Genomic DNA, 113,261 nt, shown 5'->3' with positions numbered 1-113,261 from the left:
ACTTGGTGGCACAGAAATTAGTGGCACGGAAACGCGGCACTGTGGCGGGTGTCGTGAGCAGCGTTGTGTACCGCCTCGACATGGGAGAAACCGGCGAAATACACCAGCAACGCGCCCAACAGGCCGGCGCCGATGGCGACCACGAGACGCTGAGAAAGCGAGGCGCTGGCCTCGGCAGAATGAGTAAGGGTGCTACTGGACATGACCGTTCCCTCTGAACTGGAAATGAAAACGTAGCAGAAGGGAACGCACGAGGAGCCGAATGCGAGCGCATTCAGACTTCCGGCTTGCGCCCGCCCACCGCGGGTTTTGCCTACTGGTATGAATTCAGGCCGGTCTCCGGGCTCGCATGGCTGAAGGGTTTCAACACACGCCTACCGTTGCGGGGGCAGCGTCGGACTAACTGCTCCAGAACCGACCAGAGCGCGCACCGACTTCCCGTTTCACCTTGCGCACGACGACGCAAGACACCTGAAACAGCGCGCTAGAACACCATTTTCATCGGCAAAGGTCAACGCTGACGTGCCTCGCCCGTGCAGGCTTCCATGTCCAGAAGCTGGATGATCGGACCTCATCGAATTTGACCCATCCCCCACCACTGCGTAGCCTTGCTCGCTTCGAGGTCTCGGCGTATTTGCGCCAGAGCTAAGAGGGAACGCGGTGCGCTGAACAGCCAGGCCGCGGCTGCCCCCGCAACTGTAAACGACCGGCTTTCTTCCAGTGCCACTGCCACGCGCGGGAAGGCGAGGAAAGCGGCCCGCATCAAGGGCCATGTCGTGAGCCAGGAGACCTGCCTCGAACCTATTCACGACAACCGGGCGGGGTGATCCGGTGGCGAATTCTGCGGTGAGCGCTCTGCTCGCTGTAGCCGTCGCAGCCGCCCGCCGATCCGATTTCGCGCGTATCCAACAGGGCTGCATTCGATGAAAAGCTTGGCCAAACTCCCCGTCACCATCGTCACCGGCTTCCTCGGCGCCGGCAAAACCACGCTGCTGCGCCATATGCTCGACAACGCCGAAGGCCGCCGCATTGCGGTGATCGTCAATGAATTTGGCGAGCTGGGTATCGACGGTGAAATCCTCAAGCAATGCACCATCGGCTGCACCGAAGAAGAAGCCAACGGCCGCGTTTACGAGCTGGCCAACGGTTGCCTGTGCTGCACGGTGCAGGAGGAATTCTTCCCGGTGATGCGCGAGCTGGTGGCGCGTCGCGGCGACCTTGACCAAATTCTTATCGAAACCTCGGGCCTGGCCCTGCCCAAGCCATTGGTGCAGGCCTTCAACTGGCCGGAAATTCGCAATGCCTGCACCGTCGATGCGGTGATCACTGTGGTCGACAGTCCTGCCGTGGCCGCCGGCACGTTTGCCGCGTTTCCGGACCAGGTCGACGCACAGCGCCGCGAAGACCCGAACCTGGACCACGAATCGCCGCTGCACGAGCTGTTCGCCGACCAACTGGCCAGCGCCGACCTGGTGATTCTCAACAAAGCCGACCTGCTCAGCCCTGAAGCGCTGGCGGCCGTGCGTGCAGAAGTGGCCGAGGAACTGCCGCCAGCGGTGAAGGTGATCGAAGCGCGCAGCGGTGTGTTGCCGTTGTCGGTGCTGCTGGGCCTGAATTCGGAAACCGAGCTGCACATCGACAGCCGCAAAACCCACCACGATCTTGAAGACCACGAAGAGCATGACCACGACGAGTTCGACTCCTTCTCCGTGGAACTGCCGGAAGTCGAAGAAGCGCAGTTGCTGGCTGCGCTCAACGGCCTGGTGGAGCGTCACGGCGTGCTGCGCATCAAAGGCTTCGCCGCCATTCCCGGCAAACCGATGCGCCTGCTGATTCAGGGCGTGGGCAAGCGTTTCGACAAACACTTCGACCGCGCGTGGCGCAGCGATGAAACGCGCAGCAGTCATTTGGTGATCATTGGCCAGGAGTTGGATGAGGCGGTGATTAGTAACGAATTGCGCCAGGCATTGGTGTGAGCACGCGGCAATTGCCTTTGCTCCCTCTCCCGCTCGCGGGAGAGGGTTGGGGTGAGGGCAGCGGTTTTGCGTTAGCCCCGGCCCTCACCCTCGGTCCCTCTCCCGCAAGCGGGAGAGGGAAGCACAGCATCTGAGTTTGTTATGCACTTACTGCGCACCCAACCCGGTGGTTTCGTCCCCGCTGATGGCATCGCCCATCTGGCGCAAACCCCTGCGGATGTGGTGATTCTGTGCACCGGTGACTCGCACCTTTCGCTGCTCGCCGCCGCTGCCCAAACCCTGCCGGACGATTACCCAAGCCTGCGCCTGGCCAGCCCCGCGCAGTTGCAAAATCACGCCTCGGTGGACCTCTACGTCGAGGAAGTGCTGCAACACGCCAAGGTGATTCTGGTATCGGTGCACGGCGGGCTGAGTTATTGGCGCTACGGCATTGAGCGGCTGGTGGAACTGGCGCAACGCGGCGCACAGTTGATTCTGGTGCCAGGCGATGACAGCCCGGACCCGGAGCTAACCGCCCTCGGCACCGTCGCGCCGGAGCAGGCCGAACGCCTGTGGCAGTACCTGCGCCAGGGCGGCGTCGACAACGCCCGTCAGCTGTTTCATTACCTGGCCGCCACTTGGCTCAACGGCGATTACCCCTGGGCCGAGCCGCAGCCGTTGCCGCGTGTGGGCGTGTACCACCCCAGCGAGGCCAATGCCGGACTGACAGATTGGCAAGCGACCTGGACAGCCGGTCAGCCGGTGGTCGGCCTGCTGTTTTATCGCACTCACGTGCAGTCGGCGAACACCGCCTTTATCCACAGCTTCTGCGAGCGCTTGAGCGCGCAAGGGCTGAACCCGCTGCCCATCGCCGTCGCCAGTTTGAAAGAAGCCGCGTGCCTGGCCGTGGTCGAAGACCTGCTCGACGAAAGCAATGCCAGCCTGATCATCAACACCACCGGCTTTGCCCAATCCAACCCCGAGCAGCCCAACTTGCGCCCGTTCCGCCGCAATGTGCCCGTGCTGCAAGCCATCTGCGCCCTGGACAACCAGCCGCTATGGCAAGCCAACCCGCAGGGCCTGGGCTCGCGCGACCTGGCCATGCACATCGCCTTGCCGGAACTCGACGGCAGGGTGATTACCCGCCCCATCAGTTTCAAGGGCCTGGCCTGGCGCAGCGAGCGCAGCCAGAGCGATGTGGTGTGTTACGAAGCCGATCTGGAGCGCATGGACTTTGTCGCCGAGCTGGCGCGCCGCTGGGTGGCCCTGGCGCGCGTTTCGAACGCCGACAAACGCATCGCCCTGGTGCTCGCCAATTACCCCACCCGCGATGGCCGCATCGGCAACGGCGTGGGCCTCGACACGCCCGCTGCGGCGCTGAATATTCTTCGCGCCCTGAAGGACGAGGGCTATCCGGTGGACGGTTTGCCGGAAACTGGCACCGCGTTGATTCATCAATTGCTCGGAGGCGTGACTAACGATCTTGACGGCTTGGACCTGCGACCTTGCGCGCAAAGTCTGGCGCTGGCCGACTACCACCGCCTGTTTGCGCGCCTGCCACTGGCTAACCAACAAGCCGTGCGCGAGCGCTGGGGCGAGCCGGAGCAAGACCCCATGTTCCGAGGCGGCCGCATGATGATCGCCGGTCTGCGCTACGGCCTGACCTTTGTTGGCATCCAACCGGCGCGCGGCTACCAGCTCGACGCCAGCGCCGTGTACCACGACCCCGATCTGGTGCCGCCCCACGGTTACCTGGCGTTTTACTTCTGGCTGCGCGACACCTTCGCCATGAATGCCGTGGTGCATGTGGGCAAGCACGGCAATCTGGAATGGCTGCCGGGCAAAAGCGTGGGCTTGTCGCAGCAGTGCTGGCCGGACGCAATTCTTGGCCCAACGCCGAACGTGTACCCGTTTATCGTCAACGACCCCGGCGAAGGCGCGCAGGCCAAGCGCCGCACCCAGGCCGTGATCATCGACCACCTGATGCCGCCACTCACCCGCGCCGAAAGCTATGGTCCGCTGCGCGACATTGAGCGCCTGGCCGACGAGTACTACGACGCTTCGCTGCTCGACGAGCGGCGCGCGACCGAGCTGCGCGGCGAAATTCTCGCCCTGGTGCGCGCGACCCAGCTCGACCGCGAGTTGCAACTACAGATCAACGACGACCCCAATTCCTGGCTGCCCCAGTTGGACGCGTACCTGTGCGATTTAAAGGAATCGCAGATTCGCGACGGCCTGCATGTGTTCGGCGAATCGCCGGCTGGGCGCTTGCGTCTGGACACGTTGCTGGCCCTGCTGCGCATTCCCCGAGGCGACGGCAAAGGCCGCAACGCCAGCCTGTTGCAGGCGCTGGCAAAAGATTTCGAGCTGGGTTTCAACCCGCTGAATTGCGAGATGGCCGCGCCGTGGAGCGGGCCGCGTCCGGCTGCGCTGCACGCGGTTAGCACCGATACCTGGCGCACGGAAGGCGACACCCGTGAACGGCTCGAGCTGTTCGCCGTGCAATTGATTGCCGCCAGCTTGAATGGCGACCAGCCGGAATGCGGCGAACACACCCGCGCCGTGTTGGCGGCGTTGCGCGAGCACGTGGCACCGACGCTGGACGCCTGCGGGCCGGCGGAAATGCACGGCTTGCTCGCGGCGCTGCGCGGCGCCTTCGTGCCCGCCGGCCCGAGCGGTGCGCCTAGTCGCGGGCGCCTCGACGTGTTGCCCACCGGGCGCAATTTCTATTCGGTAGACGTACGCAACCTGCCAACCCCGACCGCCTGGCGCATCGGCTTCCAGTCCGCAAACTTGTTGCTCGAACGCCACCTGCAAGACCACGGTGACCACCTGCGCCAACTGGGCCTGTCGGTATGGGGCACGGCCACCATGCGCACCGGCGGTGACGACATGGCGCAGGCCATGGCGCTGATGGGTGTGCGACCGGTGTGGCAGTCGGGCAGCCAGCGTGTGGAAGACTTTGAAATCCTGCCGTTGTCGTTACTCGACAGGCCGCGCGTGGACGTGACCTTGCGGGTGTCCGGCTTCTTTCGCGACGCGTTCAGCAACCTGATCCGCCTGTTCGACGCCGCAGTGCAAGCGGTCGCCGAGCTGGAAGAACCGGACGACATGAACCCCCTCGCCGCCCGCGTTCGTGAAGAGCGTCAGCATCTGCAAGAGCGAGGTGTGCCGCCCGAGCAGGCGCGGCGCGAAGCGGGCTGGCGGGTGTTTGGCAGCAAGCCGGGGGCGTACGGCGCCGGCATTCAGAACGCTATCGAAGAGCGTCTATGGCAAACCCGCGCCGACCTGGCCGAGGTCTACCTGAACTGGGGCAGCTATGCCTATGGCGCGGGGGATGCGGGCACGCCGGCGCGGGAACAATTTATCCAGCGCCTGGAGCGCGTGCAGGCGGTACTGCACAACCAGGACAACCGCGAGCACGACATCCTCGACTCCAACGACTACTACCAATTCCAGGGCGGCATGTTGGCGGCGGTGGAAACCTTGCGCGGCAGTTCGGTCGCGAGCTACCACGGCGATCACAGCCAGGCCGACAACCCGCGAATTCGCACGCTTAAAGAAGAACTCAACCGCGTGGTGCGCGCCCGGGCGGCCAATCCGAAATGGATCGCCGGCATGAAACGCCACGGCTACAAAGGCGCCTTCGAACTGGCCGCCACGGTGGACTACTTGTGCGCCTTCGACGCCACCAGCGAGTTGATCGACGACCACCAATACCAATTGCTCACCGACGCCTATCTGCTCGACCCTGATACCCGAGACTTTATTCAGCAGCACAACCCCGGAGCGCTGCGCGACATCACCGAACGCTTGCTCGAAGCCCAGCAACGTGGGCTTTGGCAGGAGCCCGGCGAGTACCGGGCAGCGTTGGAAAATTTATTAATCGACAGTGAAGAAGCGTAACTAATGGCGGCGGGTTAGTTCGCTGGTGTTTCGTATCCGAAACGCTTGCTCAATGTATAGATCTCATACGCTTAAACTTTAAACTTCCTACATACATGCCAACGGTGTGCCGCTGATATAACGCGCTCACTTAACCGCAGACCTGTTTGCCTTATACGAAGTATCTTCAATTAAACGGCGTAAGCCCTTTTCCTGCCGGGAACAATCCTACGTATTACGGACGACAATCTTAATAAACAACAGCACTTTGCATCGTCAAGGTAGAAAAGCGCCCGCAGCAATATTGTGGAAATATCCAAACAATATCCGAGCAAACTTAACCGACCGCTTGGAACTTTTAATCATGTCAAATTTTCGCTTATGCAAGATTACGATTGCCATCACCCTGGCGTTATCCGGCAACACTTATGCTGCGCCTGCCGTCGATGCTGTCGGCGTCCTGGCCGATTCGATCATGGCGTCATTCATTACTATTGGTGATCCCGCCAGCATTACGGTTGTCGGCGGCACGTTCGAAGTAATTAGTGGAACGACCACTCACGGCATTAGCAACACCGGCGACATCCAAACCGGCACTGTTACCTCTACTGGCAACGCCAACGTTGGCGGCGCGCTCGGGGTGACCGGCGCAACGACCACTACCGGCATTACCAACACCGGCGCCATTCAAACCACTACCGTCACCTCCACTGGTGACGCCACGGTTGGCGGCGCACTCGGCGTCACCGGCGCAACGACCACTACCGGCATTACCAACACCGGCGCCATTCAAACCACTACCGTCACCTCCACTGGCGACACCACAGTTGGCGGTGCGCTCGGCGTCACCGGCGCAACGACCACTACCGGCATTACCAACACCGGCGCCATTCAAACCACCACCGTCACGTCCACCGGCGACGCCACGGTTGGCGGCGCACTTGGCGTGACAGGCGCAACGACCACCAACGGCATCACCAACACCGGCGCCATTCAGACCACCACCGTCACCTCCACTGGCGACACCACGGTTGGCGGCGCACTCGGGGTTACAGGCGCAACGACCACAAACGGCATCACCAATACCGGCGCCATTCAAACCACCACCGTCACCTCCACTGGCGACACCACGGTTGGCGGCGCACTTGGCGTTACAGGCGCAACGACCACAAACGGCATCACCAACACCGGCGCCATTCAAACCACCACCGTCACCTCCACTGGCGACACCACGGTTGGCGGCGCACTTGGCGTTACAGGCGCAACGACCACAAACGGCATCACCAACACCGGCGCCATTCAAACCACCACCGTCACCTCCACTGGCGACACCACGGTTGGCGGCGCACTTGGCGTTACAGGCGCAACGACCACAAACGGCATCACCAACACCGGCGCCATTCAAACCACCACTGTCACCTCCACTGGCGACACCACGGTTGGCGGCGCACTTGGGGTGACAGGCGCAACGACCACCAACGGCGTTACCAACACCGGCAACATCCAGACCGATACCATCAATGCAACGGGCAACGGCGTTATTACCGGCTCACTGAATGTGGCCGGCGGTATTACCACTACCACCATTACCAACAATGGTGACGTGACGACTCACGGAAATACCACCATTGATAACAACTTGACCGTCGGTGGAACAACAACTGCAGCCGGCGTGGTTAATAACGGCGCACTTAATCAAACGGGCAACACCAGCATTAATACGACCGGCACTGCACAAACTTCGATAGGCAATGCTTCGAAGTCGGCCGGAAACGTTGTATTGCAATCGGGTGATAACAGTCTTTCAGTGACCCAACAAGCAGTGTCAGTAGGCGGGGCAAACGGCTCTAATGTCGTTCTCGGTTCGACGTCGGGTAATTCGATGATTCGTTTAAACGGCAATAGACTGCAGGATGTTGGCGAGGCCGTCGAGGGAACTGACGCGGTTAACTTGAACCAACTTAACCGCGCAACGCATAAACTCAGTGGCGAGATTGATGACGCCTACGCCGGTATAGCCGCCATCGCGGCAATGACCAGTGTGCCGGAACTTCAGGCCGGTGCTAATTTTGGCGTGGGTGTAGGCGTTGGCAACTTCAAAGGCGCGCAGTCGGTTGCGGTGGGCGCGCAGGCGCGGATAAATAGCAATGTTGCGGTTAAAGCATCGGTCGGCATTTCTCAAGGGCAAGTCACCACAGGCATCGGCGCCGGTTTCAGTTGGTAAGCTTTCCCGGGCGCTGTGACTAAGCAATTAATCACGGCAGCACCGCACCTGAAAAGCGCCACGCATGTGGCGTTTTTTCCGCCTTGCGTACCGGTTGCACCGAGACTGCGCAGCGACCCAAAGCTGCGCGTCGCCGCTATCAGGGGCCCACGCTTTAGCGCTTCCGGCAAATACGCTTCGAGTGCCCGCGAGCCGTTACACTTGGCGCTATCTCCACCAGCCGAGCCCCACCATGACCCCGCAATTTCCCCTTGCCGCTGTCGTCGCCGCTGACTCGCTAAAACTGGCGCTGTGTCTGGCGGCCATCGACCCCGCGATTGGGGGCGTATTAATCGAAGGCCCGCGCGGCATGGCCAAGTCCACCTTGGCGCGCGGCGTGGCGCAGCTGTTGCCGGGTGGGCATTTCGTGACACTGCCGTTGGGCGCGAGCGAGGAGCGCATTGTCGGCACGCTTGACCTGGATGCAGCGCTCGCCGAAAGCCGCGCGCAATTCTCCCCCGGCTTGTTGGCCAAGGCCGACGGCGGCGTGCTGTACGTGGATGAAGTGAACCTACTGCCGGATCACCTCGTGGACCTGCTGTTGGACGTGGCCGCCAGCGGCGTCAACCATGTGGAGCGCGACGGCATCTCGCACCAGCACGCGGCGCGTTTTGTGCTGATCGGCACCATGAACCCGGAAGAAGGCCAACTGCGCCCGCAGCTGCTGGATCGCTTTGGCCTCAAAGTCGTTCTCGATGCCCAGCCGCAGCCGCAAGCGCGCGCCGAAATCGTGCGTCGGCGCCTGGCGTTTGATGCCGACCCGGCCGCCTTTCTGCAGCAGTGGCAGGCGCCGCAGCAGGCGTTGCGCGAGCGTTGTCTGGCAGCGCGCGGCGCCCTTACGAACATCGAGCTGGACGATGTCAGCGTCAACGAAATCGCCGAGCGCTGCTATGCCGCTGGAGTCGATGGCTTACGCGCCGACCTGGTCTGGTTGCGCGCCGCCCGTGCCCACGCCGCCTGGCGCGGCGCCGACTCGATCAGCGCTGAAGACATCGACGCCGTCGAACCCTTCGCCCTCGCCCACCGCCGTCGTCACACCCCGCCACCGGCAGCGCAACCGCCGCACGCGCCGCCGACGCCGCAGACAAGTTCAGCGCAGGCTTCGGCTGGCGAAGGCCAGTGGGGCGAAATGCCGGCCCAGGCGGTGCCCACGGGGGCGGCGCGCGAGTTGCCGCGCTGGCCAAAAAAGCCCTAAGCATCCGCCCGCGACAGGTCACTGGCGCGGATGCCAGACCCAGACCCGGCGCCCTGCAAGGCGGCCGTCACGGCGCCAAGCAAACCGGTGAGACCGGCGCCATCGACTGGCTAAGCACCTTGCTGCGTGGTCGTCCCACACGGGCCCGCGAATTAGTGCGAAAGCCGCGCAGCCAGCGGCCGAGCGAGTTGTGGGTATTGGTGGTGGACGCCTCCGCCTCTACCCGCCGCCATGGCGCGCTGACACAGGCCAAAGGCTTGCTCGGCACGGTGCTCGAACAGGCGTATCAACAGCGCGTGCGCATCGCCGTATTGCACGCAACTGGACTGCAAGCGCAGTGGCCGTTTCAAGGGCAGAAACGCTCGGCGGCGATGCTGGCCTGGGTGTCCGACTTGGGCGCCGGCGGCGGCACGCCGTTGATTGAAGGGCTGGTACAAACCGGCGACTGGCTGACCCAGCGCCAGCGCAGCAAGCCTGCCGAACAGCAAAAGGTGCTGGTGATTACCGACGGGCGCTTACGCGAGTGGCCGGCATTGCCGCCGATGGCGTGCCCGGCGTTAGTGGTGGACATCGAAAGCGCGCCGATCAGGTTAGGGCGCGCGCAGGTATTGGCGGAGCAACTGGGCGCGCAGTATCGGCATATTGAGAGTCTGTCCCCCGCCATGCGCATGTGAGCGCGGCCGAGGGGCATTGCGAGATCGCTTACTCGTACACCGTCACGCGGTTGCGCCCGTCTTCCTTCGACGCATACAGCGCTTCGTCCGCCCAGCGAATCCATTCTTCATGGTGGTCGCAGGTGACGGACAAATCGGCCACACCCAGGCTGATGGTCAGGCGCAGAATTTCCCCAGCATGTTCAATTTTCAGCGCGGCGACGTTGTGGCGCAGGCGTTCGGCAAATACGCGGCCGCCTTCCTTGCTGGTGTCCGGCAGCAGAATCACAAACTCCTCGCCGCCGTAGCGGCCTGCCACGTCCATGTCGCGGCTCATGTCGCGAATAACGTCGGCGACGCGCTGAATGGCTTTGTCGCCGGCCTGATGACCGTAGGTGTCATTGATGCGTTTGAAGTGGTCGATGTCGAGCATGATCAGCGTCGCTGTGCTGTCGTAACGGCGATGGCGGGCGTGCTCTTTTTGCAGGCTTTCTTCCCAGTGACCGCGGTTGTACAACCCAGTGAGGCGGTCGGTGCTGGAGAGCTTTTGCAGTTCGGCGTTAGCCGATAACAGCTGGCGGCGGTTGTTTGCCACGTCGGTAACGTCGTAGATCACCAGGCAAATATGGCCGATTTTGCTGTTCGCCGAACGCAGCGGGAACAGCGTGGTGTTCTGGTACATGAAGTCTTCACGGCCGGTGATCGGCTGGTAATTCTGGAAGCGCAGCAAGTACGGCCGCTGCTCCCACACCGTAAACGCCGGGGTGCCGAGGGCGGCGACGCCTTCGACTTTTTTGCGAAACCATTTGCTGTCCACTTCCGGGAACAATTCGAAGAACGAGCTGCCGTTGGCCACGCCTGGCTGAATGCCCGAGCGGTTTTCCATAAACGTGTTCCACACCAGCACGCGGTAATCCGCATCGAACACCACCACGCCCACGTCGATGCTCTGCACGATGGCGAGCAGCCAGTGAAATTCGTTGAGGTCGATCGGCTCGTTCATGGGGCGGCCTAATTCATCAAATACGCGAGTTTTTTGTGCAACAGCTGCACGGAATCTTCGCTGAACAGCATCAGCAAGTCGAAGTGGATGTCGTGTCCTTCAAGGCTGTAGCTGATTTCCACGGCCAGGGTTTTCTTGTTGCGCCGGCTGTTCACGTGAATCAACTCATCGATGGCCAGGTGCTCGCCCAGAATTTGCGGATGGCTCTGGGAAAACACCACGTCGATCTGCTCGGCAATCCCCGCCAGGCATGCGCCGATTAACAGGGTGGAGAGGTCCAGGAGCATTTCCAGATCGCCGCCGTCGTTGCCGTCGCGGTGCAGCAGAGTCGCCATGTCGGCGATTTCGGAGTCGTGGAAAATCAGCAGCGCTTCACCGGCGATACCGCTGCCGATGTAGCCCTGGCAGATGGCGGTCAGGCGCTCGTCGCCGCGCTGCACATCGGCCAGTGCCATGTGCAGCTCGCCCACTTCCAGCAGGTTGACGTTGGGCACCGGCAGTTGCACGAACACATCCAGCACCCGCGCCAGCAACGCACCAGCACGGCCAATGGCGACGTTGACGGTTTCTTGCAGGGCGTCGCGAAAACTGGTCGGGGCATCGCTGGTCGGCGCGCTGGCGGCGATGTCGTGCGGCGGCACGGCGAGCAGGCCATGGGCATTGAGGGTGGCGCGAAATTCGGTGGGGTCGAAGGGTTTGCGCAAAAAGGCCAGTGCGCCCAGCTCCAGCACGCGGCGGCGGGCTTCTTCTTGCACGTCAGCAGAAATAACGATGATCTGCGCGTCCAGACCCTCTTCACGCACGGCGTTGAGTACCTGATAGCCGTCCATGACCGGCATGGTCAGGTCCAGCAGCACCACGCGGCCCAAGCCGTTGCGAATCGCCTCCAGCCCCGCCAGGCCGTTGTCCACCTCCGTGACGGACACCGCCCATTCAGGCGGCAGCGCGCGCAGCAGCTGCTTTCGCACCATGCTTGAGTCGTCGCAGACCAACAGAGGAATTGAGGGCATTGCGGGTTTCTCTACGCGCTCGTACTACGCCGAAATCAGCTAACCGAGAAAGGTGGCGATAATGGCTCAATGATGGCAATTTCGTCCATGAAGAAATTGACATTCAAGACGGCAAATAGTGCGCCAAATGGCGTAGAAAGCTGGGTTTTCCAGAAAAAACAGCAGGTTATGTCGTCAACGTGAGGATGGCCTTTGCCGCCACAATACTGCCCGGATTGGCCTGCATAGTGGCACTGATGCCCTGCAAGCGAGCAGCCAGCGCCTCGTCTGCCAGTAATTGGCGCAGCGCGTTTGGCAGCGCCGCCAGCGGTTCGGCAAAGCGCGGAAGGTAAGCGCCTACACCCACTTCTTCGGCACGACGGGCGTTGTCGTGGCCGTCCCAGCAGTACGGAATCACCACCGACGGCAGGCCGAAATACAGCGCCTCGCAGAAGCTGTTGTTGCCGCCGTGATGCACGAACAGCCTGCATTCGCGCAGCACGGCTGGCTGCGGGAACCAGCTGTCGAGATAGACGTTGTCAGGCACGCTGTCGTACATCTCGCGGTACGCGCCGACGTTGATCAGAAAGCGGTACGGCAGGTCGGCGACGGTCGCGATCAGCCGCTTCATCATCTGCACATCGGCGGCGCCCAGGCTGCCGAAACTCACGTAGATCAGCGGCGCCTCGTTATGCGCCGGAAACTCGGGCACCACGTATGGCGCCTCGGAGCGCACGCAGCCGTCCAGGTACACATAGCGCTCCGGGGTCAACGGCTGTTCACGTTTGTAACGAACCGGTGTGGGCGACAGCAGCAGGTTCAAATACGGCGAATCTTCGAGAAATTGGCCCGGAAGGTTTGGCGGGTGCTGGCAGCTGTCGAGAAAGCGCGCAAAACGCGCATGGGCCGGCGCCACCGCCTTGTGGTAACGGCTGACAAAGGCCTCGCGCCCCGCCTTGTCATCCGCCGCGCAGCCCGACAAATACGGCGGCACGGCGGCGTCGGGCAACTCGGTTTCGGCACACGACACCATGCGCACCCAGGGGCAGCCGGCGTTGCTGATGGCCGGAAAGGTGACCACGTTGTCGAGCACGATCACGTCGGGGCGCAAGCGGGCGAGCAGTTGCTGCAGCGGTTTTTCGGCGTCGATGGCGGTGTCGATGATCGCTTCCCAAGCCGGTGCGACGTAGCTGTCGATCTGCTCGAGCGGGGTCTGGTCGAAGTAGGGAATGTTCTTCTCGATGAAGGTTTCCCAGTAGTGCTGGTGTTCCGCCGCCGACAACTTGGTTTGCGCAGGAATCGGGAATTCCGGAAATCCGTACTCGGCGAAAATGCCCTGGAAATGGCCGTGGCAAATAAACACCGGCTTGGCGCCAAGCCCCTTGAGCACCTGCGCGATGCCAATGCAATTGAGCGCGGCACCAAAGCTGGCTTCAGGGAAAAAGGCGATCACGGGGTGTTTGGGCATTCACACGAATCCGGCAGGGATATAAACATTTGCTTGAATCCACCGATGCAAGATCGCCGGGTTAGCGGTGATCCATCCAGAATTCTGGATTCCGAAGCGTCGGACCGCCGCCTACGCGGGAATGAGGGTGGATTTCAAAGCGCCTGGGTAAGGCTCGGTATTTTTTAGCACAAAAAAACCGGTCATGTAGGAATTTGCTTACCGGCGTAAGGGACCGATTTGCGGCACGCCACGGTTGGCCGTTTGCGGGCGCTGGGCCGAAGACAGGCGCAAATGCAGGCGCATCAGGTCAGCGGCAATCTCCAGCTGACCCCGTTCGATGTGCTCGATGATGCGCAAATGTTCGCGCAAGGCTTCTTGCAGCCGGTGCACGCTGACCATCGGCAACAGGTTCGGCAAACGGCGCAGCGCCTGGTGATGCAGCAGCGCATCGCGCAGAAACTGATTGCCACAGCTCTGCGCAATGCACTCGTGAAAGCTGATATCGAGTTCGCGAAATTGCTGGGTGTCGAAACTGCTGATGCCCTGGTTCAGCAACGCTTCCATGCCTTCGCGCAGCAGCGCCAGGCGCGCCAAGTCCGCCTCGAAGCCCGGACTGAGCAAGGCTTGCGGCTCCATCAACAGGCGGTAATGGAGGCTGTCTTCCAGCGCGGCGAGGTTGTTCAACAGCGGCCGGAATAACCATGATTGGCCCGGTCCGCGCTCGACCACCTGAGTTTCACTGAGCTGGGTGATGACCTTTTGCGCGGCCGGACGGCCAATGCTGTAGCGGCGCATCAAGTCGCTGACGCTGATGCTGCTGCCCAGACGCCCTGCCATGCGATCGCGCAGCACGGACGTCGCCAGGGCTTCCTCTTCCGCTTGCGGCAGCGCGGCGCTCATGGCCGGGTCGGGCAGCGCCAGCAAGCTGTAGCCCTTGCCGGCCTCGTGGCTGAGCAATTGCTCTTCCTGCAGCAGCTTCAGCGCGGCGCGAACCAGCGTGCGCGACACCTGAAACGTGCGCGCCAAGGCTTGCTCAGAAAGCGCCTGACCGACCACCAGACCGCTTTCCTGCACGTGTTCAAGAATGCGTCGGGCCAATTCCAGGTGGTTGCCCCGTGGTTTTTTTTCGCTGCTGGTGGTCACGCCTGTTTATCCCTGTCGATCAGTGCTGGGCACCTTATTCCATAGGAGCGGTGGGCAACAACAACAGCGCACCGGGAAGAAAAAACCGTTGACACAGGAAATTTCCGGTCTTAATTTCGGAAAAAAAACATATTAGCTAGATTTTGCAGCACTGCCTTCGAACACCAACAACAACAGTCGTTAGGAGCGCGCAACATGAGTAAGCTGAAAAACCTGTTGTCTCTGGGTTTCGCTGTATCGCTGGCCGTATCGGCTCAAGCCGTCAGCGCCAAAGACCTGGTCATCTCCATCTGGGACGGCTACATGGCCCCCGATGCGCTAGAGAAATTCAAGGCCGCCAGCGGCGTCGACACTGACAAAGCGCTGCACGCCACCAACGAAGAAATCATGGGCAAGCTGATGGCCAACGGTGGCGAAGGCTACGACGTGGTCTTTGTTTCTTCTCCGTTCGCCGAGGTGCTGCATAAACAAGGTTTGCTGGCCGACATCGACCCGGCCAAAGTGCCCAACCTGAAAAATCTCTACCCCGAAGCCAACAAGCTCGAGTACGACATCGGCAACAAATTTTCTGTGCCGTACACCTGGGGTACCACCGGTATTTGCTACCGCTCCGACAAAATCGCCACCGCGCCCAGCAGTTGGAAAGAGCTGCTCAACCCCAGCGACGCGCTCAAAGGCAAAGTCACCCTGCTCGCCACCGACCGCTGGATGCTCGGCGCCGGTTTCCTCGCCAACGGCTGGTCGGTGAACGACGCCGATGCCAAGCACCTGGCAACCGTGCGTGACGAACTGATCGCCGCGAAGAAGCGCATCCTGTCCTTCGACGACACCACCTTCTACTCCAAGCTCGCCTCCGGCGAAGCGCTGATGGCCCATGCCTGGGACGGCTGGTGCAACTACGGCACCACCGACAACGCGGCGATCAAATTCGTGGTGCCCAAAGAGGGTTCGGATTTGTGGGTAGACACCATGGTCGTGCTCAAAAGCTCCAAGCACCCGGAAGAAGCCTTCAAGTTCGTGAACTTCATGCTGGCCAAGGAAAACCACGCCTGGGTCGCGGAAAACATCCTCTACAAAGTGCCCAACCAGGCCGCCATGGAAGGGCTCTCGCCTGAGCTGCTGCAGAAATACCCCAACCTGACCACGGCTCCAGCTGAGCTGCTGAAGATGGAGCAATTGAGGGATGTCGGTGGCAGCACGCAAAAAGCGTATACCCGCGCCGTCACCGAAATCATGGCCTCTGAGTCCAACTGACGGACTCCTGGGCCTCGGCCATACGGCGTTGAACGCGTGCCGAAAATGCTCACGTACTTAAGTACGCTGCGCTTTTCGCCCCACGTTCGCCTTGTCTGGCTCTAGCCCAGTAGCCCTCGATTTCAGGCAGCTATCGCTGCCTCAACCAAGCGTTACGAGAATCCTGAATGAGTTCATTGCACGCTGATAGGAAACTATCGGCCTGGCTTCTGACGCCCGGGCTTGGCTGGCTGCTGCTGTTTTTAGTGCTGCCTTGCCTGCTGGTGTTGGTGTACAGCTTCGTCGAGCGCGGTGCCTATGGCGGCATTGAGTGGACGTTTACCTGGGACAATTACCAGCGCGCCTTCGACCCGCTGTACCTGGGCATCTTGCTCAAGTCGGCAAAAATCGCCGCGCTGGCCACGTTGTTCGCGGTGCTGATCGGCTACCCGGCGGCGTATGCCATTGCCCGCGCGCCGCGCCACCGTCAGCCGGTGTATCTGTTTCTGGTGATGCTGCCGTTCTGGAGCAATTACCTGATCCGCACGTACGCCTGGATCGTGCTGCTCAACCGCGAAGGCTTGCTGAATAAACTGTTCAGCCTGCTGGGTTACAGCGGCGACCCCATCAGCCTGCTGTACACCGAAAGCTCGGTGGTGCTGGGCCTGGTTTACAACTACATCCCCTTCGTAATTTTGGCGATTTACTCGTCGCTGTCGCGCATCAATGGCGAGCTGTGGGAAGCCTCGCGCGACCTCGGCGCCTCCGGCTGGATGACCTTTCGCCGCGTGATTCTGCCCTTGAGCGTGCCGGGCATCGCCGCAGGTTCCGTGTTCGTGTTTGTGCTCAGCATCGGCAACTTCATCACTGCTGATCTGCTCGGCGGCAAGCAGGTGCAGATGGTCGGCAACCTCATCTACTCGCAGTTCCTCACGGCGCGTGACTGGCCGTTCGGCTCGGCGCTGAGCTTTATCCTCATCGCCATCATGTTGCTGCTGTTGTTCGTGCAGGCGCTGCTGGCCCGTCGCGCAGCGGAGGGCAAAGCATGAGCCGTCAAACCATGGCCAGCTCGACCGCACTCGGCGTGCATTTGTGGCTGGTGTACGCCTTTTTGTATGTGCCGATCCTGGTGCTGATTCTGCTGTCGTTCAACAAGTCCGGCCTGCCGACTTCCTGGAGCGGGTTTTCCCTGAAGTGGTACAGCGCGCTGGCCAATAACAGTGCGGTGCTGTCAGCGGCACTCAATACGCTGATCGTGGCCTTGAGCTCCACGGTTATCGCCTGTGTGCTCGGCACGCTGCTGGCGTTGGGCGTGGAGTTGCGCCGCAAAGGCGACAACAAAGGCTACGTCGCCGACACCCTGTTGATGGCACCGATGATTATCCCGGACATCGTTCTGGCCATCGCCCTGTTGAGCTTTTTCAACTTGGTGAAGATGGGCCTGGGCCTGCATTCCATCGTCATCAGCCACGCAGTATTCAACATCGCCTTTGTCTGCGCCGTGGTGCGCACACGCCTCAAGCACTTCGACTATTCGATTTTGGAAGCCTCGATTGATCTGGGCGCCAGCTGGTTCACCACGCTGCGCCGCGTGCTGCTGCCGGCGATTTTTCCCGGCGTGATGGCGGGCGGATTACTGGCGTTCACCCTGTCGGTGGACGAATTCATCATCGCCTTTTTCAACTCCGGCTCCGGCCAGGCTTCCACCACGTTGCCGATGCAGATCTACGCCATGATCCGCTTCGGTGTGACCCCCGAAATCAATGCCCTGGCAACGCTGGTGATGCTCGTCAGCATCACCGCACTGCTGGCGTCGCAGCGCTTGAACAAGGCCCCGTCTCACCATGAATAAAATCGTCACGAATGAAGCGGCCTTGCGTGAAAGCGCGGCCAATAAAGTGAAAAACGTGCTGGTTCTGGACAAGGTCAGCAAATCGTACGGCGAGCAGTTGGTGGCCGTCGACCAGGTGTCGCTGAGCATCCGCGAGAACGAATTCTTCGCCCTGCTCGGGCCAAGCGGCTGCGGCAAAACCACCTTGTTGCGCATGCTCGCCGGTTTCGAAACACCGAGCGGCGGCTGCATTTATCTGGACGGCACCGACATCTCGCCGCTGCCGGCCAACAAGCGTCCGCTGAACCTGATGTTCCAAAGCTACGCGCTGTTCCCGAACATGACCGTGCGCAAGAACATCGCCTACGGCCTGGAGATGGAAAAGTTGCCCGCCGCTGAAATTCGCCAGCGTGTGGACGCCGTGCTCGCCACCGCGCAACTGGGCGAGTTGGCCGAGCGCAAGCCCGATCAACTTTCTGGCGGCCAACGTCAGCGCGTGGCCCTGGCCCGTGCGCTGGTGAAACGCCCGCGCGTGCTGCTGCTCGATGAACCGCTTGGCGCGCTGGATAAAAAGCTGCGGGAAAAGATGCAGCTCGAACTCAAGCGCCTGCAACACGAGAGCGGCATCACCTTCATCATCGTCACCCACGACCAGGAAGAAGCGTTGGTGATGTCCGACCGCATGGCCGTGCTCAATGGCGGCAAGGTCTGCCAATGCGGCTCGCCGGCCGAGCTGTATGAAAACCCCAACAGCCGCTTCGTCGCCAACTTCATTGGCGTGAGCAACATCCTCGAAGGCGTGCGCCAGACCGACAGCAGCGTGGTGGTTCGTAACCGCAGCCTCAAGGTGGAGTCGGCGGTGGGCGAGCTGAGCGGCGAAGCGGTGGCGCTGGTGATCCGCCCGGAGCGCTTGCAGGTGCTCAGTTCGACCACGCCGCTGGCCGACGAACAAGCCTGCGTCAATCAGGTAGACGGGCAGATCGTGGAAGTGGCTTACCACGGCCTCGACACCAACCTGCACGTGCAAACCGCACTCAGCGACAAACCGCTGATCGTGCGCGTGCCCTCCTCGCAAGTGGACAACGCCCGGTTTGAACAGGGCGCCAGCATTCGTCTCGGCTGGCAGACGCGGCACGCCCGCGTGCTGACCCGCTAGCCCCACCCCCACCCTTTTACGTTCGGCAGGAGTAGGCGTCATGAAGCAAAAGGTCATCGCTTTTTTTCCCGAGGCGGCATACGGCCCGGCATTGAATTCCGTGGGCATCGCCCAGGCGTGCGAAGCGCTGGGGCACAAGGCGGTGTTTCTCACCGACCCTGGCATGAGCGGTGTGTATTCGGGCTACGGGTTTGAAGAGCACATGGTGAATATGTCGGCGCCGATGCCGGCCGAAGAAATGGCCAAGTACTGGGTCGACTTCATCAACGGCCACATTCCCAACTTCCGCAAATCGCCGCTCGAGCAAATTCCCAACTACGTGAAGGAATGCTGGGCCGCCATCGTCGAAACCGCCAAGTGGGCCGAGAAAGATCTGCCTGGCGTACTGGCCAAGGTGCAGCCGGACCTGATCTGCGTCGACAACGTGATTCTGTTCCCCGCCATCAAGCAATACGGCAAGCCGTGGGTGCGGATTATTTCCTGCTCGGAAAACGAGATCGAAGACCCGGATATTCCGCCGCATCTGTCGGGCATGAGCGTGCACGACAAAGCCGGGCACGCCGAATTCCGTCGCCGCTTCGAAGAAGAGGTCGGGCCCATTCATGCCGACTTCAACGAATTTCTCGTCGCCCACGGCGAACAACCCTACCCGCTCGGCACCTTCTTCGAAGCCTCGCCGTTCATGAACCTGTTGCTCTACCCGGACCCGGTGAAGTTCGAACGTCGTCACGCGCTGCCGCCTGAGCAGTTTCACTACCTGCAAGGCTGCGTGCGCGCCGACAAGCCGTACGACATTCCCGAATTCAAAGCCAACAACGACAAGCCGCTGCTGTACGTGAGCTTTGGCAGCCTGGGTTCGGGCGATGTCGACTTGCTCAAACGCTTGATCGTCGCCATCGGCAAGCTGCCGTACCGCGCGCTGTTCAACGTCGGCGAGCATCTGGACGAATACGCCGACCTGCCCGACAACGTGCTGATTTCCAACTGGTACCCGCAGCCGTCAGTGATCGAAAAGGTCGACGCGGTTATCCACCACGGCGGCAACAACAGCTTCACCGAATGCCTGTTCTTCGGTAAGCCGGCCATCGTCATGTCGTACGTGTGGGACGGCCACGACAACGCCATGCGCGCCGAAGAAAGCGGCCACGGTTTCAAGCTTGATCGCTACGAATGGAGCGAGGCCGACCTGGCCGCCAAGCTCGACGCCTGCCTCACCGACAGCGCCATGCGAGCGCGCCTGAAGCAAACCAGCGCGTACATGCAATCACGCAAAGGCCCGCAAGACGCGGCAAAAATTCTCGATGGACTGCTTAACCATGACTGAAGCTAACACCAGCACAGCGCCTGCGCTGTACGACGTCAGCACGCGCACCGACCTGGTGGACTGGGGCGTGCAAAGCGATGCCGTGGAAGGCGTGTCCCACTCCAGCGGCCGCCTACTGTTCAAAGGCCCGAACAACAGCCCGGAAACCGGCTTGTGGGTGTGCACGCCTGGGCGCTGGCGCCTGTCGATTCCGCGCGACGAGCTGTGCCATTTCGTCAGCGGCCGCGCCACCTACCGCGAAGACAACGGCGAAGTGATCGAAGTGAAACCCAACACCCTCGTGCTGTTTCCCGCCGGCTGGACCGGCGAATGCCACGTGCAGGAAACCATTCGTAATTTGTACATGCTGGCGTGAGCCAACGAAGAACCGTGTAGGAGCGGCTTTAGCCGCGATGGGCTGGAACCCAGATCAAGATCATCGCGGCTGAAGCCGCTCCTACAAAAAGCACCTTATAAGGACTTGAAACCATGACCACCCCGCACCTCTACAACCCGCTCGAAATCACCGACCTCAAAGACTGGGGCACCATCCCGACCATGCTCGAGGGCGAGTCGAAAGTCTCCGGCGTGGTGTTGCACAAAGGCCCGGAAGGCCAGTCGGAATGCGGCATCTGGGTCTGCACGCCGGGCAAATGGTTCTGCCACGTCACCAGCGACGAGTTCTGCCATTTCCTCGAAGGCAGCAGCACCTATGTGCATGAAAACGGCGAAGTGATCGAGATCAAACCGGACACTGCCGCCTTCTTCCCCAAAGACTGGAAAGGCACCTGCACGGTCCACGAAACCATCAAAAAGGTTTACATGATCCGGTGATCACCATGGCCGAAACCTACGCTCGCCCTGAACAACGCCGCGCCTTTCTGGCCGGCGCCGGGTACGCCAGCAGTCGCCTTGAGGCGTTGCCGATGGACGCGTCGCGGCGCTGCTATTTCCGTCTGCCCCAGGCCAACTTGTTGCTGATGGATTCGCCGCCCGGCCTGGAACCCATCGTGCCGTTTCTGACCGTGGCCATGCACCTGCGCGAGCTGGGTTTGTCGGCGCCCCATGTGCTGGCCAGCGACGCGGCAGCCGGCCTGGCGCTCATTGAAGATTTCGGCCAAGCCACCTACACACGCCTGCTGGCCATGGGTTACGCCGAACAGCCGCTGTATGAACTGGCGGTGGATGCCTTGGTGCACCTGCACCAGGCGCCGCGAGCGCTGGCGGTGAATGTGCCCGCGTATGACCTGGATGCGCTGTTGGCCGAGGCGGTGCTGTTTATCGACTGGTACGCGCCGCTGCTTGTGGATAAAACCCCAGCGTTGGCCTTGCGCGAGCCGTTCCTGGCGGTCTGTGCACAACTCGCCAGCGCCGTGGCCACACGCCGCGAGGCCTTGGTGCTGCGTGATTTCCATGTGGATAACCTGATGCGCCTGGACGGCCAGGCCGGCGTTAAGGCCTGTGGATTACTGGATTTCCAGGACGCCCTGATTGGCTCCTGCGCTTACGACCTGATGTCGCTGCTCGAAGACGCGCGCCGTGACGTGCCGGAAACCCTGCGCGACCACCTGCTCACTCGCTACCTGGCCCAGCGCCCGGAAGTAGACGCCGAGCAGTTTGGCGCGGATTACCCGGTATTAGCGGCGCTGCGCCACGCTAAGGTGGCCGGCATTTTTGTGCGCCTGGCACAGCGCGACGGCAAGCAGCATTACCTGGCCCATGTACCGCGCGTAATCGGTTTGCTGGACCGCGCCCTGCGCACGCCAGCGCTCTTGCCTCTGCGTGAATTTCTCGACCGTGAGTTACCCGGCTGGGCACAACCGCTGCCCGCCCACTGACTTTTCCTCGGGCTGTGGATAACCCGTCTACCGCCCCGCCTGGAGCCGCTATGAATCACTTCATCAATCCCGACTTCACGACGCCGCACAGCCAACGCCTGCGCGACATCATCAACCCCGCCACGTTGGAGAAGGTGGGCCAGATCGCCCTGGGCGACGAGGCCGATGTAAACACCGCCATCGCAGCCGCCAATGCCGCGCAAAAGCAGTGGCGCAAGGTCGATGCAAAAAGCCGCGCCGCGCTGTTGCACCAGCTGGCCAACGCCATTGAAAGCGAGGTGGCGGTCAACCGCGAAGCCGGCCGCTTGATGACCCTGGAAATGGGCAAACCCTTCCCCGAAGCCATGGGCGAGTTGGCCAACTGCGCACCGATTTTCCGCTACTACGCCGAGATGGCCCGCGACGATGCGGGCAAAGTCGCCGGCACCACGCAACTGGGCTCGTTCCAGCATGTGCGCTACGACGCCATGGGCGTGAGCGTACACATCATGCCGTTCAACTTTCCGGTGCTGCTAATGTGCTGGACCGTCGCCGCGTCGCTTGCCGCCGGTAACGCCTGCATCATCAAACCCGCCGAAGCCACCACGCTGTGCACGTTGAAATTCATGGAGCATTTCCGCGTATTGCCGGCCGGTTTGGTCAGCTGCGTGGCAGGCGATGCGACTACCGCGCAGTTGCTGATTCAATCTGAAGGCACACACGCCGTGGCGTTTACCGGCAGCGTGGCGGCCGGTAAAGCGGTGGCCATGGCCTGCGCCGAGCGCATGAAACCCTGCGTGATCGAAGCGGGCGGCAGCGATGCGCTGATCGTCTCCAAACACGCGCCGCTGGAGGTGGCCGTGGCCGGTTCGGTGACGGCCGCGTTTCACCTGACCGGGCAAATCTGTACCTCGGCCGAGCGCTTCTTCGTGGTCGACGACATTCACGATGCGTTCGTCGAACGCTTCGCCGCCATGACGGAGAAGCTGCGCATCGGGCACGGGCTGGAACACAGCGAAATCGGGCCATTGGTGAGCGAGGCGGCGCGCGACAAAGTGATGCGGCTGGTCGCCGACGCAGTGGCCAAGGGCGCCACCGTGGTCTGTGGCGGAAAAATTCCGCCGAGCCAGCCAGTGGGCTGGTACTACGAGCCGACCATTCTCACCGGCGTCACCCAGGCCATGGATATCCTCCACGAAGAATGCTTCGGCCCGGTGGCGGCGATCTGCAAAGTGGCCGACTTCGACGAAGCCGTGCGCCTGGCCAACGACTCCAGCTTCGGCCTTGGCGCCTCGTTGTTTTCCACTGACCTTGGCGAAGCCATGGAAGCCGCCGACCGCCTGGAAGCCGGCATGGTGTGGGTGAACAACCCGCTGATCGACAACGACGCCCTGCCCTTCGGCGGCTGGAAAATGTCGGGCATGGGCCGCGAACTCGGCCGCCAGGGCCTCGACGCCTTCCGCCGTTCGAAGATGGTGATCATCGACCACCAACCGCAGATTCACGAATGGTGGTACCCGTATAAAGACGAGGTTTTTTACCGCGAAGGCTGAAAAAATCGCGGCTAAACCCGCTCCTACAGACTGCGCGTTCCTGTAGGAGCGGCTTCAGCCGCGATGCTCTTCAGCGCCTCCAGCAACGCCCACCCCTCGCTAAATTCCCGCTCCACCGCCGGCAACACCGGCCGCCGCAGCACCAGCACCGGTACACCCAACTCGCGCGCCACCTGCAATTTCGGCTCGGTGCTCTGGCTGCCGCTGTTTTTGCTGATCAACACGTCGCAGCTCAACTGGGCAAACAGCTCGCGCTCGCTTTCCAGGGAAAACGGTCCGCGCGCGCCGATGATGTCGGCGCGTTCGGTCGGCGGCTGGCTGTGCAGGCAGCGCACAGTCCAGTGCTGGTGAGCGGGAATTTCGTCGAGGTGTTCCAGCGGTTCGCGGCCCAGCGTGAACAGAGGGCGCTTGAACGGCGCGAGGCTGTGGATAAGGTCGTTCCAGTCGGCCACTTCGCGCCAATCATCGCCGGCCTGCGCCTGCCAACCGGGACGGCGCAGCGCCCAGCATGGGACACCAGCAAGCTGGGCGGCGCGCGCTGCGTTGGCGCTGATTTGCGCGGCGTACGGGTGAGTGGCGTCGATCAGCAAACCGATGCCGTTGCCGGTGATGAACTGCGCCAGCCCTTCGGCGCCGCCATAGCCGCCGACACGCACGTTGCAGGGCAAATCATCCGGCACACGGCCAAGACCTGCGAGGCTGTAAATGTCATTGGCGTTCAACTGCCGAGCCAGCGCCAGCGCCTCGGCCACGCCGCCGAGCAGCAGCACCTTCGGCCTCATTGCCCGGCGCCCGCGTAACCGACGACACCGCCCTGGCGGTCGATGGCGAACACTTCCACCTGCACCGTGGCCGGCACAATGCTTTGCGCGAATTTCAGCGCATGGGCGCACACCGCATTGCCCAGTTCGATGCCTTCGGCACTGGCGAGCGCCAGGGCTTGCTGGCTGGTGTTGCTGGAGAGGATTGCGTGCTGCAGCTCGGCGCTGGCGCCAATGGCAGCAGCCCACTTCGCCAGCTGCGGCAGGTCGATGCTGGAGTGGCGGCTGTGCAGGTCCATATGCCCGGCGGCCAATTTGCTGATTTTGCCGAAGCCACCGCACAGGCTCAGTTTGTCGACGGGCGCGATGCGCAAATGCTTGAGCACGGCGCCGACGAAGTCGCCCATTTCCACCAGTGCGGTGTCGTCCAGTTGGTAGTGCTGGCGCATGCGGTCTTCGCTGGCGTTGCCGGTGCAGGCGGCCAGGTGGGTGAAGCCGTTGGCGCGGGCGACATCGATGCCTTGGTGAATGGAGGCGATGTACGCCGCGCAGGAAAACGGCCGCACGATGCCACTGGTGCCGAGGATGGACAGGCCGCCCAAAATGCCCAAGCGCGGGTTCATGGTTTTCAGCGCCAGTGCTTCACCGTTTTCCACGCAGGCCGTCACTTCGAAGCCGCCGCCGTAGCTGTGTTCGATGGCCAGGCTGAACAGATGGCTGGTAATCATCTGCCGTGGCACCGGGTTGATTGCCGGCTCGCCCACGGCCAGGGTCAGGCCCGGTTTGGTCACGGTGCCTACGCCAGGGCCGGCGAAAAACGCCACGCCAGGTTCGGCGCGCAGACGCACGCGGGCGAACACCAGGGCGCCGTGGGTAACGTCGGGGTCGTCGCCAGCATCTTTGAGCGTGCCGGCTTCGGCGCCGTCTTCGAAGGGCCGGCAGAACTCCAAACGCATCAGCACTTCACGGCCTTTGGGCAGCACGATTTCCACGGCATCGCTGACCGTGCCCGCGAGCAACAACCGCGCCGCCGCCAGACTGGTTGCGGTGATGCAACTGCCGGTGGTGTAGCCGCTTCGCAGCGGCGCGGGTTGTTCGGGAGTTTCGTCGCGCATGGCTCAGGGCTTCACGGCATGCAGCAGGGTGATGGGCAGCGCGGCGCGCCAGGTGTCGAAGTCACCCAAGGGTAGCGCCTGGGCCACGGTGATGCGGGTCAACTCGCCGCCATGCTGTTCGCGCCAGGCCACCAGCGCCGCTTCGCTTTGCAAGGTGACGGCGTTGGCGACCAGGCGGCCGCCGGGGCGCACATGGGCCCAACAGTGGTCTAGCACGCCGGGAATGGTGACGCCGCCGCCAATGAAAATGGCATCCGCTTGCGGCAAGCCCTGCAAGGCTTCGGGTGCACTGCCGGCGATCAGTTGCAGGCTCGGCACGCCGAGGGCATCGCGGTTTTGCGCGATCAAGCCCTGGCGTTCGGCGTTGGCTTCCACGGCAATAGCGCGGCAGCTGGGGTGAGCGCGCATCCATTCGATGCCGATGGAGCCACAGCCGGCGCCCACGTCCCAGAGCAACTCACCGGGCATGGGCGCCAGGCGGGCCAGGGTGATGGCGCGTACGTCACGCTTGGTCAGTTGTCCGTCGTGGGCGAAGGCGCTGTCGGGCAACCCTGGCGTCAACGGCAGCAGGCGGGCATCGGTATCGGCAATGCAGTCGATGGCCAGCACATTTAGCGCCGCGACTTCTGGCAAGGCCCAGGCGCTGGCAATGCCATCGACAGCGCGCTGCAACGGGCCGCCCAAATGCTCCAGCACGCGCAACCGGCTGCCGCCAAAACCGCGCTGTACCAACAATTGAGCGATGGTCGCCGGGCTGGAACCGTCGTTACTCAGCACCAGCAGACGCTGTCCGGGATAGATATGAGCGTTCAAGGCGGCAACGGGGCGGGCAACCACAGACAAGCAGGTGACCTCTTGCAACGCCCAGCCCAACTGCGCGGCCGCCAGGGAGAACGACGACGGCGCCGGGTACACCTGCATCTCAGCAGCCGGCACCTGGCGCGCCAGGCTGGCGCCGACGCCGAACAGCATCGGGTCGCCGCTGGCCAGCACGCACACCGGCGTGCCCTGCGCCGCAAGCACCGGGCCAAGGCTGAACGGACTCGGCCAACCCTGACGTTCAGCGCTCAGGCAGTGCGGCAGCAGCTCCAGCTGACGCGGGCTGCCGATGATCAGGCGCGCCTGGAGCAAGGCCCGGCGCGCAGGCTTGCCCAGACCGCTGTAGCCGTCTTCGCCGATTCCCACCACTGTCAGCCACGCCGCCATGGGCACTCCTTTTAAACCGCCGACAAGCAGGCTTTTCCTGGGGTCGGGCAAAGCGGGCATAATAGCGCGTTCGTCGGCACCCACAGCCAGCCACAGCGAACCAGTGAGCCTTTTTGAATAACGTCCAGCCCATGCCCAACGCGCCCCTGCCACGCCATACCGCGTGCCCGGGTTTGCTGCGCATTGTGCAGGCGCTCGACGGTGGCATTTGCCGGGTGAAATTGCCGGGCGGGCGGCTGAGCGTGGCTCAGGCGTTGGCGATTAGCGCCGCCGCCGAACGTCATGCCAGCGGCGTGCTGGAGATCACCAACCGCGCCAACCTGCAGATTCGCGGCGTGCGTGCCGGTGAAGAGCAGGCGCTGATCGCCGTATTGCTGGCGGCTGAGCTGGGCCCGCGCAGCGCTGGCGCTGATGACGTGCGCAACGTGATGCTCAGCCCGGCCGCGGGCGTCGATGCTCAGCAACTGCTCGATGTTCGTCCCCTCGCCGACCGGCTACTCACGCTGCTGGAAACCGAGGAATCGCTGCACCAGCTTTCAGCGAAAATCGCCGTGCAACTGGACGGCGGCGAGGGCATGGCGATGCTTGAGCATCACCACGACCTGTGGCTGAGCGCGCTGGCTGACGGCCGTTTTGTTTTCGGCCTGGCTGGCAAACCCGAAGGCGCCCTGGCGGCGGTAAATGCCGAACAGGTGCCGACGCTGGTGCAAGCGTGTCTCGAACTGTTCCTGCAACGCGCCAGTGCCGAGCACACACGTATGCGCCATCTCTTGGCGACGTGGCCAACGGGGGCCTTTCTTGCCGAGTTGCAACGGCGCTTGCCGTTCGACTTGCAGCAAGACGCCGCCGTTAGCAGCTGGCGTCGCGCGCCTGCCGAAGCCTGGGCGCATCTCGGCGTTCGCCCGCAGCGGCAGCCGGGCCTGGTGATGGTCGGCGCCGCGCCCGCGTTGGGGCGGATCTCGGCGCAACAGCTCGCCGCCGTCGCTGGGCTGGCCCGTGATTCGGTGCACCTCACGCCCTGGCAAAGCCTGCTGCTGCGCGAGGTGCCGCACAACGAGGCGCCACACCTCGCCCAGCAACTGAACGCGCTCGGGTTGCTGACCGACATTGCAATGCCGCTGGCCCGGCTGGTGGCCTGCAGCGGCTCTACCGATTGCAGCAAAGGCCTGGCCGACAGCAAAGGCGACGCCCTGCTGCTGGCCGATGCCCTCGCCCACCGCCACATCGCCATCGAGCAGGTGCACCTCAGCGCGTGCAGCCGCTCGTGCGCCGCCGCTCACACCGCGCCGCACACTTTGCTGGCCGTCGCACCCGGCCGTTACGACCTGTACCAGCGGGACCCTCACCTCAGCGGTTTGGGCCGCGTGCTGGCCCGCCACCTGACTATTCTTGAAGCCGCCGACACACTGGCCGCGCTGCCCGACCCCATGGAAACCCTTTGATGCTTGAGTACATCCGCGATGGCCAGGAAATTTACCGCCACTCGTTTTCCATCATCCGTGCCGAAGCCGACCTGAGCGGCATTCCAGCCGACCTGGAAAAACTCGCCGTGCGCGTGATTCACGCCTGCGGCATGGTCGATGTGGTGCAAGACCTGCGCTTCTCGCCAGGCGCCGGCACGGCCGGGCGCAACGCCCTGGCCGCCGGCGCGCCGATTCTGTGCGATGCCCGCATGGTTTCTGAAGGCGTGACGCGCACTCGTCTGCCGGCCAACAATCCGGTGATCTGCACACTCAATAACGAAGGCGTGCATGACCTCGCCCGCGAGCTGGGCAACACCCGCTCGGCCGTGGCACTCGAACATTGGCGCGCGCATATGGAAGGCGCCGTGGTGGTGATCGGCAACGCGCCGACCGCGCTGTTCTATCTGCTGGAAATGCTCGATGCCGGCGCGCCGAAGCCGGCGCTGATTCTCGGCTTTCCGGTCGGGTTCGTCGGTGCCGCAGAATCGAAAGACCTGCTCGCCGCCGACAGCCGTGGCGTGCCGTACGTGATCGTGCGGGGCCGCCGCGGTGGCAGCGCCATGGCCGCCGCCGCCGTCAACGCCCTGGCCACGGAGGTGGAGTGATGCACGCAAAAGGTCGCCTGCTGGGCATTGGCGTTGGGCCGGGGGATCCGGAACTGATCACCCTCAAAGCCTTGCGCTTGTTACAAGCCGCGCCGGTGATTGGCTACTTCGTGGCGAAAGCCAAAGTTGCCGCCGGCCAGCATGGCAACGCCTTCGGCATCATCGCCGGGCACCTGACCGAGGCGCAGCAGCGCCTGCCGATGGTGTATCCGGTAACCACCGAAAAGCTCGCCCCGCCGCTGAGCTACGAGAACATCATCAGCGACTTCTACGACACCTGCGCCGAGCAGATTGCCGAGCACCTGGAAGCCGGCCGCGACGTGGCGGTGATTTGTGAAGGGGACCCGTTCTTCTACGGTTCCTACATGTACCTGCACGACCGCCTCGCCAGCCGCTACCCCGCTGAAGTGGTGCCGGGCGTGTGCTCCATGCTGGGCGGCGCCTCGGTGCTGGGCATTCCGCTGGTATATCGCAACCAGAGTTTGGCGGTACTGAGCGGCGTGTTGCCGGCCGACGAGCTGAAACAACGCCTAGCCGCCACCGATGCCGCCGTGGTGATGAAGCTGGGGCGCAACTTCGACAAAGTGCGTGGCGTGCTCGAGGAACTGGGCTTGGCTGGCCGGGCGAAATATGTGGAGCGCGCGACCATGGAGAATCAACGGATTGTGCCGCTCGATGAAGTGGAGCCGATGGCCTCGCCGTATTTTTCGTTGATCATCGTGCCGGGGGAGAAGTGGCAGGCGTGAGGTAAGCGTTTCGCCGCCGCCCTCTCCCCCAGCCCCTCTCCCGCCAGCGGGCGAGTGGAGCTAATCGGTGATTGGTTTGGAACCGTATTCGCAGACCCACCACAATTCAGTCCCCTCGCCCCTCGGGAAGAGAGTTAGGGAGAGGGGGCCGGACAACCCCCACCTCTCCCGCCGACCACCGGAGCCCCAATGTCCCCCGCCATCATCATCCTCGGCACCGGCGCCCTGACCACCGCACGGCGCATTCAAGCGTTATACCCAGAGGCGCAGGTGTACGGCCTTAACGAGCGCGTAAGCGCCGATATCGGCTACAGCGATTTCGGCAACACCCTCCGTGAGCTGTACCAAAGCAACCGCCCGATCATCGCCCTGTGCGCCGCCGGCATCGTCATCCGCTGCCTGGCGCCACTGCTGCAAACCAAAGGCGCCGAACCGCCTGTGCTCGCCGTCGCCGAAGACGGCAGCGCCGTGGTGCCGCTGCTGGGCGGCCTCGCTGGCGTGAACACGCTGGCTCGCGAGATTGCCGCTGAGCTGGCCGTGGCGCCGGCCATCACCACCAGCGGCGAGCTGCGCTTCGACACCTGCGTGCTCAACCCGCCAAGTGGCTATGTGCTGGGCGATATCGAGCAGGGCAAGCGCTTTGTTTCCTCCCTGCTCGGCGGGGAAAACGTGCGTATCGAGGGCGACGCGCCCTGGCTGGAACACGCGCGCCTGCCACTGGCCGGCGATGCTCAGCTGCGCATTCGTATCAGCACGGACGCCAATGGCGGCGCCGACGAATTGCTGATTCACCCGCGCAGCGTGGTGGCGCTCAACCCGCCGGCTAATGCGCAAGCAATCGAACACAGCCTGAGCGCAGCCGGCATCAGCGCCCTCGCCCTCGCCTGCCTGCTGTGCACCCGCGATCGAATGATCGACAGCGCCTTGCTGGCCACCGCCGAACAGCTCGGTGTGCCCCTGCGCTTCAGTGACGACCTGGCCCTGAGCGACGCGCACCGTCTGGTGGAAAGCGAAGGCCTGCGGCTGGCGGTTGCCAACCAACCCGTGGTTATCCACAGTCTCGGCCAGCCCCGTGGCCGGCTTACCGTGGTAGGCCTTGGACCCGGCGCCGCCGCCTTCACCGCGCCGGCGGTGAAGCGTGCCCTGGAAGAAGCCGAAGACGTGCTCGGCTACGAAACCTACGTGACCATGGCCGGCCCGTTCCGCCCGGACCAGGTGCTGCACAACAGCGACAACCGCGAAGAACTCGCGCGCTCACGCCACGCCTTCGAATTGGCCGCGAGCGGGCGGCGGGTGGTGGTGGTGTCGTCTGGCGACCCGGGCGTATTTGCCATGGCCGCCGCCGTGCTGGAAGCGCTGGAAGCCAGCAGTGACGCGCACTGGCATGCCGTTGAATTGCAGGTGTTGCCCGGCGTGTCCGCCTCGCTGGCCACCGCCGCGAAAGCCGGCGCGCCATTGGGTCATGACTTCTGCATGATCTCGCTCTCGGACAACCTCAAGCCGTGGGAGGTGATCGAGCTACGGCTGAAACACGCCACCCTCGCCGACCTGGCGCTGGCCTTCTACAACCCGATTTCCCGCGCCCGCCCGTGGCAGTTGGGCCGTGCGCTGGATGTGGTGCGCGAACAACGCAGCCCCGAAACGGTGGTGGTGCTCGGCCGCGACATCGGTCGCCCCGCCGAAGCGCTGAGCGTGACCACACTCGGCGAGCTGACTCCGGAAATGGTCGACATGCGCACGATGGTCATCATCGGTTCCAGCACCACCCGCCGCTTCGCCAAGGCCGGCAGCACGGTGGATTGGGTGTATACGCCGCGGTCGTATCCGGCTAATCGCTCTTCTTGAACCGATAAAACAGGTTCGGCTCGCTGACCAGAAACAGATCGCCATTGCTGCCCATGGCCATGCCTTCGGCCTGCGGAATGTCGGCTTTCAGGCCCTGATTGCCGGCGCGCAGGTTGAGGCTGCTGAGCGGCTCGCCCTTCTGATCCAGCTCGATGACCATTTTTGATTCGTCCGAGAGCGCCCACAGGTGCTGGCTGCCCACGTCGTAATAGAGGCTGGACAGGTCGGTGAGAAACAGGCGCTTGTCGCGCTCGGGGTCGGTACGCACCTGCAGGCGCAGAGGGCCGGGGGCGTGCTGCATAAAGCCGCTGATCTCAAAGATTCGCATGGGGTCGCGTTCTTTGGCGATGAACAGGCGCTGGTTGGCCGAGTCGTATGCCAGGCCCTCGAAGCCTTTGTTTTCTTCGCCGACGCTGCTGAGGTCGAGCTGGTGGGCGTTAATGGGATCGTTGATGTTGATAACCGTGGTGTCGGCGTTCACATGCACTTCGGTGAGCCGGCGTCGGCGTTCCTCGACGATCACGTACACGCCGGGGCGGATGTACTCGATGGCTTCCGGGTCTTTGAAACCTTCGAGGGGAATGCGCCGCAGCACGTCGCCTTCCAGCGACAGTTCAAGGAAGTGCGGCCGTTGGTTGGTGACGCTGACCAGGGTGTTGCGCTCGGGGTCGTACGACAGCGCCGACACATTGGTTTCGCTGCCAATGGTGCGACCTTCGATGTCGACGTAATAACCCGGCAGCCGTTGCGCGCTGGCGGGGTTTTCCGCTTGTTCAAGCTGAAACCAGACACGCTCGAAGTAACGGTTGTGCTGGGCCATTGCCGCAGTGCTGACCAGCGCCAAGGCCAAACAGCCCTGCACCGCTCGGGAAGCAAACAGGCCTTTCATTTCACGCTCCGCTCTAGCTGAAGTGCCGCCGAGTATGGCGGGCGGCTATTACAGGATGAGTTGTAATAGTTAACCGCAGGTTTCAGAGGCGAAGCAGGCCGAATAGTTCGTTGTGCGGGACGAAGCGGCTGTGGATAAGTGTTATCCACAGCCGCTTTCGGTTATTCCACCGTCACGCTTTTTGCCAGGTTGCGCGGCTGGTCGACGTCAGTGCCGCGCAGCACCGCCACGTAGTACGAGAGCAATTGCAGCGGCACGGTGTAGAGGATCGGCGCCAGCGCATCGCAGATGTGCGGCATGTTCACCACATGCGTGCCTTCGCCATTGCTCATGCCGGCCTGGCCGTCGGCGAATACGATCAGCTCGCCGCCACGGGCGCGCACTTCCTGCAGGTTCGATTTGAGCTTTTCCAGCAACTCGTTGTTCGGCGCCACGGTCACCACTGGCATGTCGCTGTCGACCAGCGCCAACGGGCCGTGCTTGAGCTCACCAGCCGGATAAGCCTCGGCGTGGATATATGAAATTTCCTTGAGCTTCAGGGCACCTTCCATGGCCACCGGGTATTGCGCACCACGGCCGAGGAACAGGGCGTGGTGTTTTTCGGCGAACAGTTCGGAGATTTTCTCCACCGTGGCATCCATGGCCAAGGCTTCACCGAGGCGGGTTGGCAAGCGGCGCAGGTCGTCCACCAGGCCGGCTTCGACACCGGGCGCCAGGGTGCCGCGAACTTGGCCAAGGGAGAGCGTCAACAGCATCAGCGCAACCAACTGGGTGGTGAACGCCTTGGTGGAGGCGACGCCGATTTCCGGGCCGGCTTGGGTTAGCAGCGTCAGGTCGGACTCGCGCACCAGGGAGCTGATGCCCACGTTGCAGATGGCCAGGCTCGCCAGGTACCCACCCGCATCTGACGGTTTGGCTTTGCCGTTGCGCAGGGCGGCCAGGGTGTCTGCGGTTTCACCGGATTGCGAAATGCTGACGAACAACGTTCCCGGCTGCACCACCACTTTGCGGTAGCGGAATTCGCTGGCGACTTCGACCTGGCAGGGAATGCCGGCCAATTCTTCCAGCCAGTAACGGGCGACCATACCGGCGTGGAAGCTGGTGCCGCAGGCGACGATTTGCACGTTCTGCACTTTGGCAAACAGCTCGGCAGCTTGAGGGCCGAATGCCTGAACCAGCACGTGGTCAGCGCCCAAGCGGCCTTCCAGAGTGCGTTGCACCACCACCGGTTGTTCGTGAATTTCCTTGAGCATGAAATGGCGGTAAGCGCCTTTGTCGGCCGCTTCGGCGCCTTCGTGGTACTGCACGCTTTCGCGCACCACGGGCTCGCCGGCGACGTTCCAGATGTGCACGCTGTCGCGGTGGATTTCAGCGATGTCGCCTTCTTCCAGGTACATGAAACGGTCGGTGACCTGGCGCAGTGCCAATTGGTCGGAAGCCAGGAAGTTTTCCCCCAGGCCCAAGCCGATCACCAGCGGGCTGCCGCTGCGGGCGGCAAGCAGACGGTCGGGTTGCTTGGCGCTGATCACGGCCAGGCCATAAGCGCCGTGCAGGTCTTTAACGGTGGCTTTGAGCGCCACGGTGAGGTCGCCCAGCGCTTTCAATTTGTGGTCGAGCAGATGGACGATCACTTCGGTGTCGGTGTCCGAGGTGAACACGTAACCCAGTTCCTGCAGCTGTTTGCGCAGCACTTCGTGGTTTTCAATGATGCCGTTGTGCACCACGGCCAGGTCATTGCCGGAGAAGTGCGGGTGGGCGTTGCGCTCGCTCGGCGCACCGTGTGTGGCCCAGCGGGTGTGGGCGATGCCCAGGCGGCCGGCGAGCGGTTCGGCGGTCAGCGCTTGTTCCAGCTCGCCAACCTTGCCGACGCGGCGACGGCGTTCGAGCACGTTGTCGTTGCTGAAAACGGCCAGCCCTGCGCTGTCGTAGCCGCGGTATTCCAGACGTTTCAGGCCTTCCAGCAGGATGGCGGTGATGTTGCGTTCAGCCACTGCGCCGACGATGCCACACATACATTTCTCCTTAAGCTTGCAACGCCGCGCAGATCACATTGACCCCACGCGCGGTGATGGATGCGCGCGTCTCAAGGTCGAGACGGTCATCGGTGATGAGGGTTTGGACGCTGCTCCAGGGCAGTTCCAGGTTGGGAATCTTGCGGCCGATTTTGTCGGACTCGACCATAACGATGACCTCACGGGCCACCTCAGCCATGACGCGGCTCAGGCCCAGCAATTCGTTGAACGTGGTGGTGCCGCGCGCGAGGTCGATACCGTCGGCGCCGATAAACAATTGGTCGAAGTCGTAGGAACGCAGCACCTGTTCGGCGACCTGGCCCTGGAACGATTCGGAGTGCGGGTCCCAGGTGCCGCCGGTCATCAGCAACACGGGTTCATGCTCAAGCTCGCTAAGGGCGCGGGCGACGTTCAGAGAATTGGTCATGACCACCAGACCGGGCTTGTGACCGAGCTGGGGAATCATGGCGGCAGTGGTGGTGCCGCTGTCGATGATGATGCGCGCGTGTTCTTTGATACAGGCGACGCCAGCGCGGGCGATGGCGTGTTTGTACTGGGAAACGGGCTGCGCACTGTCGGCGATTAACTCCTGCGGCATGGGGATCGCGCCACCGTAGCGGCGCAGCAGCAAACCGTTGCTTTCAAGAGCGGCGAGGTCTTTGCGAATGGTGACTTCGGACGTGCTGAACGCTTTGGACAGCTCATCGACACTCACCTCGCCGTGCTCGGAAAGCAGGGCGAGGATGGTGTGGCGACGTTGCGGCGTGTTGCGCTTTGACATGCGTTAAGTTTCGATTCGAAAGATAAGTGCGCGAATCAAAACAAAACGAAGGTTTTGCGTCAAGCGTGAAGTTTCGGGTTCTGTAGGAGCGAGCTTGCTCGCGAACCGATTTCTGCCACGAACGGCTAAATCAGAAGCTTCGCGAGCAAGCTCGCTCCTACGCGCCTACCTCAAGCTTCTACTTCTTGACGGGACGCTTCCATCCTTCGATGTTGCGCTGTTTGGCACGGCCAACGCCGAGGGTTTCGGCAGGAATGTCGGCGGTGATCACGGAGCCGGCGCCTGTGGTGGCGCCGTCGCCGAGGGTGACCGGCGCTACCAGTGCGCTGTTGGAGCCGATAAAGACGTCGGCGCCCAACACGGTGCGGTGCTTGTTGGCGCCGTCGTAGTTGCAGGTGATGGTGCCGGCGCCGATGTTGGTGCGGGCGCCGATTTCAGCATCGCCCAAGTAACTCAGGTGGCCGGCTTTGGCGCCTTTGCCCAACACCGCGTTCTTAAGCTCGACGAAGTTACCCACATGGGCCTTGGCGCCTAGAACCGAGCCGGGACGCAAGCGGGCAAACGGGCCGCAGTCGGCGCCTTCGCCCATCTCGGCACCTTCCAGGTGGCTGTTGGCTTTGACGATGGCGCCGTTGCGCAGCGTGCTGTTTTTGATCACGCAGTTGGGGCCGATCTGAACGTTGTCTTCAATGACGACGCGGCCTTCGAGGATGACGTTGATGTCGATGAGCACGTCGCGGCCGACGGTAACTTCGCCGCGAACGTCGAAACGAGCCGGGTCGATCAGCGTGACGCCTTGGGCCATCAGGCGGCGGGCGGCACGGTATTGATAGTGACGCTCAAGTTGCGCCAGTTGGATGCGGTCGTTAGCGCCGAGTACTTCCATCTCGTCGGTGGCTTGCTCTGTGGCGACCACCAGCCCATCGGCGACGGCCATGGCAATGACGTCGGTGAGGTAGTACTCGCCCTGGGCGTTGCTGTTGGACAGTCGACCCAGCCACTCGGCCAGGCGCTTGCCGGGTACGGCGAGAATGCCAGTGTTGCCTTCACGGATGGCGCGTTGGGCGTCGTTGGCGTCTTTGTGCTCGACGATGGCCTGCACGCTGCCCTGCGCGTTGCGCACGATACGGCCGTAGCCCGTGGAGTCGGCGAGCTCAACGGTGAGCAGGCCCAGTTGTTGATCGGTGACCAGTGCCAGCAGGCGCTGCAAGGTTTGCTCTTCAATCAACGGCACGTCGCCGTAGAGAATCAGCACTTTCTCAGCGCTCAGTTTGGGCAGCGCCTGGGCCACGGCGTGGCCGGTGCCTAGTTGTTCGGCTTGCAGCACGAAGGAGAGGTCGGCAGCGGCCAGCTGCTCGCGAACCTTGTCGGCGCCATGGCCAATCACCACTTGCAGGCTGCTGGGCTGCAGCTGGCGGGCGGTGTCGATAACGTGTCCGAGCATGGACTTACCGGCGATGGGGTGCAGCACTTTCGGCAATGCCGAACGCATGCGGGTGCCTTGGCCGGCGGCGAGGATGACGATATCGAGTGACATGGGGCGGGGTCCTGAGCAGGTTGAAAATGGGGTTCGGCGAACGGGGTGTTCAGCGAGAAGTGCGCAAGAACTATCAGTAGCGATGAGCGTGCCCGGTGGGGCGAAACGCCAATTTCTGAAAAAGAAAAAGGGTAGCCAAGGCTACCCTTTTACTCGATCGCGATGAAGCGCTGCGGGGTTAGCCGCCGAACTTCTTGCGAATTTGCTGAACGGTGCGCAGCTGAGCTGCAGCCTCGGCCAGACGGGCAGCGGCGGAACCGTAGTCGAACTCCGCGCCTTTCTCATGCAATGCTTTCTCAGCGGCCTTAACGGCCTCTTGAGCGGAAGCTTCATCCAGGTCGTCTGCACGTTGCACGGTGTCGGCCAAAACCTTAACCATGTTCGGCTGCACTTCCAGGAAACCACCGGAGATGTAGAACACCTCGGTGTCGCCGCCTTGCTTGATCAGGCGAATCGGGCCCGGCTTCAAAGCAGTGATCAGCGGGGCGTGACCCATGGCGATACCAAGATCACCCAAGAGACCGCTCGCTACCACCATCTCGACCAGACCGGAGAAGATTTCGCCTTCTGCGCTGACGATATCGCAATGGACTGTCATAGCCATTTGCTTGCCTCAACCTGATTAGCGCCCGTTTCCGGGCGCTGGGATTACAGTTTCTTGGCTTTCTCGATAGCTTCTTCGATGCTGCCGACCATGTAGAACGCTTGTTCTGGCAGGTGGTCGTAGTCACCGTTGAGGATGCCTTTGAAGCCAGCAATGGTGTCTTTCAGGGAAACGTATTTGCCCGAAGCACCGGTGAAGACTTCAGCCACGAAGAACGGCTGCGACAAGAAGCGCTGAATCTTACGAGCGCGGGATACCAACTGCTTGTCGGTTTCCGACAGCTCGTCCATACCCAGGATCGCGATGATGTCTTTCAGCTCTTTGTAGCGCTGCAGAACGTACTGAACGCCGCGAGCGGTGTCGTAGTGGTCCTGGCCAATTACGTTCGGATCCAGCTGGCGCGAAGTCGAGTCGAGTGGGTCGACCGCTGGGTAGATACCCAGGGAGGCGATGTCACGGGACAGAACGACGGTGGCGTCCAAGTGGGCGAAGGTGGTCGCTGGCGACGGGTCGGTCAAGTCGTCCGCTGGTACGTATACCGCTTGGATCGAGGTGATCGAACCTTGCTTGGTCGAAGTAATACGTTCTTGCAGAACGCCCATCTCTTCGGCCAGGGTCGGTTGGTAACCTACTGCAGAAGGCATACGGCCCAGCAGTGCGGATACTTCGGTACCGGCGAGGGTGTAACGGTAGATGTTGTCGACGAACAGCAGAACGTCGTTACCTTCGTCACGGAATTTCTCGGCCATGGTCAGACCGGTCAACGCTACGCGCAGACGGTTGCCTGGTGGCTCGTTCATCTGACCGTAGACCAAGGCTACTTTGTCGAGAACGTTGGAGTCCTTCATCTCGTGGTAGAAGTCGTTACCCTCACGAGTACGCTCACCCACACCAGCAAACACGGAATAACCGCTGTGCTCGATGGCGATGTTACGGATCAGCTCCATCATGTTTACGGTTTTACCAACACCGGCACCACCGAACAGACCAACCTTACCGCCTTTGGCAAACGGGCAAACCAGGTCGATAACCTTGATGCCAGTTTCCAGCAGGTCGTTGCCGCCAGCTTGTTCCGCGAAGGAAGGAGCCGGGCGGTGAATGCCCCAGCGCTCTTCTTCGCCGATCGGACCGGCTTCGTCGATTGGGTTGCCCAGTACGTCCATGATGCGGCCCAGGGTCGCTTTACCGACCGGTACCGAAATGGCTGCGCCAGTGTTGTTGACGTCTAGACCGCGCTTCAAGCCTTCGGTCGAGCCCATCGCAATGGTACGAACCACGCCGTCGCCCAGCTGCTGCTGAACTTCGAGGGTGGTTTCGGCGCCTTGAACTTTCAAGGCGTCGTAGATGCTCGGAACCTGATCACGTGGGAATTCCACGTCAATCACGGCGCCGATGATTTGTACGATACGTCCGCTACTCATAGCTGGATCCTCTGAATATTTGAACCGGTATCAAACCGCGGCAGCGCCGCCAACGATTTCCGAGATCTCTTGGGTGATCGCCGCCTGACGTGCCTTGTTGTAGATCAGCTGCAAATCGCTGATCAGATCACCGGCGTTGTCAGTCGCATTCTTCATCGCGATCATCCGGGCTGCTTGTTCAGCAGCGTTGTTCTCGACCACCGCCTGGTAAACCTGCGACTCCACGTAGCGCACCATCAGGCCGTCAAGCAGCTCTTTGGCGTCGGGTTCGTAGAGGTAATCCCAGTGATGCTTGAGATCTTGATCCGGATCGGCTTCCAGCGGAATCAACTGCTCCACTGTCGGCTTCTGCGTCATCGTGTTGACGAACTTGTTGGAAACCACGGACAGGCGATCAATACGGCCATCCAGGTAGGCATCCAGCATCACCTTGACGCTGCCGATCAGATCATTGATCGACGGCTCTTCGCCCAGGTGGCTGATTGCAGCGACGACGTTACCGCCGAAGTTGCGGAAGAACGCCGCACCCTTGCTGCCTACTACGCAGATATCGATCTCTACGCCGTTCTCGCGGTTTACCGCCATGTCCTTGACCAAGGCCTTGAACAGGTTGGTATTCAAGCCACCGCACAGACCACGGTCACTGCTCACTACCACATAACCGACGCGCTTAACTTCGCGGTTGATCATGAACGGGTGGCGGTATTCCGGGTTAGCGTTGGCCAGATGACCAATCACCTGGCGGATACGCTCCGCGTAAGGACGGCTGGCAGCCATGCGCATTTGTGCTTTGCGCATCTTGCTGACAGCGACCTTTTCCATGGCGCTGGTGATCTTTTGCGTGCTTTTGATGCTCGCAATCTTGCTGCGAATCTCTTTTGCGCCTGCCATGCAACACCTATATAGGTACACCTATCGGCTAGCAGGATGGGGGCCGCAGCCCCCATCGCACTTACCAGGTTTGGGTGGCTTTGAACTTCTCGATGCCGGCTTTCATGCCTGCGTCGATTTCGTCGTTGAAGTCACCCTTCACGTTGATCTTGGCCATCAGATCGGCCAAGTCGCGGTTGAAGTAAGCAATCAGAGCCTGTTCAAAGCTGCCGATTTTCGCGATCTCGACGTCGACCAAGTAGCCACGCTCGGCGGCATACAGGGACAACGCCATGTCGGCGGTGGACATCGGCGCGTATTGCTTCTGCTTCATCAGCTCGGTAACACGCTGACCATGCTCAAGCTGCTTACGGGTGGCTTCGTCCAGGTCAGAAGCGAACTGGGCGAAAGCCGCCAATTCACGGTACTGAGCCAGAGCGGTACGGATACCACCGGAGAGCTTCTTGATGATCTTGGTCTGAGCAGCACCACCAACACGCGATACCGATACACCGGCGTTCACTGCCGGACGGATGCCGGAGTTGAACATCGCCGATTCCAGGAAGATCTGACCGTCGGTGATGGAAATCACGTTGGTCGGAACGAACGCGGAAACGTCGCCAGCTTGGGTTTCGATGATCGGCAGAGCAGTCAGGGAACCGGTTTTGCCCGTTACGGCGCCGTTGGTGAACTTCTCTACGTACTCTTCGGATACGCGGGATGCGCGCTCCAGCAGACGGCTGTGGAGATAGAACACGTCGCCTGGGTAGGCTTCGCGGCCTGGCGGACGGCGCAGCAGCAGGGAGATTTGGCGATACGCCACAGCCTGCTTGGACAGATCGTCATAAACGATCAGCGCGTCTTCACCGCGGTCACGGAAGTATTCGCCCATGGTGCAGCCGGCGTACGGCGCAATGAATTGCAGCGCAGCGGATTCGGAAGCACTGGCCGCGACGATGATGGTGTTAGCCAACGCGCCGTTTTCTTCCAGTTTGCGAACCACGTTGGCGATGGTCGATTGCTTCTGACCGATCGCTACGTATACGCAACGGATGCCGCTGTTCTTCTGGTTGATGATGGCGTCGATGGCCAGAGCGGTTTTACCGATCTGACGGTCACCGATGATCAGCTCACGCTGACCGCGACCAACCGGGATCATGGCGTCGACGGCCTTGTAGCCAGTTTGCACTGGCTGGTCGACCGATTTACGCCAGATCACGCCCGGTGCAACCTTTTCAACCGCGTCGGTAGCGACGTTGTTCAGCGGGCCTTTACCGTCGACAGGGTTACCCAGAGCATCGACTACGCGACCCAGCAGTTCCGGACCAACCGGAACTTCGAGGATGCGGCCGGTGCACTTGGCGCTCATGCCTTCAGCCAGCGACTGGTATTGCCCCAGAACCACGGCGCCGACGGAGTCGCGCTCAAGGTTCATGGCCATGCCATAGACGCCGCCCGGGAACTCGATCATTTCACCGTACATAGCGTCGGCGAGACCGTGAATACGCACGATACCGTCGGAAACGCTGACGATGGTGCCTTCGTTGCGGGCTTGGGAGGCCACATCGAGCTTGTCGATGCGACCCTTGATGATTTCACTAATTTCGGAAGGATTGAGTTGCTGCATTGCTCTGCTGCCCCTTCAAACTCAAAGTTTCAATGCTTCGGCTAGTTTCGCGATTTTGCCGCGAACTGAGCCATCGATAACCAGGTCGCCGGCGCGGATTACGACGCCACCAATAAGGCTGGCATCCTCCGCAGCGTGCAGGCGCACTTCCCGGCCGAGCCGTGCACTGAGAACCTTGGCGAGTTTGTCTTGCTGTTCGTCGTTCAATGCAAAAGCACTGACTACATCCACATCGACCGATTTTTCCTGCTCGGCTTTCAACAGCTCGAACAATTCGGCGATTTGCGGCAGCAGCGCGAGACGATTGTTCTCGGCTAATACCTGGATGAAGTTCTGTACCTTGGCATCGAACTTGTCACCACACACCTCAATGAAGGCGGTGGCCTTGTCTGTACTCGTCAAACGCGGGGCCGTGAGCACGCGCTGTACGGTGGCGTCTTGCGACACCTCCGCAGCCAGGCCGAGCATGGCTGACCAATTGGCCAGTTGCTGGTGGGCCTGAGCGTACTCAAAAGCTGCCTTGGCGTAAGGTCGGGCCAACGTGGTCAGTTCTGCCATGATCGCGCCCTCGCTTAAATTTCGGCTGCCAGTTTGGAAACCAGCTCCGCATGCGCGTTTTGGTCGATAGTGGCGCCCAGGATCTTCTCAGCACCGCTGATCGCCAAGCCACCCAGTTGGGCACGCAGGGCGTCTTTGACGCTGTTCAGTTCCTGTTCGATCTCGGCCTGAGCCTGAGCCTTCAGGCGCTCACCTTCGACACGGGCCTGATCGCGAGCTTCGTCGACGATCTGGGTAGCGCGCTTTTTGGCTTGCTCAATGATTTCAGCTGCCTGAGTTTTGGCTTCGCGCAGTTGCTGACCCACTTTCTCGTGGGCGAGCTCCAAATCGCGAGCCGCACGGCTTGCAGCGTCCAATCCATCAGCAATCTTCTTTTGACGCTCTTGCAAAGCCGCGATGACCGGAGGCCACACGTACTTCATGCAAAAGAGCACAAAGATGAAGAAGGCAACGGACTGGCCAATCAGGGTTGCATTAATGTTCACGCCAACACCTCGCTCGTTCGTTGTCCGTCAAACCAATCACTCAAAAAAGAGTGATTAGCCTGCAAGTTGACCAACGAAGGGGTTCGCGAAGGTGAAGAACAGTGCGATACCAACACCGATCATGGTCACGGCGTCCAGCAGACCAGCGACGATGAACATTTTAACTTGCAGCATCGGAACCATTTCCGGTTGACGCGCAGCGCCTTCCAGGAATTTGCCGCCCAGCAGGCCGAAACCAATGGCGGTACCCAGGGCACCCAGGCCAATCAGCAGAGCTACGGCGATCGCGGTCAGACCAACTACAGTTTCCATCTTTCCTCCCGACTTTTTATGTCGTATTGGTTAGTTTTTAAGGTAAAGCGGTAAAGCAAACTTGCTCGCCCTTGCGGGCTGCGGCCCCAGGCAGAGGCCGCTCACTGCCAGCGCTTGCGCGCTATCAGTGGTTGTCTTCGTGCGCCATCGACAGATAAACGATGGTGAGCATCATGAAGATGAACGCTTGCAGGGTGATGATCAGAATGTGGAACACCGCCCATGCCCACTGCAGCGCCACACCCAGGCCGCTCAGCCACAACAGACCACTGCCGAACATCACAGCGATCAGAATGAACACCAGCTCACCGGCGTACATATTGCCGAACAACCGCAGTGCCAACGAAATAGGCTTGGCAATCAGGGTGACGAACTCCAGCAGGAAGTTAACCGGGATCAGAAGGATCTGAACGGCGATGTTCTTACTGCCGAATGGGTGCAGGGTCAGTTCACCGATGAAGCCACCGATGCCTTTGACTTTGATGCTGTAGTAAATAATCAGCGCGAACACAGAGAACGCCATGCCGAGGGTGGCATTCGGGTCAGTGGTGGATACAGCGCGGAAAGGAATGTGGTGATCGCCGGAGATCAGGATGGCCAGTTGTGGAATCCAGTCCACAGGCACCAGGTCGACGGCGTTCATCAGGAACACCCAGACGAAAATGGTCAGAGCCAGGGGCGCGATAACCTTGTTGCGGCCGTGGAAGCTGTCCTTAACGCTGGTGTCGACGAATTCGATCATCACTTCAACGAAGTTCTGCAAACCGCCAGGCTGGCCGGAAGTGGCTTTCTTTGCAGCCATGCGGAACAACAGGATGAAGATCAGACCCAAGGCTACGGACCAGCCCAGGGTGTCTACGTGAAAAGCCCAGAAGCCCATTTCTTTGGCTTCTTGTGCAGTGTGGGCAAAGCCCCAATCGCCGCTTGGCAGTTTCCCAAAGGTCAGGTTCTGCAAGTGGTGCTGGATGTAGCCCGAAGCGGTCTGTTCTGCCATGTGTGCCTCAAACGCCCTAAGGTCTCAAAAATCTTGTTGTAAGCAGGGGAGCGAACCAATTGACCAACTGGGTCAGAAGGAAAACGCCAAATACCGCCAGCGCATCCAGAGGCTTCACCCCTGCAAAGGTCAGTGCAAACAGCACTGCCGTCAGAATCAATTTGCCCGCTTCGCCGGCATAAAAAGACCGGACTATCGCTTGGGCTGCCCGGGCTCCGGTGAATCGGAAGGCCTTATGGGCAAAGTAAATATTCGGTAACCAGGCAATCAAACCGCCGAGCGCGCCAGAGTAACCACTTACCGCGCCGCGCCATTGCCACAAAACGACGGCTGCGATTAGCAATACGACGAGTTGAACCAACAACACGGGGAACACCGGCAAACGATGGAAGGGCAGGCGGTTGGGCGTGCGGGCATCCATCAACTATCTCCGGCTTTCGGCCTCTGGTGTCTGCCGCTGTAAATCAACGACTTGGCATAGTTTGTGCCGACAAAATGCGCGCAGAGTATAGGGGGCGTTCCCCCCCTATTCAACTGCCCGGTAGTGATTTCCGACTACACGCTACATGACTAATTATGTCGGGAAAGGCTTCACTTGATGTGGGCCAAGACGCCTTGTAACTCGTCTAACGAGTTGTAGCGGATGACCAACTGACCCTTACCCTTCTGTCCATGCTTGATCTGTACCGGCGAGCCCAGCCGCTCTGCGAGGCGCTGTTCAAGCCGACTGATGTCAGGATCGGCTTTAGGAGCTGTAGTCGGTTTCTCTTTTGTGCTCATCCACTGACGAACCAGTGCCTCAGTTTGGCGCACGGTTAGCGCTCGTGCGACAACGTGTCGCGCCCCTTCGACCTGCTGTTCTGCCGGTAAACCGAGCAGCGCGCGGGCGTGGCCCATTTCCAGATCACCGTGGGAAAGCAGCGTTTTGATTTCCTCGGGAAGGGAGATCAGACGCAGCAAATTGGTGATGGTGACGCGCGATTTGCCGACCGCTTCAGCGACTTGCTGTTGGGTCAGTTGGAATTCTTGCTGCAACCGCTGCAAGGCTACGGCTTCTTCAATCGGGTTGAGGTCTTCGCGCTGGATGTTTTCGATCAGTGCCATGGCAATGGCCGCTTCATCCGGCACTTCGCGAACCATGGCCGGAATCTTGTCCAGTCCGGCTTGCTGGCTGGCACGCCAACGGCGTTCACCGGCGATGATTTCAAACCGGCCATTACCGATTGGGCGCACCACAATCGGTTGCATCACGCCCTGGGCGCGGATGGACTGCGCCAGCTCTTCGAGGGCAGTAGCGTCCATGTCACGGCGCGGTTGGTATTTGCCGCGCTGAATCAGATCCAGTGGCAGGTATTGCAGCTCACGGGTGTCGACGTGCGCGGCTTCTTCTTGCAAAGCATTAACGCTGGTTCCGCCCAGCAGGGCGTCCAGTCCGCGTCCGAGACCTCGTTTTTTGCTGGCCATGGATAATCCTTATGCTTTTGCGGTTCGGGTGGCGCTGCGCTGACGCCGGGACAATTCACCGGCCAGTGCTAAGTAGGCGAGGGCGCCACGGGATTGCTTGTCGTACGCCAAGGCAGGCATGCCAAAACTCGGCGCCTCGGCCAGGCGCACGTTGCGGGGAATAACGGTGTCGTAGAGCTGGTCGCCGAAATGCGCTTTTAGCTGGGCGGACACATCGTTGGTGAGGCTGATGCGCGGGTCGTACATGGTGCGCAGCAGACCTTCGATTTTCAGCGAAGGATTAAGCAGCTTGCCGATGCGCTGGATCGAGTTGACCAGATCAGTCAGCCCTTCGAGCGCGTAGTACTCGCACTGCATCGGAATGATCACGCCGTCAGCGGCCACCAAGGCGTTGACCGTCAGCATGGACAGTGAAGGCGGGCAGTCGATGAGGATGTAATCGTAATTTTCGCGGATCGGTGCCAGCGCTTCGCGTAGACGGTGTTCCTTCGCCGGCATATGCAGCAACGCCACCTCGGCGGCGGTCAGGTCGCGGTTCGCCGGAAGCAGCTGATAACCACCGTGCTCGGAAAACTGCATGGCTTGCGCCAGGTCGCATTCGCCAATGAGCACGTCATACACCGAGTGCTCCAAAGCCAACTTATCCACACCGCTGCCGGTGGTGGCATTGCCCTGTGGATCCAGGTCGATGAGCAGCACACGGCGCTTGGTCGCCACCAGCGATGCAGCGAGGTTGATGCACGTGGTGGTTTTGGCCACACCGCCTTTCTGGTTGGCGATGGCGATTACTTTAGCCATGGTCAGCGTCGGTCCCGATCATATGATGCGGCGCAGTATCAACAGATGCCGTTGACCTTGGCAACCGGGAACCTTGAGCACGTGCGTTGCAGCCAATTCAAAGTCGGCGGGCAGCGCTTGCAGCTCGTCGTCGGGGTGCACGCCTTTCATGGCCAACCAGCGCGTTTCGGTGTCGCCTAGATGCCGAGTCCACTCGGAAAAATCCTGCAGCGAACTGAATGCGCGTGAGCAGATTCCGGAAAATGCCTGGGCTGGGGTGAACGCCTCGACCCGGCTGTGGATAACTTCCAGGTTCGACAGTTTGAGCTCGAGCTTCACCTGCGTGAGAAACCGCGTTTTCTTGCCATTGGAGTCCAACAGAGTGAATTGGCGGTCTGGGAACATGATTGCCAACGGAATGCCCGGCATTCCACCGCCGCTGCCGACGTCCAGCCACGAGGTTCCGCCTTCTGCGACAAAAGGCACCACGCTCAGGCTGTCGAGCAGGTGGCGGGAAACCATTTCGTTTGGGTCGCGCACGGCGGTCAGGTTGTAAGCCTTGTTCCACTTGATCAGCAATGCGAGATAGCCCAAAAGAAAGGCGTGTTGCTGTTCGGTCAGTGCAACGCCCAGCTCGGCGGCGCCACGGGACAATTCTTCAGCATGTTGCGCAGTAACCGATGACATCAGACGCTTTGCTCCAGCTCACGACCGGCACTGCGCTTTTTCAAGTTGATCATCAACAGGGAAATCGCCGCCGGCGTTACGCCGGGAATTCGCGAGGCCTGGCCCAGCGTTTCCGGGCGACCTTGGCTGAGCTTGCTCTGAATTTCTTTGGAAAGACCGGCAATGGCGGTGTAGTCGATATCCGCTGGCAGCTTGGTGTTTTCGCTGGCACGCAGGCGGGCAATTTCGTCTTGCTGACGGTCGATGTAGCCGGCGTACTTGGTTTTGATTTCCACCTGTTCAGCAACCTGCGGATCGTCGTGGCCGGGGCCGGTTACCTCGATTAAGCCGGCGTAGTCCACTTCAGGACGGGTCAGCAGGCTCATCAGGTTGTATTCGTGGGTCAGCGGCGTACCGAAGCGCGCGGCAATCGCGTCGCCCTGCGGCGTGTTCGGGCGCACCCACGTGCTCTTCAGCCGTTGCTCCTCGCGCTCAATGCCTTCGCGCTTGGCGCAGAACGCCGCCCAGCGACGGTCGTCGACCAGGCCCAGCTCACGGCCTTTTTCGGTGAGGCGGAGGTCGGCGTTGTCTTCGCGCAAGATCAGGCGGTACTCGGCACGGGAGGTGAACATGCGGTACGGCTCTTGGGTGCCGAGGGTGATCAGGTCGTCGACCAACACGCCGATGTAGGCTTCATCGCGGCGCGGGCACCAACTGTCTTTGCCCTGCGCACGCAATGCAGCGTTGGCGCCGGCCAACAGGCCCTGGGCGCCGGCTTCTTCGTAGCCGGTGGTGCCGTTGATCTGGCCGGCAAAGAACAGCCCGGCAATCACTTTGGTTTCGAGGCTGTATTTCAGATCACGCGGGTCAAAGTAGTCGTACTCAATGGCGTAACCCGGCCGAACGATATGGGCGTTTTCCATGCCGCGGATCGAACGCACCAGCTCCAGCTGCACGTCAAACGGCAGCGAGGTCGAAATGCCGTTCGGATACAACTCGTGGGTGTTCAAGCCTTCAGGCTCGATAAACACCTGGTGGCTGTCCTTGTCGGCAAAGCGGTGAATCTTGTCTTCAATCGACGGGCAGTAGCGTGGACCGATGCCTTCGATCACACCCGAGTACATCGGCGACCGGTTGAGGTTCGCGGCGATGATTTCGTGGGTGCGGGCGTTGGTGTGAGTAATCCAGCAACTCACCTGGCGTGGGTGCTGTTGCTTGTTGCCGAGGAAGGACATCACCGGAATGGGCGTGTCGCCTGGCTGTTCGGTCATCACCGAGAAGTCGACGGAGCGGCCATCAATGCGTGGCGGCGTGCCGGTTTTCAGGCGACCGACCCGCAACGGGTGTTCGCGTAAACGTTGGGCCAGCGCGATTGAAGGCGGGTCGCCTGCGCGGCCACCGGAGTGATTCTGCAAGCCGATGTGGATAAGTCCGCCGAGAAAGGTGCCCGTGGTCAGCACCACCGATTCAGCGAAGAAGCGCAGGCCCATTTGCGTAACAACGCCGCGAACTTGGTCTTGCTCGACGATCAGGTCGTCACAGGACTGTTGGAATATCCACAGATTGGGCTGGTTTTCCAGGGTTTCGCGAATCGCTGCTTTGTACAGCATGCGGTCGGCTTGGGCGCGGGTGGCACGTACGGCTGGGCCTTTGCGGCTGTTGAGTACACGGAACTGAATGCCGCCTTTGTCGGTGGCTTCAGCCATGGCGCCGCCCAGTGCGTCGATTTCCTTCACCAGATGGCTCTTGCCGATGCCACCAATCGCCGGGTTGCAGCTCATGTGTCCGAGCGTGTCGACGTTGTGGCTGAGCAGCAAGGTTTTGACGCCCATCCGTGCAGCAGCAAGCGCTGCTTCAGTGCCGGCATGGCCGCCGCCGATAACGATGACATCAAAACGGGAAGGGAAATCCACCACGCACCTCGTGCCTGTTGAGAATTGGGGAGGCTTTTAACTGACCCGAAAAGGGGAAAAGCGGAAAGCCGGCAAGTATAGGGATTTACCCGAACCGAAAGAAGCCTTTTGAACAAAAAATAGCCAACCTTCTTGGGTGGTCGTGCTGGTCGTACACCGGCCTGTTAATAAATAGAGAGAAGAGAGAATTTTTTTAAAGCTTTGTTTTTATGTTTATTACTTATGCAGGTCTTTTCTGTGGATAGAACGCTACAGGCCAAGCACAGCGGCGTGGACAGAATTGTATAAGCCTGTGGTCAGGTACACGGGAGGGTTCTGGATAACGTCCTTAAACCTGTGGATGGAAGCGCATGTTGTGCACAGGGCGATTCATCCCCAGCTTTGCCCCCTGCTTATCGACTGGGCTTAGGGGCGGTTATGCACAGGGTTTAAATAAGGGCTGTGGTTAATCCTGCGGGCATAAAAAAGCCCTGTCGACGTCACTACGTGAACAGGGCCGGTTGGAACGGTCGCGTTTATTTTCCGATGCAGAAGCTCGAGAAGATTCGTCCTAACAAATCGTCGGAACTGAACGCGCCGGTGATTTCTCCCAATGCCTGTTGGGCAATGCGCAGGTCTTCAGCCAGCAACTCGCCTGCGCCGGCCAGGGTCAGCTGCGCGTAACCGTGTTCCAGTGATTGGCTGGCATGCTGCAGCGCCTCCAAGTGACGGCGCCGGGCGCTGAAGCTGCTTTCAGCGGTCTGCTCGTAACCCATGCACGCTTTGAGATGATCGCGCAGCAGCTCCAGGCCTTCTGCCGAGCGAGCGGACAGGTTGATGGTGACATGGCCGTCCTCGCTGACCTCAAGTCCGATCGCGTCACCCGACAGGTCGGTTTTGTTGCGAATTAACGTGACCTTGGCAGGATCCGGCCTGGTGCTGAGAAACTCCGGCCAGAGCGCAAAGGGGTCTGCCGCCTCGCGTGAAGTGGCATCCACCACCAGCAGCACGCGGTCCGCTTCGCCAATCGCTTTTAGCGCGCGTTCTACACCTATTTTTTCTACTTGGTCATCGGTGTCGCGCAAACCCGCGGTGTCGACGACATGCAGTGGCATACCGTCGATGTGGATATGTTCGCGCAGCACATCGCGGGTGGTGCCGGCGATTTCCGTAACGATCGCTGCCTCCCGACCAGCCAGAGCGTTTAGCAGGCTGGATTTGCCCGCATTGGGGCGACCCGCGATCACCACCGTCATTCCGTCACGCAGCAACGCGCCCTGGTTGGCCTCGCGCTGGACAGCAGTCAAATCGCTGCGCACCTCGTTGAGCATGCTCAGTACATGGCCGTCGGCCAGAAAGTCGATCTCTTCTTCCGGGAAGTCGATGGCAGCTTCCACATAAATACGCAGCGCAATCAGGCGCTCGGTCAGACCATGAACCCGGCGTGAGAACTCGCCCTGCAAGGACCGTAGGGCGTTGCGCGCCGCTTGCTCGGAGCTGGCCTCAATCAGGTCGGCAATGGCTTCTGCCTGGGCCAGATCAAGCTTGTCGTTGAGAAAGGCGCGTTCGCTGAATTCGCCGGGTCTTGCCAGACGGGCGCCTAGTTGGAGGCAGCGACGCAACAGCAGGTCCAGCACCACAGGACCGCCATGCCCCTGCAATTCAAGAACGTCCTCGCCGGTGAAGGAGTTCGGACCGGGGAAGTACAGGGCCAAGCCTTCGTCCAGTACCTGGTCCTGTTCACCGTGAAACGGTCCGTAATGGGCATAGCGCGGCTTGAGGGTGCGCTGCGCAATGGCTTCGGCAATGGCCTGGGCATGTGGACCGGAAACGCGGACGATTCCCACGCCGGCGCGGCCCTGGGCAGTGGCAACGGCGGCGATGGTTTCTCGTGCAGTGTTCATGGCGCGGTTCTCATGATTGAGCCCTCATGGCCGGAGGGCAGATAGCAAAACGCCCCGCCACGTATTGCTCGGGCGGGGCGCTGTTTCAGCTTAGCAAGCCAGACTTAGGCGTTGGCCGTCTTGGCTGCGGCTTCGATCTTGCGAGTGATGTACCACTGCTGCGCGATGGACAGGCAGTTGTTGACGACCCAGTACAGCACCAGACCAGCCGGGAACCACAGGAAGAAGAATGTGAAGATGATCGGCATCATTTTCATCACCTTGGCCTGCATCGGATCTGGCGGCGCGGGGTTCAGCTGCTGCTGGATGAACATGGTGGCGCCCATGATCAACGGCAGAATAAAGAACGGGTCTTTGATCGACAGGTCGGTAATCCAGAACATCCAAGGCGCCTGACGCATCTCGACGCTTTCCAGCAGCACCCAATACAAGGCCAGGAAAACCGGCATCTGCACCAGAATCGGCAGGCAGCCGCCCAGTGGATTGATTCTCTCTTTCTTGTAGAGCTCCATCATGGCTTGCGACATTTTCTGCCGGTCATCGCCATGCTGCTCTTTCAAGGCCGCTAATTTCGGAGCCACGGCGCGCATACGGGCCATCGACTTGTAGCTGGCGGCGGAGAGGGGGAAGAACAAGCCCTTGATCAGCATCGTCAACACGATGATCGACCAACCCCAGTTGCCCAGGATGCTGTGGATATGTTGCAGCAGCCAGAAAATCGGCTGAGCGATAAACCACAGAATGCCGTAATCGACGGTCAGCTCCAGACCCGGAGCGAGCGAGCCAAGGTGCTTCTGGATTTTCGGACCGGCATACAGTATTGCCGACACTTCACCTTTGCTGCCCGGCGCTACGCTGACGCTTGGGGTGGTAAAGCCAACAATGTAGCGGCCCTGGGAATCTTTACGGGTTTGAACACTGTTGTCGTTGTCCTGGCTTGGAATCCAAGCAGTCACGAAATAGTGCTGCAACCAGGCAACCCAGCCACCTTTCACGGTTTCTTTGGCAGGCGCCTTGTCGATATCGCTCATCGACACTTTTTTGTAGGCCGAATCGTGAGTGGCCATTGCCGCGCCGAGGTAGGTCGCGGTGCTGGTGGCAGCAGTTTTCGACGGGTCGTCACTGTTGTCGCGCTTGAGCTGGGCATACATGTTGCCGGCCCAGGCTTCAGCGCTCTGGTTGTCGATGAGGTAACGCACATCAACCTGGTAGGACGACGGATCAACGCAACCGGGTTTCTTCAGCTCTTGTTCTTTAACAGAGCATTCCGGGTTCAGACCGCGTTTGAAGCTGAAGCGCTTGATGTAATTGACGCCGCCTTGGCTGAAGGTCAGATCGACCGTCAGGCTATTTTGGCCGTCCGCCAGTTGGTAGCTCTTCTGAGCGGTCTGCCAAACGGCACGGCCGTTAGCCGAGTCCGGTGCATTCGCGCCGATCAGCCCGCTTTGTGCTAGGTAGGTGCGCTCATTGCCATTGTCGAACAACTGGAACGGCACGTCCGGACGATCTTGACGGCGCGGGTATTGCGGCAGCGTCAGTTGGACGATGTCGCCGCCGCTTGGATCGATGGCCAGTTCAAGCACGTCGGTTTTAACGCGGATCAGGTCTTTGCTCGCCTGAGGGGCGGCGGCAACGGCTTCCGGTTGGCTGGACGGCGCGCTTGGAACGTCACTGTTGGCCGTGTTGTTAGCAGCAGGAACGTCGGGAAGCGCAGCAGTGTTGCTGGTCGCAGCGGCTGTGTTCGCAGTCGGCAAGGACGTTTGTCCGTAGTCTTCGTTCCACTTGAGAACCATGACGTAGGACACGATTGCGAGCGCGGCGATCAGGATCGAGCGTTTAATATCCATGATTACTCGGCCATCGAAGGGGGTCGGGAAATGGGAGCGCCTGGAACCGGATCGTAACCGCCGGGATTCCATGGGTGACAACGGCCAAGCCGACGCAGGGTCAGCCAGCCACCGCGCATGAAACCATGGTGTTCAATGGCTTCATACGCGTAGCAGGAACAGCTGGGATAGAAACGACAGTGACTGGCCATCAAAGGGCTGATGGCGTAGCGATAAACCTGAATGGACGCGAGGGCCAGTTTACGCATGGGGACTGTCGGTAACCCCTGATTGCGGGACAGCTTCCGGGCTCGGCTTGCTGCGTGCCAAGCGTTTCCAGAGTTTGCCGAACTGGTTTGCCAATTCAGTGTTCTCCAGATCACCTAGGCCTTTACGCGCGACAACCACGATATCCCAGCCCACCAGATTGTCCTGGTTGAGGCGGAATGAATCGCGGATGACGCGTTTGAGGCGGTTGCGTTCAACAGAGAGCTTGACGCTCTTCTTACCGATGACCAGACCCAGGCGGGGATGATCAAGATCGTTGTTGCGCGCGAGAAGCAGGACGTTTTTACCCGGAACCTTACCGCTGGGGGAGTCGAAGACTGTCTTGAATTGTCGAGGGGTTAGCAGGCGCTTTTCCCGACTGAAGTCTTGACTCACCACCGATGCCGAATTATCAGACGGCCAGACGCTTACGGCCTTTGGCACGACGACGGGACAGAACAGCACGGCCGTTCTTGGTAGCCATACGGGCACGGAAACCGTGGGTGCGAGCGCGCTTGATAGTGCTGGGTTGGAAAGTGCGTTTCATGGTGCGTTACCTGGGTGGTCGACAACGGGCCGGAATGGCCCCCGTTTTAAGAGACCGGCGATTCTAGAGAAACCAGGCGGTCAGGTCAATTTCCAACCAGCATTTCTCTGATGGAAAGCGCGTAGATAAAGAATATTAAGAAAGAGAGATTTAAATCTTCTTTAAAATGCTAACTACTCTTAGCTGCTGAGACTCTGTGGATAAAATGCTGTGCCTATTGCTACGCCTGGCTTACAGCGGATGATAACCCTGTCCAGAAGGGGTGTGTAGGCTGTACCAGACCTGCGCATAACCTGGGGATGGAACGCGTTTTTATCCACAGTCCGGTTATACACAGCTTTTTCCTACGGGTTGTCCCAAGGCCTCAGGTTTAGTTATCCACAGACTTTACTGATTCGCCGTTTCGTTGGTTAAAAGTGAGTAAGGCATTGATTTTGCGCGTCGAAAGCGTTCGTCTCATGTGGATAAGTAGGTTGGGCTGCGGGTACAATGCCCGCTGTTTTGGGCGTTGCAGCCTATTTGGCTAGGGGATGTTTGTGTCGGTGGAACTTTGGCAGCAGTGTGTAGAGCTTCTACGCGACGAGCTGCCGGCCCAGCAATTCAATACATGGATTCGTCCACTGCAGGTTGAAGCCTCCAGCGATGAATTGCGCGTGTTTGCACCTAACCGGTTTGTGCTGGATTGGGTGAATGAAAAATACATGAGCCGTCTGTTGGAACTGCTGAATGAGCGCAGCGAAGGCATGGCGCCGGCGATCTCTTTATTAATAGGCAGCAAACGCGCCGCGGTTCCGCGTGCGAGCATGTCTTCCCCTGCACCTCAGCCTGTCAGCGCGCCAATTGCCGCGCCGTTGCGCGAGGAAGCGATGGCGGCGGCTGTCAGCAACGAGCCGTCGCGCGCGAGCTTCGACCCTATGGCCGGGGCCAGTTCGCAAACCGCTCCCGTTCGTAATGAACGCTCCGTTCAGGTTGAAGGTGCGCTCAAGCACACAAGCTATCTAAACCGCACCTTTACCTTTGAAAACTTCGTTGAGGGCAAGTCCAACCAGCTGGCTCGCGCGGCGGCGTGGCAGGTAGCGGATAACCCGAAGCATGGTTACAACCCGTTGTTTCTATATGGCGGAGTTGGTTTGGGTAAAACGCACTTGATGCATGCGGTGGGCAACCACCTATTAAAGAAGAACCCCAACGCCAAGGTCGTGTACCTGCATTCCGAGCGCTTTGTAGCCGATATGGTGAAAGCGCTCCAGCTAAATGCCATTAATGAATTCAAACGCTTCTACCGTTCCGTCGACGCGCTGCTAATCGACGACATTCAGTTCTTCGCAAAAAAAGAGCGCTCCCAAGAAGAATTCTTTCACACGTTCAACGCGCTTCTAGAAGGCGGCCAGCAGGTGATTCTCACCAGTGACCGTTACCCGAAAGAGATTGAGGGCCTGGAAGAGCGTCTTAAGTCGCGCTTTGGCTGGGGCTTGACGGTCGCGGTCGAGCCGCCGGAGTTGGAAACGCGCGTAGCGATTTTGATGAAGAAAGCAGACCAGGCCAAAGTGGACCTGCCGCACGACGCCGCCTTTTTTATCGCTCAGCGCATCCGTTCCAACGTACGCGAACTCGAAGGGGCGTTGAAGCGCGTAATCGCGCACGCCCACTTCATGGGCCGCGATATCACCATCGAGCTGATACGCGAGTCGCTGAAGGATCTGTTGGCGCTGCAAGACAAACTCGTTAGCGTCGACAACATTCAGCGCACCGTCGCTGAGTACTACAAGATCAAGATTTCCGATCTGCTGTCCAAGCGGCGCTCCCGTTCCGTGGCGCGTCCTCGGCAAGTGGCTATGGCGCTGTCCAAAGAATTGACCAACCATAGCCTGCCGGAGATCGGCGACGCGTTCGGCGGTCGTGATCACACCACGGTATTGCATGCTTGCCGTAAGATTGCTGAACTTAGGGAATCCGACGCGGACATCCGCGAGGACTACAAGAATCTGCTGCGCACGCTGACCACCTGACCTATTACGCAGCCCACGAGGCAAAGGGACTAGACCATGCATTTCACTATTCAACGCGAAGCCCTGTTGAAACCGTTGCAACTGGTCGCTGGCGTGGTTGAACGCCGGCAGACATTGCCGGTGCTGTCTAACGTGTTGTTGGTTGTTGAAGGCCAGCAGCTCTCGCTGACCGGTACTGATCTCGAAGTCGAACTGGTCGGCCGTGTAACGCTGGAAGAGCCAGCAGAATCGGGCGAAATCACCGTTCCGGCGCGCAAGCTCATGGATATTTGCAAAAGCCTGCCTAACGATGCGTTGATCGATATCCGCGTCGATGAAACGAAACTGGTCGTAAAGGCCGGCCGTAGCCGCTTCACCCTTTCCACTCTGCCTGCCAACGATTTCCCGACTGTGGAAGAAGGTCCAGGCTCGTTCACCTTCACGCTTATTCAGAGCAAGCTGCGTCGCCTTATTGAGCGCACTAGTTTCGCGATGGCTCAGCAGGACGTTCGCTACTACCTGAACGGTATGCTGATCGAAGTACAAACCGGTGTATTGCGTGCCGTGGCTACCGACGGCCACCGTCTCGCAATGTGCTCGATGGAAGCCGGTATCGAACAGGCTGACCGTCACCAGGTGATCGTTCCGCGCAAAGGCATTCTAGAATTGGCGCGCCTGCTTACCGAGCAAGACGGCACCGTCGATATCGTGCTGGGTCAGCATCACATCCGCGCGACAACAGGCGAGTTCACGTTCACCTCCAAACTGGTTGACGGCAAGTTCCCTGACTATGAGCGCGTGCTGCCTAAAGGTGGCGACAAATTGGTACTGGGTGATCGCCAAGCGCTGCGTGAAGCATTCAGCCGTACTGCAATTCTCTCTAACGAAAAGTACCGCGGCATCCGTCTGCAGCTGGCTAACGGTCTGCTGAAGATTCAGGCGAACAACCCTGAACAGGAAGAAGCGGAAGAAGAAGTAGCTGTCGACTACAACGGTGGCTCGCTGGAAATTGGCTTCAACGTGAGCTATCTGCTCGACGTATTGGGCGTGATGACCACTGAACAGGTTCGTCTAATTCTGTCGGATTCAAACAGCAGCGCGCTGGTCCAGGAATCGGACAACGACGATTCGGCTTACGTTGTTATGCCGATGCGCCTCTGACCTGAATCGAGTCTAGATGTCCCTCAGCCGCGTTACAGTCACCGCGGTGCGCAACCTGCACCCGGTGACTCTCTCCCCCTCCCCCCGCATTAACATCCTTTCCGGCGCAAACGGCAGCGGTAAAACCAGCCTGCTCGAAGCTATCCACTTGCTTGGTTTGGCGCGCTCATTTCGCAGCGCTCGTCTGCTGCCCGTTATTCAGTACGAACAGGAAGCGTGCACGGTGTTTGGCCAAGTCGATTTGGCCGAAGGCGGTTCCAGCAACCTCGGTGTTTCACGTGATCGCCAGGGTGAATTCCAAATTCGGATTGATGGCCAGAATGCACGCAGCGCTGCTCAGCTTGCTGAAGCGTTGCCGCTGCAATTGATCAATCCGGACAGTTTTCGCTTGCTTGAAGGTGCTCCGAAAATACGCCGTCAGTTCTTGGATTGGGGAGTGTTCCACGTGGAACCTCGCTTTATGCCCGCGTGGCAGAGGCTCCAGAAGGCCCTCCGGCAGCGGAACTCATGGCTGCGGCATGGTACACTTGACGCCGCTTCGCAGGCGGCCTGGGACCGCGAGCTGTGTCTGGCAGGCGACGAAATTGATAGCTATCGACGCAGCTATATCCAGGCTTTGAAGCCGGTATTCGAGGGAGTGCTTCTAGAGCTTGTAGAGCTTGAAGGACTGACACTCAGCTATTACCGAGGTTGGGACAAAGACCGGGATTTGCAAACGGTGCTCAGCTCGACACTGCAGCGCGACCAGCAACTCGGCCATACCCAGGCCGGACCTCAGCGAGCCGACTTACGTTTGCGTCTAGGCGCTCATAACGCTGCTGAAATTTTGTCGCGAGGCCAACAGAAGCTAGTGGTTTGTGCCTTGCGAATTGCCCAAGGGCATTTGGTTAGTCAGGCACGGCGCGGCCAGTGCATTTATCTGGTGGATGACTTGCCGTCTGAGTTGGACGAGCAGCACCGAAACGCGTTGTGCCGTTTATTAGAAGATTTGAACTGCCAGGTATTTATCACCTGTGTAGACCATGAATTGTTGCGGGGTAGCTGGCGCACGGATACGCCGGTCGCCATGTTCCACGTGGAACATGGCCGTATCACCCAGACCCACGACCATCGGGAGTGAAGGCATGAGCGAAAATCAAACGTACGATTCGTCCAGCATCAAAGTGCTGAAAGGCTTGGACGCCGTACGCAAGCGGCCCGGTATGTACATCGGCGACACCGATGACGGCAGCGGCCTGCACCACATGGTTTTTGAGGTGGTCGACAACTCCATCGACGAAGCCCTCGCTGGGCATTGCGACGACATCAGCATCATCATCCACCCAGACGAATCCATCACCGTTCGCGACAACGGCCGCGGCATCCCGGTTGATGTGCATAAAGAAGAAGGCGTATCTGCGGCTGAGGTCATTATGACCGTGCTGCACGCTGGCGGTAAGTTCGACGACAACTCGTACAAGGTTTCTGGCGGCCTCCATGGCGTGGGTGTTTCCGTTGTAAATGCCCTCTCCGAGCTGCTGCTGTTGACCGTTCGCCGTAGCGGCAAAGTATGGGAGCAAACCTACGTGCACGGAGTGCCTCAGGCACCCATGCGCACCGTGGGCGATACCGATAAAACCGGTACAGAGATTCACTTCAAGCCCTCGGCTGAAACCTTCCAAAACATCCACTTCAGCTGGGACATTCTCGCCAAGCGTCTGCGCGAATTGTCGTTCCTGAACTCCGGCGTCGGCATTGTTCTGAAGGACGAGCGCAGTGGTAAGGAAGAGTTGTTTAAGTACGAAGGTGGTCTGCGTGCGTTTGTTGAGTACTTGAATACCAACAAAACCCCGGTCAACCAGGTGTTCCACTTCAACGTTCAGCGTGACGATGGCGTGGGCGTTGAGGTGGCGTTGCAGTGGAACGACAGCTTTAATGAAAACCTGCTGTGCTTCACCAACAACATTCCACAGCGCGACGGTGGTACCCACCTCGCTGGTTTCCGCTCGGCACTAACCCGTAACCTGAATGCTTACATCGAGCAGGAAGGCCTGGCCAAGAAACACAAAATCGCCACCACCGGTGACGATGCCCGCGAAGGCCTGACGGCGATCATTTCGGTAAAAGTCCCGGATCCAAAATTCAGCTCGCAGACCAAAGACAAGCTGGTTTCCTCCGAAGTGAAAACAGCGGTCGAGCAGGAGATGGGCAAATACTTTTCCGACTTCCTGCTGGAAAACCCGAACGAAGCCAAAGCCGTCGTCGGCAAAATGATCGACGCCGCGCGCGCGCGTGAAGCCGCTCGTAAGGCACGCGAAATGACCCGCCGTAAGGGCGCGTTGGACATTGCCGGTTTGCCTGGCAAGTTGGCGGACTGCCAAGAGAAAGACCCTGCCCTCTCCGAACTGTACCTAGTGGAAGGGGACTCTGCTGGCGGCTCCGCCAAGCAGGGACGTAACCGTAAGACTCAGGCGATTTTGCCGCTCAAGGGCAAGATTCTGAACGTGGAGCGTGCGCGTTTTGATCGCATGATTTCGTCGCAGGAAGTCGGCACGCTGATTACCGCACTCGGGTGCGGTATCGGTCGTGAGGAATACAACATCGACAAACTGCGCTACCACAACATCATCATCATGACGGACGCCGACGTCGACGGCTCGCACATCCGTACGCTGCTGTTGACCTTCTTCTTCCGCCAATTGCCGGAGCTGGTTGAGCGCGGCTACATCTACATCGCTCAGCCACCGCTGTACAAGGTCAAGAAAGGCAAACAAGAGCAGTACATCAAGGACGACGAGGCCATGGAGGAATACATGACCCAGTCAGCCCTCGAAGATGCCAGCCTGCACGTTAACGAGAACGACCCAGGCATCGGCGGCGAGCCGCTGGAGCGTCTGGTTAACAACTACCGCATGGTCATGAAGACGCTCAAGCGCCTGTCGCGTATCTACCCGCAAGAGCTCACCGAGCACTTCGTTTATCTGCCAGCCGTGAGCCTGGACGATCTGGGCAACCAGGCGGGCATGCAAGCCTGGCTCGAGAAGCTCAACGAGCGTCTGCGCACCATGGAAAAATCGGGTCTGGTTTACAAAACCAACCTGCGTGAAGACCCGGAACGTCACCTCTGGCTGCCAGAGGTCGAACTGATCTCCCACGGCGTTTCCAACTTCGTCACCTTCAACCGCGACTTCTTCGCCAGTAACGACTACAAAACCGTTACCTCGCTGGGCGAGCAGTTGAACAGCTTGCTGGAAGAAGGCGCCTATGTGAAACGTGGCGAGCGCAAAAAGCCGGTCACCACCTTCAAAGAAGCGCTTAACTGGCTCCTCACCGAGAGCACCAAACGCCACAGCATTCAGCGCTACAAAGGGCTGGGCGAGATGAACCCGGATCAACTGTGGGAAACCACCATGGACCCGGATGCGCGCCGCATGCTCAAGGTAACCATCGAAGACGCCATCAGCGCCGACCAGATCTTCAACACCCTGATGGGCGACGAAGTCGAACCGCGCCGAGAGTTCATCGAAGCCAACGCCTTGGCGGTGTCGAACCTGGACTTCTAAGCCCGGTTTTACGCACGACAAACAAAAACCCCAGCACATCGCTGGGGTTTTTGTTTTTAGCGCGCTAATCCGCCTTCCATAGCGGTTTAACCGAGGCTGTTACTTCAAGCCCAGGGCATTACGCATGGTGAAGTACAGATCGGTTTGGTCAGTGAGACCGGTGATGTTTGCGGCATGCGGGCCATACGCTGCAACGCGCAGTTGCGAGCCGGTGTGCTCCTGAGAGCTGCCTTCCGAGTTGCCGTAGCTGACCGCCATTACTGCGCCGTCTTTGGTGTTGAGTGCTTGGGTAAGCCCTGGCGCCGAAGTGTCCAAAGCAACGATCTGGCTGGAGTGCGCGTGGTCGGCGGTGACGATAACCAAGGTGTTGCCATCGGCTTTGGCGAATGCCAGGGCCATCTGCACCGCTTCGTCGAGGTCGACGGTTTCGCCGATCTGGCCGCACGGGTTGGCGGCATGGTCTTGCTTGTCGATCGAAGCGCCTTCTACTTGCAGGAAGAACCCATTGCGGTTGTCTTTGAGCAAGTCGATGGCCTTAACCGTCATCTCAGCCAGCGTGGGTGTGCTGGCGGTACGTGCGGCGTTCGGTTGGCAGGTTACCGGCGCTTGGGTCAAGTTGCCGTGGTAAGTGGCGGTTGGGCCGATCCAACGGGTTGGCATGTTGCCTGGCGAGAACAGACCGATCACGGGCTGCTTCTGGTTGGCCACGCGGATTTTCTTCAGTTCGGCGGCATTGCTTACCAGGACGAAACCACGGGCGGCCGCCTGGTCGCGCAGGGTTTTGCCGGACCATTTGCCTGCCTTAGCCACTTCAGCGAAGGTCGCTGCGCCACCACCGAGGGTGATGTCTGGACGCACGTTCAGCAGTTGCTCGGTGATCGACCCAGCGCCGCCCTTCTCCAAAGCGTTGCTTGGGCATTGAACCGAGGTCGCCACCGGGCCATAGCACTTGCGGCCGGTCACGTGGGAGAACAACGCGGCTGGGGTGGCGTCTTGCAGTTCGGCGGTGGACACGTTGCCAGTGGCCATGCCGCGCAGTTTCGCCAGCTCCAGAATGGTTTGGTGTGGTTTCTCGTGGATGTCGACACCGAGCGCGCCGTTGTAGGTTTTCACGCCGGTGGACCACGCCGTGGCAGAGGCCGCCGAGTCGGTCACGTAGTCCGGCTTGCCGGTATCTTTGTGCAAGGCGTAGTGGGTGTATTGACCGGTCAACGGCAGCGCGTCAATGCCTTTGAAGTAGCCACCCGCGCCCTCGGCGTAGTTACGTGCCAGGGTGATTTCCGAGTCGCCCATGCCGTCGCCAATCAGCAGAATCACGTTTTTGGCTTTGCGGTCGGACAGCGAAGCTTTGATCGAATCAGTCAGGTCGCGGCCTACGCGGCGGGCGCCGGCGTACTCGGTGATGTCGCCACGGGCCTCACGGTTGTAGAGGCTTTTGCTGACTTTTTCTTTTTCGTCATGGTCGTGAGCGGCGCTAACGCCTGAGAACGACAGCAAGGCAGCGGAAACGGCGAGGGACAAAGCCAGCGGTAAGGCGGTAGTCATCTGAAGAATCCTTATGCAGATGGGCAGGAGAGAATATGCTTCTCGCGACTACTGCCAGCGACGCTGGACCGACGAGAAAAAATCAAGCAAACCGAGAGTAGGGATGCTTGATTAACGTCGCGTTACAGCGCGCGAGCGAACGGCAACGTTGTGCGCCATGCCCATCCTTTTGGCAGCCCTGAATGCAAAAACCCCGGCGCGGTGGCCGGGGTTTTGATCGAAGCGGTTAAGGCTAAAGCTGAACCGGCGTTTCGGTCACCGGGTGCTCGCCGTACAGCGCGCCCATGTCCCGTTGTGCCTGTTCCACCCAGGCGAAGGCGCGATCGTTCAACGCGGCAATGGCGCGTGGCCCGGTGCCTTCGGCGTGCATCACCGGGCCGATCACTACCTGAATTGTTCCGGCCTTCTTGCCCCAGCCCTGTTTCGGCCAGAACTCGCCAGCGTTGTGAGCAATGGGCAACACCGGCAGGTTCGCATTGACCGCCAACGCGGCACCGCCACGGGAGAACTTGCCGATCTGACCGGCCGGAACGCGCGTGCCTTCCGGGAAAATCAGCACCCAAATATTCTGCTGCAAGCGCTCATGGCCCTGCTTGGCCAACTCTTTGAGTGCAGCTTTCGGGTTGTTACGGTCAATGGCAATGGGCTTGAGCATGGCCATGGCCCAGCCAAAAAACGGGACGTACAGCAGCTCGCGTTTGAGCACCTGGCTCAGCGGCGCGAAGTAGCACGAGAGGAAAAAGGTTTCCCAGGTGCTTTGGTGTTTGGAGAGGATCACGCAGGGCTGAGTAGGCACGTTCTCGGCGCCGTGTACTTCATAGCGAATGCCAAGCATCACTTCGGTCAGCTTCACGGCGAAGCGGCACCAGTTGACGTTGATAAAGCAGTAGCGGGCTTCAAACGATTGAAACGGGGCGACGAAGAAACTCAGGGTGCACCAGAGCAAGGCGCTGCCGCCGAGGAGGATATAGAAGAGGAAAATTCTGATGGCCAGCACGATCGACATTTAGCGTTATCCGTCGCGGGCAATCCCCGCCTATTGGGTGTGGAGTAACTGCGCGGCAACCGCCGCCAAATCGTCAAATATCAACGTCCCTTTCGGCAGCTCGCTGCCCAGGGTTCTTTCGCCTTTGCCGGTCTTCACCAGAACAGGCTGACAATCGACGGCCAGCGCGGCGTCCAGGTCACCTCGACTGTCGCCGACAAACCACACGCCTGCAAGATCTGTGTGGTAATGCGCAGCGATGGTACGCAGCATGCCGGGCTTGGGTTTACGGCAGTCACAACCGTCGTGCGGCCCATGTGGACAGTGCACCACCAGCCCCAGTTCACCGCCCTGCTCGGCCACCAGTGCACGCAACCGCGCATGCATGGAATCGAGCACCGCTTCTGAGTAATAACCGCGCGCCAGGCCCGACTGGTTAGTGGCCACTGCCACCGTCCAGCCGGCCTCGCTCAGTTGCGCGATGGCCTCGACGGCGCCGGGGAGCGGAATCCACTCCTCCAGCGTTTTGATGTAGGCGTCGGAGTCGTAATTGATCACCCCGTCGCGGTCGAGTATCAGCAACTTCACGGTTTACCCCAGCAGCGAAATGTCGGCGACGCCCAGGAACAGGCTGCGCAATTTGGCCAACAGGGCGTAGCGGTTGGCACGCACCGACGGGTCTTCGGCGTTGACCATAACGGCCGCAAAGAACGCGTCCACCGGGTCACGCAGCGACGCCAATTGTGCCAGCGCCTCGCTGTACAAACGGGCCTGGGCCAACGGTTGCACGGCGTGGTCAGCTTGCTGAATCGCGGCGTAAAGCGAGAACTCACTAGGCGAATCGAAGTAGTGCGCTTCGATGCCCGGGGCAACGTTGCCCTCGGCCTTGCTCAGCAGGTTGGACACGCGCTTGTTGGCGGCGGCCAACGCGTCGGCTTCCGGCAGTTTGCGGAACGCCTGAACCGCTTGTACGCGCTGGTCGAAGTCCAGCGGCGACACCGGCGCCACTGCACGCACGGCCTGGTACACCGCCACTTCCACGCCTTCGTCTTCATAACGGGCGCGCAAACGATCGAAGATGAAGTCTTGCACCTGGGCGGCGAGGCCAACCGGTTTGACCTTGGCGCCGAATTGCTCGATGGCAAAACCGATGGTGGCGACCAGATCGAGGTCGAGTTTCTTCTCGATCAGGATGCGCAAAATACCCAGCGCAGCACGACGCAAGGCGTAGGGGTCTTTGCTGCCGGTGGGCAGCATGCCGATGCCGAAAATACCTACCAGCGTATCGAGCTTGTCGGCGATCGCCACCGCCGCGCCGGTCAGCGTGGTCGGCAGCTCGGCGCCGGCGCCGCGTGGCATGTACTGCTCGTTCAATGCCAGAGCAACGTCCTGCGGCTCGCCGTCATTCAGCGCGTAGTAGTAGCCGGCGATACCCTGCATTTCCGGGAATTCGCCGACCATTTCCGTGGCCAGGTCGCACTTGCTCAGCAAACCGGCGCGGGCAGCCCAGCGGCTATCGCCACCGATGCGGGCGGCGATAAAGGCAGCTAGCAGGGAAACGCGTTCGGCTTTGTCGAACACCGAACCCAGCTGCTCCTGGAACACCACATTGGCGAGGCGCGCATTGAAGCTGTCGAGCTTCTGCTTTTTGTCTTGCTTGAAGAAGAACTCGGCGTCGGTCAGGCGTGGGCGAACCACTTTCTCGTTGCCGGAAATGATCTGTGCCGGGTCTTTGCTTTCAACGTTGGCCACGGTGATAAAGCGCGGCAGCAAGAGGCCGTTGGCGTCCAGCAGGCAGAAGTACTTCTGGTTGTCTTGCATGGTGGTGATCAAGGCTTCTTGCGGCACGGCCAGGAAGCGCTCTTCAAACGAGCACACCAGCGGCACCGGCCACTCGACCAACGCGGTAACTTCGTCGAGCAACGCAGGCGGCACGATGGCGGTGCCGTGCTGCTCAGCGGCTAGCGTGTCGACGCGCTTGCTGATCAGGCTGCGGCGCTCGGCGAAGTCAGCCAGCACGTAGGCGCTGCGCAAGTCTTCCAGGTAACCGGCCGGCGAGCTGATACGCACGCTTTCGGGATGATGGAAGCGGTGCCCGCGCGATTCGCGGCCGGCCTTTTGCGCCAGAATTTCGCAGTCCACCACGTCGTCACCAAACAGCATGACGAGCCATTGGGTTGGCCGTACGAACTCTTCTTTGCGCGCACCCCAACGCATGCGTTTGGGAATCGGCAGGTCATTCAGCGAGGCACTAACGATGCCGGCCAACAGGCCCACGGCAGGTTGGCCGGGAATGCTTTGGCTGAACTTGAGCTTGGCACCGCTGCGGTCGATGGCAGAAATATCGACGCCGCACTTTTTCGCGAAGCCAAGAGCGGCTTGGGTCGGGTTGCCGTCGACGTCGAAGGCCGCTTGCACGGGCGGGCCGTCCAGATTGACGCTACGATCCGGCTGCTGTTCGGCCAGTTGATCAATGATCACTGCCAGACGACGTGGCGCGGCATATACGCGGCTGCCGCTGTAGCTCAGACCCGCGCTTTTAAGGCCTTTCTCGATGCCGGCCAGAAAGGCGTCGCCGAGGGTTTTCAGGGCTTTGGGTGGCAGCTCTTCGGTGCCCAGTTCAACGAGAAAATCACGTGCACTCATTCTGCTGCCTCCAGCTTGGCCAATACTTCATCGCGCAGATCGGGCGCCGCCATCGGGAAGCCAAGACGGGCACGCGCTTGCAGGTAGCTCTGCGCTACCGAGCGGGCCAATGCCCGCACACGAAGGATGTATTGCTGACGGGCAGTCACCGAAATCGCGCGGCGAGCATCGAGTAGGTTGAAGGTGTGCGAGGCCTTGAGCACCATTTCGTAGGTCGGCAGCGGTAGCTGCAACTCGATAAGGCGGTTGGCTTCGCTTTCATAGAAATCGAACAGCTCGAACAGTTTGTCGACGTTTGCGTGTTCGAAGTTGTAGGTGGACTGCTCCACCTCGTTCTGATGGAACACATCGCCGTAGGTAACCTTGCCGAACGGGCCGTCGGTCCACACCAGGTCGTAGACCGAATCCACACCCTGCAGGTACATGGCCAGGCGCTCGAGACCGTAGGTGATCTCGCCGGTAACGGGGTAGCACTCAATGCCTCCTACTTGCTGGAAGTAAGTGAACTGGGTGACTTCCATGCCGTTGAGCCAGATTTCCCAGCCCAGACCCCAGGCGCCGAGGGTCGGCGATTCCCAGTTGTCTTCAACGAAACGAATGTCGTGCACCAGCGGGTCGAGGCCGATGCGTTTGAGCGAGCCGAGGTACAGCTCCTGGAAGTTGTCCGGGTTGGGTTTGAGCACTACCTGAAACTGGTAGTAGTGCTGCAAGCGGTTGGGGTTTTCGCCGTAGCGGCCATCACCGGGACGGCGGCTGGGTTGCACGTAGGCGGCGTTCCAGGTTTCCGGGCCGACGGCGCGCAGAAACGTGGCGGTGTGGAAGGTGCCGGCGCCGACTTCCATATCGTAAGGCTGAAGCACCACACAACCTTGCTCGGCCCAATACTGTTGCAGGGCAAGGATCAAGTCTTGGAAGGTGCGCACGGCAGGCGTAGGCTGGCTCACTAATTTCACCTGTACTGAGGGCGACAGAAAGGGCGGGAGTATACCCGATTCACCCTACAAACCACCCTCGCCCTCCCCTCGGAGCCCTATGCCACGCTGCTTCTGGTGCAATGAAGACCCCCTTTACATCACCTACCACGACCAGGAATGGGGCGTCCCGCAACGCAACGCGCAGCCGCTGTTCGAGATGCTGCTGCTCGAAGGCTTTCAGGCGGGGCTGTCGTGGATCACCGTATTAAAGAAACGCGAACGCTATCGCCAAGTGCTGTTTGGTTTCGACCCCCAGCGCCTCGCGCAACTGAGCGATGAAGAAATAGACGCGCTGATGCAAGACCCCGGCATCATCCGCAACCGGCTCAAGCTCAACGCTGCACGGCAGAACGCGGCGGCCTGGTTGCGGTTGCCCGATCCGGTTGGGCTGCTGTGGTCATTTGTCGGCGGCGTGCCCAAGGTCAACCATTTCCCGGGCCGCAGCCAGGTGCCCGCCGTAACGCCGGAAGCCGAGGCCATGAGCAAGGCGCTGAAGAAAGCCGGCTTCACGTTTGTTGGCCCCACCATTTGCTACGCCTTTATGCAGGCCACCGGCATGGTCATGGACCACACTCAGGATTGCGACCGCTACGCCGAACTCACCGCGCCCCATCGGTAGGAGCCAGCTTGCTGGCGAACGGTGCAACGCAGGGCTCCGGGGTTCGCAGGGTTCGCCAGCAAGCTGGCTCCTACACGTTGCGCAATTGCGGGGCCATAACCGAAGCGGCTCAAGGTGGTTACAATGCGCGCCTGTTCGAATTCGTGGAGTACATGGTGGAGAAGTTCAAAGGTGCGTTGATCGTAGGCTTTCTGCGTCTGTTCGCCTTGTTGCCTTGGCGTGCGGTGCAGGCCTTGGGCAACCTGATCGGCTGGTGCATGTGGCGCTTCCCCACCCGCTCCCGCGCTGTTGCCGATATCAATCTGCGCAAGTGTTTTCCCGAGTTGGACGCCGCTGCCCACGACCGTTTGCTGCGCAAAGCGCTGATGGACATTGGCAAAACGCTGACCGAAAGTGCCTGCGCCTGGGTTTGGCCGGCGGAGAAATCACTCAAGCTGGTGCGTGAAGTCGAAGGCCTGGATGTGCTCGAAGCGGCCCTGGCGTCCGGCAAAGGCGTGGTTGGCATTACCAGCCACCTCGGCAACTGGGAAGTGCTCAATCACTTCTACTGCAACCAGTGCAAACCCATCATTTTTTACCGTCCGCCGAAGCTCAAAGCGGTCGACGATTTGCTGCGCAAGCAGCGCGTGCAGCTGGGCAACCGCGTGGCGCCGTCGACCAAAGAAGGCATTCTCAGCGTCATCAAGGAAGTTCGCCGAGGCGGCGCGGTGGGCATTCCTGCCGACCCGGAGCCGAGTTTGTCCGCTGGCTTGTTCGTGCCGTTTTGCGCCATTGAAGCGCTGACCAGCAAGTTTGTTCCCGGCATGCTCGCCGGCGGTAAGGCGGTCGGCGTGTTCCTGCATGCGCTGCGCCTGGACGACGGGTCGGGCTACAAAGTGATTCTCGAAGCCGCACCCGAAGGCATGTACAGCGAAGACACCCGCGAGGCGGTCGCTGCTATGAGTCAGGTCGTCGAGCGCTATGTGCGCGCTTACCCAAGTCAGTACATGTGGACGATGAAGCGCTTCAAGAAACGCCCCGAAGGCGAAGAGCGCTGGTACTAACCGGCCAATTGCGCGCTGCGAAGGCTCGCCACACTAGGCGAGCGCAGCAATTTGCGTTATTAACAGGGACCGTTGACCAGGAAGCCGGGCCCTATGTCCAACCAGCGACAATCGCCACGCACCTCACTGAAGTGCCGGATCAAAATCAGCCACCCGAGCTTTGGTGAGCTGCTCGCCCAAACCCGCGATCTTTCAGATGGCGGCGTATTCGTTAAACACGACGAACTCACCCACCTTGTGCTCGGCGACATCGTCACCGGGCAGGTGCAAGACCTGCCCATCGAAGCGCCCGTGTTGCAGATGGAAGTGATGCGAGTGAACGGCGACGGGGTGGGGCTGCGGTTTATCCGCGAAGACTGAGAACCTCGGGCCGTTTATTCCGAACCCTGCGCCTTATCCAGTTTTCGTACGAACACGGTCATTTCCTTTTCTGCCTGCTTATCGCCGTGCGCCTGCGCGGCGGCGATGCCGTGCTCCCACGCCGCACGCGCTGCCGGCGCGTCGCCCAAGCCCGAATGGGCTTTGCCCAAAAGCTTCCACGCTGCTGAATACTTCGGGTCGAATTCGACGCAGCGTTGCAGATGCTCGGCTGCCTTGGCGTACTCGTTGAGGTCCAGATAACCCTTGCCGAGACCAAAGCGCAGCAGGGCATTATCGATACCTTTGCCGAGCATTTTTTCCAGAGATTCGAGCACAGGCGCCTCGGCTTATTGGCAGTCGCGCAATCAGAAGAACGTCAGGCCGACCTGGAACAGCCGCTCGACGTCGCGAATGTATTTCTTGTCCACCAAAAACAGAATCACGTGATCGCCCGACTCGATCACCGTCGCGTCGTGGGCGATCAGCACTTCTTCGTCGCGCACCAGGGCGCCAATCGTGGTGCCCGGCGGCAAGGCGATATCGCGAATGGCCTTGCCGATCACCTTGCTGGATTTTGAATCGCCATGGGCAATGGCCTCGATGGCCTCCGCTGCACCGCGGCGCAACGAATGGACGCTGACGATATCGCCGCGGCGCACGTGCGCCAACAAGGTGCCGATGGTGGCGAGCTGCGGGCTGATGGCGATATCGATCTCGCCGCCCTGCACCAAATCGACATACGCCGGGTTGTTAATCAGCGTCATCACCTTGCGTGCGCCCAGGCGCTTGGCCAACAGCGAAGACATGATGTTGGCTTCGTCGTCGTTGGTCAGCGACAGGAAGATGTCGGCATCGCTGATGTTTTCTTCCACCAACAAATCGCGGTCCGAGGCGCTGCCTTGAAGCACGATGCTGCTGTCCAGCGTCTCGGACAAATAGCGGCAGCGCGCTGCGTTCATCTCGATGATCTTGACCTGATAACGGCTTTCAATAGCCTCGGCCAGGCGTTCACCAATGTGGCCGCCGCCGGCAATCACGATGCGTTTGTTGTTGTCTTCGAGCCGGCGCATTTCGCTCATGACCGCGCGGATGTGCGCTTTGGCGGCAATGAAAAACACCTCATCGTCCGCTTCGATCACGGTATCGCCGCGCGGCAGAATCGGCCGGTCGCGCCGGAAAATGGCGGCCACGCGGGTGTCGACGTTGGGCATGTGCTCACGCAGCTGACGCAATTGCTGGCCCACCAGCGGCCCGCCGTAATAGGCCTTCACGGCCACCAGTTGCGCTTTGCCCCCGGCGAAGTCGATGACTTGCAGAGCACCTGGGTGCTCGATCAGGCGTTTGATGTAGTTGGTGACCACCTGCTCGGGACTGATCAATACGTCGACGGGAATGGCGTCGTTATCGAACAGGCCGGAGCGCGTGAGATACGCGGCTTCGCGCACGCGAGCGATTTTGGTCGGGGTGTGGAACAGCGTGTACGCCACCTGGCAGGCGACCATATTCACTTCGTCGCTGTTGGTCACGGCCACCAGCATGTCGGCATCGTCGGCCCCGGCCTGGCGCAGCACGGTGGGGAACGAACCTTTGCCTTGAATGGTGCGGATATCCAGACGGTCGCCCAGGTCGCGCAGGCGGTCGCCGTCGGTGTCGATCACGGTGATGTCGTTGTGTTCGCTGGCCAGGTGTTCAGCCAGCGTGCCGCCTACCTGACCGGCGCCGAGAATAATGATCTTCATCCGTGTGCGTTCCTAAAGCGGCAGATAGCCAAGCGAAAACGGCCTCGAAAATAGCAGACCTGCGCCGCGCCTGCACAGGCAGGGCTAGGCCCGTGGCGCGGCAGCGATCTTGATGAGTTTGGCGTAATAGAAGCCGTCGTGACCGCCCTCTTGCGCCAGCAATTGGCGGCCGTGGGGCTGTTTCAGCCCCGGTGGCGGGTTACCCAGTTGACCGGCGATATCCAACTCGCGGGCGCCGGGAGTGCGGGCCAGGAAGGCCCCGATTACTTCGGTATTTTCTGTGGGCAGCGTCGAGCAGGTGGCGTAGACGAGTACGCCGCCCACTTCGAGCGTGGGCCACAAGGCATCGAGCAGTTCGCCTTGCAGCGCGGCGAGCGCGGGAATGTCGTCAGCTTGGCGGGTCAGCTTGATGTCGGGATGGCGGCGGATAACGCCGGTGGCCGAGCACGGCGCGTCGAGCAAGATGCGCTGGAACGGTTTGCCGTCCCACCACGCGTCGGTCTGCCGCGCATCGGCGGCTATCAACTCAGCACTCAGCCCAAGGCGCGCTAGGTTTTCTTTCACGCGGACGAGGCGCTTGGCTTCCAGATCAATCGCCACCACGCCGGCCAAGGCAGGCTCGGCTTCCAGCAGGTGACAGGTTTTGCCGCCCGGCGCGCAACAGGCATCGAGCACGCGCTGGCCGGGCGCCAGGTCGAGCAAGTCCGCCGCCAACTGCGCGGCTTCGTCTTGCACGCTGACGCGACCTTCAGCGAAGCCCGGCAACGTGGTGACGTCGCACGCCTCGGCTAACGCCACGCCGTCGCGGCTGAATGGACAGGCGCTGGCTTCGAAGCCCACGCGTTTAAGCTCGCCGAGGTAGTCATCGCGGCTGCCGAGCCGGCGGTTCACGCGCAAAATTAAAGGCGGATGGGCATTGTTGGCAGCGCAGATGGCCTCCCAATGCCCGGGCCAAAATGCCTTCAGCGCTTTTTGTAACCAGCGTGGATGGGCGGTTCGGGCCATGGGGTCGTGGTCAAGCTCCGGCAGCAGCGCCTCGTATTCGCGCTGGGCACGGCGCAGCACGGCGTTGAGCAGGCCTTTGGCCCAGGGTTTCTTCAACTTTTCAGCGGCGCCGACCGTTTCGCCGATGGCTGCGTGCGCCGGGATGCGCGTATAGAGCAGCTGATACAGGCCGACCAGCAGCAGCGCTTCCACATCACGGTCGGCAGATTTGAAGGGCTTTTCCAGCAAACGCTCAGCGAGTGCGCTGAGGCGTGGCTGCCAGCGGGCGGTGCCAAAGGCCAAGTCTTGGGTCAGGCCTTTATCGCGCGCCTCGACTTTATCCAACTGCTTGGGCAGCGAGCTGTTCAGCGACGCTTTGCCAGACAGCACGGTGGCAAGCGCATTGGCCGCCGCCAGACGCGGATTCATGCGCCAGCCCCCAGCACGGTGCCCACGGCAAATTGCTCGCGGCGGCTGTTAAACAGGTCGGAGAAGTTCAGCGCTTTGCCGCCCGGCAATTGCAGGCGGGTCAGCCGAAGTGCGTCGGTACCGCAAGCAACGACTAAACCGTCGCGGCTGGCCTGAAGGATTTCTCCTGGCGCGCCGTGGCCTTCGGCCGGCTGCGCGGCGAGCACTTTCAGCGTTTCGCCGTTAAGTGTGCTGTGGCAGATCGGCCAAGGATTGAAGGCGCGCACCAGAAGTTCCAATTCGTCGGCGGGGCGACTCCAGTCCAGACGGGCTTCGTCTTTGTTGAGCTTGTGGGCGTAGGTGGCCAGTTCATTGTTCTGAACTTCGCCCTTTAAGGTTCCGGCAGCCAGACCGGCAATCGCCTCCAATACCGCGGGTGGGCCCAGCTCAGCGAGGCGGTCGTGCAGGCTGCCGCCAGTGTCGTCGGCGCTGATAGCGGTGGTGACTTTGAGCAGCATGGGACCGGTATCCAGGCCTGCTTCCATCTGCATAACAGTCACGCCGCTCTCAGCATCGCCCGCTTGCACGGCGCGCTGAATTGGCGCGGCACCGCGCCAGCGCGGCAGCAGCGAGGCGTGGCTATTGATGCAGCCCAGGCGCGGCGTATCGAGCACGACTTGCGGCAGGATTAGGCCGTAGGCGACCACGACCATTAGGTCGGCATTCAGCGCGGCCAACTCGGCTTGGGCGGCCGGGTCGCGCAGGGTCGGCGGTTGCATGACTGGAATGTTGTTTTCCAGGGCCAACTGCTTGACCGGGCTGGGCATGAGCTTCTGGCCACGGCCGGCCGGACGATCCGGCTGGGTGTAAACCGCCACGATCTCGTGCTGGCTGGCGAGCAGGGCTTTGAGGTGTTCGGCGGCGAATTCGGGCGTGCCGGCGAAGACGAGGCGCAGTGCTTGGCTCATGGGGGCTCACTTCAAAACATGGAAAAGAAAAAGGCTTGCCGGAGCAAGCCTTTGATCGGCGTTTCAAGCCTGCTGGCGGTGCTGCTTTTCCAGCTTCTTCTTGATCCGGTCGCGCTTGAGCGTAGACAGGTAATCAACGAAGAGCTTGCCGTTGAGGTGGTCGCACTCGTGCTGAATGCACACGGCGAGCAGGCCTTCGGCGATCAGTTCAAAGGGCTTACCGTCGCGGTCTAGCGCTTTGATTTTGACCTTCTGCGGGCGGTCGACGTTTTCGTAGAAACCGGGCACCGAGAGGCAGCCTTCCTGGTATTGGTCCATTTCTTCGGTCAGCGATTCGAACTCGGGATTGATGAAAACCCGCGGTTCGTTTTTCTCTTCGCTGAGGTCCATGACGACCACGCGTTTATGCACGTTTACCTGCGTGGCGGCCAAACCAATACCCGGCGCGTCGTACATGGTCTCAAACATGTCGTCGATCAACTGACGCAGGGCGTCGTCAACCACGTCTACGGGCTTGGCGATGGTACGCAGGCGCGGGTCGGGAAACTCGAGGATGTTTAGGATTGCCATATGCGTTGTGTGATGCACTTGTGGAATAAAGTCAAAATCCGCTGCTAATATGCTGAGCAGCTTTGAAAAACGGCTTCAGGCCGCGGCTTCCGAGGGTTTCGGAGCAGCCCTTGGGCGTTCTACGTGAAGACACATAATAAAGGGATTCACCGCATGAGGAAATCACTACTCGCCCTGCTACTCCTAGCCGCCTCTGGCTTGGCTCAGGCCGAAGTGCAGCTCAAGGAAGGTCATCCGGACCGCTACACCGTGGTCAAGGGCGATACCCTCTGGGATATTTCCGGGAAGTTCCTCAGTGAACCGTGGAAGTGGCCAGAAATTTGGCACGCTAACCCACAAGTTGAAAACCCCCATCTGATCTATCCAGGCGATCAACTGAGCCTAACGTACGTTGACGGCCAGCCGCGTCTGACCCTCAACCGTGGCGCCTCGCGTGGCACCATCAAACTGTCGCCGCAGGTTCGCAGCACGCCGATGGCGCAAGCGATCCCGACTATTCCGCTGGAAGCCATCAACAGCTTCTTGCTGAAAAACCGCATCGTGAACAGCGACGAAGATTTCACCAAAGCCAACTACGTGGTTGCCGGTACGGCCGAGCGCGTTGTCAGCGGCGCGGGCGATCGCGTTTATGCTCGCGGCACCTTTGATGAACAGCACCCGGTTTACGGCATCTTCCGCCAAGGTCGTACTTACACCGATCCCGACACCAAAGAATTCCTCGGCATCAACGCCGACGACATCGGTGCCGGTCAGGTGATCGCTGAGGAAGACGGCGTCGCCACGCTGACCCTGAGCCGTACCACTCAGGAAGTGCGCAACGGCGACCGTCTGTTCCCCACCGAAGAACGTCCGGTCAATTCCACCTTTATGCCAAGCGCGCCGACCAACGAGATTCGCGGTCTGATTCTCGATGTTCCACGTGGCGTGTCGCAGATTGGTCAGTTCGACGTGGTTACCCTGAACAAGGGCAAGCGTGACGGTCTGGTCGAGGGCAACGTGTTGGCCGTGTACAAAACCGGCGAAACCGTGCGCGACCGTGTTACTGGCGAACAAGTGAAAATCCCCGACGAGCGCGCCGGTCTGTTGATGGTGTTTCACACCTACGACAAGCTCAGCTACGGCCTGGTGCTACAAGCCACCAGGCAGCTCGAAACGATGGATAAGGTACGAAATCCGTAACACCAAGAACCCCCGCGAAAGCGGGGGTTTTTGTTTCTGGGGTCTTGTAGGAAACGACCCGTAATCAGCAGCTTTTCCGATCAAGGATGATCCGCATGTCACACGCCACCTCACCCGCCGAACTCGAAGCCCGAATCCGCCTGCACTGCCTGCCCGACCTGGGCGGCAAACGCTTTCGCACCCTTATAAATGCCTTTGGCAATGCCTCGTCGGCCCTCAGCGCTCCGGCTTCCGCGTGGCGTGCGCTCAAGTTGCCGGCCGCCTGCGCAGAAGCTCGGCGCGACGAGTCGGTTCGCCAACGCGTAACCGCCACCCTCGAATGGCTCGAGCACGCCAACCAGCACCTGATGATGTGGGACAACCCCGAATACCCCGCCCTGCTCGCCGAGTTGCCGGACGCGCCGCCGCTGCTGTTTGTGGCGGGCGACATGGACCTGCTGCAGCAACCACAACTGGCTATCGTCGGCAGTCGCCGGGCCTCCAAGCCCGGCATGGACACCGCCAACGCATTCGCCCGCAGCCTGGCCGGCGGCGGCTTTGTCATCACCAGCGGCATGGCGGTGGGCATCGACGGCGCGGCCCACCAGGGCGCATTGGCAGTGGCGGGCAAGACGGTGGCCGTGCTGGGCACAGGTCTTAACCAGTTGTATCCGCCGCGCCATAAAAGCCTGGCCGCCGAGATCGCTCGCGAAGGCGCGCTGGTATCGGAGCTGCCGCTCGACAGCCCGCCCATCCCCGCGAATTTTCCCTTGCGCAACCGTCTGATCAGCGGCCTCTCGCTTGGCGTGCTGGTGGTCGAGGCCAGCCCCTCCAGCGGCTCGTTGATCACCGCGCGTCTGGCACTGGAACAGGGCCGCGAGGTGTACGCCATCCCCGGTTCCATTCACCACCCGGGCGCGCGTGGCTGCCATCAGCTGATTCGTGATGGCGCGGCGCTGGTTGAATCGGTCGAGCACATTCTCGAAGGTTTGCGCGGTTGGCAGAACGTGGCGCCTGCGCCCCAAGCGCGGCGCAAACCCGCAGCGGTTAAAAACCCTATTCTGAAATTGCTCCACGCTGCGCCGCAAAGCAGTGAAGCGCTTGCCGTGGCCAGCGGCTGGCCGTTGCCGCGCGTGCTCGCGGCGCTCACGGACCTGGAGCTTGAAGGCAAGGTCGCCAGCGAGGGCGGTGTCTGGGTGGGCCGTTAAGCGGCGCTTGGGTACACTGCGCGCAGTTCGAAATACAGCGAGGGTTGGCCATGATCAGCAGTTGGCGTGTGAAACAGGCTGCACGGGTAGTGCGCAATGGCGGCGTCATCGCCTATCCCACCGAAGCGGTGTGGGGCCTGGGTTGCGACCCTTGGAACGCGCAAGCCGTCGAGCGTCTGTTGGCGCTCAAGCAGCGCCCGGTGGAGAAGGGCCTGATTCTGGTGGCCGACACCATTCACCAGTTCGACTTCCTGCTCGAAGACTTCCCCGAATTGTGGCTAGACCGTCTGGCCAGCACCTGGCCCGGCCCGAACACCTGGCTCGTGCCGCACCAGAATTTGCTACCCGCCTGGATTACTGGCATTCACGAGACCGTGGCCTTGCGCGTGTCGGACCATCCACTGGTGCGCGACCTCTGCGCCATGGTCGGCCCGCTGGTGTCGACCTCAGCCAACCCGGCGGGCAAGCTGCCGGCGCGCAACAGCCTGCGCATTCAGCAGTACTTCCCCGACCAGCTCGATGCCGTGGTAACCGGGTCGCTCGGTGGGCGTAAAAACCCCAGCGTGATTCGCGACCTGGCCACCGGCAACGTGCTGCGCGCCAGCTAAGCCTTACGGCAGCAACACGGTCGACCCGCTGGTTTGCCGGCCAGACAACGCAATATGCGCCTGGGCAGCGTCTTTCAAGGCGAAGCGCTGGTTGATGTCCACCGTGATCTTGCCGCTGGCGAGCATGGCGAACAGCTCATCCGCCATGGCTTGCAGGCTGGCCGGGGAGTCGGCGTAGCTGCCCAGCGTTGGCCGAGTGACGTACAGCGAACCCTTCTGCGCCAGCACGCCCAGGTTCACGCCGCTGACCGGGCCGGATGAATTGCCAAAGCTCACCAGCAAACCGCGCGGCGCCACGCAGTTAAGCGAAACGTCCCAGGTGTCTTTACCGATGGAGTCGTACACCACCGGGCATTTCTTGCCGTCGGTGAGTTCCAGCACGCGCGCGGCCACGTCTTCATGGCTGTAATCGATGGTCGCCCAGGCGCCCAACGCTTTAGCGCGCTCGGCTTTGGCGGCGGAGCCAACGGTGCCGATCAGCTTGACGCCCAAGGCCTTCGCCCATTGGCAAGCGATGCTGCCCACGCCACCCGCTGCCGCGTGGAACAGAATGGTTTCGCCGCCTTTAAGCTCGTAGGTCTGGCGCAACAAATACTGCACCGTGAGGCCTTTGAGCATGACGCTGGCGGCCAGCTCGAAGCTGATGCTATCGGGCAGTTTCACCACGTGCGCAGCGGGCAACACATGCAACTCGCTGTAAGCGCCCAACGGCCCGGTGCCGTAAGCCACGCGGTCGCCGACCCTGACGTTGGTGACCGCCTTGCCTACGGCATCAACCACACCGGCGCCCTCGCCGCCCAAGCCCGACGGCAATGAGGCCGGGCTGTACAGGCCGCTGCGGTAGTAGGTGTCGATAAAGTTGAGGCCAATGGCGTGATTCGCCACGCGCACATCGTTGTCGCCCAACGCGGCGGGCTGGTAGTCGATGTACTCGAGCACGTCGGGGCCGCCGTGGCGGGCGAATTGAATACGCTTGGGCATGGAACACTCCTGTGGCTGCGCGAACGAGAGGGCTCTATCCAACGCCCCGAGCCGATGGCCGTCAACAGCGAATCCGCTTGCGGCGGTGGTATGCTTGCGCCCCTGTTCGGGCTATGAGCCCCGCCCGCTGCGGCTTCTGGGCGCCAAACCGTTTCCAATTTTGCGTGTTGAAGGTGATGTTGTGAGTGAACGTAGCGCAGCCGTGAAGGCCTATCTGCTCGACCTGCAAGACCGTATTTGTGCCGCCCTGGAGGCCGAAGACGGCGGCGCCACGTTCGCTGAAGATGCGTGGGAGCGCCCGGCGGGCGGTGGCGGTCGTACGCGGGTGATTGCCAACGGCGCGTTGCTGGAAAAAGGCGGGGTGAATTTCTCCCATGTGTTCGGCACTGGCCTGCCACCGTCTGCCAGCGCCCACCGTCCCGAGCTGGCCGGCCGAGGCTTTGAAGCCATGGGCGTGTCGCTGGTGATGCACCCGACGAACCCCCATGTGCCGACGTCCCACGCCAACGTGCGATTCTTCATCGCCGAGAAAGAAGGCGAAGAAGCCGTGTGGTGGTTTGGCGGCGGTTTCGACCTGACGCCCTACTACGGCAACGACGAAGACTGCCAGCACTGGCACCGCGTTGCCGAACAAGCCTGTGCACCGTTCGGCGCCGACGTGTACCCGCGCTATAAAGCCTGGTGCGACACCTACTTCCACATCAAACACCGCAACGAACCCCGTGGCATCGGCGGCCTGTTTTTCGATGACCTCAACGAGTGGGACTTCGACACCTGCTTCGCCTTTATCCGCGCCATTGGCGATGCCTACATCGACGCCTACCTGCCGATCGTGCAGCGGCGCAAACACACCGCGTTCACCGCTGAGCAACGGGAATTCCAGGCATTCCGCCGTGGCCGCTATGTGGAATTCAACCTGGTGTATGACCGTGGCACGCTTTTCGGCCTGCAATCGGGCGGGCGCACTGAGTCGATTTTGATGTCGCTGCCCCCGCACGTGCAGTGGGGCTACGACTGGAAACCGGAACCTGGCAGCGAAGAAGCACGCCTGACCGACTACTTCCTGCAAGACCGCGACTGGTTGGGCGAGGCCGCTAACTGATGGACCGTTATGGTGTATTCGGCAATCCCATTGGCCACAGCAAGTCGCCGCAGATTCACCGCTTGTTCGCCGAGCAAACCGGCCAATCGCTCAGCTACGAAGCCCTGCTCGCGCCGCTGGACGGCTTTACCGCGTTTGCGCGTGAGTTCTTCACCAGCGGTCGGGGCGGCAATGTCACGGTGCCGTTCAAAGAGCAGGCCTACCAGCTCGCCGACAGCCTGACGCCTCGGGCGCAGCGCGCGGGTGCGGTGAATACCCTGAGCAAACAGAACGACGGCGGGCTGCTCGGCGACAACACCGACGGCGCCGGCCTGGTTCGCGACCTGACGGTAAACGCCGGCCTGACCCTTCAGGGCAAACGCATTTTGCTGCTGGGAGCGGGCGGCGCCGCGCGTGGTGTGCTGGCGCCGCTGTTGGCCGAGCATCCGCATTCAGTGGTGATCGCCAATCGCACCGTGGAAAAAGCCGAGGCGCTGGCCAAGGCGTTTGCCGACCTCGGCCCGGTGGCGGCGTGCGGGTTTGACTGGATGGAAGTGCCGGTGGACCTGATCATCAACGGCACGTCCGCCAGCCTCGGCGGCGAGCTGCCGCCCATCTCGCCAAGCCTGATCAAGCCGGGCCATACCGTGTGCTACGACATGATGTATGGCAAAGGCCTCACGCCCTTCAACCAGTGGGCCAGCGACCACGGCGCCGCGCGCACCCTGGACGGGTTGGGCATGCTGGTGGAGCAGGCGGCGGAAGCGTTTTTCCTCTGGCGCGGCGTTCGCCCGGACAGCGCCAGCGTGCTGGCCGAACTGCGTAGCCAGCTGGGTTAAACAGCCGGCTCGAACTCGATTGGGCAGCCCGCTTCACCTTCAAGCTTGAGCAACTCCTCGACCACCTGCGCCTTGGCCCGGCGCAGGCACAAGCGTCGGCCTTGCGCCCGCAGGCGATGGGCTTCCTGGTGGAGCATGGTTACGCCGGCGTAGTCGATAAAGTTGATCTGCTGCGCCTCGATCACCACCCGCTGGCCCTTGCTGCGTTGCAGGCGCAATTGCAGGAAGTGGCAGGCGCCGAAAAAGATCGAGCCTTCCACCCGCAGAATTTCCTCATCGCCTTCAAACCACTGCTGTACGCGGGGCTGCGAGGTGCGCTTGAGGTAGAAAAACAGCGAGGCCAGCACCCCGGCATAAATGGCGGTTTGCAGCTCCATCAACAGCGTGGCGGCCAGGGTCAGCAGCATCACCACAAATTCCGAGCGGCTGACGCGGTAAAGCGCGCGAATACCGGCAAAATCGATCAAGCCCCAGCAGATAAGCAAAATGCTGGCGGCCATGCTGGGAAGCGGAATGTGGGCGATTAGCCTCGCGCCGAACAGCGCGAAAGCGGCCACGCACAAGGCCGAAAACAGCCCGGCAAGTGGCGAGCTGGCGCCGCCCTGCAGGTTCAGGCCGGAGCGGGTGAACGAGCCGGCCGACAGATAACCGGAGAACCACGCCCCCACCATGTTCGACAGACCTTGCGCGCGCACCTCCTGGTTGGCGTTGAGCATTTGCTGAGAACGACTGGCCAGCGTGCGTGCGATCGACAGGCTGGTGACCAGCCCGAGCATGCCGCACGCCACGGCGGTAGGTAGCAGCCTGATTACGGTCGCGGGGTCCAGGCTTAGCGGGCTGAAGGGCGGCAACGAGCCGGTGAAGGCCGGCACCAGGGGCACGCCGGCAAAGAACGTCGGCAGCGCCGCGACGACGAGGCTGCCCAAGGCAATGCCGACCAGCAGCGCCGGGGCTCTGGGCCAAACACGGCGTACGACCAGACTGCTGATTAGACTCACCAGCGAAACCGCGACACAGGCTGAGTTGGCGCTGGGGAGCAATTGAATCAGGTGGGTGATGCTGTCGTAGCCGGTCGCCTGGCTGGGTAAGTCGATGCCCAATAAATACGGCAACTGCCCAAGGGCGATTACCAGCGCCGCGCCTGCGCTGAAACCAACCACCACCGAGTGAGAGACGAAATTCACCAGCGAGCCGAAGCGCAGAAGCCCCAACAACCACTGGAACAATCCGGCGAGAAAGGTCAGCAGCAGCACCAGTTGCACGTAGTCGGCGCTACCCGGAATCGCCAGCGGGCTGACGCTCGTGAACAAGACCACAGAAATGGCTGCTGTTGGCCCGCAAATCAGGTGCCACGACGAACCCCATAAACAGGCAATAACGACCGGCACCACGGCAGCGTATAAACCGTATTCGGCAGGCAGGCCCGCGATCAGCGCGTAGGCGATGGATTGTGGCAGGGCGAGTACGGCGCCGCTAAGGCCGACGAGAAAGTCGCGGCGAAGCGAGCGACTGGTCTGGAGTGGCAGCCAGGCGAGAAAGGGAAAAAGCATCAAGCGATTGGGCCAGCGCATCTACATCTCGGTACAAGGGTTTGGCCAAAGGGTAGCAGTCATGACAGGCACACTGCGCCCGGGGAGTTGGCTTTGCAGTGAGCGCGCGGGGCAGGTTTCACGTTACGCGCATGACTGACAATTCTGGATCCCCGCGTTCGCGAGGATGACGGTGGACGGGGTGGAGATGGCGTTTACCTACGCGACCCCAACTCCAAACCTCCGTCATCCTCGCGAACGCGAGGATCCAGGCTATTGCATGGGATTGCACCTTCCAGCAAACCGGCGATGGCGCGGTTCGCTAGCAAACTAGCTCCTCCAGGACGAGGCGCGTATTAAAGCTTGGCCTTCACCGCCGCCAGGGCCTCACCGCCATCTTTGGTTTTCACCCCGTCCAGCCAGCCGTTCAATACCTCGGGATGGGCACTGATCCAGGCCTTGGCCGCTTCGGCATTGCTGCCTTTTTTATTGGCCACCTGGGCCATGATGCTGTTCTCCATTTCCTGGGTGAACGTCAGGTTGGTGAGCAGCTTGGCGACGTTAGGGCACGCCTGTGCATAACCTTTGCGGGTCAGGGTGTAGACGCTGCCGCTGGCGCCGAAATATTTCTCGCCGCCGCTCAGGTATTTCATCTTGAATTGCACGTTCATAGGGTGCGGGGTCCAGCCCAGGAAGGTGATGAAACGCTCGCGTTTCACCGCCCGTGCCACCTCCGACAACATGGCCTGTTCGCTGGACTCCACCAGCTTCCATTTGCCCAGGTCGAACTCGTTTTTGCTGATCATTTCTTGCAGCGACTGGTTGGCCGGCGCCCCTGCACCGATGCCGTAAATCTTCTGGTCGAACTTGTCGGCAAACTTGGCTAGGTCGGCGTAATCATGCACGCCGGCGGCATACACGTAATCGGGTACAGCCAGCGTGAACTCTGTGCCTTCGAGGTTTTTGCTGAGTTGCACCACATCGCCCGGTTTTACAAATTTGTCGTAGTGGGCTTGCTGCGCGGGCATCCAGTTGCCCATGAACACATCCACCAAACCATCTTTCATGCCGCCAAAAATAATCGGCACCGCCAGCGTGTCAATTTTGGCTTTGTAGCCCATGCCGTCGAGCAAAAAGCTGGTTACGGCATTGGTCACGGCGATGTCGCTCCAACCCGGATCGGCCATGCGCACGGTGTCGCACGACTCGGCCGCTTGCGCATGGCCAATCGTCAGCGCCAGCGCGCCGGCCGCTGTGAGCAAGGCTGTGGATAACTTGGTGGATAAAATGTTCATGGCGTCCCCTTGGATTTAGTTTTTAGTGTGGGCAGGTGGTTGCGGAAAACGGGCTTTGCGCTCCAGGTCGTCGAGGTCGATGTGGTTGCGCATGTATTGCTGACTGGCATCAGTAAACGGCTGGTGGTCCCAGCTCTTGAGGGTGCCCAGGCTCAGCGCGCCGGCCACGAAGCGACGACGGCGCTGACTGGCCAACACCTGGTGGTGAATCGCGGGAATGTCCCACTTGCTGCGCGCCTCATCAAGGAACGCCTGGAACACCGTCTGGTGCTCGGCCGACCCGCTTAACTCTTCAAGCTCGAAGGGATCCTGCTCGGTGTTGTAGAGCAGGCAGGGGTCTTGCTCGGAGTACATGAATTTGTACGGGCCGCGACGGATCATCATCAGCGGGCTATTGGTGCCTTCGGCCATGTATTCGCCGAACACTTCGTCGTGGCCGCCGGTGCCCTGCAAATGCGGCAGCAGCGAACGGCCGTCCATCGGCAAGTCGTGTTGCAGCTGCCCGCCCGCCAGTTCGACAAAGGTCGGTAACAAGTCGGCGGTCGAGATCGAAGCGTTCACCCGGCCGGCAGCGAACTGCGCGGGAGCGTGGATCACCATCGGCACGCGGGCCGCCATTTCAAACCAGTGCATTTTGTACCAGAGCCCGCGCTCGCCGAGCATGTCGCCGTGGTCGCCGGAGAACACGATCACGGTGTTGTCCGCCAGGCCGGTGGCTTCCAGGGTTTCCAGCAGTTTGCCGATGTTGCTGTCGATGTAGCTGCATGCGCCGAAGTAGGCGCGGCGGGCGTCGCGAATTTTGTCGTCGGGCAGCGGTTTGTCCCACAGGTCGATCACTTTCATCAGCCGCTGCGAATGCGGGTCTTGCTCGCTTTGTGCGCGGGGGTGGCGCGGCAGGGGAATGTCCTGGTCGTCATATAGGTCCCAGAATTTTTTCGGAATGGTGTACGGGTCGTGCGGGTGAGTCATCGACACGGTCAGGCAAAACGGCTGCCCCGGCGCTTCGCGCACGTGGTCGAACAGGTATTGCTGCGCCTTGAACACCACCTCTTCGTCAAAATCGAGCTGGTTGGTGCGCACGCAAGGGCCGGCTTGCAGCACCGAGGACATGTTGTGGTACCAACTGGGGCGAACGTCGGGTTCGTCCCAGTTCACCGCCCAGCCGTAATCGGCGGGGTAGATGTCGCTGGTCAACCGTTGCTCATAGCCGTGCAGTTGATCCGGCCCACAGAAATGCATTTTTCCGGACAGCGCCGTCTTATAGCCCAGGCGGCGCAGGTAGTGCGCGTAGGTCGGCACATCGGCGGGGAAGTCGGCAGCGTTGTCGTAAGCGCCAATTTTCGACGGTAGCTGACCGCTCACCAGGGTAAAACGCGACGGTGCGCAGAGCGGGCTGTTGCAGTAGGCGGAATTGAAGACCACGCCCTCGCTGGCCAGGCGGCTGAGGTGCGGCATTTGAATCGGTGATGCCGGATCGTGAATCGGCAGAAGTGGCGCGGCCATCTGGTCGGCCATGATGAAAAGGATGTTCGGGCGCTTCATGTGGCAGGCTTATCCTATGCGGATCGGTTATGCGATAGTGATGGCTCGATCTTCTGCCTCAAGCATTCAGGGGTAAAGCGCATGGCCAGGCATGTTTCGGATAACCGTTGCTTATGTGAGCGCGGGGCGTGAGCCTGCCGCTGGATTTGCTTCGCGTGTTTGAGGCGGCTGCACGGTCGCTGAGCTTTACCAGCGCCGCTGCCGAACTGGGCACCACGCAGCCGGCGGTTAGCCAACAGATAAAGCGCCTGGAAAAAGAGCTGGCGGTGCGGTTGTTCAACCGGATTCACCGTGGCATCACCCTGACCGACGCCGGGCAGGTGCTGCTCTTGCATGTGCAGCAGGGGTTAGAAACCATCGACGCAGGCGTTGCCGCCATCACCGCGCAAAACCAGCACGAGGTGCTGCAGGTTTCCACCGATTTCGCCTTCGCCGCGTACTGGTTGATGCCGCGGCTGCCGCGCTTTCGCCAGGCCAACCCGCACTTGGACGTCAGCCTGATCACCAGCGACCGCAGCATGACCAGCCTGCGCAGCGACATCGATATCGCCATCACCTTTGGCGATGGCCGCTTCAAGCACACCGAAGCCAGCCGCCTGTTCAGCGAAGAGGTGTTTCCCATTTGCAGCCCGCGCTTGCTGGAAGGCCGTACCCTGCCGTTGGCGAAAGAGCAATTGGCGAGCTTGCCCTTGCTGCACTTGAAGCCGGACATGAGCAGCCGCTGGTTTGATTGGAGCGGGCTGTTTCAGGCCCTGGGTATTAATCAGCCAGTGGGCCCGGCGGCGCTGAGTTTCGACAACTACACGCTGCTGATCCAGGCGGCCATTGCCGGCCAGGGCGTGGCGATTGGCTGGAGCCACCTGGTGGATGAGCTGCTGGACCAAGGCGTGCTGTGCAGGGTGATTGAAGGCCAGGCGCAGTCGCGGTTCGGTTATTACGCAGTGCTTTCTGAGCGCAAACGGCGGGCGCGTTTGTTGCAACCGTTTGTGGATTGGCTGCAGGCCGAGCTTAACGATCAGGAATAGGAATTTTCTGATCGCATTTGATGAACTGCATCACAGCGCATTCCATACCGCACCGGCCTTTCCTATACTGCGCGGGCCGGCAAGGACTGCCCTGGCTTCCATTTCATCTGCCATGTGGACCGTCCTTGTGAATATTCGCCCCGCCCTCGCCCGCGTGTTGTTCTGCACCTTATTTGCCTTCAGCACCGTCGCCGCAGCGGCAGAGAAAATTCCTGCCAGACCGGCAGGCAAAACGCCGGTCAAGGTTCAGGAATTGGCCTCCGGCAGCGCCCTGCTGGTGGACCTGAAAACCAACGAAGTGCTGTATTCCAGCAACCCCGACAAAGTGGTGCCTATCGCCTCGGTGACCAAGCTGATGACCGCCATGGTCACGCTCGACGCCAAGTTGCCGATGGACGAAGTGTTGCCGGTGAAAATTCAGGACGTGCCCGAAATGCGCGGGGTGTTTTCGCGGGTCAAGGTGGGCAGCCTGGCCACTCGCCGCGAAATGCTGCTGCTGGCGCTCATGTCGTCGGAAAACCGCATGGCCGCGAGCCTGGCCCACCACTACCCGGGCGGCGTGACGGCGTTTGTGAACGCCATGAACACCAAGGCCCGCGCGTTGGGCATGACCCACACGCGTTACACCGAACCGACCGGCTTGTCGGAGCGCAACGTGTCCAGCGCCAATGACTTGGTCAAGCTGCTCAAAGCCAGCCAGCAATATCCGCTGCTGGGCCAACTGAGCACCACGCCGGAAACCACCGCCAGTTTCAAAAAGCCCAATTACACCCTCGGCTTTCGCAACACCAACCACCTGATCTACAAGGCCAACTGGAGCATCCAGCTGACCAAAACCGGCTTTACCGACGAGGCCGGCCACTGCCTGGTGATGCGCACCATGATGAACAACCGGCCGGTGGCGTTCGTGGTACTCGATGCGTTCGGTAAGTACACCCACATCGCCGATGCCGGGCGCCTGAAAACGTGGGTCGAGACGGGCCGCGTGTCGCCGGTGTCGGCGGCTGCGATGGCCTACAAGCGTTCCAAGCAAGGCGCCCATCAGTTGGCGGCCGACTAACGCTCGTTCAGGAAACGCCGGTGTAGCGGTCGGCCCGGTGGTTGATCGCCAGCACCAGGTTTAGCGCCAGTGCGCCAAGCACCGACAAGGCAACCTTGTCGGGCGCGATGACGAACAGTGAAGTCAGCACAATCACCGCGTCCACGCCCATCTGCACCAGCCCCGCGCGCACGCCGAAGCGCTCCTGCAAAAACAGCGCAAGAATGTTCACCCCGCCCAGGCTGGCGCGGTGACGAAACAGCATCAGCAGGCCCAAACCCATCGCCAGCCCACCGAACACCGCCGCGTACAGCGGGCTCAGGTGAGCAAATGACACCCACTGCGGCGTCAGCTCCGCCAACACCGACACCAGCGCCACCGCGCAGCCGGTGCGCAAGGTGAAACTCCAGCCCATGCGCCAGATGCCCAGCAGGTAGAACGGCAGGTTGAGCAGGAAGAACATCAAGCCGAACGCCACGCCCAATTTGTACTTGAGCAGAAATGCCAGGCCGACCATGCCGCCGGTCAGCAGGCCGGCGTGGGCGTAGAAGGCGATGCCCAGCGCCACCATGGCGGTGCCGGAAATCATTGCCAGGCCGTCCTCCCAGAGCGGATGACGGACAAACACCTTGGCCACGGTTTCGACTTCGGCCGGGTCGATGTCGACGGAGCCGGACGTGTTGTCTTGCATGGGAAAACCTCGGAAATAACAGCGCGCCGCCTCGGACGAGGCAGCGTTAATCAGCGTAGTCAGTGAAGCAGGCGGTGCGGGCTAGCGTTTGTCCCACACTTCAAAGCTGTAGGCCGGCGTTTCGCCGCTGCCTTCGTGCTCGATGCTGGAGGCCAGGTGCCAGGCGGCTTCGTCGAACGGGGGGAACCAGGCATCGCCTTCCGGGTTCAGGGCCACGCGGGTCAGGTACAGGCGTTGTGCCAATGCCAGGCCTTGTTCATAGAGCTGGGCGCCGCCGATCAGCATCAGCTCATCGGCATCCTCGCGGCTGGCCCATTCTTCGGCGCGAGCGATGGCTGCTTCCAGCGAGGCAAATACCTCGGCGCCTTCGAGGGTCAAACCGGCCTGGCGGCTGACCACCAGATTCAGCCGACCTGGCAACGGCCGGCCCAGGGAATCCCAGGTTTTGCGGCCCATGATGATCGGCTTGCCGAGGGTCATGGCTTTGAAGTGTTTAAGGTCGGCCGGCAAATGCCAAGGCAGTTGATTGTCGCGGCCAATCACACGGTTGTCGGCGAGGGCGGCGATCAGGCAAAGGGGGCGGGTCGTATTCATGGCCGCGAGGATAACGGCTCGCCACCGGGAAAAAAAGCAAACGGATGATGGGGCGCGCCTGAGCGGTTATCCTCAAACCCGGCTGCCACCTGAGCGGCCACCTTTTTAGCCATGAGTCTGTGCATGACCGCATTGAAATCACCGCTCCCTTCCCTCTCACCGTTGCAGCGCCTGTGGCTGACCGAGGCCGTGCGGCTGCGCGAAGAACAGGCCGGCCCGCTGGAAGACCGCGAGGCCAATCGCCAGGCGGTCAGCGCGGGTGGCCCGCTGGAACAGCGCATCGAAACCCGCGCCCTATGGCTGGCGCAGCGCGACGGCATGCTCGCCGCCTTGCTGCACTGGCGCCAGGGCGCCGTGCTGGCCGTCTGGCTGCTGGCGGTTCTGGCCGTGGTCAGTGGCGCGGGCTTGGGCTTCGCGGCATTGGGCGATGGAGAGCGGCCGGTGAATTTGTTCTGGGCGCTGGGCAGCTTGCTCGGCCTTCATCTATTGACGCTCATCGGCTGGGCCGTTGGCCTTGCGTTCGCCGGCAGCGGCGGCGCCACCCTGGGCCGGTTGTGGTTATGGCTGAGCGAAAAATTCGCCCGAGACGCGCAAGCGGTGCAACTCGCCCCGGCGTTGCTGGTGCTGTTGCAGCGTCAACGGCTGAGCCGCTGGGCGCTGGGCATGTTCGTGCATGGCATGTGGTTACTGTTGCTACTCAGCGCCTTGGGCAGCTTGTTGGCGCTGCTGGCGACCCGGCGCTATGGCTTTGTGTGGGAAACCACGCTGTTGGGCAGCGACACCTTTGTGACGGTAATCCAGGCGCTGGGCAGCGTTCCCCATTGGCTTGGCTTCAGCACGCCTGCGGTTGAGGTGATTCGCGCCAGTGGCGCTGATGCGGTGGCCGAAGAAAGCGCACGGCAAGCGTGGGCGGTGTGGCTGCTGGGTGTGCTGATCGCCTACGGCGTGGTACCGCGCGCCATGTTGGCGCTGTTTTGCGCGTGGCGTTGGCGGCAAGGGCGCGCGCGGTTGAGTCTGGACCTTCGTTTGCCCGGTTACAGCTTGCTGCGTGATCGCTTGCAGCCGAGCAGCGAACGGCTGGGCGTGACCGATGAAGCGCCGGAGCAATTGCCGACCCCGCAGGCAGGTTCCCTGACGAGCGCCGGTTCGGGCGCGGTGTTGGTGGCGGTTGAATTCGATCCCCGTCGCCCCTGGCCGCCCACCGTTCCCAAAGGCGTGGCGGATGCTGGCGTGATCGACAGCCGCGAACAACGCCAGCACCTGCTCGACCAACTGAGCCGCTTCCCGCCGTCACGCCTGGCCATCGCGTGCGACCCACGCCGCTCGCCGGATCGCGGCACCTTGGCGTTATTGGCTGAGCTGGCCCGCAATGCGGGCGACACTCGAATTTGGCTGCTGGCCGCCGAGCCTGGCGAAGCGCTGGACAGCCAGCGCCTGGAAGACTGGCACAGCGCGCTGGACGCCTTGCAGTTGAACTGGCGACAAGGTGCGCCGTTGGACTGGCTGGAGCAGAACGATGAGTGAACGCCGTGAGTCGCCGTTGAAGCTGGCGGTGGTGGGCCACACCAACGTCGGCAAAACCTCGCTGCTGCGCACCCTCACCCGCGACGTGGAATTCGGCGAGGTGTCCCATCGACCCAGCACAACGCGGCACGTGGAAGGCGCGCGCTTATCCGTGGACGGTCAGGCGTTGTTGGAGCTGTACGACACGCCGGGTTTGGAAGATGCCATCGCCCTGCTCGATTACCTGGAACGCCTCGATCGCCCCGGCGAACGTCTGGACGGCCCGGCCCGCCTGGCGCGTTTTCTGGAAGGCAGCGAAGCGCGGCAACGTTTTGAGCAGGAAGCCAAGGTGCTGCGGCAACTACTCGCCAGCGATGCCGGCCTGTATGTAATCGACGCCCGCGAGCCGGTACTGGCTAAGTACCGCGATGAACTGGCGGTGCTCGGCAGTTGCGGTAAACCGTTGCTGCCGGTGCTCAATTTCGTGACCTGCGCGCAGCAGCGCGAAGAAGAGTGGCGCGAGGCGTTGGCGCGCCTGGGACTGCACGCGCTGGTGCGTTTTGACACGGTGGCGCCACCGCTGGACGGTGAGCGCCGGTTGTACGAAAGCCTGGCGCTGCTGCTGGAGAAATCCCGGCCGCAGTTGCAACGCCTGATTGATGACCATGAAGCCCAAGCCCGTGCGCGCCACGCGGCCGGCGTGCGGCTGATCGCTGAGTTGCTGATTGATTGCGCGGCATGCCGGCGCAGTGTCGGCAACGACGAACAGGCGCAGGTGCAGGTGTTGCACCAGAGCATTCGCCAGCGCGAACAAGCCTGCGTGCAGGCGCTGCTGCGTCTGTATGCCTTCCGCCAAAACGATGCCCGGGCCAGCGATTTGCCGCTGCTCGACGGTCGTTGGAGTGACGATTTATTCAACCCTGAAACCCTGAAGCAGCTGGGTATTCAGGTAGGCGGTGGGATGGCCGCCGGTGCCGCAGCGGGCGCCGGCATCGACTTGATGGTCGGTGGCATCACTCTGGGCGCCGCCACGGTGCTGGGCGCTTTGGCCGGCGGTGGCCTGCAAACCGCGCGCAACTACGGCGAACGGCTGTTGGGCAAGCTCAAGGGCAACCGTGAGCTGAGCGTGGATGACGGCGTGCTTCGGTTGTTGGCCGTGCGCCAGCGCCAGTTGCTGGATGCACTGAGCGCCCGCGGCCATGCGGCGACCACCGCGATTGAGGTGAAGGCCGAGCAGGACGGCGGCTGGCGCAAGGGCACGTTACCTGCGGTGCTGCGCCAAGCGCGGGCGCATCCGCGCTGGTCGTCGCTCAACCCTCAGGCTCGCTTGCAACAACCGGAGCGCCAAGCCGCGGTGGCAAAATTGGCGGCGCAGTTACAGGCCTAGGCTTGTTTCTTTTCGCCTTCTGCCGCGACGTGTACCTGGTTGCGCCCGCCGCGTTTGGCGCGGTACAGCGCCTGGTCGGCGCGTTCGAAAACCTCGTCCACGCGATCGCCTTCGACAAACTCGGTCAGGCCAGCCGACACGGTGATGGTTACGCGTTCGCCTTTGAAGTGAAACGGGCAGGCTTCGATGGCGGCGCGCAGGGTTTCGAGCAGTTGCTGGCCACCGACGACGGGCGTTGAGGGGATCAGCAAGACGAATTCTTCGCCGCCGAAGCGCGCCATAAAGTCGGTTTTGCGCAGCCGGTTGTTCAGCTCGCCGGCGATGATTTTGAGCACCTTGTCGCCAGCCAGGTGGCCGTAGTTGTCGTTGATGCGTTTGAAGTGGTCGATGTCCAGCACCGCCATCAGCAACTCGCCGCCGTAGCGCTGCCAGCGCGCCACTTCCAAGTCCAGGCGCTCAGTCCAGGCGGCGCGGTTTGGAAGTCCGGTGAGCGGGTCGGTGAGCGCTTTTTGCCGCTGCTCTTCAAGGTGGTCGCGAAAGCCCTTGGCTTCTTGTTCCATGCTCGCCACGCGCTCAACCAACGTTTGCAGGCGGCCGGCCACGTCCTGGTCGCGCTCGTCGCGTTGCGACTGGTACTGCGACATGGTGCTGAGCAGGCCGTCCAGGCGGTTTTCCACTAGGTGTTTCAGGCTGCTGAGGTCGGTGGCTTCCTGCACGCTGTTGTGCAGGCCGTCGACCTGCTGGCGCAACTCGGTGTCGAGCTCGCGCGCGGCGGCCATCGATTCCGAGTAGCCCTGGTGGGCATCCTGCAAACCACCCTGGAACGTGGCCAGGCGCTGGTTGAGTTGCGCCAGGTAGCCTTCGAATTCGCGCTGGCCGAGGTCGGCCACGGCCAACATCAGCACGGCGAAATCGTCGAGCACCGGCACCAGCTCGTACAGGTTCAGCCCACCCTGAATGCGCACCCGCAACGACTCGGCTTGCGGCTTGTGGTGTTCCGGCACGGGCAAATCATCAAGCAGCCCAAGCAAGGTCGCTTCGACATGGCCGGCAATGGCGCTGTAGCCAGCTTCTGGCTCGGGCGGAATGGCGAAGTCGGGGTCTGCCAGCTCCTGCTCGACGGTGGCGTGGATGGCAGCCGAAACTGTGGCGCCGTCGGTGAGCAGTGACGCCGAGAGTGGCAGGCTGTCGAGCGTAGACAGGGACGAGCCGCGCGCGGATCTGCGAGCTGCCAGTGCCTCGTTGATGGCTACGGTGGCGGCTTCGCTGCCGGCTGCCGTGGCAACGGGCGCCACGGCCGGTTCGAGGGGCTGCGCTGCAGGCGTCGGCACCGGTGCTGGAGCGGGCGCCGTTGTGACTGCGGCGGCAGCGGGCTCGGACATCGGCGTCGGCGTAAGTGCGGGCGTCGGTTCAGCCGCAGCTGGCGCGACCGGTTGTACAGGCGCAGCGGCGGGTTGCGGAACTGGTTGCGGTGCTGCGGGTGCTGGAGCGGCGGCACTCGGCGCTTCAGGCGCGTCGTCGGCACCGCCATCACGGCTGCCAAACAAACGCTGCAATAGGCCGGGGCGAGCGGCGTCAGGTGTCTCCAGCACATCGAGCGCCTGGCGCTGCAAGCTGCTGAGTTCGGACAACAGCGCGGGCAACTCGCGAACCTGACTGGCGCGGTTTTCTATCTGCTTGTTAAATTTTTTCAGCGGTTTGCGCACTTCGCTGGGCAAGTCGAGTTTGAGCAATTGGCTGACCAGCCCGCCGAGCGCTCCGGTGACCTGGCTGGCGCGTTCCACACGACGCTGCTCGGAGTCGAGCACGGCTTTTTCCAGGCGCGGAATCAGCGCAGAAAGGCCGGCGTCCATGTCGTCACGACGGACAATTTCCCGTAGCTCGGACATGCATTGGTCAACGGCCTTGTCAGTGCCTTCGGCCGCCAGCGAGCTGCGCACCAAGCCGCGGCGCAGTAAGTCCAGACGCATATCCCAGCGGCGCTCGAGCTTTTCCTGTTGCTCGAGGCTGCTCAGGTATTTCTCTTTCCAGCGCTGCGCGTCGTCACTCATGGGGTATTTCCGCGAGGGAAGTGTTAGATCTATCCGGCTGGCTGCACAGGCTATCGGGCAAGCGGATTTCGACGGCCACCGGCAGGTGATCGGAAATCGGCTGGGCCAGCACGCGCACAGCTTCCAGGGTCAAACTCGGGCTCAACAAAATATGGTCCAGACACCGCTGCGGGCGCCAACTCGGGAACGTGGCTTCCACTTGGGGAGCCAGCAGTCCAAGGTCGCGCAGTGGTGAGTGGAGCAGTAAATCAGAAGCGTGGGTGTTCATGTCGCCCATCAAAACCTGATGGCGATATTCGCCGATCAGTTCACGAATATAGGCCAGCTGCCGCACGCGCGTTTTCGCCCCGAGCGACAGGTGCATCATCACCACCGCCAGCGCGTCTTCACCTTCGCCAAAGCGCAGCAAAATAGCGCCGCGACCAGGCGGGCCGGGCAGCGGATGGTCTTCAATGACGGTGGGTTGCAAGCGGCTGAGCACGCCGTTGCTGTGTTGGGCCAGGCGCCCGAGGTTGCGATTGAGCTGCTGATACCAGTAAGGGAAAGCGCCCAACTGAGCGAGGTGCTCGACCTGATTGATATAGCCGGAGCGATGGCTACCACCGTCGGCTTCTTGCAGGGCGACCAAGTCGTAGTCGGCCAGTAGCGCGCCGATACGCTGCAAGTTGCTGGAACGGCCTTGGTGCGGCAGCAGATGTTGCCAGCCTCGGGTGAGGTAGTGGCGATAACTTTCGGTGCTGTTGCCAACCTGAATATTGAAGCTCAGCAGACGCAAACGCCCGTCTGCCGGCAAGCCGCTGGAGTCGCATTGGGCGTTGACCCGCGCATCACGCAGGCCGGCTACCCGTGGCGTACCCCAGCGACGGAGCATGGCGCGTTACTTCGCTGCGCGTTCTTTGGCGATCAATTGATCAGCCACTTGCAGGGCTTGATCCGGGCCGCCGGTCGAACCGATGTCGAAACGGTATTTACCGTTGACGATCATGGTCGGTACGCCGCTGATTTGGTAAGCCAAGGCCAGCTTCTTGTCTTTCTCGACCTGGCTCTTCACGCCGAAGGAGTTATAGGCCTTGAGGAACTCGTCTTTATCGATGCCCTGAGTGGCGAGGAAATCAGCCATTTCTTCAGGCTTGGCGAGCTTTTTACCTTGGTTTTGAATGGCGTCGAAAATGGCGCCGTGTACTTTTTCTTCAACGCCCATGGACTCGAGGGTCACGAACAGCTGGCCGTGGGCATCCCACACGCCGCCGAACATGGCTGGAATGCGGATGAAGTGAACATCGGCAGGCAGTTTTTTGATCCATGGATTGATGGTGGGCTCGAAGTGGTAGCAGTGCGGGCAGCCGTACCAGAACAATTCAACGACTTCGATTTTGCCGGGCTTGGAAACCGGAACAGGGCTGCTGAGCTCGACATATTGTTTGCCGGCTTCGATCGGCTGCGCGGCGGTAGCGGTCGCAGTCATGCCGATCAGGCTCGCGGTGGCGAGGACAGCGCTGAAAATCAGGTTACGCATGCTTTACTCCTTGGCGGATAAAACTCGCCCGATAGCGAGCTGGATTTCGACCGATCGCCTGACGGCGGGTTCCCGGTTGAGGGCCAACATTGTACGGGCGGCTCCAACGAAAAAGGGTGGCTTTCGCCACCCTTTTCTGCCCGCTAATGCGTACCGGATATTACCGTTGCGCGATTAATGCAGGCCCTGGATGTAGCTGGATACCGCCGCGATATCCTTGTTGCTCAGCTTAGCTGCAATGCCGCGCATGATCATGCTGTCGCCATCGTTAGTGCGCTCGCCTTCGCGGAAGTTAGTCAGCTGCTTGGCGACATATGTGGCGTGTTGGCCGCCCAAATGCGGGAAGCCAGCGGCTGCGTTGCCGGCGCCGTCTGGCGAATGGCAACCGGTGCACGCTGGCATGCCGGTTTCCAGGTTGCCGCCGCGGAAGATTTCCTGACCGCGCGCCACCAGTTTCGGATCGGCTGTACCGACGCTCATTTTCTGGCTGGAGAAGTAGGCAGCGATGTCTGCCAGGTCCTGATCGCTCAGGGGGGTGAGGATGCCGGTCATTTCCAGCACCACGCGGTTGCCGGATTTGATGTCTTTCAGTTGCTTGAGCAGGTAGCGCTCGCCTTGGCCTGCCAGTTTCGGGAAGTTTGGCGCAGGGCTGTTGCCGTCGGCACCGTGGCAAGCGCCACATACAGCTGCTTTGCCTTGACCTGCAGCGGCGTCGCCTGCGGCATGAGCCATACCGGTGATGCCCAGGGTCAACAGCAGACTCACGAGTACTTTGTTCATCAGCTAATCCAATTACGGCTAAAGGGAGAGAATCAACGCGTGGCTTACTCGCTCATCCAGTGGATGATGGCTTGGAAGTCTTCAGCGCTACAGTCGGTGCACAAGCCGCGAGGCGGCATGGCGTTAAATCCATCGGTTACATGCTTCACCAGCGTATCCATGCCTTGGGCCAACCGCGGGGTCCAAGCAGCCGTGTCACCTTTTTTAGGGGCCATCGGCAGTTGTCCATTATGGCAGGCTCCACAGGAACGGTTGAATACCGCTTGCGGGTCCTGGGCTGCGTGAGCCATGGAGGACAACAACAGGGTAGTGGCTGTGAGCAGTAACAACTTCATCAGATCAACCTCATCAGTGAGGAACGTTCCGCATTCTGTTGAGCGAAATCGGTAAATCCTTCCTGCAAATGCTTGCCCTTATACCGGACAAAGCGCACACAAAATCTGCGGCATTATATACTGGCGTCACCGAAACGGAAACGACACCGCACGCCGGGCCACCTACTGGCACCGCCCTCACCGGAAAATTCGATGCAAGCCAAAAACCCCATCATCGGTCTGTGCCAACAGGCTGCGTTCATGATCAGCGCCGCAAAAGTTGATCAATGCCCGGACGACCAAGGCTACGAAGTGGCCTTCGCCGGTCGCTCCAACGCCGGTAAATCCAGCGCCCTCAACACGCTGACCCATGCCGCCCTCGCCCGCACGTCCAAAACGCCAGGCCGCACGCAACTGCTCAACTTTTTCCGTCTGGACGAAGAACGCCGCTTGGTCGACCTGCCCGGTTACGGCTACGCCAAGGTGCCGATTCCACTGAAGCTGCACTGGCAGCGCCACCTCGAAGCCTACCTGGGCAGCCGCGAAAGCCTCAAAGGGCTGATGCTGATGATGGACATTCGCCACCCGCTGACCGAGTTCGATCGATTGATGCTCGACTGGTCTGCAGCCAGCGAAATGCCTATGCATATCCTGCTGACCAAGGCCGACAAGCTGGCTTACGGTGCCGCCAAGAATGCATTGCTAAAAGTGCAGACAGACCTACGCAAAGGCTGGGGCGACGGGGTGAGTATTCAGTTGTTTTCGGCGCCCAAGCGTCAGGGCATTGAAGAGGCCCAGGCCGTGCTGGCTCGCTGGATGGAGCTGGAAGACACGGTGGTGGCCGAGTAAATCGCAGGCAAAAAAAACCCCGAGCTTCGTATGGGGAGGGAGAGGCTCGGGGTTTAAGGGTCTGAACCGCTAGGGCGGGGCTCAGATATCTGCCAACACTTAACACAACATAGGAGCACCGAAGGGCTTCATCAGCCATTCAGTAACTCTGACCGCCCCCATTTGTGGAAAGTTCACCGGCCCCTTAAAACCGGTTAGTAATAAAAAACGTCTGGGTAATTCCGCTAGCTTCCTAGCTTTCGGTTTCTGTGCGGCGTTATGCCGCAGCAGAAAAGTGACCGAGACGCCCTTTCTAGTGCGCTTCATCCCAGTTAGCGCCGATTCCGACTTCAACCAACAGCGGCACATCCAGCTCAGCGGCTTCGCTCATGCGCTGGCGAATTTCCGCGCTCACGGTGTCGACCAGGTCTTCGCGCACTTCGAGCACCAATTCGTCGTGCACTTGCAGAATAACTTTGGCATCCAGCCCGGATTCCGTAAGCCAGTTGTCCACCTTCACCATCGCCCGCTTAATGATGTCGGCCGCCGTGCCCTGCATCGGCGCGTTGATTGCCGTGCGCTCGGCGCCTTTGCGCAAACCGGCGTTCTTGGAATGGATTTCCGGCAAGTACAAACGGCGCCCAAACAGCGTTTCGACATAGCCCTGCTCGCTGGCCTGCTCGCGGGTGCGCTCCATGTACGCCAATACGCCCGGATAGCGGGTGAAATAGCGGTCGATATAGGCCTGCGACTGCTTGCGGTCGACGCCGATCTGCTTGGCCAGGCCAAACGCGCTCATGCCGTAAATCAGCCCGAAGTTAATGGCCTTGGCGCTGCGGCGCTGGTCGATGGTGACCTGTTCCAGCTCGACGCCAAACACTTCCGCTGCGGTGGCGCGGTGTACGTCCAGGTCGTTGCGGAAGGCATGCAACAAGCCTTCGTCTTGAGCCAGATGCGCCATGATGCGCAGCTCAATTTGCGAATAGTCCGCCGCCAACAACTGATAACCCGGCGGCGCGATAAAGGCCTGGCGAATGCGGCGCCCTTCCGCCGTACGAATCGGAATGTTCTGCAAGTTCGGATCGGTCGAAGACAACCGCCCGGTCGCCGTTACCGCCTGATGGTAAGACGTGTGAATACGCCCGGTGCGCGGGTTGATCTGTTCCGGCAGGCGGTCGGTGTAGGTGCTCTTTAGCTTGCTCATCGAGCGGTACTGCATCAGCACCTTGGGCAACGGAAAGTCCTGCTCCGCCAGCTCGGCCAATACGGCTTCCGCAGTGGATGCCTGACCTTTCGCGGTTTTGCTCAGAATCGGTAAGCCGAGCTTTTCGTAAAGAATCACGCCCAGTTGTTTGGGCGAGCCCAGGTTGAATTCTTCGCCGGCGATGGCGAACGCTTCACGCTCCAGCTGGACCATTTTCTCGCCCAGCTCATGGCTTTGAATGCCGAGCAGATTCGCGTCCACCAGCGCACCGTTGCGTTCGATGCGCGCGAGCACCGGAACCAGCGGCATCTCGATGTCGTTAAGTACCTTGGCAAGAGTCGGCGTTGCTTCCAGCTTTTTCCACAACGCTTGATGCAGACGCAGGGTGATGTCGGCGTCTTCTGCCGCGTAAGGCCCTGCTTGCTCCAGGGAAATCTGGTCGAAAGTCAGCTGCTTCGCGCCTTTGCCGGCAATCTCTTCGAACGCGATGGTGGTGTGATCGAGGTACTTGAGCGCCAGCGCGTCCATGTTGTGGCGCGTGGCCACGGAGTCGAGCACATAGGATTCGAGCATGCTGTCGAACTTCAGCCCACGCACATGGATGCCCTGCTCCGGGTCGCCGCCGATGGCGCAGTTGGCCAGCACGTTGATGTCGTACTTGGCATGCTGCCCGACCTTGGCTTTATTCGGGTCTTCCAGAATTGGCTTGAGCGCGCGCAGCACGGAGTCGCGATCAAGCTGAGCCGGTACGCCCATGTACGAATGGGTCAGCGGAATGTAAGCCGCTTCGTTTGGCTGCACGGCAAAAGAAAGGCCGACCAGCTGCGACTGCTGAGCATCAAGGCCGGTGGTTTCGGTATCGAAGGCAATCAGCTCGGCCTTGTGCAGCTTTTCTAGCCAGACCGCGAAGCGCTCGGCTTCCAGCACGGTTTCGTAAGTAGTGCTCACCGCTGGCGCCGGCTCGCCGCCGTCTACCAACGCGCTGGGTGCGCCTACGTCAGCGGGCTCATCGAACAGCCCGCCCGTGGAGCCGCCGGAGCGAATCGCGGCAATGTCGGCGGCCTTGGCGTCGCGCGCCAGTTCGTCCAAACCGCTCTTGAATTCCAGTAGCGAATACAGCGCCGCCAGGGCTACGCGGTCTTGCTCGCCGGGGTGCAGGCTTTCGATTTCGATATCCAGCGGCACGTCCAGCTTGATCGTCGCCAACTGATAGGAAAGAAAGGCCATCTCCTTGTGCTCAAGCAGCTTGGCTGGCAACGCTTTGGCGCCGCGAATGGGCAGCTCCGGTACTTTGTCGAGATTGGCGTACAGCACGTCGAGACCGCCCCCAACACCTACAAGAAGCCCCACGGCCGTTTTTTCGCCAACGCCGGGCACGCCAGGAATGTTGTCGACCTTGTCGCCCATCAGCGCCAGGTAATCGATGATCAGCTCAGGACCGACACCAAATTTCTCCTTAACGCCATCAATGTCGTAGACGCTTCCCGACATGGTGTTGACCAACGTAACGTGCGGGCAAACCAGCTGGGCCATGTCTTTGTCGCCCGTGGAAATGACCACGTCGCGGCCTTGGGCAGCGCATTGCCGGGCCAGCGTACCGATAACGTCATCGGCCTCCACGCCCTCCACGCAAAGCAGCGGATAACCAAGGGCGCGCACGCTGGCATGCAGCGGCTCGATCTGCACGCGAAGGTCATCCGGCATGGACGGGCGATTAGCTTTGTAATCGGCAAACAGCTCGTCGCGAAATGTGCCGCCTTTTGCGTCGAATACCACCGCAAACGGACTTTGCGGGTACTGCTTGCGCAGGCTTTTCAACATGTTCAGCACGCCTTTAACGGCGCCGGTGGGTAAGCCTTTGGACGTGGTCAGCGGCGGCAAAGCGTGGAAAGCGCGGTAAAGGTAGGACGAACCGTCTACGAGGACGAGAGGAGTCTGAGACATGCGCGGAATCAACCTATAAGACGGGCCGTGGTGTACGGACAGCTGAAAAATGTAGCGAGCAACGGTGCGCGGGGCAATGTTTGCAGAAGGCCAAGCCGGGGCGTCTGAATGCCACGTCAGTAGTTTCGCGGCGGCCTGTTAGAATGGCCGCACCGTTGACAACAAAGGGACAAGGTTACCATGCGCACTCTTTCTAGCTTGCTGCTGGCCGGCTTGCTCGCTGCGGGCTCGCTGAACGCTTACGCCGAAGACGAACCGGTGAGCGGCGATCCGGACGTAACCATCCGCCAAGACGGCGACAAGACCATTCAGGAGTACCGCCAAAACGGCTTCCTGTACGCCATCAAGGTCACGCCAAAAGGCGGCAAGCCCTACTTCCTGGTACGCGCCGATGGCAGCGACGGCAACTTCATCCGCTCCGACAATCCAGACATGCTGATTCCCGCCTGGGAAATCTTCAAATGGTAAGCGGCGCCTAATTCCACCCTCCTTATAAGCAGTTGGCAGGTTCTCGATGTCGGTATTCACCCCCCTCAGCCGTCCTGAGCTGGAAGCATTTGTAGCGCCTTACGGCCTTGGCCAGCTGCGCGACTTTCAAGGCATCAGCGCCGGCAGCGAGAACAGCAATTTCTTTGTCAGCCTGGAGCAGGGCGAGTTCGTGCTGACGCTCGTCGAGCGCGGGCCGACTGGCGATTTACCGTTTTTCATCGAACTGCTCGACACCCTGCACGACGCTGGGCTGCCGGTGCCCTACGCCCTGCGCACCCGCGATGGCGAGGCGTTGCGCAGCCTGGCCGGCAAACCGGCGCTGCTGCAGCCGCGCTTGGCCGGTAAACATGTTGAGCAGCCCAATGCTCACCACTGCGCGGAAGTGGGCACGCTGCTGGCCAACTTGCACAACGCCACGCGCGGCAAGGTACTGGAACGCCGCAGTGACCGTGGACTGGACTGGATGCGCAGCGACGGTGCGCCACTGCTGGCCAAACTCGATATGGCCGACCAAGCGCTGATGGCCGACGCGTTAAAAGACGTTGAAATCTACTACCACGCGATTTTCGAGTTGCCCCGCGCCAACCTGCACGCTGACCTGTTTCGCGACAACGTGTTGTTCGACGGCACGACGCTGGCGGGTTTGATCGATTTCTACAACGCCTGCTCGGGACCGATGCTGTATGACGTCGCCATCGCGGTGAACGATTGGTGCTCCAACGCCAGCGGCGAGCTCGACGGCCCGCGCGCCAGAGCCTTACTGGGTGCCTACGCGGCGCTGCGTCCGTTCACGCCGAACGAAGCGCAGTTGTGGCCCGTGATGCTCCGCGTGGCGTGCCTGCGCTTCTGGATTTCGCGGCTGATCGCAGCCGAATCGTTCGCCGGTCAGGATGTGCTTATCCACAACCCCGACGAGTTCCGCCGCCGCCTGGCGCAGCGCCAGGATGTGCACCTGTCGCTGCCGTTTGCGCTGTAGCTCACAGCGCTTCCAAGCAACCCGCCAGCTCGTCGCCCAAGGTTTCCAATAGACGCTCATACCCGTGGGCGTCTACCGCGATTTCCTTCCCGCCCAATGCATCCAGCTCTGCCAGGCGCACCGGCAAGCCTGCGCTCAGCGTGTTGACCAAGCGTGGGCGTAGCGGTGGCTCGCTGAATACGCAGGTCGGTCCCGCCTGTTGCAGTCGCTCGCGCATAGCCGCCACGTGTTGGGCGCCCGGCTGCACTTCGCTGGCAATGCTGAACACCCCGGCGTGCTTCAGGCCGTAGGCCGACTCGAAGTAGTCAAAGGCCTCGTGAAAGACGAAATACGGCTTGCCCGCCACGCCCGCCACGCGCTGTTTCAGGCGTGCATCCAGCGCGCCCAACCGCTCGGTAAACTCCTTCACGTTGGCTTGGTACCGCGCGGCGTTGGTCGGGTCTGCCGTGCTCAGGTCGGCGGCCATGCGTTCGGCGATCACCCGTGCGTTGGCCGGCAGCAACCACAAATGCGCATCCAGGCTGCCGGGTTGGTGATCATGATCGTGCTCATCGGTGTCGCCGCTGTGGTCGGCCTCGTCGGCATGGTCATGGCCTTCGCCGAAATGACGCAGGCTCAGGCCTGGCAAGTCCTGCACCGCCACGCTGGGCAGGCTGCGGCTTTTCAGTACGCGCGGCAGAAAGCTCTCCATGTCAGGGCCGATCCAGTAGAGCAACTGAACCTCTGCCACGCGTCGAACGTCCGAAGGGCGCAGCGCATAGTTATGCGGCGACGCGCCGGGCGGCAGCAACACCTCGGGTGTGCCTACACCGTCTTGCACCGCAGCCGCTATCAGCTGAAGCGGTTTAATGCTGGTGAGAACGCGCACATCGGCGTGGGCGGTTGCGCAAAAAAACAGCAGAAAGATCACTAGGAAACGCGACACGGGAACACACTCGCCGGGAAAAGGGTTATAGAATAACGTCTCTCTCACCAGCCGTCGCCGCCCAATGATCTTCACACCTTTGGCTTCACGCCCCCACGACCATTCCCACTGCGTGCACAACGCCCTCACCGAGGCGGACGCTATCTGCGAGCGCGCCGGTTTGCGCCTTACTGCCTTGCGCCGTCGTGTGCTGGAGCTGGTGTGGCAAAGCCATAAACCACTGGGTGCGTACGACATTCTCGGCGTGCTGACCGAGCAGGACGGCCGCCGCGCCGCGCCGCCGACCGTGTACCGCGCGCTGGATTTCTTGCTTGAAAATGGCCTGGTGCACCGCATCGCCTCGCTCAACGCCTTCGTCGGCTGCAACCACCCTGCTCACGCGCACCAAGGTCAGTTTCTGATCTGTCGCACCTGCAGCGCCGCCATTGAGCTGTCCAACGACGCCATCAGCCAGGCCATCGTCTCCGGCGCCAGCGACGTGGGTTTCACCGTTGAAAGCCAGACCGTGGAAGTGGTCGGCGTCTGCTCCGGCTGTCAGAAAAAGTCATGAGCGAGGCTTTAATTCGCCTTGATGGCGTGGGCGTCAGCTTTGCCGGGCAAGCCGTGCTCAGCGACGTGCAACTGAGCGTGCAGCCCGGCGAAATCGTCACGCTGATCGGCCCCAACGGCGCAGGTAAAACCACCCTGGTGCGCGCCGTGCTGGGCTTGCTGAAAACCGAAGTGGGCAGCGTCTGGCGTAAGCCGAAACTGCGCATCGGCTATATGCCGCAAAAACTTCACGTCGACCCGACACTGCCGCTCACCGTGTTGCGCTTCCTGCGCCTGGTGCCCAAGGTCGACCGCACCTCCGCGCTGGCCGCGCTGGAAGAAGTGGGCGCCAGCCAGGTGATCGACAGCCCGTTGCAGAACATTTCCGGCGGCGAACTGCAGCGCGTGCTGTTAGCCCGTGCGTTGTTGCGCAAACCCGAGTTGCTGGTGCTGGACGAACCCGTGCAAGGCGTCGACGTGGCCGGCCAAGCGGACCTGTACCGCTTGATTACCCGTCTGCGCGACCGCCACGGCTGCGGCGTACTGATGGTCTCCCACGATTTGCATCTGGTCATGAGCACCACCGACCAAGTGGTGTGCCTCAACCGCCATGTCTGCTGCTCCGGGCATCCCGAGCAGGTCAGCGGTGATCCGGCCTTCGCCGAGCTGTTCGGAAAGGATGCCCAGGACCTGGCGATTTATCACCACCACCACGACCACGCCCACGACCTGCATGGCGGCGTGGTTAGCGATGCGCCTGCTGCAAACGGTTTGCGCATCCACGGTCAGGTGCAGCCGCATGTGCACGGAGACGGCTGCAACCATGCCTGATTTCCTCGTTAACGCATTGCTCGCCGGCCTTGCGCTGGCGCTCGTTGCCGGCCCGCTGGGTTCGTTTGTGGTGTGGCGACGCATGGCCTATTTCGGCGACACGTTGTCCCACGCCGCGCTGCTTGGCGTGGCCCTGGGCTTTTTGCTGGATGTCAGTCCAACCGTGGCGGTCACCGTGGGCTGCGTGCTGCTCGCCGTGTTGTTGCTGACCTTGCAGCAGCGCCAACCGCTGGCGTCCGACACGCTGCTGGGCATTCTGGCGCCGACCACGTTGTCGCTGGGGCTGGTAGTGCTGAGCTTTATGCACGACGTGCGCATCGACCTGATGGGCTACCTGTTCGGCGATTTGTTGGCCGTGAGCAGCGCCGACCTGGCCTGGATTCTCGGCGGCAGCGCGTTGGTGCTCGTTGCGTTAAGCCTGATGTGGCGGCCGCTGCTGGCCGTTACGGTGCATGAAGAACTGGCCAAGGTGGAAGGTTTGCCGGTGGCCGGCCTGCGCCTGGCGCTGATGTTGTTGATTGCGGTGGTGATTGCAGTGGCAATGAAAATCGTCGGTGTGCTGTTGATCACCTCGTTGCTGATCATTCCGGCGGCCGCTGCGCAGCGCCATTCGCGCACGCCCGAGCAAATGGCGGGCGGCGCCAGCGTGTTGGGGTTGGTGGCGGTGTGCGCCGGGTTGTCGCTGTCGTGGTTCAAAGACACGCCGGCCGGCCCCTCCATCGTTGTCAGCGCCGCTGCGCTGTTTCTGCTCAGCTTCGCCCTGCCCCGTCGCCACGCCTGAAGCCGCCTGTCGCCCAGGCGCGCCCGGCGGTGTAAACTCGCCGGTTTTTGCGCACCCCGAGACCTGCATAGATGAAGCCGTTCGCCTCCCGTTATCTACCCGTTCTGGCGATTTCTCTGCTGTTAGGCGCATGCCAAAGCGCGGCGCCGAAAGTGGCCAGCCTGCCGCCGGACGAGTTGATCGTGGCCTTCCGCCAGGTTGAACAGAGCCTTAACGACGGTCAGCTTGGCGCTGCTGAAAGCCAGCTCGCCACCATCGCTCCGCGTGCCCAGGGCGACACGCGCCTGGAGCAGTATCAGCGCCAGTTGGCCGATGCTTACCTGAAACAAGGCAACGACGCCCTGCAGCAAGGCGATCTCGACACCGCCACCAAAGCCCTCAGCCACGCCCGCAGCCTGATGCCGCAAGCGCCAGCGCTGACCAAAGGCCTGGATAATTCCATCGCCCAGGCGCGTGCCGCAGAACTCTCGGCCGCTGACCAGGCTCGCGCCCGCGCCGCCGCTCAGACCGCCGCCAAAGAAGCTGCGGAAAAAGCCGAACAAGTACGCCAACAACGCCTGGCCGCCGAGCGCCAAAGCAAAGCCGCCACGGCCACGGCCGAAGTTGCCCCGGCGGCCGAGCCGGTTGTCGCGCCTGCCAAACCCAGCGCTCGCGTCATCAACCCAGGCGCCGCTTCCAGCGTGGTGCCGATGCCCATGCTGGACAACCAAGACAACGAGCGCCTGCGCAGTCTGCTCGATGCCGTGGCCGCCGATGTGGTGGCCTTCGACTGCGACGTACGCATCGAAGTACGCCAGAACAAGGACTACCCCTGGGTTGCGTCCCTGTTGCTGGCGCGGATCAAGCGCCTCGATCCGATCTACAGTCCACGCCTGTCCCAAGCCGTCAAGCTGGAGCAAGTGCCGCGCCTGTTGCTCACTCCGCAAGCCAAGGGATGAGGCCAGCGCCCGGCTGGTGTTCCAGGCGGCCGGGCGACAGCGCACTACCTTCCACCGCAGCACCTTCTAGACTGTGGCAACGGCTTCGCTCGCTTAGAGCTGAAAGCTATAACCATAGGATTACAAAGATTTTTGCGGTCTATAGAGCGCCGGGTAGACTAGCGCCACTTATGCCTATCCGGCAGACCGCCAGACCCAAAAGGTTTAACGAGTGATCGACTTTCATCACGTCCACAAGGCGTATCGCGTCAACGGCCGCGACATCGCCGCCTTACAGCCCACCGATCTGCGCATCGCCAGTGGCGAAGTGTTTGGCATCATCGGCCATTCCGGCGCCGGCAAAAGTACCCTGCTGCGTTTGATCAACCGCTTGGAAGAGCCTTCGGGCGGGCGAATCGAGGTAGACGGCGAAGACGTCACCGGCCTCGACGCCAATGGTCTGCGCCGCTTCCGTCAGCAGGTCGGCATGATCTTTCAGCACTTCAACCTGCTGTCCTCGAAAACCGTGGCCGACAACATTGCCCTGCCGCTGAAGCTGGCAGGCGAGCTGTCTTCCAGTGCCATCGAGCAGCGTGTTAACCAATTGCTTGAGCGGGTTGGCCTGACCGATCACGCCAAAAAGTTTCCGGCGCAGCTGTCGGGCGGTCAGAAGCAACGCGTGGGCATTGCTCGCGCCTTGGCGACACAGCCGAAAATTCTGCTTTGCGACGAAGCCACCAGCGCGCTAGACCCGCAAACCACCGCCTCGGTGTTGGAATTGCTGGCGCAGATCAACCGCGAACTGAAGCTGACCATTGTGCTCATCACCCACGAAATGGACGTGATCCGCCGCGTCTGCGACCGCGTTGCGGTCATGGATGCCGGCGTTATCGTCGAACACGGGCCGGTGACGGACGTTTTCTTGCACCCCAAGCACCCGACTACCAAACGGTTCGTCATGGAAGCCGAGCAGATCGACGAAGACGAGCAGCGCGACGACTTCGCCCATGTCAGTGGCCGTATCGTGCGGCTGACGTTCCAGGGTGAGGCAACCTACGCACCGCTGCTGGGTGTGGTGGCGCGGGAAACCGGCGTCGATTACAGCATTCTTGCCGGCCGAATCGACCACATCAAAGACACCCCTTACGGCCAGCTCACCCTGGCGTTGACGGGCGGTGACATCGACGCAGCGCTGGCGCGCTTCGGTACCAGTGACGTGCATCTGGAGGTTCTGCGCTGATGGAAGCCTTACTCCCCAACGTTGACTGGGCGGAAATCTGGCAGGCCAGTCTCGATACCCTGAGCATGCTCGGCGGTTCGCTGCTGTTTACCGTGATTCTCGGCCTGCCGCTTGGCGTGCTGCTGTTCCTCACCAGCCCTCGGCAAATGTTCGAACAGAAAGGCTTCTATGCCCTGCTGTCGCTGGTGGTCAACGTGCTGCGCTCGGTGCCCTTCGTCATTCTGCTGATCGTGATGATTCCGCTGACCGTGCTGATTACCGGCACCTCGCTCGGCGTGGCCGGGGCCATTCCGCCTCTGGTAGTCGGCGCTACCCCATTCTTTGCGCGCCTGGTGGAAACCGCGCTGCGTGAAGTCGACCGCGGAATTATCGAAGCCACCCAGGCCATGGGCGCGACGACTCGGCAAATTGTCGTCAACGCCCTGCTGCCAGAAGCGCTGCCGGGCATTGTGGCGGCCATTACCGTGACCGCGATTACCTTGGTCTCCTACACCGCGATGTCCGGCCTGATTGGCGGCGGTGGTTTGGGCGACCTGGCCGTACGTTACGGCTACCAGCGTTACCAGCCAGATGTGATGGTGGTTACCGTCATTTTGTTGCTGGTGTTGGTGCAAGTGCTGCAAACCGTCGGCGACAAGCTGGTGGTGCACTTTTCCCGCAAATAGCGCTGCAAAAAATAACTGCAATTCGTTCGAACAAACCGTCACTAAACGAGTGCGGCCAATAGCCGCCAACACTGCATCCCACAAGGAACCCAGAGATGAAAAAACTGCTCGCTGCCCTGGCCACCGTTGCGGCGTTTTCCGCCCACGCCGAAACCCTGACCGTTGCCGCTACCGCCGTGCCCCACGCCGAAATTCTTGAATTCGTGAAGCCAGCCCTGGCCAAAGAAGGCGTAGACCTGCAAGTAAAAGTCTTCACCGACTACGTGCAACCCAACGTACAAGTTGCCGAAAAGCGTCTGGACGCCAACTTCTTCCAGCACCAACCGTACCTGAATGAATTCAACAAAAGCCGCGGCACTCACCTGGTCAGCGTGGTGGGCGTTCACGTCGAACCCTTCGGCGCTTACTCGAGCAAATACAAATCGCTCGACGAGCTGCCACAAGGCGCCACCGTGGTCATCCCCAACGACGCCACCAACGGCGGCCGTGCCCTGCTGCTGCTCGACAAAGCTGGCCTGATCAAGCTCAAAGACACCAAGAACATCCTGGCCACCAGCAAAGACATCAGCGAAAACCCGAAAGGCCTGAAATTCCGCGAACTGGAAGCAGCCACCCTGCCGCGCGTACTGAGCCAAGTTGACCTGGCCCTGATCAACACCAACTACGCCCTTGAAGCCAAGCTCGACCCGAAAAAGGACGCGCTGGTTATCGAAGGCAGCGACTCCCCTTACGTCAACAACCTGGTTGCCCGTGAAGACAACAAAGACTCGGACGGCATCCAGAAACTGGCCAAAGCCCTGCGTACGCCGGAAGTGAAGAAATTCATCGAAGAGAAATACAAAGGCGCCATCGTTCCGGCGTTCTAATGCTCTGCGATTGAGTGTTGGGAAATGAAGAAGCCCGCTCGTGATGAGCGGGCTTTTTTGTGGGCGAGAGATTTTGGGTTGTAACCCTGGGGCTTCGCGCCTAGGGCGTATCCAGCGGCTCGGGGATAAAGCCTTCTTCACGAAGCGCCTTGATCACACCACGGATTAGAAAGTTGTTTGAGAACCCGATCGTGTAAATCCGCGCCCCGGGGCTGCTCGGTACGAGCATTCCTTGGCCCAACAGCTTTCGTATTTGATAGGTACGCTGCCCTGCGGTGAGCGCCGGCATCGCGGCCGCTATATCGCCAGATTTCACTGCCCCCCTCTCGATGGCGACCTCAAGGATCGTGCGCTCGGCTTCGGTAATCCACTCCCGTTCCCGAGCCATAGCCACTGCAGGGCGAAGTATGTGTTTTTTCAGATACCCGTATTGAGTAAGGCGGTCGACCTTTTGTAGCTCCACGCGAATGCCGTCGAGCACATAAGTGCACCAAGCCTCCAATCCGGCCGAAGTCCCTTTGTCGGCGGTTGCCAACATCGTGTAGTACTGCTCGCGGTTGTTACAGAACACCGCCGTTGGGTTGAGGACGCGCCCGCCAGTGCTTACGTTGAAGCCGTACTTGATTAGCAAGGCGTAAGTCAGAAGACGCACCACCCGTCCATTGCCGTTGCTAAATGGATGAATCCAGCCGAAACGGTGGTGAGCAAGCGCCACCTTCATCAAGTCGTATTTTGGCGGGTCGTTTCTGTTCGTGAAGGCGACGAGTTCTTCCATATATTCCGACACCATTACCGCGTCGGGAGGCAGGTGCGCGGACTGGGCGATACGCACCCCACCGGTCCGATAAGTGCCGGGCGTTCGGTCTCCCTCTCGCTCCAGGTCGTGCACGGCTATGCTGTGCAGTTCCCGAATTGTTCGCTCGGTCAGCGCCTCTCCTGGAGCCATCACCGTTTCGACGTAGTCCATGGCTTTCTCAATATTCGCCACTTCTCGAAGTTGATCCGTTGCGTCGGCTGACCCTTCTACTTTGCTGTCGATGTAATCCGCGAGCGTTGTGTGGTTTCCTTCGATCCGAGCGGAGCCAAGGCTCTCCAGCGTATGGAACAACGACTTCAATTGGAAAAAAACGGACGGCGGCGTGTCACCTTCTAGCCGAAGCCGGCGCAGTTGTTCCAATTCCATCAGCACATCGGCCAACCCGGAGTCGAAAGAAGGATTTAGCAGCTCCAACGGGTGATGAGAAAACGCGGCCATGTTGAATTATCTCTAAAGCGCTTTTTGATTATCTTTAAAAAAATCGCATGAGCGCCCGAATATCAAGGGGTACAGCGAAATGGCGGGAAGTGATTATCTTAAAAACCTAGTTAAGCTAAGTTAAAAGCGCCGCGCAGGGAAGTCGAAATTTCGGTCTTGAAGGTCCTCGCTTCGCTCTGCGGCGACCCCCGTCAAACCCATTAAGACTTTTTTCAGAAGTCACGGAAGGCGAGCTAGGCAGTGTCGAACTCCGCTACGTGTTCGGATAGTGGCCGCAGATACCCTTCAAGGCTTCAACCCATCAAACAACGTCTGCGTCATCTGCCGAATGCGCTGCGCGTGGGCGTCGAAGTCGGGCTTGTCGGCTTGCACCAGGCGCATGAACAGCATGGAGCTGTAGTCGTTGAGGAAGTAGGCGACGAAGTCGACGTCGACGCTGGCGCTGAGCATGTTTTTGCCTTGTAGTTCGCGCAGCAAGTTGGCGATTTCGACGATCAGCCCGGCGTTCATGTCGGTGAACTGGCCGGCGGGTTCGTTGAGCAGCCCCAGGGGCAGCAGCTCGCGCCAGATGGCCGGTGGCAACACTTTCAGTTCGTGCCGCACGATTAGCGATTCGAGGTGGCACATGGCGTCCACGGCGTTATCGAAGTCAGGGATCTGCGAGCGCGCATCGATGATGGCTTGCTTGTCGGCGTGCTCGACCAGAGCCAGGAGAATTTCCTGTTTGCTGCCGAAGTAATTGAACACCGTGGGCGTCGACACGCCGGCTTGTACCGCTATCTGTTCTACCGTCGTGGCAGCAAAGCCCTGTGTCTCGAAGAGCGCCAACGCCGCCGCGACTATCGCTTCCCTGCGCTGTTCTTTCTGTCGCTGCCGTAATCCCGTCACGCCGAGGTCTCCTGAGCACGCTTTGATAAGTGGCTGATTTTAGGTAAATTTAGATTGCGGTCAATATTTTTAGTTGACTATAAAAATTTATATGAATAAAACATGTCACCGCCAACGACGAGACATGCCCCATGAACAGCGAATTCACCCAGGCTTTATTGGGTGCTTATGAAGACGGTGCGCCGCCCGCTGCGCCCTTGATGCAAGGGTTCCCGCCCGCTGCCGAGCACCGCGTTACGTGGCACAACTTCATGACCCCGCCCCACAACCGCTGGGCATTTCACAACCTGGGGCGCATCCGCCCGAGTATCACCGTTGAACGCGGCGCGTCGCCCTGTTCGCCGCTGTCGAGTGCGCCGCAGGCCATCGACGACTTCCGCTTCGAAAGCGCTGCGGGTCGACTGGTCACGCTGCAAGAACACTTGGAAGCCAGTTGCACCGATGGTTGGCTGGTGATGAAAAACGGCGCCGTGGTGCAAGAGCACTACTTCAACGGCCACCAGTCGCACAAACGCCACATCATGTTTTCGGTGACCAAATCGCTGATTGGCGTATTGGCCGAAGCCATGGTCGGCTCCGGGCAACTGCGCGACGCCGCCTTGGCCAGCCACTATGTGCCGGAACTCACCGGCAGCGCCTTTGGTGACGCCACGGTGCGCCAACTGTTGGACATGGCTGTCGCCATCGATTACGACGAGGTCTATGACGACCCGCTCTCTGGCAGCTCGCAATTCGGCTACGCCTGCGGGCTGACCGTGCCGCCGCCCGGCCTCACCGTCAGCCAGTCGCTTTACGAATACCTGCCGGCAACCCGCAAGAACGGCGAACACGGCGGCTTCTTCCATTACGTAACCGCCACCACCGAAGCCCTGGCCTGGGTAATGGAACGGGCCAGCGGGCGCAGCTGCGCCGAACAGTTGCGCGACGTGTGGCAAGGGCTTGGCTGCGAACGCGACGGCTATTTCGTGGCAGACCCGTGGGGTCGCAACGTCGCCGGCGCCGGCTTCAATGCCACGTTACGGGACATGGCACGCTTCGGTGCGCTGCTGCTGGCCAAGGGCGAGGTTCAGGGACGGCAACTCATTCCGGCGGCCGCTATCGACTCCGTTCTGCAAGGCGGCGACCCGACGATTTACGCCGCCAATGAAAACTTCGCCCTGTGGAGCCCCGGCGCCACCTACAAAAGCCAGTGGTATGTGTACCCCCACGAGGCGTTGCTGGCGGTGGGTATTCACGGCCAAATTTTGTATGCCGACTTCGCCCAGCAGGTGGTCATCGTCAAGCAATCGTCCCTGCCCATTGCCGAGAGCGTGCTGGACGTCGACACCCTGCGCCTCATCCGTTCCCTGGCCCGCGCGTTGTAACCGCTTCGAGGAAGTGCCATGAACCCTGTGCTGAAAAATTGCTTGATCGGGCTGCTGCTCAGCGGCGTTACGGCGGCCGCCAACGCCGAGAAAATCGGCGGCGAGCTGCGTATCTACAACTGGATCGAATACCTGCCCAAAGATGTGCTGCAAGACTTCAAAGACCAGACGGGCATCAGCGTGCTGTACGACGTATTCGACAGCCCGCAAACCTTGGAGGCGAAGCTGCTCACAGGCTCGGCCGGCTACGACGTCGCGTTTCCCAGCAGCAGCCAGTTGCCCAACCTGATCAATGCCAAGGCGCTGCAACCGCTGGACCGCGAGCAACTGCCGCACTTCAAAGAAATGGACCCCGCCTTTATGGCGCAGCGTCAGCAACTCGACCCGGGCAGCCGCTACGCCGTGCCCTACCTGTGGGGCAGCACGCTGCTCGGCTACAACAAAGCCAAGGTCGAAGCGGTGTTGGGCAAAGACGTCGACATGCGCGACTACGACCTGCTGTTCAAGCCCGAAAACATCGCCAAGCTGAGCCAGTGCGGCGTGGCCATCCTCGACAGCCCCGACGAAGTCGTGCCCATCGCCCTTCATTACCTGGGCCTGAACCCCAGCAGCGACAAGCCTGAGGATTACGCCAAGGCCGAAGCCTTGATGAAATCCATCCGTCCCTACGTGCGCTATTTCAACTCGGCCAAATACCCGCAAGACCTGGCCAATGGCGATATCTGCCTGGCGCTGGGTTGGTCGGGCGGGATGCTGGCGGCGCGCAACATGGCGCTGGCGGCAAACAACGGCATCGACATCCGCATGGCCTTGCCACGCCAGGGCACGCTGCAATGGTCGGACGACATGGTCATCCCCGCCACGGCAAAAAACCTCAAACAGGCCCATGCCTTCATCGACTTCCTGCTGCAACCGGAAGTGATCGCGCGCATCACCAACCAGATTGGCTACCCCAATCCCAATCCAGCCAGCACGCCGCTGATCAACCCTGAGCTGCTGACCGAGAAAAACCTGTTCGTACCCGAGGCCGACCGCCATTTGCTGTTCCAGATCGAGCCGCCGAAAAAGGCCGCGCAGCGGTTGCTGACCAGGCTGTGGAACAGGATTCGCTCAGATGCCTGAGTTCGAGCTGCATCGACACGCTTCTTAACCTGCAACGGAGAACCTCACCACCCAACACCCGCAACCTCACCTGCAACACCGAGCGACGCCCCTTCGTATAAGAAAAATTTCGACTCGAGCCTTTCGAGCCGGCGGGGTCGTTTTGCCCAAAAAAACATAAAAGCGCCCCACAAAGCGCAGCGATGACCATCGCGAAGCTGCACCCAAAACAACAAGAGCCAGCGGTTTTTTCTGCCACATCAATCACAACAAAACGGAGCAGAAACACATGAACACCCTCATCAAGTGGAGCCTTGCGAGCGCCGCCCTGAGTTTTTCACTCACCAGCCACGCCATCGACCTGACCCCCGAGGTAATGCTGGATTTAACCGTCATCGCCGCGAGCGACTACCGCGTCGGCGGTTTCTCACTGACCCAGGGCGACCCGGTGCTGCAAACCGTCGCCAATCTGGTTCACAAACCATCCGGCGTGTTTGCCGGCGTGTTCACCAGTAACGTCGATTTCGGTACCGACACTCGCCGCGAATTCGACTACTTCGTCGGTATTGCCCGGCCCCTCAGCGAAAACACGCGGTTCTCACTGGCGTATGTCGCCTACGACTACCCGAAAGACAGCTGGGTGAACTTCCACGAGTGGGTCGGCACCTTCAGCTACAAAGGCGCCACCGCAGGTTTCAAATACACCAACGACCTGCAAAACCCGCCGGCTCTGGAGGCTTTGGCCAAAGAGCTGGCGCCGCTGGGCATCAAGATTCCCGAGCGCGACAACGACCGGATCATCACCTGGGTGGAATACGCCCAGCCGATGCCCTACCAGACCCTGCTGAACGTGCGTTACGGCTACAGCGATACCCACGATGAAATGGCCTACCGCGACGGCAGCGGCGACTATCGCAGCACCTACTACGACTGGAGCGTGGCGCTCAGCAAGAAGATGTTTGGCCTCGACTGGAAAGCCACCTACATCGACACCGACCTGTCGCAGGCTGAGTGCATGTCAGCCTTTGGGCGCGCCGGCGAGTGTTCGGCCACTGTCGTGGCGTCGGTTTCCAAAAACTTTTAATCACAGCGGGACAGTTTGCTTATGTACTCGACCTATCTAAAACACCCGCTGCGCTGCGGCGCATTGAGCCTGGCCTTGTTGCTTGGCACCCACGGCGTGGCCATGGCCCAGGCGCCTGAAGATGAAGGCATGCCGCCGTCCGATCGCAGCTTCGAGGCGTTCTGGGGCAAGCGCGTGACCGGCTACCTGAAAGCCGCCGACGGCACAGAGCTGCGTTACTCCGTGCTGCTGCCCAAAGCCGAGGGAAAATTCCCCGTGCTGGTGCGCTATAGCGGCTACGACTCCGGCAGCATCGGCGGCCCGGCGTATCTGGGTGACAACGAAACCTTCTCGGTCGCCATGGACAAAGAGCTGGTCGAAAAGGGCTACGCCGTCATGGGCGTGCAGGCCCGCGGTACTGGTTGCTCACAAGGCACCTTCGACTTTCTCGGCCCGCAATACGGCACCGACGGCCGCGACGCGATTGAATTCGCGGCGAGCCAAAGTTGGTCCGACGGCAACATCGGCATGTTCGGTTGGTCGTGGGCCGGCATGTCGCAACTGATGACCGCCGAAGAGCAGCCCAAACACCTCAAAGCCATCGCCCCCGGCATGGTGCTGGGCGACGCCCGAGGCGACAGCTGGGCGCCTGGCGGCGTGCCGAACCAGGAGTTCACCACCACCTGGCACTGGTTCGTCGACCAGCGTTGGCAAGCGGTGAAAGCCAGCGCCGAGGCGGAGCATGACCAGCGCTGCCTGGCGCAAGTGGCCGAAAACCAAGCCAAGGTGGTCGGCACCTCGCTGATGTACAACCTGCTCCGCCACCCGCTACGTGATGAGTGGACCGAGCAGCGCAGCAGCCCCCGTGACCGCGCGGCGCAGATCAAGGTGCCGGTGTTGTCCATGCAAGCCTGGCAAGACGAAGCCGTGCTGGCGCGCGAGGGTTACTACCAAGAGCGGCTCGACCCCAAACAGCTGTGGATGGTGCAAGCCAGCGGCGGCCACAACCTTTACGAGTCCGAGCGCTTTCGTAAAAAGCTCGGCGCCTTCCTCGACCATTTCGTCAAAGGCGAGCGCAACGGTTTCGAGAAAACGCCACGTCTGGAAATGTGGCAAGAAACCGTCGCGGACAACCGCAACGGGCGCCATGAGCCTAACGAAACCGCGCGGCCTACCTGGACCATCGAGCGCGACAGCTACCCGCTGAAACCCAAGCCGGTGACCTTCGCCCTCAGCGAAAAAGGTCAGCTGATTGAAAACGGCAAAGGCAGCGGTGCGCCGGATGGCTACAACTATCCGATCCCCGGACCAGACGTGAACACCTTCCTCAAGGACAACGCCTGGGGCCCGCAGCATCCGATCTGGCGCGAAGGCAGCCTGGCATACACCAGCGCGCCGCTGACGCGTGATTTTCTGAGCTACGGCACCGCGAGCGCAGACCTGTGGGTGACTACCTTTCTGGCACCGGATACCGACCTACAAGTCACCGTCACCGAAGTGCGCCCCGACGGCCAGGAAGTGTATGTGCAGCGCGGTTGGCTGCGGATGTCGGCGCGTAAGCTCGATGACGCGCGCTCCACCGCGCTTCGCCCGTGGCTGCTCGACACACCGGACTCCGTGCAACCGATGCTGCCGAATGTGCCGACGTTGGGCCGGATCGAAATTCCGCCGTTTTCCCACCCGTTCCGCAAAGGCTCGCAGCTACGGATTTGGATCGACGCGCCGTCGCGCACCGGTGGTTATGGCTTTGACTACTTCTCCATCCCGAGCCGCAACAGCGTGCTGCACGACGACTCGCATCCGTCGCGGCTGGTGCTGGGCGAGCTGACCGGCGTCGACATTCCGAGCGCCCTGCCGGGCTGCGACACGTTGCTCAAACAGCCGTGCCGACCTGATCCCCTGAAGTGAACCCAAAGGCGATCGGACGGTAGCGTCCGACCGCTTTAATTTCTGAAATTGAAGGAGCGTAACCCATGAAATTGTCCCGCACATTCCTGCACACCTGCACCGGTTTGGCCTTGCTGCTAGCCGCTACTGCCGGCCAGGCCGCCGAGCTTAAAGAGAAGATCGCCAATCGCCTGACCAACGAGCTGGTGCTGCAAATCAACGTGCAGCTCGGC

At 61.1% G+C, this 113,261-nt stretch carries 104 protein-coding genes and 2 riboswitches (1 of these 106 running past the window's edge); of the genes, 49 read left to right on the top strand and 55 right to left on the bottom strand.

What is annotated here, in order from left to right; genetic code table 11:
- Positions 1 to 17 precede the first annotated feature (17 nt).
- Positions 18 to 203, bottom strand: coding sequence for a CbtB domain-containing protein (locus ACZZZU_RS14915; RefSeq protein ID WP_122492316.1), 186 nt, complete (start codon positions 201 to 203; stop codon positions 18 to 20).
- 110 nt (positions 204 to 313) lie between these two features.
- A riboswitch (cobalamin riboswitch) is annotated at positions 314 to 490 on the bottom strand.
- Between the two features lie 113 nt (positions 491 to 603).
- Positions 604 to 812, top strand: a riboswitch (cobalamin riboswitch).
- Positions 813 to 923: 111 nt separating this feature from the next.
- Between ACZZZU_RS14915 and cobW the strand changes: the two genes are divergently transcribed.
- From cobW to ACZZZU_RS14890, 5 genes are all read left to right on the top strand, one after another.
- A complete protein-coding gene (gene cobW / locus ACZZZU_RS14910) occupies positions 924 to 1,976 on the top strand; it encodes a cobalamin biosynthesis protein CobW (RefSeq protein ID WP_122492315.1) in 1,053 nt (350 codons plus the stop codon).
- A 141-nt stretch (positions 1,977 to 2,117) separates the two neighbouring features.
- Positions 2,118 to 5,861 (top strand): cobaltochelatase subunit CobN, encoded by a 3,744-nt coding sequence (gene cobN / locus ACZZZU_RS14905; RefSeq protein ID WP_463551050.1) that lies wholly within the window; start codon positions 2,118 to 2,120, stop codon positions 5,859 to 5,861.
- A 343-nt stretch (positions 5,862 to 6,204) separates the two neighbouring features.
- Entirely contained in the window at positions 6,205 to 8,064 is a 1,860-nt protein-coding gene (locus ACZZZU_RS14900) for a YadA-like family protein (RefSeq protein WP_463551049.1), read from the top strand.
- 232 nt (positions 8,065 to 8,296) lie between these two features.
- On the top strand, positions 8,297 to 9,298 hold the full coding sequence (locus tag ACZZZU_RS14895; protein WP_463551048.1) for an ATP-binding protein: 1,002 nt from the start codon (positions 8,297 to 8,299) through the stop codon (positions 9,296 to 9,298).
- Positions 9,280 to 9,972: a vWA domain-containing protein gene (locus ACZZZU_RS14890; RefSeq protein ID WP_463552140.1), complete on the top strand. Its 693-nt coding sequence runs from the start codon at positions 9,280 to 9,282 to the stop codon at positions 9,970 to 9,972. Before ACZZZU_RS14895 ends, ACZZZU_RS14890 begins: the two co-directional genes overlap by 19 nt.
- A gap of 28 nt (positions 9,973 to 10,000) precedes the next feature.
- On the opposite strand, the gene ACZZZU_RS14885 is transcribed toward ACZZZU_RS14890, so the two are convergent.
- The 4 genes from ACZZZU_RS14885 to ACZZZU_RS14870 all read right to left on the bottom strand — a co-directional run bounded on the left by ACZZZU_RS14885 (position 10,001) and on the right by ACZZZU_RS14870 (position 14,536).
- Positions 10,001 to 10,954, bottom strand: a complete 954-nt coding sequence (locus ACZZZU_RS14885; protein ID WP_122492310.1) for a diguanylate cyclase — start codon at positions 10,952 to 10,954, stop codon at positions 10,001 to 10,003.
- A gap of 8 nt (positions 10,955 to 10,962) precedes the next feature.
- A complete protein-coding gene (locus ACZZZU_RS14880) occupies positions 10,963 to 11,964 on the bottom strand; it encodes a response regulator (protein WP_463551047.1) in 1,002 nt (333 codons plus the stop codon).
- A gap of 166 nt (positions 11,965 to 12,130) precedes the next feature.
- Positions 12,131 to 13,411 carry a nucleotide disphospho-sugar-binding domain-containing protein gene (locus tag ACZZZU_RS14875; protein WP_463551046.1) on the bottom strand — a complete coding sequence of 427 codons (1,281 nt, stop codon included), beginning with the start codon at positions 13,409 to 13,411 and terminating at the stop codon, positions 12,131 to 12,133.
- 198 nt (positions 13,412 to 13,609) lie between these two features.
- Entirely contained in the window at positions 13,610 to 14,536 is a 927-nt protein-coding gene (locus ACZZZU_RS14870) for a GntR family transcriptional regulator (protein WP_122492307.1), read from the bottom strand.
- Positions 14,537 to 14,731: 195 nt separating this feature from the next.
- On the opposite strand from ACZZZU_RS14870, the gene ACZZZU_RS14865 reads away from it, so the two are divergent.
- From ACZZZU_RS14865 to ACZZZU_RS14825, 9 genes are all read left to right on the top strand, one after another.
- Positions 14,732 to 15,790: a polyamine ABC transporter substrate-binding protein gene (locus ACZZZU_RS14865; protein ID WP_463384344.1), complete on the top strand. Its 1,059-nt coding sequence runs from the start codon at positions 14,732 to 14,734 to the stop codon at positions 15,788 to 15,790.
- A 167-nt stretch (positions 15,791 to 15,957) separates the two neighbouring features.
- Complete coding sequence (locus ACZZZU_RS14860) at positions 15,958 to 16,818, top strand: ABC transporter permease (RefSeq protein ID WP_463551045.1); 861 nt, start codon at positions 15,958 to 15,960, stop codon at positions 16,816 to 16,818.
- On the top strand, positions 16,815 to 17,621 hold the full coding sequence (locus ACZZZU_RS14855; protein WP_122492304.1) for an ABC transporter permease: 807 nt from the start codon (positions 16,815 to 16,817) through the stop codon (positions 17,619 to 17,621). Before ACZZZU_RS14860 ends, ACZZZU_RS14855 begins: the two co-directional genes overlap by 4 nt.
- The gene (locus tag ACZZZU_RS14850) at positions 17,614 to 18,756 is read left to right on the top strand and encodes an ABC transporter ATP-binding protein (protein ID WP_463551044.1); all 1,143 of its coding nucleotides are present in this window, start codon (positions 17,614 to 17,616) and stop codon (positions 18,754 to 18,756) included. Before ACZZZU_RS14855 ends, ACZZZU_RS14850 begins: the two co-directional genes overlap by 8 nt.
- Before the next feature lie 40 nt (positions 18,757 to 18,796).
- Positions 18,797 to 20,080, top strand: a complete 1,284-nt coding sequence (locus ACZZZU_RS14845) for a nucleotide disphospho-sugar-binding domain-containing protein (protein WP_463551043.1) — start codon at positions 18,797 to 18,799, stop codon at positions 20,078 to 20,080.
- A complete protein-coding gene (locus tag ACZZZU_RS14840) occupies positions 20,073 to 20,435 on the top strand; it encodes a cupin domain-containing protein (protein ID WP_463551042.1) in 363 nt (120 codons plus the stop codon). Before ACZZZU_RS14845 ends, ACZZZU_RS14840 begins: the two co-directional genes overlap by 8 nt.
- A gap of 113 nt (positions 20,436 to 20,548) precedes the next feature.
- On the top strand, positions 20,549 to 20,893 hold the full coding sequence (locus tag ACZZZU_RS14835; protein ID WP_122449875.1) for a cupin domain-containing protein: 345 nt from the start codon (positions 20,549 to 20,551) through the stop codon (positions 20,891 to 20,893).
- Positions 20,894 to 20,898: 5 nt separating this feature from the next.
- Positions 20,899 to 21,897, top strand: coding sequence for an aminoglycoside phosphotransferase family protein (locus tag ACZZZU_RS14830; protein ID WP_463551041.1), 999 nt, complete (start codon positions 20,899 to 20,901; stop codon positions 21,895 to 21,897).
- 50 nt (positions 21,898 to 21,947) lie between these two features.
- On the top strand, positions 21,948 to 23,429 hold the full coding sequence (locus ACZZZU_RS14825) for an aldehyde dehydrogenase family protein (RefSeq protein WP_463551040.1): 1,482 nt from the start codon (positions 21,948 to 21,950) through the stop codon (positions 23,427 to 23,429).
- A gap of 23 nt (positions 23,430 to 23,452) precedes the next feature.
- On the opposite strand, the gene ACZZZU_RS14820 is transcribed toward ACZZZU_RS14825, so the two are convergent.
- Genes ACZZZU_RS14820 through cbiE form a run of 3 tightly spaced genes read right to left on the bottom strand, consistent with a single transcriptional unit; the run spans position 23,453 to position 26,511 of the window.
- Positions 23,453 to 24,211: a cobalt-precorrin-6A reductase gene (locus ACZZZU_RS14820; protein WP_463551039.1), complete on the bottom strand. Its 759-nt coding sequence runs from the start codon at positions 24,209 to 24,211 to the stop codon at positions 23,453 to 23,455.
- A complete protein-coding gene (locus ACZZZU_RS14815; RefSeq protein ID WP_463551038.1) occupies positions 24,208 to 25,305 on the bottom strand; it encodes a cobalt-precorrin-5B (C(1))-methyltransferase in 1,098 nt (365 codons plus the stop codon). The genes ACZZZU_RS14820 and ACZZZU_RS14815 overlap by 4 nt, the downstream gene beginning before the upstream one ends.
- Before the next feature lie 3 nt (positions 25,306 to 25,308).
- On the bottom strand, positions 25,309 to 26,511 hold the full coding sequence (cbiE, locus tag ACZZZU_RS14810; protein ID WP_463551037.1) for a precorrin-6y C5,15-methyltransferase (decarboxylating) subunit CbiE: 1,203 nt from the start codon (positions 26,509 to 26,511) through the stop codon (positions 25,309 to 25,311).
- Positions 26,512 to 26,624: 113 nt separating this feature from the next.
- Between cbiE and cobG the strand changes: the two genes are divergently transcribed.
- From cobG to cobJ, 4 genes are all read left to right on the top strand, one after another.
- Positions 26,625 to 27,953, top strand: coding sequence for a precorrin-3B synthase (gene cobG / locus ACZZZU_RS14805; RefSeq protein WP_463551036.1), 1,329 nt, complete (start codon positions 26,625 to 26,627; stop codon positions 27,951 to 27,953).
- On the top strand, positions 27,953 to 28,579 hold the full coding sequence (locus ACZZZU_RS14800) for a precorrin-8X methylmutase (protein WP_463551035.1): 627 nt from the start codon (positions 27,953 to 27,955) through the stop codon (positions 28,577 to 28,579). The genes cobG and ACZZZU_RS14800 overlap by 1 nt, the downstream gene beginning before the upstream one ends.
- The gene (locus tag ACZZZU_RS14795; RefSeq protein WP_463540622.1) at positions 28,579 to 29,325 is read left to right on the top strand and encodes a precorrin-2 C(20)-methyltransferase; all 747 of its coding nucleotides are present in this window, start codon (positions 28,579 to 28,581) and stop codon (positions 29,323 to 29,325) included. The genes ACZZZU_RS14800 and ACZZZU_RS14795 overlap by 1 nt, the downstream gene beginning before the upstream one ends.
- A gap of 189 nt (positions 29,326 to 29,514) precedes the next feature.
- Complete coding sequence (cobJ, locus tag ACZZZU_RS14790) at positions 29,515 to 31,170, top strand: precorrin-3B C(17)-methyltransferase (RefSeq protein ID WP_463551034.1); 1,656 nt, start codon at positions 29,515 to 29,517, stop codon at positions 31,168 to 31,170.
- Here cobJ and ACZZZU_RS14785 read toward each other — a convergent pair.
- The 22 genes from ACZZZU_RS14785 to rpmH form a co-directional block, all read right to left on the bottom strand.
- The gene (locus ACZZZU_RS14785) at positions 31,154 to 32,059 is read right to left on the bottom strand and encodes an SdiA-regulated domain-containing protein (protein ID WP_463551033.1); all 906 of its coding nucleotides are present in this window, start codon (positions 32,057 to 32,059) and stop codon (positions 31,154 to 31,156) included. The two genes, cobJ and ACZZZU_RS14785, sit on opposite strands and share 17 nt — an antisense overlap.
- Before the next feature lie 161 nt (positions 32,060 to 32,220).
- Entirely contained in the window at positions 32,221 to 34,071 is a 1,851-nt protein-coding gene (glmS, locus tag ACZZZU_RS14780; RefSeq protein ID WP_463551032.1) for a glutamine--fructose-6-phosphate transaminase (isomerizing), read from the bottom strand.
- Between the two features lie 10 nt (positions 34,072 to 34,081).
- On the bottom strand, positions 34,082 to 34,852 hold the full coding sequence (locus ACZZZU_RS14775; RefSeq protein ID WP_463551031.1) for a DeoR/GlpR family DNA-binding transcription regulator: 771 nt from the start codon (positions 34,850 to 34,852) through the stop codon (positions 34,082 to 34,084).
- A gap of 178 nt (positions 34,853 to 35,030) precedes the next feature.
- A complete protein-coding gene (gene glmU, locus ACZZZU_RS14770) occupies positions 35,031 to 36,389 on the bottom strand; it encodes a bifunctional UDP-N-acetylglucosamine diphosphorylase/glucosamine-1-phosphate N-acetyltransferase GlmU (RefSeq protein ID WP_463551030.1) in 1,359 nt (452 codons plus the stop codon).
- Positions 36,390 to 36,567: 178 nt separating this feature from the next.
- Positions 36,568 to 36,993: a F0F1 ATP synthase subunit epsilon gene (locus ACZZZU_RS14765; RefSeq protein ID WP_122449889.1), complete on the bottom strand. Its 426-nt coding sequence runs from the start codon at positions 36,991 to 36,993 to the stop codon at positions 36,568 to 36,570.
- A 44-nt stretch (positions 36,994 to 37,037) separates the two neighbouring features.
- Positions 37,038 to 38,414 (bottom strand): F0F1 ATP synthase subunit beta, encoded by a 1,377-nt coding sequence (atpD, locus tag ACZZZU_RS14760; RefSeq protein WP_122449890.1) that lies wholly within the window; start codon positions 38,412 to 38,414, stop codon positions 37,038 to 37,040.
- 30 nt (positions 38,415 to 38,444) lie between these two features.
- Positions 38,445 to 39,305, bottom strand: coding sequence for a F0F1 ATP synthase subunit gamma (gene atpG, locus ACZZZU_RS14755; protein WP_122492288.1), 861 nt, complete (start codon positions 39,303 to 39,305; stop codon positions 38,445 to 38,447).
- A gap of 61 nt (positions 39,306 to 39,366) precedes the next feature.
- Positions 39,367 to 40,911, bottom strand: coding sequence for a F0F1 ATP synthase subunit alpha (gene atpA / locus ACZZZU_RS14750; protein ID WP_122492287.1), 1,545 nt, complete (start codon positions 40,909 to 40,911; stop codon positions 39,367 to 39,369).
- A gap of 21 nt (positions 40,912 to 40,932) precedes the next feature.
- Positions 40,933 to 41,469, bottom strand: coding sequence for a F0F1 ATP synthase subunit delta (locus ACZZZU_RS14745; protein ID WP_122449893.1), 537 nt, complete (start codon positions 41,467 to 41,469; stop codon positions 40,933 to 40,935).
- A gap of 14 nt (positions 41,470 to 41,483) precedes the next feature.
- Positions 41,484 to 41,954, bottom strand: a complete 471-nt coding sequence (locus tag ACZZZU_RS14740; protein ID WP_122449894.1) for a F0F1 ATP synthase subunit B — start codon at positions 41,952 to 41,954, stop codon at positions 41,484 to 41,486.
- A 54-nt stretch (positions 41,955 to 42,008) separates the two neighbouring features.
- Positions 42,009 to 42,266 carry a F0F1 ATP synthase subunit C gene (atpE, locus tag ACZZZU_RS14735; RefSeq protein WP_002555987.1) on the bottom strand — a complete coding sequence of 86 codons (258 nt, stop codon included), beginning with the start codon at positions 42,264 to 42,266 and terminating at the stop codon, positions 42,009 to 42,011.
- Between the two features lie 124 nt (positions 42,267 to 42,390).
- The gene (gene atpB / locus ACZZZU_RS14730; protein ID WP_122492286.1) at positions 42,391 to 43,260 is read right to left on the bottom strand and encodes a F0F1 ATP synthase subunit A; all 870 of its coding nucleotides are present in this window, start codon (positions 43,258 to 43,260) and stop codon (positions 42,391 to 42,393) included.
- A 16-nt stretch (positions 43,261 to 43,276) separates the two neighbouring features.
- Complete coding sequence (locus tag ACZZZU_RS14725; RefSeq protein WP_122492285.1) at positions 43,277 to 43,681, bottom strand: F0F1 ATP synthase subunit I; 405 nt, start codon at positions 43,679 to 43,681, stop codon at positions 43,277 to 43,279.
- Between the two features lie 170 nt (positions 43,682 to 43,851).
- Complete coding sequence (locus tag ACZZZU_RS14720; RefSeq protein ID WP_463384326.1) at positions 43,852 to 44,724, bottom strand: ParB/RepB/Spo0J family partition protein; 873 nt, start codon at positions 44,722 to 44,724, stop codon at positions 43,852 to 43,854.
- 9 nt (positions 44,725 to 44,733) lie between these two features.
- Positions 44,734 to 45,522, bottom strand: coding sequence for a ParA family protein (locus tag ACZZZU_RS14715; RefSeq protein WP_122492283.1), 789 nt, complete (start codon positions 45,520 to 45,522; stop codon positions 44,734 to 44,736).
- A gap of 18 nt (positions 45,523 to 45,540) precedes the next feature.
- Positions 45,541 to 46,188, bottom strand: a complete 648-nt coding sequence (gene rsmG / locus ACZZZU_RS14710) for a 16S rRNA (guanine(527)-N(7))-methyltransferase RsmG (RefSeq protein WP_463384325.1) — start codon at positions 46,186 to 46,188, stop codon at positions 45,541 to 45,543.
- A complete protein-coding gene (gene mnmG, locus ACZZZU_RS14705; RefSeq protein ID WP_463551029.1) occupies positions 46,188 to 48,080 on the bottom strand; it encodes a tRNA uridine-5-carboxymethylaminomethyl(34) synthesis enzyme MnmG in 1,893 nt (630 codons plus the stop codon). The genes rsmG and mnmG overlap by 1 nt, the downstream gene beginning before the upstream one ends.
- A 515-nt stretch (positions 48,081 to 48,595) precedes the next feature.
- Positions 48,596 to 49,963, bottom strand: coding sequence for a tRNA uridine-5-carboxymethylaminomethyl(34) synthesis GTPase MnmE (mnmE, locus tag ACZZZU_RS14700; protein ID WP_463551028.1), 1,368 nt, complete (start codon positions 49,961 to 49,963; stop codon positions 48,596 to 48,598).
- 104 nt (positions 49,964 to 50,067) lie between these two features.
- Positions 50,068 to 51,810 (bottom strand): membrane protein insertase YidC, encoded by a 1,743-nt coding sequence (gene yidC, locus ACZZZU_RS14695; RefSeq protein WP_463551027.1) that lies wholly within the window; start codon positions 51,808 to 51,810, stop codon positions 50,068 to 50,070.
- A gap of 2 nt (positions 51,811 to 51,812) precedes the next feature.
- Positions 51,813 to 52,058 carry a membrane protein insertion efficiency factor YidD gene (gene yidD, locus ACZZZU_RS14690; protein WP_122449903.1) on the bottom strand — a complete coding sequence of 82 codons (246 nt, stop codon included), beginning with the start codon at positions 52,056 to 52,058 and terminating at the stop codon, positions 51,813 to 51,815.
- Positions 52,051 to 52,452, bottom strand: coding sequence for a ribonuclease P protein component (gene rnpA, locus ACZZZU_RS14685; RefSeq protein ID WP_205898598.1), 402 nt, complete (start codon positions 52,450 to 52,452; stop codon positions 52,051 to 52,053). Before rnpA ends, yidD begins: the two co-directional genes overlap by 8 nt.
- Before the next feature lie 16 nt (positions 52,453 to 52,468).
- On the bottom strand, positions 52,469 to 52,603 hold the full coding sequence (rpmH, locus tag ACZZZU_RS14680) for a 50S ribosomal protein L34 (protein ID WP_002551315.1): 135 nt from the start codon (positions 52,601 to 52,603) through the stop codon (positions 52,469 to 52,471).
- 536 nt (positions 52,604 to 53,139) lie between these two features.
- Here rpmH and dnaA point away from each other — a divergent pair.
- The 4 genes from dnaA to gyrB are packed head-to-tail and all read left to right on the top strand — an operon-like array spanning position 53,140 to position 59,294.
- Complete coding sequence (gene dnaA, locus ACZZZU_RS14675; protein ID WP_122492455.1) at positions 53,140 to 54,612, top strand: chromosomal replication initiator protein DnaA; 1,473 nt, start codon at positions 53,140 to 53,142, stop codon at positions 54,610 to 54,612.
- A 36-nt stretch (positions 54,613 to 54,648) separates the two neighbouring features.
- The gene (gene dnaN / locus ACZZZU_RS14670; protein WP_463540606.1) at positions 54,649 to 55,752 is read left to right on the top strand and encodes a DNA polymerase III subunit beta; all 1,104 of its coding nucleotides are present in this window, start codon (positions 54,649 to 54,651) and stop codon (positions 55,750 to 55,752) included.
- 16 nt (positions 55,753 to 55,768) lie between these two features.
- Positions 55,769 to 56,872, top strand: coding sequence for a DNA replication/repair protein RecF (gene recF, locus ACZZZU_RS14665; RefSeq protein ID WP_463551026.1), 1,104 nt, complete (start codon positions 55,769 to 55,771; stop codon positions 56,870 to 56,872).
- Between the two features lie 4 nt (positions 56,873 to 56,876).
- Positions 56,877 to 59,294: a DNA topoisomerase (ATP-hydrolyzing) subunit B gene (gyrB, locus tag ACZZZU_RS14660; RefSeq protein ID WP_463384319.1), complete on the top strand. Its 2,418-nt coding sequence runs from the start codon at positions 56,877 to 56,879 to the stop codon at positions 59,292 to 59,294.
- Positions 59,295 to 59,393: 99 nt separating this feature from the next.
- Here the strand turns inward: gyrB and phoA are convergent, their stop codons facing one another.
- The 5 genes from phoA to glyQ all read right to left on the bottom strand — a co-directional run bounded on the left by phoA (position 59,394) and on the right by glyQ (position 65,414).
- Positions 59,394 to 60,839 (bottom strand): alkaline phosphatase, encoded by a 1,446-nt coding sequence (phoA, locus tag ACZZZU_RS14655; protein WP_122492274.1) that lies wholly within the window; start codon positions 60,837 to 60,839, stop codon positions 59,394 to 59,396.
- 232 nt (positions 60,840 to 61,071) lie between these two features.
- Positions 61,072 to 61,845, bottom strand: a complete 774-nt coding sequence (locus ACZZZU_RS14650) for a lysophospholipid acyltransferase family protein (RefSeq protein ID WP_463551025.1) — start codon at positions 61,843 to 61,845, stop codon at positions 61,072 to 61,074.
- 30 nt (positions 61,846 to 61,875) lie between these two features.
- Entirely contained in the window at positions 61,876 to 62,412 is a 537-nt protein-coding gene (gmhB, locus tag ACZZZU_RS14645; protein ID WP_463551024.1) for a D-glycero-beta-D-manno-heptose 1,7-bisphosphate 7-phosphatase, read from the bottom strand.
- Positions 62,413 to 62,415: 3 nt separating this feature from the next.
- Positions 62,416 to 64,470 (bottom strand): glycine--tRNA ligase subunit beta, encoded by a 2,055-nt coding sequence (gene glyS / locus ACZZZU_RS14640; protein ID WP_463551023.1) that lies wholly within the window; start codon positions 64,468 to 64,470, stop codon positions 62,416 to 62,418.
- Positions 64,467 to 65,414, bottom strand: a complete 948-nt coding sequence (gene glyQ / locus ACZZZU_RS14635) for a glycine--tRNA ligase subunit alpha (protein ID WP_108095231.1) — start codon at positions 65,412 to 65,414, stop codon at positions 64,467 to 64,469. The genes glyS and glyQ overlap by 4 nt, the downstream gene beginning before the upstream one ends.
- 88 nt (positions 65,415 to 65,502) lie before the next feature.
- Here glyQ and ACZZZU_RS14630 point away from each other — a divergent pair, with 88 nt between their 5' ends.
- From ACZZZU_RS14630 to ACZZZU_RS14620, 3 genes are all read left to right on the top strand, one after another.
- Complete coding sequence (locus ACZZZU_RS14630; protein WP_463551022.1) at positions 65,503 to 66,063, top strand: DNA-3-methyladenine glycosylase I; 561 nt, start codon at positions 65,503 to 65,505, stop codon at positions 66,061 to 66,063.
- A gap of 155 nt (positions 66,064 to 66,218) precedes the next feature.
- The gene (locus ACZZZU_RS14625; protein WP_463551021.1) at positions 66,219 to 67,106 is read left to right on the top strand and encodes a lysophospholipid acyltransferase; all 888 of its coding nucleotides are present in this window, start codon (positions 66,219 to 66,221) and stop codon (positions 67,104 to 67,106) included.
- A gap of 93 nt (positions 67,107 to 67,199) precedes the next feature.
- Positions 67,200 to 67,466 (top strand): PilZ domain-containing protein, encoded by a 267-nt coding sequence (locus tag ACZZZU_RS14620; RefSeq protein ID WP_463551020.1) that lies wholly within the window; start codon positions 67,200 to 67,202, stop codon positions 67,464 to 67,466.
- Positions 67,467 to 67,480: 14 nt separating this feature from the next.
- On the opposite strand, the gene ACZZZU_RS14615 is transcribed toward ACZZZU_RS14620, so the two are convergent.
- The 5 genes from ACZZZU_RS14615 to def form a co-directional block, all read right to left on the bottom strand.
- Positions 67,481 to 67,801 carry a tetratricopeptide repeat protein gene (locus tag ACZZZU_RS14615; protein ID WP_463551019.1) on the bottom strand — a complete coding sequence of 107 codons (321 nt, stop codon included), beginning with the start codon at positions 67,799 to 67,801 and terminating at the stop codon, positions 67,481 to 67,483.
- Between the two features lie 30 nt (positions 67,802 to 67,831).
- Positions 67,832 to 69,205 carry a Trk system potassium transporter TrkA gene (trkA, locus tag ACZZZU_RS14610; protein WP_463551018.1) on the bottom strand — a complete coding sequence of 458 codons (1,374 nt, stop codon included), beginning with the start codon at positions 69,203 to 69,205 and terminating at the stop codon, positions 67,832 to 67,834.
- Positions 69,206 to 69,289: 84 nt separating this feature from the next.
- Complete coding sequence (rsmB, locus tag ACZZZU_RS14605; RefSeq protein WP_463551017.1) at positions 69,290 to 70,618, bottom strand: 16S rRNA (cytosine(967)-C(5))-methyltransferase RsmB; 1,329 nt, start codon at positions 70,616 to 70,618, stop codon at positions 69,290 to 69,292.
- A complete protein-coding gene (fmt, locus tag ACZZZU_RS14600; RefSeq protein ID WP_463551016.1) occupies positions 70,615 to 71,565 on the bottom strand; it encodes a methionyl-tRNA formyltransferase in 951 nt (316 codons plus the stop codon). Before fmt ends, rsmB begins: the two co-directional genes overlap by 4 nt.
- A gap of 63 nt (positions 71,566 to 71,628) precedes the next feature.
- The gene (gene def / locus ACZZZU_RS14595; RefSeq protein ID WP_122492264.1) at positions 71,629 to 72,135 is read right to left on the bottom strand and encodes a peptide deformylase; all 507 of its coding nucleotides are present in this window, start codon (positions 72,133 to 72,135) and stop codon (positions 71,629 to 71,631) included.
- 153 nt (positions 72,136 to 72,288) lie between these two features.
- On the opposite strand from def, the gene ACZZZU_RS14590 reads away from it, so the two are divergent.
- The 3 genes from ACZZZU_RS14590 (at position 72,289) to tsaC (ending at position 75,109) form a co-directional block, all read left to right on the top strand.
- Positions 72,289 to 73,314 carry a LysM peptidoglycan-binding domain-containing protein gene (locus ACZZZU_RS14590; protein ID WP_463551015.1) on the top strand — a complete coding sequence of 342 codons (1,026 nt, stop codon included), beginning with the start codon at positions 72,289 to 72,291 and terminating at the stop codon, positions 73,312 to 73,314.
- A 95-nt stretch (positions 73,315 to 73,409) separates the two neighbouring features.
- On the top strand, positions 73,410 to 74,501 hold the full coding sequence (dprA, locus tag ACZZZU_RS14585) for a DNA-processing protein DprA (RefSeq protein ID WP_463551014.1): 1,092 nt from the start codon (positions 73,410 to 73,412) through the stop codon (positions 74,499 to 74,501).
- 50 nt (positions 74,502 to 74,551) lie between these two features.
- A complete protein-coding gene (tsaC, locus tag ACZZZU_RS14580; protein ID WP_463551013.1) occupies positions 74,552 to 75,109 on the top strand; it encodes an L-threonylcarbamoyladenylate synthase type 1 TsaC in 558 nt (185 codons plus the stop codon).
- Between the two features lie 3 nt (positions 75,110 to 75,112).
- Here the strand turns inward: tsaC and ACZZZU_RS14575 are convergent, their stop codons facing one another.
- Positions 75,113 to 76,090 carry an NADPH:quinone reductase gene (locus ACZZZU_RS14575; protein ID WP_463551012.1) on the bottom strand — a complete coding sequence of 326 codons (978 nt, stop codon included), beginning with the start codon at positions 76,088 to 76,090 and terminating at the stop codon, positions 75,113 to 75,115.
- Between the two features lie 181 nt (positions 76,091 to 76,271).
- On the opposite strand from ACZZZU_RS14575, the gene hemF reads away from it, so the two are divergent.
- Both hemF and aroE read left to right on the top strand, forming a co-directional pair.
- Positions 76,272 to 77,192, top strand: a complete 921-nt coding sequence (gene hemF / locus ACZZZU_RS14570; RefSeq protein ID WP_122492259.1) for an oxygen-dependent coproporphyrinogen oxidase — start codon at positions 76,272 to 76,274, stop codon at positions 77,190 to 77,192.
- Entirely contained in the window at positions 77,192 to 78,010 is an 819-nt protein-coding gene (gene aroE / locus ACZZZU_RS14565; RefSeq protein WP_463551011.1) for a shikimate dehydrogenase, read from the top strand. The genes hemF and aroE overlap by 1 nt, the downstream gene beginning before the upstream one ends.
- Here the strand turns inward: aroE and ACZZZU_RS14560 are convergent.
- The 3 genes from ACZZZU_RS14560 to betC all read right to left on the bottom strand — a co-directional run bounded on the left by ACZZZU_RS14560 (position 78,007) and on the right by betC (position 82,376).
- Complete coding sequence (locus tag ACZZZU_RS14560) at positions 78,007 to 79,581, bottom strand: SulP family inorganic anion transporter (RefSeq protein ID WP_463551010.1); 1,575 nt, start codon at positions 79,579 to 79,581, stop codon at positions 78,007 to 78,009. The genes aroE and ACZZZU_RS14560 overlap by 4 nt on opposite strands.
- A gap of 314 nt (positions 79,582 to 79,895) precedes the next feature.
- Entirely contained in the window at positions 79,896 to 80,834 is a 939-nt protein-coding gene (gene choX / locus ACZZZU_RS14555) for a choline ABC transporter substrate-binding protein (protein ID WP_463551009.1), read from the bottom strand.
- Between the two features lie 15 nt (positions 80,835 to 80,849).
- Positions 80,850 to 82,376 (bottom strand): choline-sulfatase, encoded by a 1,527-nt coding sequence (gene betC / locus ACZZZU_RS14550; RefSeq protein WP_463551008.1) that lies wholly within the window; start codon positions 82,374 to 82,376, stop codon positions 80,850 to 80,852.
- A 128-nt stretch (positions 82,377 to 82,504) separates the two neighbouring features.
- On the opposite strand from betC, the gene ACZZZU_RS14545 reads away from it, so the two are divergent.
- Together ACZZZU_RS14545 and pbpG are read left to right on the top strand one after the other, a co-directional pair.
- Positions 82,505 to 83,401, top strand: a complete 897-nt coding sequence (locus tag ACZZZU_RS14545; RefSeq protein WP_463551007.1) for a choline sulfate utilization transcriptional regulator — start codon at positions 82,505 to 82,507, stop codon at positions 83,399 to 83,401.
- Between the two features lie 112 nt (positions 83,402 to 83,513).
- A complete protein-coding gene (pbpG, locus tag ACZZZU_RS14540; RefSeq protein ID WP_463551006.1) occupies positions 83,514 to 84,461 on the top strand; it encodes a D-alanyl-D-alanine endopeptidase in 948 nt (315 codons plus the stop codon).
- Between the two features lie 7 nt (positions 84,462 to 84,468).
- Here the strand turns inward: pbpG and ACZZZU_RS14535 are convergent, their stop codons facing one another.
- Together ACZZZU_RS14535 and ACZZZU_RS14530 are read right to left on the bottom strand one after the other, a co-directional pair.
- Positions 84,469 to 85,131, bottom strand: a complete 663-nt coding sequence (locus ACZZZU_RS14535; RefSeq protein WP_463384299.1) for a YitT family protein — start codon at positions 85,129 to 85,131, stop codon at positions 84,469 to 84,471.
- Between the two features lie 81 nt (positions 85,132 to 85,212).
- Positions 85,213 to 85,725 carry a dihydrofolate reductase gene (locus ACZZZU_RS14530; protein WP_122492251.1) on the bottom strand — a complete coding sequence of 171 codons (513 nt, stop codon included), beginning with the start codon at positions 85,723 to 85,725 and terminating at the stop codon, positions 85,213 to 85,215.
- A 123-nt stretch (positions 85,726 to 85,848) separates the two neighbouring features.
- On the opposite strand from ACZZZU_RS14530, the gene ACZZZU_RS14525 reads away from it, so the two are divergent.
- Together ACZZZU_RS14525 and ACZZZU_RS14520 are read left to right on the top strand one after the other, a co-directional pair.
- On the top strand, positions 85,849 to 87,249 hold the full coding sequence (locus ACZZZU_RS14525) for a DUF2868 domain-containing protein (protein WP_463551005.1): 1,401 nt from the start codon (positions 85,849 to 85,851) through the stop codon (positions 87,247 to 87,249).
- Positions 87,242 to 88,615: a GTPase/DUF3482 domain-containing protein gene (locus ACZZZU_RS14520; RefSeq protein WP_463551004.1), complete on the top strand. Its 1,374-nt coding sequence runs from the start codon at positions 87,242 to 87,244 to the stop codon at positions 88,613 to 88,615. Before ACZZZU_RS14525 ends, ACZZZU_RS14520 begins: the two co-directional genes overlap by 8 nt.
- Here the strand turns inward: ACZZZU_RS14520 and ACZZZU_RS14515 are convergent.
- The 5 genes from ACZZZU_RS14515 to ACZZZU_RS14495 all read right to left on the bottom strand — a co-directional run bounded on the left by ACZZZU_RS14515 (position 88,612) and on the right by ACZZZU_RS14495 (position 93,297).
- Entirely contained in the window at positions 88,612 to 90,666 is a 2,055-nt protein-coding gene (locus ACZZZU_RS14515) for a GGDEF domain-containing protein (RefSeq protein ID WP_463551003.1), read from the bottom strand. The two genes, ACZZZU_RS14520 and ACZZZU_RS14515, sit on opposite strands and share 4 nt — an antisense overlap.
- Positions 90,659 to 91,537: an endonuclease/exonuclease/phosphatase family protein gene (locus tag ACZZZU_RS14510; RefSeq protein ID WP_122492247.1), complete on the bottom strand. Its 879-nt coding sequence runs from the start codon at positions 91,535 to 91,537 to the stop codon at positions 90,659 to 90,661. Before ACZZZU_RS14510 ends, ACZZZU_RS14515 begins: the two co-directional genes overlap by 8 nt.
- Before the next feature lie 6 nt (positions 91,538 to 91,543).
- On the bottom strand, positions 91,544 to 92,182 hold the full coding sequence (locus ACZZZU_RS14505) for a thiol:disulfide interchange protein DsbA/DsbL (protein ID WP_463384295.1): 639 nt from the start codon (positions 92,180 to 92,182) through the stop codon (positions 91,544 to 91,546).
- 174 nt (positions 92,183 to 92,356) lie between these two features.
- Complete coding sequence (locus ACZZZU_RS14500; RefSeq protein ID WP_463551002.1) at positions 92,357 to 92,962, bottom strand: c-type cytochrome; 606 nt, start codon at positions 92,960 to 92,962, stop codon at positions 92,357 to 92,359.
- A gap of 44 nt (positions 92,963 to 93,006) precedes the next feature.
- Positions 93,007 to 93,297, bottom strand: coding sequence for a c-type cytochrome (locus tag ACZZZU_RS14495; protein ID WP_463551001.1), 291 nt, complete (start codon positions 93,295 to 93,297; stop codon positions 93,007 to 93,009).
- Positions 93,298 to 93,489: 192 nt separating this feature from the next.
- Here ACZZZU_RS14495 and yihA point away from each other — a divergent pair, with 192 nt between their 5' ends.
- Positions 93,490 to 94,125, top strand: a complete 636-nt coding sequence (gene yihA / locus ACZZZU_RS14490; RefSeq protein ID WP_122492243.1) for a ribosome biogenesis GTP-binding protein YihA/YsxC — start codon at positions 93,490 to 93,492, stop codon at positions 94,123 to 94,125.
- Between the two features lie 292 nt (positions 94,126 to 94,417).
- Here yihA and polA read toward each other — a convergent pair whose 3' ends face one another.
- A complete protein-coding gene (polA, locus tag ACZZZU_RS14485) occupies positions 94,418 to 97,252 on the bottom strand; it encodes a DNA polymerase I (RefSeq protein WP_463551000.1) in 2,835 nt (944 codons plus the stop codon).
- Between the two features lie 180 nt (positions 97,253 to 97,432).
- On the opposite strand from polA, the gene ACZZZU_RS14480 reads away from it, so the two are divergent.
- Both ACZZZU_RS14480 and ACZZZU_RS14475 read left to right on the top strand, forming a co-directional pair.
- Positions 97,433 to 97,720 (top strand): DUF2782 domain-containing protein, encoded by a 288-nt coding sequence (locus tag ACZZZU_RS14480; protein WP_122492242.1) that lies wholly within the window; start codon positions 97,433 to 97,435, stop codon positions 97,718 to 97,720.
- Positions 97,721 to 97,766: 46 nt separating this feature from the next.
- Entirely contained in the window at positions 97,767 to 98,717 is a 951-nt protein-coding gene (locus ACZZZU_RS14475) for a homoserine kinase (RefSeq protein ID WP_463550999.1), read from the top strand.
- Position 98,718: 1 nt separating this feature from the next.
- On the opposite strand, the gene znuA is transcribed toward ACZZZU_RS14475, so the two are convergent.
- Positions 98,719 to 99,642 carry a zinc ABC transporter substrate-binding protein ZnuA gene (gene znuA / locus ACZZZU_RS14470; RefSeq protein ID WP_463550998.1) on the bottom strand — a complete coding sequence of 308 codons (924 nt, stop codon included), beginning with the start codon at positions 99,640 to 99,642 and terminating at the stop codon, positions 98,719 to 98,721.
- Positions 99,643 to 99,706: 64 nt separating this feature from the next.
- Here znuA and ACZZZU_RS14465 point away from each other — a divergent pair, with 64 nt between their 5' ends.
- From ACZZZU_RS14465 to ACZZZU_RS14435, 7 genes are all read left to right on the top strand, one after another.
- On the top strand, positions 99,707 to 100,192 hold the full coding sequence (locus ACZZZU_RS14465; RefSeq protein ID WP_463550997.1) for a Fur family transcriptional regulator: 486 nt from the start codon (positions 99,707 to 99,709) through the stop codon (positions 100,190 to 100,192).
- Entirely contained in the window at positions 100,189 to 101,001 is an 813-nt protein-coding gene (gene znuC / locus ACZZZU_RS14460; protein ID WP_122492238.1) for a zinc ABC transporter ATP-binding protein ZnuC, read from the top strand. The genes ACZZZU_RS14465 and znuC overlap by 4 nt, the downstream gene beginning before the upstream one ends.
- Complete coding sequence (gene znuB / locus ACZZZU_RS14455; RefSeq protein WP_463550996.1) at positions 100,994 to 101,782, top strand: zinc ABC transporter permease subunit ZnuB; 789 nt, start codon at positions 100,994 to 100,996, stop codon at positions 101,780 to 101,782. Before znuC ends, znuB begins: the two co-directional genes overlap by 8 nt.
- Before the next feature lie 71 nt (positions 101,783 to 101,853).
- The gene (locus ACZZZU_RS14450; protein WP_463550995.1) at positions 101,854 to 102,720 is read left to right on the top strand and encodes a PA5502 family lipoprotein; all 867 of its coding nucleotides are present in this window, start codon (positions 101,854 to 101,856) and stop codon (positions 102,718 to 102,720) included.
- Positions 102,721 to 102,931: 211 nt separating this feature from the next.
- Positions 102,932 to 103,939 (top strand): methionine ABC transporter ATP-binding protein, encoded by a 1,008-nt coding sequence (locus ACZZZU_RS14445; RefSeq protein WP_122492235.1) that lies wholly within the window; start codon positions 102,932 to 102,934, stop codon positions 103,937 to 103,939.
- Positions 103,939 to 104,604, top strand: coding sequence for a methionine ABC transporter permease (locus ACZZZU_RS14440; protein ID WP_122449948.1), 666 nt, complete (start codon positions 103,939 to 103,941; stop codon positions 104,602 to 104,604). The genes ACZZZU_RS14445 and ACZZZU_RS14440 overlap by 1 nt, the downstream gene beginning before the upstream one ends.
- Before the next feature lie 95 nt (positions 104,605 to 104,699).
- Complete coding sequence (locus ACZZZU_RS14435; RefSeq protein WP_463550994.1) at positions 104,700 to 105,470, top strand: MetQ/NlpA family ABC transporter substrate-binding protein; 771 nt, start codon at positions 104,700 to 104,702, stop codon at positions 105,468 to 105,470.
- A gap of 100 nt (positions 105,471 to 105,570) precedes the next feature.
- On the opposite strand, the gene ACZZZU_RS14430 is transcribed toward ACZZZU_RS14435, so the two are convergent.
- The gene (locus tag ACZZZU_RS14430; RefSeq protein WP_463550993.1) at positions 105,571 to 106,725 is read right to left on the bottom strand and encodes a Fic family protein; all 1,155 of its coding nucleotides are present in this window, start codon (positions 106,723 to 106,725) and stop codon (positions 105,571 to 105,573) included.
- A gap of 285 nt (positions 106,726 to 107,010) precedes the next feature.
- On the bottom strand, positions 107,011 to 107,613 hold the full coding sequence (locus ACZZZU_RS14425) for a TetR/AcrR family transcriptional regulator (RefSeq protein WP_463550992.1): 603 nt from the start codon (positions 107,611 to 107,613) through the stop codon (positions 107,011 to 107,013).
- Between the two features lie 131 nt (positions 107,614 to 107,744).
- Here ACZZZU_RS14425 and ACZZZU_RS14420 point away from each other — a divergent pair, with 131 nt between their 5' ends.
- The 5 genes from ACZZZU_RS14420 to ACZZZU_RS14400 form a co-directional block, all read left to right on the top strand.
- A complete protein-coding gene (locus ACZZZU_RS14420) occupies positions 107,745 to 108,977 on the top strand; it encodes a serine hydrolase domain-containing protein (RefSeq protein ID WP_463550991.1) in 1,233 nt (410 codons plus the stop codon).
- 18 nt (positions 108,978 to 108,995) lie between these two features.
- Positions 108,996 to 110,099 (top strand): extracellular solute-binding protein, encoded by a 1,104-nt coding sequence (locus tag ACZZZU_RS14415; RefSeq protein WP_463550990.1) that lies wholly within the window; start codon positions 108,996 to 108,998, stop codon positions 110,097 to 110,099.
- A 268-nt stretch (positions 110,100 to 110,367) separates the two neighbouring features.
- Positions 110,368 to 111,162 (top strand): TorF family putative porin, encoded by a 795-nt coding sequence (locus tag ACZZZU_RS14410; protein WP_122492229.1) that lies wholly within the window; start codon positions 110,368 to 110,370, stop codon positions 111,160 to 111,162.
- Positions 111,163 to 111,183: 21 nt separating this feature from the next.
- Positions 111,184 to 113,049 (top strand): CocE/NonD family hydrolase, encoded by a 1,866-nt coding sequence (locus ACZZZU_RS14405; protein WP_463550989.1) that lies wholly within the window; start codon positions 111,184 to 111,186, stop codon positions 113,047 to 113,049.
- A 65-nt stretch (positions 113,050 to 113,114) separates the two neighbouring features.
- A protein-coding gene (locus ACZZZU_RS14400) for a DUF3237 domain-containing protein (protein WP_122492227.1) crosses the window boundary here: on the top strand, positions 113,115 to 113,261 show its 5' end (the start). Its footprint extends 441 nt past the window's final position; the window shows 147 of its 588 coding nt (coding positions 1-147); it begins with the start codon at positions 113,115 to 113,117; its stop codon lies beyond the right edge, outside the window.

The organism is Pseudomonas sp. AC136, from assembly GCF_979258585.1.
The sequence above is the reverse complement of the archived record's forward strand: the minus strand, read 5'-3'. Positions and strand labels throughout refer to the sequence as shown.

Bases quoted from the DNA above. Each gene is read 5' to 3' on its own strand.
- atpB (WP_122492286.1), bottom strand. From the start codon at position 43,260: ATGGCAGAACAGACCGCTTCGGGCTACATCCAGCACCACTTGCAGAAC.
- yidD (WP_122449903.1), bottom strand. From the start codon at position 52,058: ATGCGTAAACTGGCCCTCGCGTCCATTCAGGTTTATCGCTACGCCATC.
- tsaC (WP_463551013.1), top strand. From the start codon at position 74,552: ATGATCAGCAGTTGGCGTGTGAAACAGGCTGCACGGGTAGTGCGCAAT.
- ACZZZU_RS14450 (WP_463550995.1), top strand. From the start codon at position 101,854: ATGAAGCCGTTCGCCTCCCGTTATCTACCCGTTCTGGCGATTTCTCTG.
- ACZZZU_RS14525 (WP_463551005.1), top strand. From the start codon at position 85,849: ATGACCGCATTGAAATCACCGCTCCCTTCCCTCTCACCGTTGCAGCGC.
- ACZZZU_RS14560 (WP_463551010.1), bottom strand. From the start codon at position 79,581: ATGCGCTGGCCCAATCGCTTGATGCTTTTTCCCTTTCTCGCCTGGCTG.
- ACZZZU_RS14480 (WP_122492242.1), top strand. From the start codon at position 97,433: ATGCGCACTCTTTCTAGCTTGCTGCTGGCCGGCTTGCTCGCTGCGGGC.
- cobJ (WP_463551034.1), top strand. From the start codon at position 29,515: ATGTCCCCCGCCATCATCATCCTCGGCACCGGCGCCCTGACCACCGCA.
- ACZZZU_RS14815 (WP_463551038.1), bottom strand. From the start codon at position 25,305: ATGCGCGACGAAACTCCCGAACAACCCGCGCCGCTGCGAAGCGGCTAC.
- atpE (WP_002555987.1), bottom strand. From the start codon at position 42,266: ATGGAAACTGTAGTTGGTCTGACCGCGATCGCCGTAGCTCTGCTGATT.
- phoA (WP_122492274.1), bottom strand. From the start codon at position 60,839: ATGACTACCGCCTTACCGCTGGCTTTGTCCCTCGCCGTTTCCGCTGCC.
- ACZZZU_RS14725 (WP_122492285.1), bottom strand. From the start codon at position 43,681: ATGGATGCCCGCACGCCCAACCGCCTGCCCTTCCATCGTTTGCCGGTG.
- atpD (WP_122449890.1), bottom strand. From the start codon at position 38,414: ATGAGTAGCGGACGTATCGTACAAATCATCGGCGCCGTGATTGACGTG.
- ACZZZU_RS14825 (WP_463551040.1), top strand. From the start codon at position 21,948: ATGAATCACTTCATCAATCCCGACTTCACGACGCCGCACAGCCAACGC.
- ACZZZU_RS14830 (WP_463551041.1), top strand. From the start codon at position 20,899: ATGGCCGAAACCTACGCTCGCCCTGAACAACGCCGCGCCTTTCTGGCC.
- ACZZZU_RS14515 (WP_463551003.1), bottom strand. From the start codon at position 90,666: ATGAGTGACGACGCGCAGCGCTGGAAAGAGAAATACCTGAGCAGCCTC.
- znuB (WP_463550996.1), top strand. From the start codon at position 100,994: ATGCCTGATTTCCTCGTTAACGCATTGCTCGCCGGCCTTGCGCTGGCG.
- pbpG (WP_463551006.1), top strand. From the start codon at position 83,514: ATGTGGACCGTCCTTGTGAATATTCGCCCCGCCCTCGCCCGCGTGTTG.
- cbiE (WP_463551037.1), bottom strand. From the start codon at position 26,511: ATGGCGGCGTGGCTGACAGTGGTGGGAATCGGCGAAGACGGCTACAGC.
- ACZZZU_RS14865 (WP_463384344.1), top strand. From the start codon at position 14,732: ATGAGTAAGCTGAAAAACCTGTTGTCTCTGGGTTTCGCTGTATCGCTG.
- ACZZZU_RS14430 (WP_463550993.1), bottom strand. From the start codon at position 106,725: ATGGCCGCGTTTTCTCATCACCCGTTGGAGCTGCTAAATCCTTCTTTC.
- ACZZZU_RS14860 (WP_463551045.1), top strand. From the start codon at position 15,958: ATGAGTTCATTGCACGCTGATAGGAAACTATCGGCCTGGCTTCTGACG.
- ACZZZU_RS14800 (WP_463551035.1), top strand. From the start codon at position 27,953: ATGCTTGAGTACATCCGCGATGGCCAGGAAATTTACCGCCACTCGTTT.
- ACZZZU_RS14775 (WP_463551031.1), bottom strand. From the start codon at position 34,852: ATGTCAAAGCGCAACACGCCGCAACGTCGCCACACCATCCTCGCCCTG.
- dprA (WP_463551014.1), top strand. From the start codon at position 73,410: ATGTCACACGCCACCTCACCCGCCGAACTCGAAGCCCGAATCCGCCTG.
- ACZZZU_RS14855 (WP_122492304.1), top strand. From the start codon at position 16,815: ATGAGCCGTCAAACCATGGCCAGCTCGACCGCACTCGGCGTGCATTTG.
- cobN (WP_463551050.1), top strand. From the start codon at position 2,118: ATGCACTTACTGCGCACCCAACCCGGTGGTTTCGTCCCCGCTGATGGC.
- ACZZZU_RS14620 (WP_463551020.1), top strand. From the start codon at position 67,200: ATGTCCAACCAGCGACAATCGCCACGCACCTCACTGAAGTGCCGGATC.
- ACZZZU_RS14845 (WP_463551043.1), top strand. From the start codon at position 18,797: ATGAAGCAAAAGGTCATCGCTTTTTTTCCCGAGGCGGCATACGGCCCG.
- ACZZZU_RS14530 (WP_122492251.1), bottom strand. From the start codon at position 85,725: ATGAATACGACCCGCCCCCTTTGCCTGATCGCCGCCCTCGCCGACAAC.
- mnmE (WP_463551028.1), bottom strand. From the start codon at position 49,963: ATGAACACTGCACGAGAAACCATCGCCGCCGTTGCCACTGCCCAGGGC.
- ACZZZU_RS14575 (WP_463551012.1), bottom strand. From the start codon at position 76,090: ATGCCCAAGCGTATTCAATTCGCCCGCCACGGCGGCCCCGACGTGCTC.
- glmS (WP_463551032.1), bottom strand. From the start codon at position 34,071: ATGTGTGGCATCGTCGGCGCAGTGGCTGAACGCAACATCACCGCCATC.
- ACZZZU_RS14850 (WP_463551044.1), top strand. From the start codon at position 17,614: ATGAATAAAATCGTCACGAATGAAGCGGCCTTGCGTGAAAGCGCGGCC.
- ACZZZU_RS14435 (WP_463550994.1), top strand. From the start codon at position 104,700: ATGAAAAAACTGCTCGCTGCCCTGGCCACCGTTGCGGCGTTTTCCGCC.
- yidC (WP_463551027.1), bottom strand. From the start codon at position 51,810: ATGGATATTAAACGCTCGATCCTGATCGCCGCGCTCGCAATCGTGTCC.
- ACZZZU_RS14535 (WP_463384299.1), bottom strand. From the start codon at position 85,131: ATGCAAGACAACACGTCCGGCTCCGTCGACATCGACCCGGCCGAAGTC.
- ACZZZU_RS14495 (WP_463551001.1), bottom strand. From the start codon at position 93,297: ATGAAGTTGTTACTGCTCACAGCCACTACCCTGTTGTTGTCCTCCATG.
- ACZZZU_RS14420 (WP_463550991.1), top strand. From the start codon at position 107,745: ATGAACAGCGAATTCACCCAGGCTTTATTGGGTGCTTATGAAGACGGT.
- polA (WP_463551000.1), bottom strand. From the start codon at position 97,252: ATGTCTCAGACTCCTCTCGTCCTCGTAGACGGTTCGTCCTACCTTTAC.
- ACZZZU_RS14715 (WP_122492283.1), bottom strand. From the start codon at position 45,522: ATGGCTAAAGTAATCGCCATCGCCAACCAGAAAGGCGGTGTGGCCAAA.
- trkA (WP_463551018.1), bottom strand. From the start codon at position 69,205: ATGAAGATCATTATTCTCGGCGCCGGTCAGGTAGGCGGCACGCTGGCT.
- ACZZZU_RS14630 (WP_463551022.1), top strand. From the start codon at position 65,503: ATGCCACGCTGCTTCTGGTGCAATGAAGACCCCCTTTACATCACCTAC.
- glyS (WP_463551023.1), bottom strand. From the start codon at position 64,470: ATGAGTGCACGTGATTTTCTCGTTGAACTGGGCACCGAAGAGCTGCCA.
- fmt (WP_463551016.1), bottom strand. From the start codon at position 71,565: ATGAGCCAAGCACTGCGCCTCGTCTTCGCCGGCACGCCCGAATTCGCC.
- ACZZZU_RS14475 (WP_463550999.1), top strand. From the start codon at position 97,767: ATGTCGGTATTCACCCCCCTCAGCCGTCCTGAGCTGGAAGCATTTGTA.
- ACZZZU_RS14745 (WP_122449893.1), bottom strand. From the start codon at position 41,469: ATGGCAGAACTGACCACGTTGGCCCGACCTTACGCCAAGGCAGCTTTT.
- ACZZZU_RS14650 (WP_463551025.1), bottom strand. From the start codon at position 61,845: ATGTCGATCGTGCTGGCCATCAGAATTTTCCTCTTCTATATCCTCCTC.
- znuC (WP_122492238.1), top strand. From the start codon at position 100,189: ATGAGCGAGGCTTTAATTCGCCTTGATGGCGTGGGCGTCAGCTTTGCC.
- ACZZZU_RS14900 (WP_463551049.1), top strand. From the start codon at position 6,205: ATGTCAAATTTTCGCTTATGCAAGATTACGATTGCCATCACCCTGGCG.
- choX (WP_463551009.1), bottom strand. From the start codon at position 80,834: ATGAACATTTTATCCACCAAGTTATCCACAGCCTTGCTCACAGCGGCC.
- ACZZZU_RS14835 (WP_122449875.1), top strand. From the start codon at position 20,549: ATGACCACCCCGCACCTCTACAACCCGCTCGAAATCACCGACCTCAAA.
- ACZZZU_RS14505 (WP_463384295.1), bottom strand. From the start codon at position 92,182: ATGCGTAACCTGATTTTCAGCGCTGTCCTCGCCACCGCGAGCCTGATC.
- glmU (WP_463551030.1), bottom strand. From the start codon at position 36,389: ATGTCACTCGATATCGTCATCCTCGCCGCCGGCCAAGGCACCCGCATG.
- dnaN (WP_463540606.1), top strand. From the start codon at position 54,649: ATGCATTTCACTATTCAACGCGAAGCCCTGTTGAAACCGTTGCAACTG.
- def (WP_122492264.1), bottom strand. From the start codon at position 72,135: ATGGCAATCCTAAACATCCTCGAGTTTCCCGACCCGCGCCTGCGTACC.
- ACZZZU_RS14415 (WP_463550990.1), top strand. From the start codon at position 108,996: ATGAACCCTGTGCTGAAAAATTGCTTGATCGGGCTGCTGCTCAGCGGC.
- ACZZZU_RS14590 (WP_463551015.1), top strand. From the start codon at position 72,289: ATGAGGAAATCACTACTCGCCCTGCTACTCCTAGCCGCCTCTGGCTTG.
- atpA (WP_122492287.1), bottom strand. From the start codon at position 40,911: ATGCAGCAACTCAATCCTTCCGAAATTAGTGAAATCATCAAGGGTCGC.
- recF (WP_463551026.1), top strand. From the start codon at position 55,769: ATGTCCCTCAGCCGCGTTACAGTCACCGCGGTGCGCAACCTGCACCCG.
- atpG (WP_122492288.1), bottom strand. From the start codon at position 39,305: ATGGCAGGCGCAAAAGAGATTCGCAGCAAGATTGCGAGCATCAAAAGC.
- rpmH (WP_002551315.1), bottom strand. From the start codon at position 52,603: ATGAAACGCACTTTCCAACCCAGCACTATCAAGCGCGCTCGCACCCAC.
- ACZZZU_RS14500 (WP_463551002.1), bottom strand. From the start codon at position 92,962: ATGAACAAAGTACTCGTGAGTCTGCTGTTGACCCTGGGCATCACCGGT.
- ACZZZU_RS14785 (WP_463551033.1), bottom strand. From the start codon at position 32,059: ATGAAAGGCCTGTTTGCTTCCCGAGCGGTGCAGGGCTGTTTGGCCTTG.
- betC (WP_463551008.1), bottom strand. From the start codon at position 82,376: ATGAAGCGCCCGAACATCCTTTTCATCATGGCCGACCAGATGGCCGCG.
- ACZZZU_RS14440 (WP_122449948.1), top strand. From the start codon at position 103,939: ATGGAAGCCTTACTCCCCAACGTTGACTGGGCGGAAATCTGGCAGGCC.
- ACZZZU_RS14840 (WP_463551042.1), top strand. From the start codon at position 20,073: ATGACTGAAGCTAACACCAGCACAGCGCCTGCGCTGTACGACGTCAGC.
- ACZZZU_RS14405 (WP_463550989.1), top strand. From the start codon at position 111,184: ATGTACTCGACCTATCTAAAACACCCGCTGCGCTGCGGCGCATTGAGC.
- ACZZZU_RS14510 (WP_122492247.1), bottom strand. From the start codon at position 91,537: ATGCTCCGTCGCTGGGGTACGCCACGGGTAGCCGGCCTGCGTGATGCG.
- ACZZZU_RS14765 (WP_122449889.1), bottom strand. From the start codon at position 36,993: ATGGCTATGACAGTCCATTGCGATATCGTCAGCGCAGAAGGCGAAATC.
- ACZZZU_RS14465 (WP_463550997.1), top strand. From the start codon at position 99,707: ATGATCTTCACACCTTTGGCTTCACGCCCCCACGACCATTCCCACTGC.
- rsmB (WP_463551017.1), bottom strand. From the start codon at position 70,618: ATGAATCCGCGTCTGGCGGCGGCCAATGCGCTTGCCACCGTGCTGTCT.
- ACZZZU_RS14895 (WP_463551048.1), top strand. From the start codon at position 8,297: ATGACCCCGCAATTTCCCCTTGCCGCTGTCGTCGCCGCTGACTCGCTA.
- ACZZZU_RS14885 (WP_122492310.1), bottom strand. From the start codon at position 10,954: ATGAACGAGCCGATCGACCTCAACGAATTTCACTGGCTGCTCGCCATC.
- cobW (WP_122492315.1), top strand. From the start codon at position 924: ATGAAAAGCTTGGCCAAACTCCCCGTCACCATCGTCACCGGCTTCCTC.
- yihA (WP_122492243.1), top strand. From the start codon at position 93,490: ATGCAAGCCAAAAACCCCATCATCGGTCTGTGCCAACAGGCTGCGTTC.
- ACZZZU_RS14520 (WP_463551004.1), top strand. From the start codon at position 87,242: ATGAGTGAACGCCGTGAGTCGCCGTTGAAGCTGGCGGTGGTGGGCCAC.
- ACZZZU_RS14875 (WP_463551046.1), bottom strand. From the start codon at position 13,411: ATGCCCAAACACCCCGTGATCGCCTTTTTCCCTGAAGCCAGCTTTGGT.
- gyrB (WP_463384319.1), top strand. From the start codon at position 56,877: ATGAGCGAAAATCAAACGTACGATTCGTCCAGCATCAAAGTGCTGAAA.
- ACZZZU_RS14820 (WP_463551039.1), bottom strand. From the start codon at position 24,211: ATGAGGCCGAAGGTGCTGCTGCTCGGCGGCGTGGCCGAGGCGCTGGCG.
- rsmG (WP_463384325.1), bottom strand. From the start codon at position 46,188: ATGTCATCGGTTACTGCGCAACATGCTGAAGAATTGTCCCGTGGCGCC.
- ACZZZU_RS14410 (WP_122492229.1), top strand. From the start codon at position 110,368: ATGAACACCCTCATCAAGTGGAGCCTTGCGAGCGCCGCCCTGAGTTTT.
- aroE (WP_463551011.1), top strand. From the start codon at position 77,192: ATGGACCGTTATGGTGTATTCGGCAATCCCATTGGCCACAGCAAGTCG.
- ACZZZU_RS14915 (WP_122492316.1), bottom strand. From the start codon at position 203: ATGTCCAGTAGCACCCTTACTCATTCTGCCGAGGCCAGCGCCTCGCTT.
- ACZZZU_RS14880 (WP_463551047.1), bottom strand. From the start codon at position 11,964: ATGCCCTCAATTCCTCTGTTGGTCTGCGACGACTCAAGCATGGTGCGA.
- ACZZZU_RS14795 (WP_463540622.1), top strand. From the start codon at position 28,579: ATGCACGCAAAAGGTCGCCTGCTGGGCATTGGCGTTGGGCCGGGGGAT.
- ACZZZU_RS14720 (WP_463384326.1), bottom strand. From the start codon at position 44,724: ATGGCCAGCAAAAAACGAGGTCTCGGACGCGGACTGGACGCCCTGCTG.